At 66.6% G+C, this 94,206-nt stretch carries 91 protein-coding genes and 2 pseudogenes (1 of these 93 cut by a window edge); 22 read left to right on the forward strand and 71 right to left on the reverse strand.

Going from position 1 to position 94,206, the window contains the following annotated elements; all coding sequences use genetic code 11:
• On the reverse strand, positions 1-171 hold the beginning of the coding sequence (locus NU1_RS23195; protein ID WP_157552875.1) for a hypothetical protein. 180 nt of this gene lie to the left of the window's left edge; the window shows 171 of its 351 coding nt (coding positions 1-171); it begins with the start codon at positions 169-171; the stop codon falls past the left edge of the window.
• 69 nt (positions 172-240) lie between these two features.
• A pseudogene (locus NU1_RS44330) lies at positions 241-354 on the reverse strand (zinc-binding dehydrogenase); the annotation flags it as partial.
• A 130-nt stretch (positions 355-484) separates the two neighbouring features.
• Here NU1_RS44330 and NU1_RS23200 point away from each other — a divergent pair.
• Positions 485-676, forward strand: a complete 192-nt coding sequence (locus NU1_RS23200; protein ID WP_067524058.1) for a hypothetical protein — start codon at positions 485-487, stop codon at positions 674-676.
• Positions 677-821: 145 nt separating this feature from the next.
• Here the strand turns inward: NU1_RS23200 and NU1_RS23205 are convergent, their stop codons facing one another.
• The 15 genes from NU1_RS23205 to NU1_RS23275 form a co-directional block, all read right to left on the reverse strand.
• Entirely contained in the window at positions 822-1,388 is a 567-nt protein-coding gene (locus NU1_RS23205; RefSeq protein ID WP_245720261.1) for a hypothetical protein, read from the reverse strand.
• 18 nt (positions 1,389-1,406) lie between these two features.
• Entirely contained in the window at positions 1,407-2,375 is a 969-nt protein-coding gene (locus NU1_RS23210; RefSeq protein WP_067524059.1) for an MlaD family protein, read from the reverse strand.
• Entirely contained in the window at positions 2,372-3,454 is a 1,083-nt protein-coding gene (locus NU1_RS23215) for an MlaD family protein (protein WP_245720262.1), read from the reverse strand. Before NU1_RS23215 ends, NU1_RS23210 begins: the two co-directional genes overlap by 4 nt.
• Entirely contained in the window at positions 3,451-4,548 is a 1,098-nt protein-coding gene (locus NU1_RS23220) for an MlaD family protein (protein ID WP_245720263.1), read from the reverse strand. Before NU1_RS23220 ends, NU1_RS23215 begins: the two co-directional genes overlap by 4 nt.
• On the reverse strand, positions 4,548-5,576 hold the full coding sequence (locus tag NU1_RS23225) for an MlaD family protein (protein ID WP_067524064.1): 1,029 nt from the start codon (positions 5,574-5,576) through the stop codon (positions 4,548-4,550). Before NU1_RS23225 ends, NU1_RS23220 begins: the two co-directional genes overlap by 1 nt.
• On the reverse strand, positions 5,564-6,580 hold the full coding sequence (locus NU1_RS23230; protein ID WP_067524233.1) for an MlaD family protein: 1,017 nt from the start codon (positions 6,578-6,580) through the stop codon (positions 5,564-5,566). The genes NU1_RS23225 and NU1_RS23230 overlap by 13 nt, the downstream gene beginning before the upstream one ends.
• Positions 6,580-7,620, reverse strand: a complete 1,041-nt coding sequence (locus NU1_RS23235) for an MlaD family protein (RefSeq protein ID WP_245720264.1) — start codon at positions 7,618-7,620, stop codon at positions 6,580-6,582. Before NU1_RS23235 ends, NU1_RS23230 begins: the two co-directional genes overlap by 1 nt.
• A gap of 3 nt (positions 7,621-7,623) precedes the next feature.
• The gene (locus NU1_RS23240) at positions 7,624-8,484 is read right to left on the reverse strand and encodes an ABC transporter permease (protein ID WP_067524066.1); all 861 of its coding nucleotides are present in this window, start codon (positions 8,482-8,484) and stop codon (positions 7,624-7,626) included.
• The gene (locus NU1_RS23245) at positions 8,484-9,338 is read right to left on the reverse strand and encodes an MlaE family ABC transporter permease (protein ID WP_067524068.1); all 855 of its coding nucleotides are present in this window, start codon (positions 9,336-9,338) and stop codon (positions 8,484-8,486) included. The genes NU1_RS23240 and NU1_RS23245 overlap by 1 nt, the downstream gene beginning before the upstream one ends.
• Positions 9,339-9,497: 159 nt before the next feature.
• Complete coding sequence (locus tag NU1_RS23250) at positions 9,498-10,544, reverse strand: ferredoxin--NADP reductase (protein WP_067524070.1); 1,047 nt, start codon at positions 10,542-10,544, stop codon at positions 9,498-9,500.
• Complete coding sequence (locus NU1_RS23255) at positions 10,541-11,431, reverse strand: alpha/beta fold hydrolase (RefSeq protein WP_067524072.1); 891 nt, start codon at positions 11,429-11,431, stop codon at positions 10,541-10,543. The genes NU1_RS23250 and NU1_RS23255 overlap by 4 nt, the downstream gene beginning before the upstream one ends.
• Positions 11,428-12,372, reverse strand: a complete 945-nt coding sequence (locus NU1_RS23260) for an SDR family NAD(P)-dependent oxidoreductase (protein ID WP_067524073.1) — start codon at positions 12,370-12,372, stop codon at positions 11,428-11,430. Before NU1_RS23260 ends, NU1_RS23255 begins: the two co-directional genes overlap by 4 nt.
• Positions 12,369-13,946 carry a flavin-containing monooxygenase gene (locus NU1_RS23265; RefSeq protein WP_067524075.1) on the reverse strand — a complete coding sequence of 526 codons (1,578 nt, stop codon included), beginning with the start codon at positions 13,944-13,946 and terminating at the stop codon, positions 12,369-12,371. Before NU1_RS23265 ends, NU1_RS23260 begins: the two co-directional genes overlap by 4 nt.
• Positions 13,947-13,957: 11 nt before the next feature.
• Positions 13,958-14,815 carry a metal-dependent hydrolase gene (locus tag NU1_RS23270; protein ID WP_067524077.1) on the reverse strand — a complete coding sequence of 286 codons (858 nt, stop codon included), beginning with the start codon at positions 14,813-14,815 and terminating at the stop codon, positions 13,958-13,960.
• Positions 14,816-14,846: 31 nt separating this feature from the next.
• On the reverse strand, positions 14,847-15,713 hold the full coding sequence (locus tag NU1_RS23275) for a metal-dependent hydrolase (RefSeq protein ID WP_067524080.1): 867 nt from the start codon (positions 15,711-15,713) through the stop codon (positions 14,847-14,849).
• A 116-nt stretch (positions 15,714-15,829) separates the two neighbouring features.
• Between NU1_RS23275 and NU1_RS23280 the strand changes: the two genes are divergently transcribed.
• Both NU1_RS23280 and NU1_RS23285 read left to right on the forward strand, forming a co-directional pair.
• On the forward strand, positions 15,830-16,480 hold the full coding sequence (locus tag NU1_RS23280; RefSeq protein WP_067524082.1) for a TetR/AcrR family transcriptional regulator: 651 nt from the start codon (positions 15,830-15,832) through the stop codon (positions 16,478-16,480).
• A 41-nt stretch (positions 16,481-16,521) separates the two neighbouring features.
• Positions 16,522-17,862 (forward strand): ABC1 kinase family protein, encoded by a 1,341-nt coding sequence (locus tag NU1_RS23285; RefSeq protein ID WP_067524237.1) that lies wholly within the window; start codon positions 16,522-16,524, stop codon positions 17,860-17,862.
• A 217-nt stretch (positions 17,863-18,079) separates the two neighbouring features.
• Here NU1_RS23285 and NU1_RS23290 read toward each other — a convergent pair whose 3' ends face one another.
• From NU1_RS23290 to NU1_RS23355, 14 genes are all read right to left on the reverse strand, one after another.
• The gene (locus tag NU1_RS23290) at positions 18,080-18,874 is read right to left on the reverse strand and encodes an alpha/beta fold hydrolase (RefSeq protein WP_067524084.1); all 795 of its coding nucleotides are present in this window, start codon (positions 18,872-18,874) and stop codon (positions 18,080-18,082) included.
• Between the two features lie 257 nt (positions 18,875-19,131).
• On the reverse strand, positions 19,132-20,781 hold the full coding sequence (locus NU1_RS23295) for a flavin-containing monooxygenase (RefSeq protein ID WP_067524086.1): 1,650 nt from the start codon (positions 20,779-20,781) through the stop codon (positions 19,132-19,134).
• Positions 20,782-20,793: 12 nt separating this feature from the next.
• Positions 20,794-22,347: a flavin-containing monooxygenase gene (locus tag NU1_RS23300; RefSeq protein WP_067524239.1), complete on the reverse strand. Its 1,554-nt coding sequence runs from the start codon at positions 22,345-22,347 to the stop codon at positions 20,794-20,796.
• A gap of 14 nt (positions 22,348-22,361) precedes the next feature.
• Positions 22,362-23,948: a flavin-containing monooxygenase gene (locus tag NU1_RS23305; protein ID WP_067524088.1), complete on the reverse strand. Its 1,587-nt coding sequence runs from the start codon at positions 23,946-23,948 to the stop codon at positions 22,362-22,364.
• A 13-nt stretch (positions 23,949-23,961) separates the two neighbouring features.
• Positions 23,962-24,966: an alpha/beta hydrolase gene (locus NU1_RS23310; protein WP_067524090.1), complete on the reverse strand. Its 1,005-nt coding sequence runs from the start codon at positions 24,964-24,966 to the stop codon at positions 23,962-23,964.
• Positions 24,956-26,380 carry a D-arabinono-1,4-lactone oxidase gene (locus tag NU1_RS23315; RefSeq protein WP_067524092.1) on the reverse strand — a complete coding sequence of 475 codons (1,425 nt, stop codon included), beginning with the start codon at positions 26,378-26,380 and terminating at the stop codon, positions 24,956-24,958. Before NU1_RS23315 ends, NU1_RS23310 begins: the two co-directional genes overlap by 11 nt.
• A gap of 2 nt (positions 26,381-26,382) precedes the next feature.
• Positions 26,383-26,853 carry a lipocalin-like domain-containing protein gene (locus NU1_RS23320; RefSeq protein ID WP_067524093.1) on the reverse strand — a complete coding sequence of 157 codons (471 nt, stop codon included), beginning with the start codon at positions 26,851-26,853 and terminating at the stop codon, positions 26,383-26,385.
• A gap of 11 nt (positions 26,854-26,864) precedes the next feature.
• Complete coding sequence (locus NU1_RS23325; RefSeq protein WP_067524095.1) at positions 26,865-28,199, reverse strand: ABC1 kinase family protein; 1,335 nt, start codon at positions 28,197-28,199, stop codon at positions 26,865-26,867.
• Positions 28,200-28,203: 4 nt separating this feature from the next.
• Positions 28,204-28,593 (reverse strand): hypothetical protein, encoded by a 390-nt coding sequence (locus NU1_RS23330; protein WP_067524097.1) that lies wholly within the window; start codon positions 28,591-28,593, stop codon positions 28,204-28,206.
• A gap of 1 nt (position 28,594) precedes the next feature.
• Positions 28,595-29,995, reverse strand: coding sequence for an ABC1 kinase family protein (locus NU1_RS23335; protein ID WP_067524098.1), 1,401 nt, complete (start codon positions 29,993-29,995; stop codon positions 28,595-28,597).
• A gap of 27 nt (positions 29,996-30,022) precedes the next feature.
• Positions 30,023-31,048: an alpha/beta hydrolase gene (locus NU1_RS23340; RefSeq protein WP_084521734.1), complete on the reverse strand. Its 1,026-nt coding sequence runs from the start codon at positions 31,046-31,048 to the stop codon at positions 30,023-30,025.
• Between the two features lie 20 nt (positions 31,049-31,068).
• A complete protein-coding gene (locus NU1_RS23345; protein WP_067524100.1) occupies positions 31,069-31,308 on the reverse strand; it encodes a hypothetical protein in 240 nt (79 codons plus the stop codon).
• A gap of 36 nt (positions 31,309-31,344) precedes the next feature.
• Entirely contained in the window at positions 31,345-34,161 is a 2,817-nt protein-coding gene (locus NU1_RS23350) for an SDR family NAD(P)-dependent oxidoreductase (protein WP_067524101.1), read from the reverse strand.
• 18 nt (positions 34,162-34,179) lie between these two features.
• Positions 34,180-35,847: a flavin-containing monooxygenase gene (locus NU1_RS23355; RefSeq protein WP_067524103.1), complete on the reverse strand. Its 1,668-nt coding sequence runs from the start codon at positions 35,845-35,847 to the stop codon at positions 34,180-34,182.
• Positions 35,848-36,297: 450 nt separating this feature from the next.
• Between NU1_RS23355 and NU1_RS23360 the strand changes: the two genes are divergently transcribed.
• The 13 genes from NU1_RS23360 to NU1_RS23420 all read left to right on the forward strand — a co-directional run bounded on the left by NU1_RS23360 (position 36,298) and on the right by NU1_RS23420 (position 48,552).
• A complete protein-coding gene (locus NU1_RS23360) occupies positions 36,298-36,978 on the forward strand; it encodes a TetR/AcrR family transcriptional regulator (RefSeq protein WP_067524106.1) in 681 nt (226 codons plus the stop codon).
• A gap of 49 nt (positions 36,979-37,027) precedes the next feature.
• Positions 37,028-38,425 carry an ABC1 kinase family protein gene (locus NU1_RS23365; protein ID WP_067524108.1) on the forward strand — a complete coding sequence of 466 codons (1,398 nt, stop codon included), beginning with the start codon at positions 37,028-37,030 and terminating at the stop codon, positions 38,423-38,425.
• A gap of 437 nt (positions 38,426-38,862) precedes the next feature.
• Complete coding sequence (locus tag NU1_RS23370) at positions 38,863-39,597, forward strand: ABC transporter permease (RefSeq protein WP_084521745.1); 735 nt, start codon at positions 38,863-38,865, stop codon at positions 39,595-39,597.
• Positions 39,597-40,460, forward strand: coding sequence for an ABC transporter permease (locus tag NU1_RS23375; protein WP_067524112.1), 864 nt, complete (start codon positions 39,597-39,599; stop codon positions 40,458-40,460). Before NU1_RS23370 ends, NU1_RS23375 begins: the two co-directional genes overlap by 1 nt.
• A 5-nt stretch (positions 40,461-40,465) precedes the next feature.
• The gene (locus NU1_RS23380) at positions 40,466-41,506 is read left to right on the forward strand and encodes an MlaD family protein (protein ID WP_084521735.1); all 1,041 of its coding nucleotides are present in this window, start codon (positions 40,466-40,468) and stop codon (positions 41,504-41,506) included.
• The gene (locus NU1_RS23385; protein WP_067524114.1) at positions 41,503-42,525 is read left to right on the forward strand and encodes an MlaD family protein; all 1,023 of its coding nucleotides are present in this window, start codon (positions 41,503-41,505) and stop codon (positions 42,523-42,525) included. Before NU1_RS23380 ends, NU1_RS23385 begins: the two co-directional genes overlap by 4 nt.
• Complete coding sequence (locus tag NU1_RS23390) at positions 42,513-43,535, forward strand: MlaD family protein (protein ID WP_067524116.1); 1,023 nt, start codon at positions 42,513-42,515, stop codon at positions 43,533-43,535. Before NU1_RS23385 ends, NU1_RS23390 begins: the two co-directional genes overlap by 13 nt.
• Position 43,536: 1 nt before the next feature.
• Entirely contained in the window at positions 43,537-44,637 is a 1,101-nt protein-coding gene (locus tag NU1_RS23395) for an MlaD family protein (RefSeq protein ID WP_067524118.1), read from the forward strand.
• On the forward strand, positions 44,634-45,692 hold the full coding sequence (locus NU1_RS23400; protein ID WP_245720265.1) for an MlaD family protein: 1,059 nt from the start codon (positions 44,634-44,636) through the stop codon (positions 45,690-45,692). Before NU1_RS23395 ends, NU1_RS23400 begins: the two co-directional genes overlap by 4 nt.
• Positions 45,689-46,663, forward strand: a complete 975-nt coding sequence (locus NU1_RS23405) for an MlaD family protein (RefSeq protein ID WP_067524120.1) — start codon at positions 45,689-45,691, stop codon at positions 46,661-46,663. The genes NU1_RS23400 and NU1_RS23405 overlap by 4 nt, the downstream gene beginning before the upstream one ends.
• 30 nt (positions 46,664-46,693) lie before the next feature.
• Positions 46,694-47,311, forward strand: coding sequence for a hypothetical protein (locus NU1_RS23410; protein WP_212761798.1), 618 nt, complete (start codon positions 46,694-46,696; stop codon positions 47,309-47,311).
• 59 nt (positions 47,312-47,370) lie between these two features.
• A complete protein-coding gene (locus NU1_RS23415) occupies positions 47,371-47,583 on the forward strand; it encodes a hypothetical protein (protein ID WP_067524122.1) in 213 nt (70 codons plus the stop codon).
• Positions 47,584-47,589: 6 nt separating this feature from the next.
• Positions 47,590-48,552, forward strand: coding sequence for a hypothetical protein (locus NU1_RS23420; RefSeq protein ID WP_157552878.1), 963 nt, complete (start codon positions 47,590-47,592; stop codon positions 48,550-48,552).
• A gap of 504 nt (positions 48,553-49,056) precedes the next feature.
• On the opposite strand, the gene rlmN is transcribed toward NU1_RS23420, so the two are convergent.
• The gene (gene rlmN, locus NU1_RS23425; RefSeq protein WP_067524249.1) at positions 49,057-50,166 is read right to left on the reverse strand and encodes a dual-specificity RNA methyltransferase RlmN; all 1,110 of its coding nucleotides are present in this window, start codon (positions 50,164-50,166) and stop codon (positions 49,057-49,059) included.
• A 153-nt stretch (positions 50,167-50,319) separates the two neighbouring features.
• Between rlmN and NU1_RS23430 the strand changes: the two genes are divergently transcribed.
• A complete protein-coding gene (locus tag NU1_RS23430; protein WP_067524125.1) occupies positions 50,320-50,643 on the forward strand; it encodes a LapA family protein in 324 nt (107 codons plus the stop codon).
• Here the strand turns inward: NU1_RS23430 and NU1_RS23435 are convergent.
• From NU1_RS23435 to rpsB, 5 genes are all read right to left on the reverse strand, one after another.
• Positions 50,640-51,623: a phosphatidate cytidylyltransferase gene (locus NU1_RS23435; protein ID WP_067524251.1), complete on the reverse strand. Its 984-nt coding sequence runs from the start codon at positions 51,621-51,623 to the stop codon at positions 50,640-50,642. The genes NU1_RS23430 and NU1_RS23435 overlap by 4 nt on opposite strands.
• A 111-nt stretch (positions 51,624-51,734) precedes the next feature.
• Positions 51,735-52,292 (reverse strand): ribosome recycling factor, encoded by a 558-nt coding sequence (gene frr, locus NU1_RS23440; RefSeq protein WP_067524127.1) that lies wholly within the window; start codon positions 52,290-52,292, stop codon positions 51,735-51,737.
• Between the two features lie 53 nt (positions 52,293-52,345).
• On the reverse strand, positions 52,346-53,080 hold the full coding sequence (gene pyrH / locus NU1_RS23445; RefSeq protein ID WP_067524129.1) for a UMP kinase: 735 nt from the start codon (positions 53,078-53,080) through the stop codon (positions 52,346-52,348).
• A 315-nt stretch (positions 53,081-53,395) separates the two neighbouring features.
• Positions 53,396-54,220, reverse strand: coding sequence for a translation elongation factor Ts (gene tsf, locus NU1_RS23450; protein WP_067524131.1), 825 nt, complete (start codon positions 54,218-54,220; stop codon positions 53,396-53,398).
• A 105-nt stretch (positions 54,221-54,325) separates the two neighbouring features.
• On the reverse strand, positions 54,326-55,210 hold the full coding sequence (gene rpsB / locus NU1_RS23455) for a 30S ribosomal protein S2 (protein WP_067524133.1): 885 nt from the start codon (positions 55,208-55,210) through the stop codon (positions 54,326-54,328).
• Between the two features lie 344 nt (positions 55,211-55,554).
• On the opposite strand from rpsB, the pseudogene NU1_RS40605 reads away from it, so the two are divergent.
• Positions 55,555-56,004 (forward strand): annotated as a pseudogene (locus NU1_RS40605) (M23 family metallopeptidase); the annotation flags it as partial.
• A 91-nt stretch (positions 56,005-56,095) separates the two neighbouring features.
• On the opposite strand, the gene NU1_RS23460 reads toward NU1_RS40605, so the two are convergent.
• Positions 56,096-56,434 (reverse strand): DUF202 domain-containing protein, encoded by a 339-nt coding sequence (locus NU1_RS23460; protein WP_067524135.1) that lies wholly within the window; start codon positions 56,432-56,434, stop codon positions 56,096-56,098.
• Entirely contained in the window at positions 56,431-56,787 is a 357-nt protein-coding gene (locus tag NU1_RS23465; RefSeq protein ID WP_067524253.1) for a YidH family protein, read from the reverse strand. The genes NU1_RS23460 and NU1_RS23465 overlap by 4 nt, the downstream gene beginning before the upstream one ends.
• A 777-nt stretch (positions 56,788-57,564) precedes the next feature.
• Between NU1_RS23465 and NU1_RS23470 the strand changes: the two genes are divergently transcribed.
• Positions 57,565-58,086: a DUF1990 domain-containing protein gene (locus NU1_RS23470; RefSeq protein WP_067524255.1), complete on the forward strand. Its 522-nt coding sequence runs from the start codon at positions 57,565-57,567 to the stop codon at positions 58,084-58,086.
• Here NU1_RS23470 and NU1_RS23475 read toward each other — a convergent pair.
• The 26 genes from NU1_RS23475 to ftsY all read right to left on the reverse strand — a co-directional run bounded on the left by NU1_RS23475 (position 58,077) and on the right by ftsY (position 83,689).
• Entirely contained in the window at positions 58,077-58,385 is a 309-nt protein-coding gene (locus tag NU1_RS23475) for a nuclear transport factor 2 family protein (protein WP_067524137.1), read from the reverse strand. The two genes, NU1_RS23470 and NU1_RS23475, sit on opposite strands and share 10 nt — an antisense overlap.
• A 431-nt stretch (positions 58,386-58,816) precedes the next feature.
• Positions 58,817-59,191, reverse strand: a complete 375-nt coding sequence (locus NU1_RS23480; RefSeq protein WP_067524256.1) for a GatB/YqeY domain-containing protein — start codon at positions 59,189-59,191, stop codon at positions 58,817-58,819.
• Positions 59,192-59,268: 77 nt separating this feature from the next.
• The gene (locus NU1_RS23485; protein ID WP_245720266.1) at positions 59,269-60,039 is read right to left on the reverse strand and encodes a siderophore-interacting protein; all 771 of its coding nucleotides are present in this window, start codon (positions 60,037-60,039) and stop codon (positions 59,269-59,271) included.
• 268 nt (positions 60,040-60,307) lie between these two features.
• Positions 60,308-61,231, reverse strand: coding sequence for a tyrosine recombinase XerC (locus NU1_RS23490; protein ID WP_067524141.1), 924 nt, complete (start codon positions 61,229-61,231; stop codon positions 60,308-60,310).
• Positions 61,232-61,306: 75 nt separating this feature from the next.
• Positions 61,307-62,431 carry a DNA-processing protein DprA gene (dprA, locus tag NU1_RS23495; protein ID WP_067524259.1) on the reverse strand — a complete coding sequence of 375 codons (1,125 nt, stop codon included), beginning with the start codon at positions 62,429-62,431 and terminating at the stop codon, positions 61,307-61,309.
• Between the two features lie 350 nt (positions 62,432-62,781).
• Positions 62,782-64,290, reverse strand: a complete 1,509-nt coding sequence (locus NU1_RS23500) for a YifB family Mg chelatase-like AAA ATPase (protein WP_067524143.1) — start codon at positions 64,288-64,290, stop codon at positions 62,782-62,784.
• Position 64,291: 1 nt separating this feature from the next.
• Entirely contained in the window at positions 64,292-64,648 is a 357-nt protein-coding gene (locus NU1_RS23505) for a YraN family protein (RefSeq protein ID WP_067524145.1), read from the reverse strand.
• Between the two features lie 108 nt (positions 64,649-64,756).
• On the reverse strand, positions 64,757-65,062 hold the full coding sequence (locus NU1_RS23510; RefSeq protein ID WP_067514125.1) for a DUF2469 domain-containing protein: 306 nt from the start codon (positions 65,060-65,062) through the stop codon (positions 64,757-64,759).
• A 53-nt stretch (positions 65,063-65,115) separates the two neighbouring features.
• A complete protein-coding gene (locus NU1_RS23515; protein WP_281221264.1) occupies positions 65,116-65,859 on the reverse strand; it encodes a ribonuclease HII in 744 nt (247 codons plus the stop codon).
• Between the two features lie 36 nt (positions 65,860-65,895).
• On the reverse strand, positions 65,896-66,684 hold the full coding sequence (gene lepB, locus NU1_RS23520; protein ID WP_067524147.1) for a signal peptidase I: 789 nt from the start codon (positions 66,682-66,684) through the stop codon (positions 65,896-65,898).
• Positions 66,685-66,780: 96 nt separating this feature from the next.
• Positions 66,781-67,122, reverse strand: coding sequence for a 50S ribosomal protein L19 (rplS, locus tag NU1_RS23525; protein WP_067524150.1), 342 nt, complete (start codon positions 67,120-67,122; stop codon positions 66,781-66,783).
• 205 nt (positions 67,123-67,327) lie between these two features.
• Positions 67,328-68,197: a hypothetical protein gene (locus NU1_RS23530; RefSeq protein ID WP_067524153.1), complete on the reverse strand. Its 870-nt coding sequence runs from the start codon at positions 68,195-68,197 to the stop codon at positions 67,328-67,330.
• A gap of 211 nt (positions 68,198-68,408) precedes the next feature.
• Positions 68,409-70,853 carry a Tex family protein gene (locus NU1_RS23535; protein ID WP_084521737.1) on the reverse strand — a complete coding sequence of 815 codons (2,445 nt, stop codon included), beginning with the start codon at positions 70,851-70,853 and terminating at the stop codon, positions 68,409-68,411.
• Between the two features lie 105 nt (positions 70,854-70,958).
• Positions 70,959-71,282, reverse strand: coding sequence for a hypothetical protein (locus NU1_RS23540; RefSeq protein WP_157552881.1), 324 nt, complete (start codon positions 71,280-71,282; stop codon positions 70,959-70,961).
• Positions 71,283-71,427: 145 nt separating this feature from the next.
• Positions 71,428-71,760: a hypothetical protein gene (locus tag NU1_RS23545; protein WP_157552884.1), complete on the reverse strand. Its 333-nt coding sequence runs from the start codon at positions 71,758-71,760 to the stop codon at positions 71,428-71,430.
• Between the two features lie 99 nt (positions 71,761-71,859).
• Complete coding sequence (gene trmD, locus NU1_RS23550; protein ID WP_067524159.1) at positions 71,860-72,576, reverse strand: tRNA (guanosine(37)-N1)-methyltransferase TrmD; 717 nt, start codon at positions 72,574-72,576, stop codon at positions 71,860-71,862.
• 3 nt (positions 72,577-72,579) lie between these two features.
• Positions 72,580-73,119 carry a ribosome maturation factor RimM gene (gene rimM / locus NU1_RS23555; protein ID WP_067524161.1) on the reverse strand — a complete coding sequence of 180 codons (540 nt, stop codon included), beginning with the start codon at positions 73,117-73,119 and terminating at the stop codon, positions 72,580-72,582.
• Positions 73,119-73,361, reverse strand: coding sequence for an RNA-binding protein (locus tag NU1_RS23560; RefSeq protein WP_067524163.1), 243 nt, complete (start codon positions 73,359-73,361; stop codon positions 73,119-73,121). Before NU1_RS23560 ends, rimM begins: the two co-directional genes overlap by 1 nt.
• Before the next feature lie 2 nt (positions 73,362-73,363).
• Positions 73,364-73,813, reverse strand: a complete 450-nt coding sequence (gene rpsP / locus NU1_RS23565; RefSeq protein WP_067524265.1) for a 30S ribosomal protein S16 — start codon at positions 73,811-73,813, stop codon at positions 73,364-73,366.
• A 469-nt stretch (positions 73,814-74,282) separates the two neighbouring features.
• A complete protein-coding gene (locus NU1_RS23570; RefSeq protein ID WP_067524165.1) occupies positions 74,283-75,377 on the reverse strand; it encodes an amidohydrolase family protein in 1,095 nt (364 codons plus the stop codon).
• Between the two features lie 159 nt (positions 75,378-75,536).
• On the reverse strand, positions 75,537-77,108 hold the full coding sequence (ffh, locus tag NU1_RS23575; RefSeq protein WP_067524167.1) for a signal recognition particle protein: 1,572 nt from the start codon (positions 77,106-77,108) through the stop codon (positions 75,537-75,539).
• 67 nt (positions 77,109-77,175) lie between these two features.
• Positions 77,176-77,448 (reverse strand): hypothetical protein, encoded by a 273-nt coding sequence (locus NU1_RS23580; protein WP_245720267.1) that lies wholly within the window; start codon positions 77,446-77,448, stop codon positions 77,176-77,178.
• Positions 77,449-77,690: 242 nt separating this feature from the next.
• Entirely contained in the window at positions 77,691-80,129 is a 2,439-nt protein-coding gene (locus NU1_RS23585; protein WP_067524171.1) for a [protein-PII] uridylyltransferase, read from the reverse strand.
• A gap of 130 nt (positions 80,130-80,259) precedes the next feature.
• Positions 80,260-80,598 (reverse strand): P-II family nitrogen regulator, encoded by a 339-nt coding sequence (locus NU1_RS23590; RefSeq protein ID WP_067524173.1) that lies wholly within the window; start codon positions 80,596-80,598, stop codon positions 80,260-80,262.
• A 3-nt stretch (positions 80,599-80,601) separates the two neighbouring features.
• Positions 80,602-81,861, reverse strand: coding sequence for an ammonium transporter (locus tag NU1_RS23595; protein ID WP_170264278.1), 1,260 nt, complete (start codon positions 81,859-81,861; stop codon positions 80,602-80,604).
• 283 nt (positions 81,862-82,144) lie between these two features.
• The gene (ftsY, locus tag NU1_RS23600) at positions 82,145-83,689 is read right to left on the reverse strand and encodes a signal recognition particle-docking protein FtsY (protein WP_067524175.1); all 1,545 of its coding nucleotides are present in this window, start codon (positions 83,687-83,689) and stop codon (positions 82,145-82,147) included.
• Positions 83,690-83,960: 271 nt separating this feature from the next.
• On the opposite strand from ftsY, the gene NU1_RS23605 reads away from it, so the two are divergent.
• Positions 83,961-84,350, forward strand: coding sequence for a DUF2237 family protein (locus tag NU1_RS23605; RefSeq protein ID WP_067524177.1), 390 nt, complete (start codon positions 83,961-83,963; stop codon positions 84,348-84,350).
• Between the two features lie 224 nt (positions 84,351-84,574).
• Complete coding sequence (locus NU1_RS23610) at positions 84,575-85,063, forward strand: pyridoxamine 5'-phosphate oxidase family protein (RefSeq protein WP_067524269.1); 489 nt, start codon at positions 84,575-84,577, stop codon at positions 85,061-85,063.
• A 71-nt stretch (positions 85,064-85,134) separates the two neighbouring features.
• Here NU1_RS23610 and NU1_RS41705 read toward each other — a convergent pair whose 3' ends face one another.
• The 4 genes from NU1_RS41705 to NU1_RS23630 all read right to left on the reverse strand — a co-directional run bounded on the left by NU1_RS41705 (position 85,135) and on the right by NU1_RS23630 (position 88,914).
• The gene (locus NU1_RS41705; protein ID WP_067524179.1) at positions 85,135-85,542 is read right to left on the reverse strand and encodes a hypothetical protein; all 408 of its coding nucleotides are present in this window, start codon (positions 85,540-85,542) and stop codon (positions 85,135-85,137) included.
• Positions 85,543-85,662: 120 nt separating this feature from the next.
• Complete coding sequence (locus tag NU1_RS23620) at positions 85,663-87,036, reverse strand: hypothetical protein (RefSeq protein WP_067524181.1); 1,374 nt, start codon at positions 87,034-87,036, stop codon at positions 85,663-85,665.
• Positions 87,037-87,357: 321 nt separating this feature from the next.
• The gene (locus NU1_RS23625; protein ID WP_084521747.1) at positions 87,358-88,017 is read right to left on the reverse strand and encodes an HAD family acid phosphatase; all 660 of its coding nucleotides are present in this window, start codon (positions 88,015-88,017) and stop codon (positions 87,358-87,360) included.
• Positions 88,018-88,140: 123 nt separating this feature from the next.
• Entirely contained in the window at positions 88,141-88,914 is a 774-nt protein-coding gene (locus NU1_RS23630; protein WP_067524185.1) for a TetR/AcrR family transcriptional regulator, read from the reverse strand.
• A gap of 104 nt (positions 88,915-89,018) precedes the next feature.
• On the opposite strand from NU1_RS23630, the gene NU1_RS23635 reads away from it, so the two are divergent.
• Positions 89,019-89,912: an NmrA family NAD(P)-binding protein gene (locus NU1_RS23635; RefSeq protein ID WP_084521739.1), complete on the forward strand. Its 894-nt coding sequence runs from the start codon at positions 89,019-89,021 to the stop codon at positions 89,910-89,912.
• Here NU1_RS23635 and smc read toward each other — a convergent pair.
• A complete protein-coding gene (smc, locus tag NU1_RS23640; protein WP_067524187.1) occupies positions 89,905-93,513 on the reverse strand; it encodes a chromosome segregation protein SMC in 3,609 nt (1,202 codons plus the stop codon). The genes NU1_RS23635 and smc overlap by 8 nt on opposite strands.
• A 72-nt stretch (positions 93,514-93,585) precedes the next feature.
• Positions 93,586-93,975 carry a hypothetical protein gene (locus NU1_RS23645; RefSeq protein ID WP_157552887.1) on the reverse strand — a complete coding sequence of 130 codons (390 nt, stop codon included), beginning with the start codon at positions 93,973-93,975 and terminating at the stop codon, positions 93,586-93,588.
• Positions 93,976-94,206 lie beyond the last annotated feature (231 nt).

The raw sequence follows: 94,206 nt of genomic DNA on the forward strand, positions 1-94,206 counted from the left end.
AAGGTTGAGATCGTCCAGGCTGCTGATCGTCAGCTGCATCGGGGCGGTGGAGGAAATCAATACATGGCGACTGGCCACAGTACCGGTACTGCCGTCAGAGCAGGTGATCGTCAACTCGGCATCCTTACCGTTGCCCGCATAGACGATCTCGCGAACTGGCTTGTTGCTCAACGGAAGTGTTTCCCATGGGGCTTCCCTCATGGCGCACAATCATGGCAGGCCGCGCGGGATTCAGCGGCGTTATGGCGTGAGCACCAGCATTCCGCGGTGGGCTCGCGCCTCGATGCGGCGATGCGCCTCGGCGGCACGCTCTAGTGGCAGCGTCACGTCGACCAGCGGGACGAGTTGGCCGCTGGCCGCTAGTGCGGGGCTTGAACACCCCTACCTCGTCTTCGACAGGCCGTGTTCAGGGTCAACCGCCCGGCGGATCTTTTCTAGCTGGCAGTTGCCGCGGCCTGTCGTTGAGACCGTCGTAGAGCGCCCCGTGCTCACGGCGATACTCGGGGGCAGGGGCCAACTCCGGTATCGACCGCACCGCCCCCTGCGCGCACTGCACCGCGTCCATGTCCTCCGCAGCGCGGTACAGGATGGGCGGATCTGGTCGGCGCGTACGAGCGGGCTGGGCTTCCCCGAGGACACCGAACTCGCCGCAGCGACGGCCGCCGCGATCACCTAGCGCGATCAGCGTGCACTGAGCGGACTGGTTCAATTCTGGAGCCGGGATACTCCATGGGGGGGCTTGAACACGTCTTCGGCGCGTCGGCGGCCGTGCGTAACTCATTGGCTTACACACGGCAACGGCCTGCGATGGGCGTCGTTTCTTATTTCAGGGGCAGGGCGGCGGCGGTGCCGCCGACGTCGGTGATCTTCCAGTCCAGGTTCTTGTCGAGAGTGACGTTGTAGGTGACGGTGGTTTGGGCGCCGTCAGGAGTTTGGGCACTGCTGGAAGTGACGTTCACGAAGACGTCGACCTTGTAGATGCCGCCTTCCACGGTCGAGACTTTCGCCGCGATCGGCGTGGCGGTGGACATCCACTTCAGCGGCGTGAGGATCTGTTCCAGCTTCGGGGCGGTGGCGTCGAACTTGGCGGCCAACTGCGGTGTGGTTCCGGCCTTGAGCTTGCCCACCCAACCGGCGAGGTCGGTGGCGTTGATAGTGGCCGCTCCGATGGCGTAGTCGGTGGCGGCTTGTTCGGCGTGGCGGTTGTCCGCGGCGGCCGAGTCTCGTTCGGAGACTTGGCCTTTGGCCTGGATCAGCAGAACACCGACGACTGCCAGCGCGGTGATCAGGGCGGCGACAACGGCTCCGGTGACCATGGTGGACAGGCGCAGCGAAACGCTGCGCGGGGTGGCGAGCTCGGCGGGGGTGGGCTCGGATTCGGTTGTCATGGAAGCTCCTCGGTCGCGCTATTTAAGGTTGATTTGTAGTTGCAGTGCGCCGTCGGGGCTGGTGCCGCGCAGGGCTTGTTCGATGAGGGCGGACAGGTCTATCCCGGGCAGGGATCCGGCCGCGTTGTTCAGCAGCGGCTGCACGACGGGGAAGAGTTGTTGCAGGTCGGGGCCGATCTGGTCGATGTAGGTGGTGACCTCGCTGAGGAAGGGCAGCAGTCCGGTGCCGGTGGAGTACGCCTCGGGCACCGGGCGTGCGTTCAGCAGTCGTTCCAGCGAGTCGACGACCTCGCGGACCTTGACACCGAATTCTCCCCATTCGGGTCCTGCCGCAGCCATATTCGCTCCGGCACGTGCCACGTCGGGCCCGGGGACCTGGGCGTTGTCGAGTAGCGCCCGGATCTGTGGGGCCCGGCTGAGCAGGGTCGCGGCGAGCAGGTTGGAGGCACGGGCGAGTTCGGGAATCAGAGCGTCGGTGCCGGCGATGGCCTGGGAGAAGGTGGCAATGATCGAGCTGATGGCTTGCGGATCGAACTGTTCGAGCAGGGTGGTGATGGTGTGCGCCATATCGGGGATGGATACGGGCAGCCGTACCTGCTCGGCGCGCACCCTGGCCCCGTCGGTCAGATATGGCCCGCCGCCGGTGGTTCGCGGCCGGAATTCGATGTAGAGCTCGCCCAGCGCGGACAACTGTTCGAGGGTGATGACGCTGTCGGCGGGAATGCGGTAGCCGTCCTCGATACGGAAGTCCACGTCGACCCCGGCCGGGGTCGTGGTCACGGCGGTGACCTCGCCGACCTTGACGCCCGACAGCAGCACCGGTGAGCGCGGGACCAGGCTGACCGCGTCGGGCAGTTCCATGGTCGCGGTCGTGTAGTGCTCGGACCAGCGCACGCCCACGATGCCGAAAGTCAGATAGACGCTGCCGATGACGAAGACGACGGCGATCGAGCCGAGCGAAAGTAAGGAACCCAGGCGAGGTTTCATCGCACCATGCCGATCATCCGCAGGGTCGCCAGCATGCTGTTCACCTGGTCGTCGGAGGACACGGTGGTCGTGCCGTCGGCGTTCTCGATTCCGAGGCCGGTGACGTTGACCTTCGGGCCGCGCTCGAAGAACGGAATCACCTTGTCGTGAAACAGCGCGACCAGCCGATTGAGGTTCGACGGAGCATCCAGATTCAGCGGTCGGCCGTCCGCCAGCAGCATCGGCACGAAGGCTTTGGCAGCCGCGTCACCGCCCTTGACCAGGGGTGCGAGCCACTCCAGGGCGTGCGCGATACCGCCCAGTGCGCCGATCACGCCGACGACATTGATCAGCGACTGCGCGATACCGGTGATGGTGACCGCGCCCTCGGGGGTGAGCAGGACGTCGAGCGCCTGCCGATTGTCTTGCACCACAGCCGCATTGGTGGCGATCGCGTCCAGGAAGGCGTCGACCTCGTCGAGGTGCCGGGATACGTCGATCAAGTCGTCCTTGAGGGTCGCGGCGATCCGCCCGGTTTCGGCGGGGTCCTGCGGTAGCGCCGCATTGAGCTGATTCACGATGTCCTGTGCCGAATGCAGCGCCCCGCCGGAGACGAAGGTCGCCAGCCCGGCGATGACGTCTTCGATTTGCAGGGCCGGCGCGGTCTGCCGCACCGGGATGGTGTCGTCGGGGCGAAGATCCGGACCGGCATCCACGGCGGTGGTGTCGAGGGAGATGTAGATGTCGCCGAGCACGGTGGCCTGCCGCAATTGCGCCCGGGTGCCGGCGGGGAGCACCACCGCCCGTTGCACATCGATGTCGGCGACGGCGTATCCGGGCGTGCCGACGGTCGGGTCGGTCACCGTGATCCGGCGCAGTTGCCCCACGCGCGCCCCGTCGGCCATGACCTTCGCTCCGGACGGCAGGTTCAGCGCATTGCTGAATTGGATGTGCAGTGTGTAGGTGGGTCCGCTCACTCCCGCACCGGGCAGGGTCAGCCGGGCCGGATCCACGGTGCAGCCGCCCACCAGCAGCAGCGCGGTCAGGACCGCGGTCGGCACCGCGAAGGCACGTACTCGTCGTGTAGGAGGAGTTGTCAACGCGCACCTGCCATTCCGAGCACCAGCGGCACGAGGTCCACTGTCGTCAGCCCGTTCGCCGCGGTGCAGCGTCCGGGCATCGCGGCATTGATGGTGCCGCACACCAGGTCGGCGTCCGGCTGGTCGAGGGCGACCCGCGGCCCCGCGTAGGTCATGGCCAGGCGTCCGGTATCGGGGTCGGTGGTCGCACGGAATGCCGGGGTTACGGCGGGGATCATGTCGATGAGCTTTTGCAGGGTGCCGACATTGGCTCCGATCAGATGGAGCTTGGATACCGAGCTGTCGAGGATCTGCAGGATCGGGCCGCCGTATTCGGTGGTGATGTCGTTGAGCCAGGGCAGGATGGTGACGACGGAGTTCACGAACTCGATCACCATGTCCCACACTCCATTGACGAGCTGCAGGATCGGCGCGAATCCGTTCAGCATCTCCCGCAGATCGCCCCAGCCATTGGCGACACTGGCGGACAGTTCGGTCAGCCGGTCGATCAGCGACCCGATGTGCCCGATCGCGGCATCGGGTGCACGCAGGGCGCTCGCCAGCGCTGTGATGGTGTCGTTGAGTTTGGTTCCGGTCCCGGCGGTCGCTTGATCAAAGGCCGTCACCGCGCGCCGCACGCGGTCGCGTTGCGCCGGATCGTCGCCGCCTTGCAGTTGGTCGGCGATTTTCGACATGGCGTCGAGGGTTTGGGTGAGGCTCTTGGGTGTCATGGTCTTGGTGAGACACCGACGCGGATCCCAGTCCGCGCCGCCTGTGACGCCCAGCACCGCCAGTTTGCGGTCGGCGACGATGGTGGTGGCCAGGGTCGTCGCGGTCGCCTCGCCGCGCAGGGGATGTTCGGCGTCGACCTCGAATTCGACTCGGGCGCCGGTGCCTTCGGGTCGGACGGTGGTGACGGTGCCGACCTTGATGCCGCGCATGGTCACCTCGTTGCCGGTATAGAGGCCGATCGCGTCGGGCATCATCGCGCAGTAGCCGATCATCTTCTTGGTCGGATCGAGCAGGACGAAACCGGCGGCCGCAACGACGGCGGCGGCGAGTGCCGCGCCGAGGATCGAGATGAAGGCCCGCGAGGCGAGCAGGGTGCGCAGCATCAGCATCCCTTCCCGGGCACCGGGACGCATACTGCGGTCGCCGAAATTAGTTGTGTCGATTGGTCAATGGTGACGCCGCCCGAAGCGGTGGCCAGCTCCTGCAGTCTGGTGTTCAGTTGCCCGATGGTGTCGGCCACGCCGCCGAGCCGGTTCCCCAGTTGTTCCAACTGCGGCCAGGCCTCGATGAGTTTGTGCGCCAGCGGTTGCAGCCGGATGGTCCAGGCCGGTTCGATCGCGGCAATGCGGGACAGCAACTCCGAAACCACCTGTAGCACCGCGAGCACCTCGGCGCGCCGGTTGAGCACGACGGTCTCCATGAGGCCGATCTTGGACAGCATGGCGCCGATGACGTGGCGGGATTGCCCCAGCAGGGTCAGGTATTCGTCGGCGACGTCCAAAGCCCGGCTCACGTCGTTGTTCTGACGGTTCACCAGGTCGACGAAGGTCGCCATGGCGTCGGCCATATCGCGGATCGAGTCCGGGTTCTGTTCCAGCGCCGAGGTCAGCGCGGCCATATTGCGGCGCAGGGTGTCGCCGTCGATGGCCGCGAGCGGGCGTTCCGCGTCCTGCACGGCCTGGGCCAGGTTGTAGGGCAGCTTCACGTGGTCGGCGGGAATCGTCGTGCCGCCCAACGGATTGTCACCCGCGGGAACCAGCGAGACGTAGTGTCCGCCGACGGCGGTGAGCATCCTGATCTCGAGGGTGGACTGCGCGCCGATGAACACCTGCCGGTCGACGGTGAACGTCATGGTCACCGAATCCTCGTGCAGGGCAAGCGATCGCACCGTGCCGACCGCGATGCCCGCGATGCGGATCTCGTCACCGACCTGCGCCGAGGTCGCCTCGGTGAGCGCGGCGGTGTAGGTGGATTTGCCGATCGGCAGGAAGTAGATGATGGCGCTGGCGGCGATGAGCACCGCCGCCGCGACCATGCCGGCGATGCCCAGCCACAGCTGCCGTTTGCGGGCCGCCGCCTCGTGGCGGTCGGTGCCGAGTACGAAATCGATTGCCTGCCTCAGCCTTTGCATACCGCGATCCTCTGTCCTCGGATCAGTACGTCCACGACCGCCGGCACCTCTGCCCGGCCGCGTGAGCAGGTCAGGTCGACCCCGGTGTTCCCGGCGGGCATCAGCGCGATCAGTGATTGCAGCAGGCCCGGCAACCGGCTCAGCGTGTCGATGGCGGCATCGGGGTCCGGGAAGAGCCGTTGCAGATCGTTGTCCAGATCCGGGTTGGCGGGATAGGTGAAGCCCAGGGTGGCGAGCAGATTGTTGATCGGGGTGAAGATCGAGGGCGCGACGTCGACCATGTCCATCAGTCCGTCGAACTGTTTTTGCAGGTTGACGAACACATCGGAGATGCCCTGGATGAGGATGCCCGCCTCGGGTGAGGTGCCGCCGATCTGGTCGGCGATCTGCTTGAAATTGCGCAGCAGCACCGAGATCACGGCCTGCCGGTCGGTCGCGAATCCACTGAGCGTGCCGATCGCGTCGAGGGTCGCCCCGATGCGGGTGCCGTCGCCCTGCAAGACCGCCAGGGCATTGACCGCCAACTGGTTCACCGCCTCGGGCGAGAATTCCTTCAGCACCGGTTCCATCCCGTTGAAAAGACTGGTGATATCGAAGGAACCGGTGGTGTGGTCGAGGCCGACCGTGGCGCCGGCGGCGAGCCGTTCTCCCGGTGAATCCGGTTGCCGCACTTCGATATATCGCTGCCCTGCCAGGTTTTGGTAGCGAATGGACAAGATGCTGGACCGGTACACCGGACGATCACGATGCACCGTGAACCCGACGCGCGCCCGCTTACCGTCCAGCGCAATGGATTTCACCTTGCCGACGGCGACGCCGAACATGCGGACGTCGTCACCGGTCTTGAGTCCGCTGGAGTCGGCGAACAGTGCGGTGAAGGAATTGGTGTCCCCGGCGATCGGGCGCTGGATGGCTTGCACGATTCCGGCGGTCAGCAGCATCATGGCCGCCACGAACAGCGCGAATCGCCACGCCAGTCCGCGAGTTGTGGGTCGCCCCTTCATCATCGGCCTCCCGTCGGCAGCGGTCGCCCGCCCAGCAGCGGCACCGCCAGCCCCGGCACTCCACGCAGGGTGATGGCGAGGTTCAGCTCGGGGCCGGTAGGCGTGTCAGTGAAGGTCCGGTTCCAGCGATCGAGCAGCTCGGTCAGGTTGGTGGCGCTGCGCCCGGGAGCGGGCACCATCAGCGCCAACTGATTGAGCAGCGTGCCGAAGGTATCGGTGTAGCCGCTCAGATACTTCTGTGCCGTCCAGCCCAGATTTGCGACATACGGAAACAACTGGTCGGTGACCAGGCCGACCCCGACGTCGAAATGGGCTCGGTCCGTGCGTAATACGTCGATGCCGTAGACCTCGTAGATGAGCTTGATCGTCCCGTCCGAGAACTTTGCAACGCCGTCGAAGAAAGCGCCGTACTGCTCGATCAGGAACGACGATGGGAATCGCTGACTGTCCGCGACCGCGCGACTCACTGAAATCAATGCCTGGATGATCGGGGTGAACGCGGCCAGATCCGCTCCGGCCTTGGTGAGCAACTCGGTCAATCGCGGTGTGAGGATGTCGGTGGCGGTGGCCGACAGCCCGCGCAACAGATTGCCCATCGTGACGTCGGTGACCCGTCCGGTGGCCGTCAGGTCGACAATCGCGCTGTCGTGCAACAGATTTCCTCCGGAGCGCCGCTTCAACACGATCGAGCTGATCCCGAACAGGTTCGACGGCGCGTAGTCGATATCGAAACTATCGGTGAGCCCGTGCAGTTTCGACGGCCGCAAGGACAGCGTCACCAGTTGCTGCCCCCGCTGCGGGCTGTCGACGGAGGCGATGGTGCCCACCGTCACACCGGTGAGGCGGACCTCCGCACCGGGCACGACACCGTCGCCGATCCCACTGGTGCGCAATTGGATTCGCATTTCATCGGCGCCGCGCGTGCTCGCGCCCACGCGCCAGCCGACACCGATCACCACCGCGAGCACCAACGCGAGGACCCCGACAAGCCGCGCCGCGCGCAGGCTGGTGTTCGTTCCTGGAAGTCCGTATACAGGCATCCGCTACCCCGAGAACGTGATGGACGAGTTGATGCCCCACAGCAGGACGGTGAGCACCATGTCGAGGGTGATGATGGCGATGAAGCTGGCGCGTACCGCACGCCCTGAGGCGATACCCACGCCCTCCGGGCCGCCGGTGGCGAAAAACCCTTGGTAGCAATGGATCAGGATCACGGCGGCGCTGAAGACCGCCACCTTGATCACCGCGGCGAGCACGTCCCACCCGTTGATGAACTGATCGAAGTAGTGGTTGTAGACGCCCGTCGACTGACCGTGCAGCACCAGTACCACCGCCGAACAGGTCAGATAGCTCAGCAGCAAGGTGACCAGGAAGGTCGGCACCACCGTGATGGCCCCCGCGATGAGCCGCGTCGTCACCACGAACGGCATAGACTTGATACCCAGCGCCTCGATGGCGTCGATCTCCTCCGAAATCCGCATAGCGCCGATCTCCGCGGTCATCCGGCACCCGGCCTGCGCGGCGAACCCCACCGCCGCCGCGATCGGCGCGAGCTCGCGGGTATTGGCGAAGGCCGACACGATGCCGGTCAGCGGCCCGAGCCCCAGCAGATTCAGCGAGGCGAACGACTGGATGCCGACGCCCGCGCCCATGGCGATGCCCAGCACCACCAGTACCGGCACGGTGCCGCCGCCCACGATCACCGACCCGCGCCCCCAGGTCATATCGGTGATCATTTTCATGGTTTGCGGCCGATACCTGCGCAGCGTCAAGGGAATCGACGCGAACACCTGCCAGACGAAACTCAGCGCGAAACCAATCGAATCAACCGGCGCGAAGAGTCGGCCGCCGCGCACCGCCCGCGCGGCCCGGCCCAACCCCAGCGGGGTGTACGGCGCGGCCATCAGGCGATCCTGGTCGGCAGGAACATGGTCACCAATTGCGTGATGCCCACATTGACCACGGCGATGGCCAGAATCGACACCACCACAGCCGCATTCACCCCATCGGCCACGCCGCGAGGCCCGCCCTTGGCCTCCAGGCCGCGCTGGCAGGCGATGATCACCACCAGGAAACCGAACAGCATGGCCTTGGCCGCCGAGATCCACACATCGGTGAGTGTGGCGAAGGATCCGAACGAGGCCCAGTAGCTACCGGGCGTCACATTCTGAACACCCGTGGCGACCGCGTATCCGGCGAGCACACCGGCGAAGATGATCAACATATTCAGCAGCGGCGCGACCACCAGCATGGCCGCCATCCGAGGAATCACCAGGCGGTGCAGCGGACTGATGCCCATGGTGTCCAGGGCGTCGATCTCATCCCGGATACGCCGTGCCCCGAGGTCGGCGGCAATGGTGGCGGTGCCCGCACCGCCCAACAGCAATCCGGTGGCCATCGGCGCACCCTGCTGAATGACGCCCAGACCACCGGCCGCCCCCAGCAGCGAATCCGCGCCGACCTGATGGATCAGATTGCCCACCTGCACCGAGACGACGACACCGAACGGCACCGCCATCAGCACCGCCGGTATCGCTGTCACTGTCACCAAATACCAGCACTGATGCAGGGTTTCGCGCCACTGGAATCGACCCGCCACCAGATCGGAGACCGCCCCCACCACCGCCTCGATGGCCATCGCGACCACCCGCCCGAAGGTCCGCACGCTCGACAGCACCACGTCGGAGAAGTTCCGGCCGACGATTCGCGTCAATCGTTCGGGAGTGGTAACCACGGTCGGTGGTCCTGTTGATCTCATCGTTCCCCTAAAGCTGAGCACTTGCCCGATACAGCGATGACGCGAGTCACTCCCGCGGATCGTGCCGAGGACGGTGTGGCGCACCGTCCTCGGCGCCGCGAGGGTGATCAACTGGCGGTGCTGACATGAGTGGACTCACGCCGACCGCTGGAACAAGCGCTACTGGTCGAACGCGATGTGCAGTTGGTCGGACTCGGGCAGGGTCTGGCATGCGAGGGTGAGGCCCGCGGCGAGTTCGTCGTCGATGAGCGATTCGTTCATGAGCATTCGGGTCCGCCCGGATTTGACGCTGCATACGCAAGTGCCGCAGGCCGATTCCCGGCAGACGTACGGCGCGTCGATGCCGTGGTCGAGGAGCATGTCGAGGAGCTTGGTGTCGCGCGGCCAGTTCAGCATGTGTGTCTCGCCGTCGATCTCGACCCGCACGGTCGCGGTGTCCTTACCCGCCCCGGTGGGTGTGGGAGTCGCCGCGGGCGCGGTGTGCTCGAATGGGTTGTCGGTGAGTGAGCGGTACTGTTCGCGGTGGACTCGCTGTTCGGGTATCCCGAGTTGGCCGAGCGCCGCAAGCGTTACTGCGGTGAATCCGGTTGGGCCGCAGAGGAACACGTCGTGATCTCGATGATCACGCGCGAGTTCCACCAGCCCGGCCACAGTGGGCAGGCCGCGTTCGTTCTCCAGCCAGTGCCGGACCGTCAGCCGCTGCGGGAAGCGTTGCGTCAGCCGGTCGAATTCGTTGCCGAAGATGACCGCGTCGGCGTCGCGGTTGGCGTAGACCACGACAACATCGCCGGTGCCGGCGGCAAGCACCGACTTGGCGATCGACATGATCGGCGTGACGCCGCTGCCCGCCGCGAACAGCAGCAGGTCCTCGTCCAGGGACCGTGGTGTGAAGACACCGGCGGGTTCGAGCACGCCGATGAGGTCGCCGGATTCGAGGTTGTCGCAGATCCAGTTCGAGCCGTAACCGCCCGCTGTGCGTTTGACCGTGACCGCCAAGCGGTCCTCGCAGTGCGGGCTGCTCGACAGCGAGTAACAGCGGGCGACCGACCCGGTGCGGTCGCTGGGCACCCGCACCGTGAGGAACTGGCCGGGCTGGTAGCGGAAGCGGGGCGCGAGGTCCTCGGGGATGTCGAAGGATACCGTGACCGCGTCGCCGGTCTCGGCGACGACGTCGCGTACCTTCACCTCGTGAGCGCGTGGGGTCATCCGGCCAATCCGATTCGTCCGAGGGCTTTTTCGGTGAGAACGAGTAGTTCAGTGGCGACCTCGTCGCGGTGCTCGTAGGGCAGGTGGTGACCTGCCCGCGGAAACTCCTGCAGCCGGGCATGGGGTAGTCGCGCGGCGATGATGTGGCTGTGCGCGGCCGGTGTGATCGGGTCCCCGCCGCCAGCCATGATGACCACGTCGGTGTCGTCGAACACCGCGAGTGTGTCGTAGCGGTCGTGGCGCAAAATCGACGCGCCCATGTCGGCGACTGCGCGCAGGTGACTCTGCGCGGCCTGCCAGACCACGCGGTTCAGGTCGTGGCGGCGTGGACGGGGTCCGAACATGCCGAATCGGTTGAACTGGCGGGCCAAGAACAATGGCTTGCTCGGTAGCCGCAGGTGCGCGATCAGCGCGACTGCGAGGGCGGTGATCGGCGGGAACCGCAGCAGCCGCCGCCCCACTGCGGGCAGATCGCCCGCGCTGGTGGCGACGAACGCGACGCCGTGCACCCGGTCCCGAATCAACTCGGGGTGCCGTTCACCCAGTGCCATCAGTGTCATGCCGCCCATGGAGTGCCCGCCCAGCACCAGGGCCCCGGTCGGCACGAGCGTGTCGATCAACGCGTCGAGATCATCGGCTAGTAGCTCCAAGCTTGCCCGCATGCGCGCCGACTGCCCGTGGCCGCGGTGGTCGTAGGCGATCACCCGCAGCGTCGGATCGGCGATGACCAGACGTTCGGCAACGTCCTCCCAGGAACGGCGCGACAGGGACCAGCCGTGCGCGAGCACCACGGTCACCTCGGCGGTCGGCACACCCCACTCGGTGACATGCAGCCAACCGCCGGATTCTCGGGGAAATCGGTGCTCGCGGTGCTCGCCGGCGGTCACTTGCGGGCCTCCACCCGGGCGGGCTCGGTCTTCGACGTCGGCGCGGGCATGTCGGCACCGATCAGCTTCATCGCCCGTTCAGCGACCGACTCGAGCGCATCGACGGTGAAGTACCGGGCGATGTTGCGGTTGATGCCGGGGGCGACGCGCATCAGGAAGTACCCGAGCCACGCTTCGGCCCGGACCGGCACTACGGCGAGGTCGTAGCGCAGTGCCCTGGTCGCGGCGCGGGCGACGAGGTTCGGGCTCAGTGGCGAGAACGGGAGTTTCGCGGCCAGTTCCTGAATCCGGACACTCGCCTGCTTGCTTCGTTCGACCGTCGCGTCGTCGACACCGACCATCACTCCGTTGAGGCCGATGTTGGTGTTGATGACGCCGGGGCAGATCGCGCTGACGCCGATACCGTGCGGAGCGAACTCGAGTCGCAGGCATTCGCTGAGCATCTTCACTCCGGCCTTGGACACCGAATAGGCCGACATGACCGCCGTCGGGGTGAACGCGGCCGCCGAGGCGATGTTGATGATGTGCCCGCCCTGGCCCCGGTCGATCATCTGTTTGCCGACCACACGACAGCCGTGGATCACGCCCATCAGGTTGACGCCGAGCTGTCGGTCCCAGTCCTGCGGCGCCAGATCCACGAAGGCGCCACTGATGACCATGCCCGCGTTGTTGACCAGCACATCCGGCACGCCGTGGTCGGCGTGGACGTCGCGGGCGAAGGACTCCCACGCCTGCGGGTCCGTCACGTCGAGGCGGGCCGCGGTGGCCTTGTTGCCCTTGCCGCGGATCATCGCCACCGTGGCTTCGGCGGCGTTCAGGTCGATGTCGGAGACGACGACGTGCGCGCCCCTGTTCGCGAATCGGAGGGCGATGGCGCGGCCGATGCCGCTGCCCGCGCCGGTCACGACGACGAGTTTCGGGTGCAGTGTGTTGATTTTCACGCGGATTCCTTCACGGTGGGCACGGACGTTGCGGCGACGGGTGCCGTGGTCGTGTAGTTGTAGACTTCGAGGTTGAAATGGCGGTTGTGCCAGTACATTTCGCCGTGCGTGGTGGGCCGGAACGGCGAATCGCCGTGATTGTCGATGTAGTAGGTGTTCGAGCCGGCGCACACGTCGGTGAACAGGAAGTTCTTCTGTTGCCGCTTCAGGCATTTGGCGAAGTAGTCGTCGTGGGCCTGTTGGCTGATCTCGACGAGATCGGTCCCGCGTCGTTTGGCCTCGGCGAGGGTGCGGCTCAGGTGCGCGGTCACCGCCTCGATCATCCAGATGTAGGAGCCGAGCACGAACCCATACGGGCCGGTGATGGTGAAGACGTTCGGGAAGCCGGGCACCGAGACGCCCTGGTAGGACTGAAAGCGGTTGACATCCCAGAACGTGCGCAGGTCCAACCCGTCGCGGCCGCGAACCGGGAACGGCGGGGTCGCGCCCTTGTCCCACAGTTTGAACCCGGTCGCGCAGATGAGGACGTCGATCTCGTGTTCCACCCCGTCCACGGTGCGCACCCCGTTCTCGGTGACGCACTCGATCGAGTCGGTGACCAGACTGACATCGGCCCGGTTGAACATCTTGAGGTAGTCGTTCGACATCGACGGCCGTTTGCAACCGAGCCCATACTTCGGCATCAGTTTCTCCCGGAGCACCGGGTCGTCGACCTGCTTGCGCATCCACCGTCGCACCGGCATCTCCGCCAGCTGCCGCACCCCACTCATCAGCCACGACGGTCCAACAACCATGCCGCTCATGCTGATTTCGGTGGCGATGGTGCCGACCAGACGCAGTGCGGAGCGCAGCGGCTTGTTTTCCAGGATCCGGCGACCCAACCCGCTGACGGCGGCATCGGACTTGGGGAACACCCAGATCGGGGTCCGCTGGAACACGGTCAGATGCTCGGTTTCATCGACGATCGCGGGTGACAGCTGCAGCGACGTCGCGCCGGTGCCGATCACGGCCACTCGCTTACCCGCCAGTGCGACGTCGCCGTCCCACATCGCGGTGTGCATCAAGGTGCCCGCGAAGCTGTCGATACCCTCGATATCGGGCATCTTCGGCCGCTCCAGCCCACCGACCGCCAGCACCAGGTAGCGGCCGGTGATCACGGGTTCGCCGTCGATCGATACCCGCCACAAGCCGTTGCGCTCGTCGAATTCGACGCCCGTCACGGTCGTGTTCAGCCGCAGCCGCTCGCGCAGCCCGTACTTGTCGACCATGTCCTCGGCGTAGTCGCGTAATTCGGAGCCGGGGGCGTAGACCCGCGACCAGTCGCCGCGCTGCTCGTAGGAGAAGCTGTAGATGAACGACGGGATGTCCACCGCCACACCGGGATAGGTGTTGGCGTGCCAGGTGCCACCGACCCGGTCCCACTTGTCCAGGATCACGAAGTCGTGAATCCCCTGACGTTGCAACGCGATACCGGTGCCGATGCCGCCGAACCCGGCACCGACCACTACCACCTCGTGATCGGGGGTCGTGCGCTCGTCGCCGGCCCGGCGGGCGGTGTTGGTTTTGGTAGCCATGTCTGCTTCTCTCACTTCACCCGGTCGAGCAGTTCGCCCGAAGATCCGAACAACCGCTCATGCCACTGCGCCAGCAGGGCACTGGTGTCGACGTCGTCGGGATGGAAACCCTGCCGCATGTAGGCGCGCAGTTCCGCCGACAGGCCGCGAACGAACGGCCCGCGGAACACCTGGATCAGCTGACGGGCCACGGTGATCGGCCGCCACGCGGTCCGGTCGGACGCGATCGAGGCCAGCACCGCGATCGTCAGGAACGGCATGACGAAGTAGTACAAGAAGGCCATGGCCAGGATCCGGGTCCGCTCCGACCCGCCGGTCGCCCGGAAGACGTCGAAAGCCACCGACTTGTGTTCCAGCTCCTCGTAAACATGCCAATTGAGCATGTTCCACACCTCGGGGTCACCCGGAATAGCCTGGATCTCGGCACTGGACAGCACCCGTTGCGCCATGACCGCCGTGTAATGCTCGGCGGCCGCGGTCACCGCGAGATGCGCGTGCCGCGGGAGCAGATTCTCGGCGGCGATCCACGCCTTTTCGCGGCGGGATTTCGCCGGGAAATCCGCCACCCGAACGGACAGGTAACCCAGGTCGACGAGCTGCTTGTTCAACTCCCGATGTTGTTGCCCGTGCACGGCCTCCTGGCCGATGAACCCCGCGACGCGCTTCTTCAGCACCGGATCGGTGATCTCGTCCGCGAAGCGGCGCACCGACCGGATAAACGACTCCTCGCCCGGCGGGAAACCTGCCGAGAGGAACGCGATCAGGTGACTCAGGACGATGTCGCCCTGAATGAAGTGGCGGCGCACCGGTTCCGGGTCTCCGAAGCGGAAACGCATCCGCCGAACCTTCGGATAGGCATTGGTGGTCATGGTTTTCGTCCTGTCTGCGATGGGTGGTCGGTCACTTGAGGTGGTCGACCAGCACGCCGGTGTCGCCGAACAATTCGCGCTGCCACCGCTCGAGTAGGGCGGCGGTGTCGATGTGGTCGGGATGGAAACCGGGCTTCATGTACACGGCCAGATCCCGCAGCAATCCACGGAATATCGGCCCGCGCAACAGCTTGTACGCCTGTCGAGCGACCTTCGCCGGCTGTCGGCGCGCGACCGGATCATGCGCCAGCGAGGCGAGGACGACGACGACGGTCGCAGGCAACGTCAAGAGGTAGAGGGCGAGCATCACGCCGATCCGGGTGGACTCGGATCCGCCGACGGCGCGGAACACGTCGAACGCCACCGACTTGTGCTCCAACTCCTCCATCATGTGCCAGTTGAGCAGGTGCCAGATCTCGGGCTCGCCAGGGATCGACTGGATTTCCTCGCTGTCCAGCGCCCGCTCGGCAAGTACCGCCGTGTAGTGTTCGGCCGCCGCGGTCAACGCCAAGTGCCACATGTCCGGCAACCGCTGTTCGAGCCGGATCATCCGCTCGCGATGTTGCTCGGAATCCATCCATCCGACCGTCGGGTAGTCGAGTTCGACCAGCCGTTCGTTGAGTCGCCGATGTTCCTGGCCGTGCACCGCCTCTTGACCGATGAATGCGGCCACCCGCTTCTTCAGCACCGGATCGGTGATCTGGTCGGAGAACCGCCGGACCGAGCGGATGAACCCTTCCTCGCCGGCCGGGAACCCGGCGGAGAGCCCGGCGACGAAATGGCTGAACACCATGTCGCCCCGAATAAAGTGCTTGTCCGAGGACTCCGGCTCGTCGAAATGGAACCGGATCCGCCGAACCTTGGGATACGCCGCTACCGGCGTCTGCGAGGTGCTCATTTGAAAGCCTCCAACCGCTCTGTCTGAGACAACAACTCTGCGTTTAATTTACCGACCGACGCGTCGGTCGTCAATATCTGGCCCAGACAGTAACGGGAAACGGTTAGGATCAGGACGTGACCATCACCGGCAGTCGCAAGCGAGGCCGACCTGCAGACCCCGACCTGATTGCGCGCAGACGAGCGGCCCTCATCGACGCCGCGGCCGAGGTGTTCGCGGACGTCGGCTACACCAATGCGGCCGTCTCCACCATCGCCGATCGCGCCGGGCTGGGAAAGGGCACGTTCTACCAGTATTTCGACAGCAAGAAGGACGTGCTCGACGGTGTGATCGACCAAGTGGTCGACGATGTGACGGCGCTGATCCTGGCCGAGACCGGCGCACAGCGGGCAACCTCGCTCGACGACCTCGAAGGAGGATTGCGCACGGTCGCGAGCCGACTGTTCGAAATGACAGACGAGCGTCCGCAGGCCGTGCGGATGCTGCTGGAGGGGATACAGGACGAAGACATCAAGGAGCGACTGCTCGGACTGTCGGCCGCGCTCGAGGCGACCGTCGCCACACTGTTGCATCACAACGCCGACGCCGGCCTGGTTCGCGGCGACATCGACGCCGAATTCACCGCACACGTGATGGTCAGCATCGCGATCGGCGGAATGGTCCGCCTGCTGCGCGGCGACTTCGTCGACGCGGGTTCGAGGGCGGCGTATATCGACTCGTGTGCCGGCCTCGCCCGCTCCATGATGATGCCCGGCTCGACGCCGTGACCGACGACCGGATCGCGACGGGCAGAGTGGCCCGCGGCCGGATGCTCGGTCAAGCCGTGGCGGGCCAAGCCGTCCGGCTGGCAAGTGCACGTTTGACCATGGTCGGACGCTCCCAACAAGCCAGGGAACTACTCGCCGAGCGCGCCACGATGGACGCGGTGGAACATCTGGTTGCGGTGCTCGGCAGCATGAAGGGCGCCTCGATGAAAATCGGCCAGATCCTGTCGCTGGCCGATCTGGAACTGGTGTCGGAATCGCACCGCGAACGCATACGAGCAAAGCTCGCGACCCTGTGCGACCAAGCCCCGCGCGCGCCCTTCGCCACGATGCGCAAGGTCATCGAGGCCGACCTCGGGCCGATGGCCCGCATCTTCGCCGACTTCGACCCCGAACCGATCGCGGCGGCGTCGATCGGACAGGTCTATCGCGCCCAATTGCGCGACGGACGCCAGGTCGCGGTGAAGGTGCAGTACCCCGGAGTCGATTCGGCGGTGCGCGCGGACCTGAAGAACCTCGCCGCCTTCGCCCGCATGACGCGTGCGCTGAGCCCCGCGCTCACCACGGTGCCGCTGCTCGACGAGGTCCGGCTCGGCCTCGAAGGCGAACTCGACTACCTGGCCGAGGCCCACGCGCAGCACCACGTCGCGCGGACTTTTCGCGGTCACCCGTTCATTGCGGTGCCAGACAGCATCGTCGAATTGTCTACCGGCCGTGTCCTTTTGACCGAGCACTTCGAAGGCCAAGGGTTCGGGGGGATTCGCGCACAGTCCGACGCCGAGCGCGCCAGGATCGGCGAACTCGTCGTCCGGTTCTATCTCGGGTCCCTGTTCACCCACAACGAATTCTGCGGCGACCCGCACCCCGGCAACATGCTGCTCGGCAACGACGGCCGTCTGGCTTTCGTCGACTTCGGCCTCTTCCGGCGTATGGCACCCGCCGACGTCGACTTCGAACGCCGTGTCCTGTGCGCCGCTGCCGAAGGCCGAGCCGAAGACCTCTACAACATGCTCGCCCCGCACGGCGTCTTCGATCCCGACGCAGCAGTCACCCCCGCCGCGGCACTCGAATACATCACCGCCACCGCCGAATGGACCCTGGTCGACGCCGACATCACCATCACCCCCGAGCTGGCCACGGGCGCGTTCGCCGCAGCCATCGACCCCCGCCTGGCTCGACAACCAGGCACGTCACCGATGCGCCATCTGCCGACCGCGCATATCTTCTCCCGCCGAACCGATTTCATGGTTCTCGGCGTCCTCGGCCAACTGGAAGCGACCAACAACTGGCATCGCATCGCCAGGGAATGGCTCTACCACGAACCACCGACCACCGAAATCGGTCGACAGATCGACACGTGGCGGCGCGAGACGTCAATGCCCTAACCGGAAGGTTCGGTTAGGACTCGACTTTCGCCGCCACCGGCCTGCGCCCGAACACCTCGCCCCCAGCAGAAACCGAGAATCAACCGCTACCACCGGCCAGGCGAAAACCTCACCGCTACAAGCGAAGACGTGCTGCCGTAACGCGGCGGCAGCGCACGCGGTAACCACGGGGAGCGAGGTGGGCTTCAACTCGCCGGGCCGGCCCAATGGTGGGTGCTCAGGCCTTTTCGCTGAAGCATTCGAGCGCGAATCGGTCCATCTCGTCGACGACCCCCGCTTCGGGGGAGAACCAGTTCAGCCAGGACCGGGTCATCAGGAGCCGGCTGTTCGGGAGCGAGTCGGCGATCAGACGGGCGTCATGTCGTCCGTGCACCGGATCGATTTGCTGGGTGATGACCAGGACCGGAGTGGTCATGGTCGCACGCATCTCGGGCGTCGGGCCGGGCCGGCTGATGAAGAAGCCCTGATGCAACGCTGCCGTACGGCGCATATCCTGTTGTAGCGCCGTCACAACTAGGTTGCGAATGTGGCTGTCTCCCACCGGAAGTCGGCGGACGACGGCACCGAGCGCCTTCGCCAGCGGGCCGCTGAAGTTGGCGACCAGCCACATCCCCGTCCAATACGACCCGCCGGCCCACGCGGAGTATTCCATCCACGCCGCCTCGCAGTACACGCCGCTGATGCGGTCGGGTGCGATCATTGCGGCCTCGAGCGCGATGCCGCTCGAGTTCGTCTTGCCGCCGATGATCGCCGACTCGATTCCCAACTCATCCAGGACGGCGATCACCCGCCCGGCCATGTCCGGCGTGCGGTAGTGCTGATACCGAGGCTTCGCATCGTCGATTTCCGCGCCGAGCTGGTCGAGGCAGATGACGCGATGACCGCGAGCGGCCAGCTCTGCGGCGAGCGGGTGGTGAACCATCCGCGGCATGGCGCTGGGCGGCATCAGCACGATCACGCGGTCACCCGCGCCGAACTCGTCGTAGCCGAGCCGCAGCCCGCCGGCCGTCACAGACCTGTCGAATTTGGGCGTGGCGTCCGCACGAGACTCCACTGTCGCAGGGGTTTCCGACTGTGTCGACATAGCTGAATTCCTTTGCTGTTCAGGTGGTCAGAGGTATCGGTGAAAGGCGCGAGGGCCGTTGGAGACGTGATGGAAGAATCGGGTGTGCGATGCGGTGCGGGCATCGATCCGCTGCTCCGGGCGCCTCGAGGACCCGGACCACAATCCGGTCGCGAAATCCCCTGTGCGCCGGGTGGACCCGCGGATCATGACATCACCTCGACCACCTCGGCGTCGATGATGTCCGCGGCGATGACGCCCGGCTCGTCCGGCTCGGCCGGCGGCACGGGCTCGATCGAGCGGTAGCGGTAGTCGTCGTGCGGGGAGTAGCGCAGCTGCCGGTACTGGGTCACCGAGCTGGTCGGCCGGACCATGGCCGAACCGCCCTGGTAATCCACGTAATACGTGTTCGAACCGGTGCAGTAGCTGCCGGTGTGCAGGAAGGTCTTGGCCAGCAGTTCCCGGCAGTGGCGGCTGTAGCGTTCGGTGGGCTCCCAGCGCGGTTCGGTAGCCGTCGCGCCCCGCCGCTGTGTTTCCCGCATGACCCGCACGATGTGATACGCGGTCGCCTCGATCGAGGTGATGAACGAGCCGAGGATCAGGTTGTACGGTCCGGGCATCATGAACGCGTTCGGGAATCCCGGAATGGATACACCCTGATAGCTGTGGAACAGTTTCTCGTCCCACACCGCGCCCAGGTCCTGTTTGTCGCGTCCGATCACGGGGAACGGCGGTGTCCAGCCCTTCTCCAGTACCCGGAATCCGCTGGCGCAGATGATCACGTCGAATTCGTGCTCCACGCCGTCGGCGGTGGCGATGCCGTTCTCGGTGAAACGCTCGATGGACTCGGTCACCAGGGCCACGTCGGGACGTTTGAACGTCTGCAAGTACCGGTTCGACACCGAGGGCCGCTTGCAGCCCACGGTGTAGGAGGGCGTGAGCTTCTCGATGAGCTCCGGATCCTTCAGCACATGCTTGTAGTAAGCGCCCAGCACCACATTGCCGATGTTCACCGCCGGGCCGACATGCGCCGACAGCGGCAGGATCGCACCCTGGGCCGCTTGGATGACAGCCTGCCCGTACGCGCGCGCGGCCAGCCGGGGCAACTTCCGGTTCAGCGTGAACTGCATCCACTTGGGGATCTCGAAGTCCGGCTTGGGGGCCAGCCAGATCGGCGTGCGCTGGAAAACCGTGAGCTTCGAGGCGATCTCGGCGACCTCGGGGATGATCTGCAAGCCGGACGCGCCGGTGCCGATGATGCCGACCCGTTTACCGGTCAGATCGATGCGCGAATCCCAGCGCGAGCTGTGCACCTTCGCGCCCCGGAAATCCTCCAGACCGGGAATGTCGGGGAACTTCGGGACCTCGAGCCCGCCGACGCAGTTCACGGTGTAGCGGGCGGTGATCACCCGCGTGCCCACGCCGGCGGGTGCTCCGCTCGTGTCGGCGATGGTGATCCGCCACAGGTGGTTCGCTTCGTCCCACTCCATCGCCCGCACTTCGGTGCGGTAGGAGGTGCGGCGGTGCAGATCGTACTTGGTCATGAGATCGTCTGCGTACGAGGCGATTTCGGAGCCGGAGGGGAAGAATCGCGACCAGTTGCGGTGCTCGTAGGAGAAGCTGTAGAACAGCGACGGCACATCGACTGCCACACCGGGGTAGCGATTGACGTACCAGACGCCGCCGGGCTTGTCCCACTTCTCCAGGAAGTGGACGTCGGTGATCCCGGATTTGAGCAGCCGCATCGCGATGCCTATGCCGGACAGGCCCGCGCCGATGAGGACCACTTCATGGTCGGGTCGCTCGCGCCTGGTGTCGGTGCGGGCGGAGATGCCGTTGTTCAGCGTGGTCGTCATCGACCTGCTCCTCTACTTCGCGACCGCGAGCTCGTGCTCGCTGTCGATGCTGTCGGCGAACTTGGCCCGGGCCAGGCTGTACTGGTAGTTGTCCAGTGGGAAGAACCTGTTGTGCAGCCGCATCTCCAACCCGGTGGAGGGCCGGTAGGCGGCGCCGTCGCCCTGATAGTTGAGGTAGTAGGTGTTCGACCCGGCACACAGCGGACCGACGATCGGGGTTCGGCCGACCCGGCGCAGCATCTGCTTCCAATAGCGTTCGTGCGGTTCCTGTTTGATCTCCGCGCGGGTCGCACGGCGACGGCGGGCCTCGCAGATCACGCGCACCGCGTGTCTCCCGGTCGCCTCGATCAACACCAGATAGGAACCCGGCGAATACGCGTACGGCCCGATGACCATGAAGAAGTTCGGGAATCCGGGGACCGAGACGCCCTGGTACGCCTGGTAGCGGTTCTCGTCCCACCAGTTGTTCAGGTCGACGCCGCCCCGGCCCAGGGTCGGGAACGGCGGGGTCGCGCCCTTCTCCATCACCTTGAATCCGGTGGCGCAGATCAGGACGTCGATCGGATGCTCGGTCCCGTCCTGGGTGACGACCGCGTCGGGGGTGATCTTTTCGATCGGGTCGGTGATCAGATCGACGTGCGGCTGCTCGAAGGTCCGCAGGTAGGAATTGGAGATGGAGGGGCGCTTGCAGGCGAACAGGTAATCCGGGGTGAGCTTGTCGCGCAGGTCCTTGTCCTTGACCTGGGTGCGCATCCACAGTTTGATCGCCGTCTCCACGCCCCGCAGCGCCGGTATCGCCGCCGGGCCGGCGACGAGCGCGCCACCGATGCCGAGTTCGGTGCCGACCATGCCCACCGCCCGCAGCGGCCACCGGGTCAACGGGTTGCCCAGGACCGCCTTGGTGACGGGGCCGGTGTCCCAGTCCGGCTTGGGACCGACCCAGATCGGGGTGCGCTGAAACACCGTCAGGTGCGAAACCTGTTCGGCGATAGTGGGAATCACCTGCAGCGCGGTCGCGCCGGTGCCGATGACCGCCACCCGCTTGCCGGTCAGGTCGTAGTCGTGGTCCCAGCGGGAGGTGTGGATGACCTTGCCGCCGAAGGTGTCGATGCCCGCGATGTCGGGCAGGTTCGGCACCTCGAGCCCGCCGATGCCCCCGATGACGAATCGCGCGGTGTATTCGCCCTTATCGGTCTCGACGTGCCACAGGTCGGTCGCCTCGTCGAACCGCATCCGCTCGACCGCGGTCTCGAGCCGCAGTTTGGATCGCAGACCCTGCCGGGTGACGACCTCCTCGGCGTACTTCTGGATTTCGCCGCCCTCGGCGAACAGTCGCGACCAGGAACCCTTCTGCTGGTAGCTGAATTGGTAGATGAAGGAGGGGATGTCCACGGCCACACCGGGATAACGGTTGGCATTCCAGGTGCCGCCGACCTGGTGCCACTTGTCGAGGATCACGAAGTCCTCGATACCGGCCTTGCGCAGCTGTACACCGGCGTTGATGCCGCCGAAACCGGCGCCGATCACCAGCACTTCGTGGTGCGAAACGTCGTTGTTCACAGTCATTGTCCTGATCCTCATCACTGTCCGGCGTGGACGCGCGGCGCGCCGGTCGATCCGGTTCCGGTCGGCGTGCGGGACAGCTCGAGCCGCATGCGCAGCGATCGGCAGCGGTAGTCACGCAGCGGGTCGCGGCGGGTGCGCCGCTCCATCTCCCGCCAGCTGACCAGCCGACCGGCGGCGAACTGGCCGTGCGAATTGACGTAGTAGGAGTTGTTTCCCCGGTGTAGCTCGGTCATGTACCACTCCAGGGTCTTGCTGCGCTCGCGTGTGGTGGCGTGATATTCGCGATGCGCGGTCTCGTCGACCTCGAGGGCGGTGATGCCGCGCGCCTTGGCCGCCAGGACCACCTTCGCGATGCGCTCGCCGAGATACTCGGCCATGGTGTGCGGGGTGTGGTTCCACGAGTAGGGGCCAGCCAGCATCCACCGGTTGGGGACCTTCGGCACGGCCATGCTCTCGTAGGCCGCGACGCCGTTCTCGCGGAAGTCCGCGGCCATATCGAAGCCGTTGCGGCCGATGACCCAGCCGAGTTTGTAGAAGAGCGGATCGTGGAAGAACTTGTATCCCGTTGCTAACACCAGCATGTCGCATTCGTGCAGTACGCCGTCGGTGGTGCGGACGCCGTTCGCCTCGATGCGGTCGATCGAGGTGGTGACCAGTTGCACGTTGTCCTGGTTGAAAGTCGGCAGGTAGGTGTTCGACAGTGCGGGCCGCTTGGTGAAGAGCCCGTAGTCGGGCATCAGCGCCGTGCGAGTCTGCGGATCCTCGACGGTCTTGTTCAGCCGCCGCCGGTAGTAGGTCCGGGTGAGCGCGTCGAGCCCGATGGCGCCCGGTTTGGACCATGAGACCGGGGTGCGGCTACCCACGGCAATGATTCCGTCGAAGAGCCCCTTGGTCGCCGGGTACATCAACTTCGACACCGGCTTGGACGCCAGCACGGTGTTCAGCAATTTCGGGTTCTCGAAATCGGGCTTGTAGACGCAGAAGATCGGGGTGCGCTGGAAGACTTCGAGGTTGCCCGCGGTCTTGGCGACCTCCGGAATGATCTGCAGCGCACTGGCTCCGGTGCCGACCACGATCACCCGCTTGCCGGTCCAGTCATAGGAGTGATCCCAGCGCGCGGGTTGCTGAAGCTTGCCTGTGAAGTCGTCCACGCCCGGGATGGTGGGCAGGCTGGGGTCGGAGAACTGGCCGATGGCGGCGATGACGTAGCGGGCGGTGATCTCGCTACCGTCGGCGATGCTCAGCCGCCACAGGTGGTTGTCCTCGTCCCACGTCTGGCGGGTCACGTCGGTGTTGCACCGGAAGTGCGGGCCGAGGCCGTGATCGACGGCGACCTGATTGTGGTAGGCGTTGATCTCCGCGCCCTTGGGGAAGAAGCGGGACCAGTTCTTGTTGCGGTCGAAGAAGAACTCGTACCACGGGGTGGGGATGTCGCAGCCGATGCCCGGGTAGGTGTTGACGTTCCAGGTGCCGCCCGGCTTGTCGAAACGCTCGGCGATGATGAAGTCGTGCAGCCCATGCTTTTTCAGCATGATGCCCGCGGCCATGCCGACGCAGCCGGAACCGATGATGACGAATTCATGGTCAGGTTTGATGATCATCGTTGATCTCCTTCTAGGCCGAAGTCTGGTGAGCCCGGCCGGTGTCGGCCAGGGCGCTGTCGATGAATTCGCCGATGCGGGCCAGTGCGCTGCGGGCCTCGGGCAGCAGGTCGGCTACGGCTTGGAAGACGTGCACCTGGCCCTCCCAAACCTGCAGGGTGCACGGCACATTCGCGGCGCGGAGCCGGTCGGCCATGGCGTGCGCGTCGGCCAGCAGCACCTCGGCGGAGCTGGCTTGGATGAGCACCGGCGGATAGTCTTGCACCGGGACGGCCAAGGGGGCGCGGGCCACGTCGGCCGGATTGTTGTGCGCGATGATCGCACCGATCGCGGTCATGCCGGCGGCGGGGATGATCGCGTCCCGGCGGGTGTTGGGGTGCCCGGCGCGGACCTCGCCGTGCACGTCGACCTGCGGGGCCATCGCGAGGACGGCGGCGGGGCAGGGCAGGCCCTCGTCGAGCAGGGCGCGGACCGCGGCGAGGGCGAGCAGGCCGCCGCCGGAGTCGCCGGCCAGCACGATCCGATCGGGAGAATAGCCACGCGACAACAGGTTTCGGTAACCGTCGACCGCATCGGTGAGCGCATCAGACAGGGTGTGGCGTGGCGCCATCCGATAATCCACGTGCAGGGCATTGGCCCGGGCCGCGGCGGCTACGCGCCCGATCATCCGGCGATGGGTGCCGGGGCCGCAGAACATGAGGCCGCCGCCGTGGAAGTACAGCACTGCCCGCTCCGGTGCGTGCAAGGGTGGCTCGATCCACTCGCCGCGCACCGCGCCGACATGGACGGGTGTCACGCGGGTCCCGCGCGGCGGGCGCAGCACCGCGCCGGCCAGTCGGTCGGCGACCCGATTGACGGCCTGAATCGGCAAGCGCGCCATGACATCCGGGCCTGCGCGCAGCCCGAGCGCGGCCGCGACGTCGAGGGTGGGGCGCACCGTTGCCCGAGCCAGCCGTCGCACTGCGCGAGCCCGCAATGTGGGCCGATCGCCGTATTCGATGGTCAGGTCAGTGTCCATGGGAGAGTCCTTCGGCGGCGGTCTCGAGCTGGAAGACGCGCTCGAGCCAAGGGTTGGTGAACATGCCGGTGGGGTCCGAGGCGGCCCGGGTCCGCTCGAACAGCTCGAAATCGGGGTAGAGCGCGGCGATTTCGCCGCGAGTGAGTTCGAAGATCTTGCCCCAGTGCGGCCGAGCCAGTCCCTGGGCCGCGGATCGGATGACCGCGGCGGTGGTGGGGAAATAGGGCCGGTGGTCGAGTGCGTGGTGCTGCAGCAGGTCGATGGCCAGGTTAGCGCGACCCTGGTTGTTGCTCAGGGCGATATCGCCGTCGCTGCCGACGAACCGCAGTGACACCACGAAACCGGCCACGAACGCGGTAGGGGCGGGGCCGATGGTGCGGTGCACCGCCGCGACCGCGTCACGCCAATGCTCCAGCGGCACCGACCATTCCATTTCCACATGGCGCGGCGGCAGGTCCGCCAGGCTCAGGCAACGCCAGCTCCGGTCGATCGATCCCGCACCGAGGCGCCGGGTCCCCGCCGCCCGGCGCATCAGGTGCGGGATCGAGGTGTGCGGGCGGATCCCAGCGGCGGCGGAGAACAGGCCGTCGACCAGGTAGCGGTCCAGCACGGTGCCGCGCGCCCACCGTTGCAGCCGGTCGATGCCGTTCGGAGCCGGCGGTGGGTCGTCGACCGGGATGTCGGTGACGCATTCCACCCGGTCGGCGTAGGGGAAGTAGTAGAAGCGGGCATACGAGTGCGCGCGGGCGATCGTCTCGCCCTCGGTGCGGAATTCGTCCACGGTGAGCATGCGGGAGACCGGGCGGACGGTGAAGGCCCGCACCACCTCGAGCTCGGCTTCGAGAATGATCCCCAGCGCACCCAAACCCACTGCGGCGCAACGGAACAACTCGGCGTGCTCCGGGTCGTCGCGGCGCAGGGTGCGCACTTCACCGTCGGCGCGCAGCAATTTCAGCGACACCACCAGCGAACTGAGCGAGCCGACATGAATGCTGGCACCGTGGGTGCCGGTGCTGATCGCGCCCGCCACGGTCTGCTCCCGGATGGCTCCGACGGTGACCAGTGTCAGGCCGTGTTCGTCGAGTACGCGCAGCAGGGCGTCGAGGGTGATGCCTGCCTCCACGGTCACGGTGCCGACCGTGGCGGGCATCGGTCCCGTTGCGGCCGAGGGCTTTTCGAATTCCACGATCGCCACCACCCGGTGCAGCCGGTCGATCCGCACCACGGCCGCGTCCTCCCCCAGCGCGACAGCGGCCAGGTCACTGAAGCTGTGACCCGATCCGATCACTCGCAGCCGCCGATGGTCGCCCGAGCGCACCGCCGCGATCAGCTCGTCCTGGGTTCCGGGGCGCAGCACCGGGGTGCCCGGACGGGTGAGGGGTTGCCGCGGCCCCCAGTTGTGGATGGTGGCCATGACTACACCCGCGCCCAGTCCACGACGACGCGGCCGGTGGGGAATTCGGCGATCAGCCGCAGGCTCTTGTCGTCGATCTCGTACCCGCGCACGATGTCGGTCCCGTCCCAGTCCGGCAGACCGGCCAGCTCGGCATGGTGAATCACCGTGTCGCCCTGTACATCCCAGGTGCCCACGTAGGCGATCGTCTTGAGCGCCGAGATCGAGAGCCCCAGCAGTTTCGGCACCCGGGGCAGCACGAACAACGCGCGCGCCAGCCCGTCGCGAGCGGCGAACTGATCGGGCTCGGTACCGAGCAGGGCGCGGGAACGCGGCCCGAGCATGCAGTGCACGTGGCCGTCGGCGGTGTAGGTGAGGTATCCGATCGGATCGGAGCCCAGCGGTTCGGCGACGCCGCCGGAACGTTCCTGCCGCATCGACAACAACCGCCACGTACCGACGAACTCGGCCGGGCGATTCACCTTGTCGCTCATGGTCTTTCCTTTCACGCGTCCAGAGACGCGAAATTGCCGGGCACGGTGAATTCGGGCAGCCACTCCTGGAACAATCCGAGGAACGGCCCGTCGGCGTCGAGCTGCGCCAAAATGCCGATGACGCCCGCGAAAACCCGAATGAGCATGGCGTATTCGGGTTTGTCCGCCGGTGCGCTCACGGCCTGGGCATTGGTCAGCGACAGGTTCTCCGGAGCGAGTGCACGGGCGGTGTCGGCCTGGAGCATCTCGCGGGTGAAATGCACTCGGGGCCACTCGAAGCCGGCAACCATCGGGCCTATCCGCTCCCGGAACGGCCCGAGGTCGATGGCCGCCCCGGGCTGGATGAAGCGCTCCGCGCGCAGCACCTGCTCCAGGCCCTGGTAATCCTCGGCCAGCGCGCACGTGGCCATCCGGCCCACCGCGGGCGGTATGCCGTTCGGCAGTGCGATGCACGCACCGAAGTCGATGACACCCAGCGCGCCGTCCGGGCGCAGCTGGAAATTACCCGGATGCGGATCACTGTGCAGCAATCCCACCGTGGCCGGTGTGGACAGCGCGAACTCCGCCAACCGGATTCCGGCTCGGTCGCGCTGTTCCCGGGTGCCCTCGGCGATGATCCGCGAGAGCGGCACGCCGTCCATCCATTCGGTCACCAGCACCTTCGGCGCGCCCGCCAGAACCCTTGGCACATAGAACTTCTCGTCACCCGCCAGGGCCTTGGCGAACGTGCGCTGATAGGCGGCCTCGATGCGATAGTCGAGCTCGTCCTCGGTGCGCGCAAGGAATTCCCCGACCAGCTTCTTGATATTGGCGCCGGAGAACACGGTGGCGAAGGCTCCGGCGAACATCTCGAGCAGCCGCAGATCCGCCTTCAGCGCCTCCTCGGCCTCGGGGTACTGCACCTTGACGGCCACCTCGCGGCCGTCGTGCCACACCGCGCGATGCACCTGCCCGATACTGGCCGCGCCGACGGGACTGTCGTCGAAGTCGGCGAACCGCTTCCGCCAGCCGGTGCCCAGCTGCTTGTCGAGCATCGCGTGCATCTGCGCCGTGGGCATGGGCGGAGCCTCGGCCTGCAATTTGACCAGTGCCTCACGGAAGCGGTCACCGAATTTCGGCGGGATCGCCGCCTCGGCCACGCTCAGGGCCTGGCCGAGTTTCATCGCGCCGCCCTTGAGCTGACCGAGCACCTGGAAGACCTGTTCGGCGGCATGGTCCACCAGATCGTGCTCGCCCGCACCGGACGGTGGGCCGACGATGAGCTCCCGCCCGCGCTGCGCTGCCGCGGCGGCGGGAATGCTCATGACTTTGGCCGCGCGGCCTAAAGCCTTGCTGCGCAATCCCATAGGGTCATCCCCTCGGCTGCTCGGGTCGGGGACCGGCGGAGTCGGAGCGGGCGGTCTGTTCGACGATGGTCTCCAGCAGGTGCGGCACCTTGGCCAGCCCCTCGAGCTGATCGCCGACATTGACCAGGTTGTCCTCGAGGTCCTCGAGCCGCTGGGACACCGAGCGCATGCGCGCGTTCATCTGGCCCAGTTCGCCCGCGGTCGGCAGATTCAGCACCTTCATGACGGTCTCCTGCAGCTTCAGCAGGTTGTCGCGGGAGTCGCCGGCCTTGTGTACGGCCTCCTGTGCCAGCTCGGTCTGCAGGAATGCGGTGCTTACGTGGGTGGCCGCGTCGGCCACCAGCCGGATGGTCCGGCGGGTGCGCTCCAGTCGCTGGCGTTCTTCCTCGGTCATGTCAGCTCGCCAATTCGTTTGTCGTGACGCCGGTTTCGCCGGCCGCGATGCGGCCCAGCGCCGTGGCGGGGGGTTCACCGAAGAGCATTTCGCGGATCACCGAGTTCCAGTCGAGCGCGACGTTCATCTGCCCGACGGTCGCCACGACCATGCCGAGCATCCGGACCACCATGGCGGTATCGGCCGGAATGGATTGCTGCCGAGCCATACTGAAGAACGGGCCGCTCGGGGACAGGGTGTCGACCACGACCTGGCGGACCACCTCGGAGTTGAACAGCACCTCACCCGGCTCGGACAGCCACCAGAACAGCTGCTGCATGAACTCGTGCGTGGCCTTCGCGTCCATCGGCCCGTCCGCGGACGCCATCCCGCCCTGCACCATGGCCTGGTGCAGCGCCTCGGGGTCCTTTCCGACGATTCCCCGCAGCAGCGCCACCTGGTCCCGGTAGGAGTCCTTGGGCAGATGCCGGTACAGCCCGAAGTCCAGGAACACCACCTTGCCGTCCTCGCCGAGCAGGAAGTTGCCCGGATGCGGGTCGACCGAGAAGTGCCCGTGCGTGATCAGGTTGCCGATGTAGAAGCGGAAAAGGATCTCCCCGACGTGGGTGCGGGTCGCGTCGTCGGCGTGGCGCACCTCCTCGTAGCGGCGGGCCTTGATGAACTCGGTGACCAGCACCTGCGGTCCGCAGAACTCGGTGATCACATCGGGCACCCGGATGAACGGATGCTTGCGGTAGAGGCGGGCCACTTTGCGCTGGTTCTGCGCCTCGAGTGCGTAGTCGAGCTCATCCTCGACGCGTTCGCGGATCTGGCCCGCCAGGCTCTCGAGATCGGCGTTGGGCAACAGCACCCGGGCGGCCCGCAGTACCAGGGACAGGTTGTTCAGGTCGGCCCGGATGGCCTTGTCGATGCCCGGGTACTGCACCTTCACCGCGACCTCGCGGCCGTCCTTGAGGACCGCCCGGTACACCTGTCCGATGGAGGCGGCGGCGATCGGCTCGGTGTCGAATTCGGCGAAGATGGCCGAGATCCGCCCGCCGAGATTCTGCTCGATGACCCGTTTCATCTGATCGAACGACACCGTCGGCGCGGAATCGAGCAGTTTGTTGAGCGTCTTCTGCATCTCGTCACGGATGTTCTCGGGCCAGATGCCCATATCGATCGACGCCAATGTCTGACCGATCTTCATGGCCGCGCCGCGCATGCCCCCCAACGCTGTCACCAGCGCCTGCACGGCCTCGGCTTGCCGCTGATCGGCGATCGAGGCCTTCTTCTCCTCGCTGCGGCCAACCGAACGGACCTTGGTCCCGACATAGCGGGTGGTCTGGTCAGCGACGATCTTGCCGAGCATGGCGGTACGTTTTGTCCGCGAGGTGGTCATGTCGTTGTTGTTTGTGGCCATGGGAATTCCTTCGATGGGTAAGGGGGGTCAGTGTTGGGACGTGACCTGGTCGACGAACGCGGCGATGTCCGCGATCGCCTGCCGTGCCTCGGGGATCACGTCGGCGAACAGGTGCCAGACGTGTAACTGCCGGTCCCACACCTGCAGCCGGTACGGCACGCCCGCCTGCTCCAACCGGACCGCCATCTGCTCGCAGTCGGCGCGGAAGATCTCCGTGGAGCCCACCTGCATCAGCACCGGAGGGAAATCGGTCAGGTCACCGTCGACCGGGGACGGCGCGTTCACCAGTCCGCGTGCGCGCGCCACGTCCACCAGCGCGCTCAGCTGCGACGGGGTGAACGGGTCGCGCGCGGCGTTCGGGTGGGCGGCCTTGGTGGCGAAGTCGAAATCGAGCACCGGCGAGATCGCCACCACCCCGGCCGGATCCGGCAGTCCCGCGGCGCGCGCGCCCAGCACCGTCGCGAAGGCCAGGCCGGCACCGAACGAGTCGCCCGCGAGCACGATCCGGTTGGCAGGGGTGCCATGGTCGAGCAGCCAACGGTACGCGGACAGTGCGTCCTCCATGGCGTCGCTGACCGTGGCCTTGGGCGCCAGCCGGTACTCGAGGTTGAACACCGGGATGCCGTAGGCCGCCTTGGACAGCCGGCCGACCATGCGCCGCCAGCTATTGAGCCCGCCGGTCACGTCCGCGCCGCCGTGCATGTACATGATCACCTCGGGCCCGCGGTGCGGTCCCGGGCCCCGCACCCATTCGGCGCGCCAATGGTCGTGCCGTACCCGGCTCAACCGGGTGCCGCGCGGCGGACGCAACCAGAACAGCGCCTGATCCGCCTTGCGGGTCAAGGGGATTCCCAGTCCCTGCGGCAGTGCCCGCAGTGCCGGGGCGGCCACCGCGACGCCCGCCCGCAGCGCCGGGCGGACCATGCCGCGTGAGCCCGTGTGCGCGACGAGGGAGACCCGCGAAGGGCCCTGCGGCGGCTCGAGGGTGGTGTGATCGTCGACCGAGGTGGGTGGCGCGGAGTAGCCGGGGGTGCCGGACTGCCGGATTCGCATGACGGTGACCTCTCGAATGTTCAGACGTACCACTGCGCGTGGCGCAGCAGGACGTACGTGCGGCCCAGGGTGGAGGCCGGATTCAACCGGCCCAGAAAGAGATCCGCCACCTGTGTGGCCGAACCGTGCACCCGGGCCCGGGCACGCGCGATTTGCGGAATGGGCCGGGGGAAGCGCGTCTCCAGCCGGTTGTGCAGGCGCGCGATCGGGGCCGGCATGTCGGGGTAGCGCTCCGCGCTGAGGAGGGGTTCGCGGCTCATGGCAGTGGTCCTTTGGGGTGAGGTCGGTGTGGCGGGTTACGCGGGGCTGACGTCGGCATCGGAAGGCCGCGTATCCGGCAGTGCGGCAGTCGAATCGGCCACCGGGGCAGGCTCGGCCGCAGGAGCCTTCTTCGCCGCAGGAGCCTTCTTCGCCGCGGTGGCCTTCACCGCAGTGGCCTTCGCCGCGGTGGCCTTCTTCGGGGCCCGTGTCTTGGTCGCCGTGGCTCCGTTCGCCGGGCTCGCGTTCGCGTCGCCGGTCACGTCGGCCGGTGCGATCAGCTCGGGCAACTGCTTGCGGCGGAGCTTGCCGGCGGTGGTGCGCGGCAACGCGGCCACGAAGTGCACGTCGCGCGGGGTCTTGTAGTTGGCCAGCTGTGCCTTCACGAAGGCCTTGATCTCATCGGCAGTGGCCGTCTGGCCGTCCTTGAGCACGATGAACGCCGCCAGCCGCTGGCCGAAATCGTCGTCGGGCACGCCGATGGCGCCGGCGTCCGCCACCGCCGGATGGTCGAGAAGCGTGTCCTCGATCTCCTGCGGGAAGACGTTCTCACCGCCGGAGAGGATCATGTCGTCGGAACGTCCGTCGATGAAGAGTCGTCCCGCCGAATCGAAGTGGCCGAGGTCCCCGGTGTCCAGGTAACCGTCGATGAATTCCTTGTTATTGCCATCGGTGTAACCGTGGAAGGCGGCCGGACTCTTGATGGTGACGCGGCCGGGAACCCCGACCGGCACCTCGACCCCGACGTCGTCGTAGATGCGGACGCCGACCAGGCCCTGCGGGCCGTAACCGACCGTGCCCGGCGCCGCACGCAGGTCCGCGGGGGTGGCCAGGGTGCCTAGCCCGGACTCGGTCGAGGCGTACCCGTTGAACAGCACGTCGCCGAATTCGTCCATGAACGCCTCACCCAGCCAGCCGGGCAGCGGCGAGCCGCCGCAGGGGACCACCCGCAAGGTATCGGTGTTGTAGTCCTGGCGGACCTCCTCGGGCAGGTCCATGATCCGCTTGATCATTGACGGCACCACGGTGGCGATGGTGGCGCTGTGGCGCTCGATGTCCGCGAGCATCTGTTCGGCGCCGAACTTGCGGTGCAGGACGACCGGCGAGCCGGTCGCGAAACCGATCAGCGTGGAACCCAATCCGAATCCGTGGTGCAGCGGCGGGCCGACCACGATCGGCTCGCCGAGGCTCGGTACCGGATGGATACGGTCGAGTTCGGTGATAGCCAGCAGCATCCGGGGGTGCAGCGACTTCGCCATGGGGACAAGGTCTTTCATGCCCATCTGGCGCGGTGCCCCCTTGGGCACTCCGGTGGTGCCGCCGGTCATGATGACGATCGCGCTGCCGTAGGCCGGCGCGAGCACTCGCCGCCCGCCGCGGGAGATCAGTTGTTCCACATTGCCGTACCGTGCGGACGCCTCCGGCGAGCTGCCGTCGTCGCGGACGATGATGCGGGGTCCGGTGTAGCCGGAGTTCTCCAGCGACTGCTCGAATTGGGTGTCGTAGAACAGCACGTCGATGCGTTCCTGTTCGAGCACCGCGCCCAGCTGCGGACCGGAGAAGCCGTAGTTCAGGGGCACCAGGTCCGCCGACAGCCGCGCCGCCGCGAACAGCGCGAGCGGGAAGCCGCGATGGTTGGCGCACAGGATGCCGACCCGGCTGTGGCGTCCGACGATGTACTCGTCGCGCAGGGCGGAGGCCAATCGCTCTGTCCGCTGGTGCATTTCGCGGTAGGTGATGGTGCCGTCGTCGTCGATCACCGCGTCGCGGTCCGGGAATCGCGCCGCGGCGGTCGCCGCGAGCGTGGCCAGGCCGAAGCCATTCCGCAGGGCGGCCACGGCCTGTGGCAGCCGGGCGGGCGGTACCACGGCCAGCGGATTCATTCCCGCGACCGTTCCGATGCTGCCGAAGCACTTGTCCAGGAAGTGCCCGAAGTCCTCGGCACGCCGCATGACGGGGACCAGGTCGGTGGGCCGCGACTGGCGATTGGCGACCTTCACCGCGAGGGTCTTGGCGTATTCCATGGGGCGGCTGTTGTCCAGCAGGTATCCGACCGGTGCGGCGAGGCGTTCGGGCCAGGGCCGGATGTACATCGGCTTGTCCACGATGGCGCGGCAGACGGCGTTCGCGGCTTCCTCGGCGGTGTTGCCGAGCGGTTTGGCGTACTTGAAGTACCAGAACGGCCCGAGCATCGGCGTGTAGATCAACTGGAGGTAGACACCGGTGGAGGTGATGCCCTCGGCGCGCAGTTCCGCGCTCGCGCCGCGCATCCAGGAGTTGAACGCGGCCTTGCTGGAGGCATAGGCGGTCCAGCCCACGGGGGGTGCGTGCACACCGATGGTGACGATATTGACGATGTGCCCGCTGTGGGCCGCGCGCATGGAGGGAAGCAGGCTCATGATCAGCCGGATAGGTGCGAGATAGTTGACGTTGGCGGTCTTCTCGAAGTTGTCGAACCGGTCGACCGAGTCGGTGAGCCACCGACTGATCGACTTGCCCGCGTTGTTCACCAGCACGTCGACCCGGCCGTGCTCATCGAGCACCCGCTCGACCATGGCGGCCGTAGCCGGCATGTCGTTGAGGTCGGTCGGATACGGGTGGATCGAGCCATCGGCCCCGAGAGCGATTGCCTCCTCGCACAATTCGTCGAGCAGCGCAGCGCGGCGGGCCACCACGGCGACGGTCGCGCCGTTGCGGGCCAGCCGCAGCGCGGTCGCGCGGCCGGTGCCCGAGGACGCTCCGGTCACCAGGATCACCCGGCCCGCGACCGCGCGGCGCAGCCGCCGGTCACTGATGCCGTAACTGGACAGGCCGGTGGCGACCCGGAGGGGGCGGCCAACGTTCGGAACCTTCATCGGGAGTCTCCTGTGGTCTCAGGCGTTGGAAGCGACGGTGACCGGCGTGCGGTCGGTGTCAGCGGTGGGCTTGTCGCCGGTTTCGGCGCGAGTGGTCGCACCGGACGACGGCGCGGCGGCGGCCGGGCGCAGCACGTCGAAGCGGTAGTGCTCGAACGGGAAGCGGTGGCTGCCATGGCGGGCCTGGAAGAACCCGCTCGGGCGCACATAGGTGCTGTCGCCCTGAGAGTTGCGGTAGTAGGTCGGGACGTGCCCGTTGAGCTCGTTGAAGTACCAGCGAATCGCTTCGCTGCGCCGCAGGATCTTCGCGTGATAGGCGTCGTGCGCGTCCTGGCGCACCTCGGCGCGCGTCGCTCCGCGCCGACCGGCCTCACGGATGGCGCGCACCGCGTGGTGGCTGGTCATCTCGACGAAGGCGTGCCAGCCCGAGCCGGTCCAGGAGTACGGGCCCACCAGCGTCCACCGGTTGGGCAGCTTGGGCAGCGCGACCGCCTCGTAGGACTGCATGCCGTGCTCGCGGTAGAACTCGCCCAGGTCCATCCCGTCGCGGCCGACGACCATGCCCGTGCGATAGGTCTCCGGATCGGAGAACACCTCGTAACCGGTGGCGACCACGATCATGTCGAATTCGTGCTCTCCACCGTCGGCGGTGCGAATTCCCTTGGGCGTCATGGTCTCTATGCGCTCGGTGACCAGGGCGACGTTGTCGCGGTTGAACGCCTGCAGGTAGTCGCTGGAGAACGATGGCCGCTTCGCCAGCGGGCCGTGGGTCGGCGTCAGCGCGGCGGCGGTGGCGGGGTCGCGCACCGCTTGCCGGACCAGCTGCCGGTGGGCCGCGATCGTGGTCTTGTCGATCACGCGCATGGCCGCTTTGGTGAGGCTCGGCGGCGTGCCGGCGGCCGTGCGCAGCAGCGCGTCCATGCCGACCAGCGCCGCGCCGTGCAGGCCGGATTGCACGCCCGGCACACCCAGCAGCGCCTGCACCGGCTTGGACACCGCGGGATTCGGTTTGGGCAGGCACCACACCGGAGTGCGCTGAAAGACCGTGAGCGCGGCGACTTCCGGCGCGATCGACGGCGTGATCTGAATGGAACTGGGCCCGGTGCCGATGACGGCGACGCGCTTGCCCGTGTGGTCCCAGTCGTGATCCCAGCTCGACGGCCGCTGAATCTTGCCGCGGAACCGGTCCAGTCCCGGGATGCCACCGTCGGGCTTGGGGTTGACGAACGCGCCGACCGCGTTGATCACGAACCGTGCGGTGATCACCTCACCGCCCGCGGTGTGCAGCCGCCACAGGTGCGCGGCATCGTCCCACCGTTCGCTGACGACGTCGACGCCGAATCGGGCATGCCGGTGCAGGTCGAACCGGCGGGCGACGTTCGAGTGGTAGTCCCGCACCTCCGCGCCGGGAGCGAACACGCGGCTCCACTTGGCATTGCGGGCGAACGAGTACTGATAGGCCAGCGAGGGGATATCGACGCAGACGCCCGGATAGCGGTTCTCGTGCCAGCTGCCGCCGAAGCCGGTATCGCGGTCGAGGATGACGAAGTCGTCGATCCCCGCCTGCCGCAACTTCACGCCGGCCGCGATACCGCCCGGACCTGCGCCGATGATGGCGACATGGTGGTCGGGCGCAGCGCGGCCGGGGGCGGCCCCCGGCCGCGCTGCCGAGGAGTTGGCCATCATCCTTGATGCCTTCCGAAGGGGTTGAGGGAGCTCGCCGGATGTTTCGACGAAATAGTCGACGGGCATGTCATAAAATAGATCGTCCCAGACAATTGCGCAATACCTGCCTCGAAGGTCGCGAATGAGCAGTTGAACGGGCTCGATACAGACGACCTTGGGCGCCGTCAGCGCGTAGCTCGACGTGCACCTACCCCGAAATGGGAGCCCGGCGGCGATCCGGAGGGCTCTGTGCATGGCAATTTTCGACAATTTTGTCAGCTTTTGAGAGCGACTCAGCGATCATCCCGCCGCCCTGCTCGGTGTCCACCCTGCCGACTCGGCTCGATCCCGAATTGTCTTGCGCCGGTGCGGCAGTAGCCGTCGATAGGCCCGCAAGAAGCCCCCGTGCCCGAGCGCCGATCCCCCATTAACCCGGCGTCGCCGCCCGCATCGTCCGCATACGATGGTGCGATGACCGAACCAGCGAAGCGGGGCCGCGGTCCCGGCCGGCCGCGGGATGAACGCAACAGTGAGCGACGGCGCAACGAACTCGTCGCCGCCGCCTATCGGGTGTTCACCACGAAGGGATACGCGGCGGCCACTACAGCCGATATTGCTGCGGAGGTCGGCGCGGGTTACGGCACCTTCTATCGCTACTTCGACAGCAAGCGCGCGATTCTCGATGCCGTGTTCGACTACGGTATCGAGCTGCTGACGGTCCAGCTGGCCGGAGAGGTCTTCGACCCGGAGTTCGCGTTCGACGACGAGAACCTCACCTTCGAGTCGCTGGTGCGCGCCTGGACGAGTGCGGTCGACGGGTTGTGCGATCTCGCGGAGAACGACGAGCAACTGGTTCGGGTGTTGTTGTTCGAATTGACCGGCGTCGACGACGAACTCAACGCCCGTCTCTTGGGACTGCACGCTCTCTTGGCGGCAACCGTCGAGCGCTTTCTGGCTCGCTATGTGAAAGCCGGTGTGCTGCGCCGCGATCTGGATACCGTGAATGTCGGCTGGCTGCTGGTCACCGCGACGCTGCCGCCGATGCTGCGCACGATGCAGGGCGCGGACGAAGACGACCGGCGGCGCTATGTCGAGACCGTCGTCGCGACCCTCGGCCCGGGCATCCGCGCCGAATCCCCCGCCGCGAATTGATCGACACGGGCGTCTGCTAATCTCGCCCGATCAGACGAAGGACGGGTTCATGTCCGAACGAATTCCCACTTCCCGGGTGCGGCGCGGCGCCAAGCTGGGCAAACTGGCCGCGAATCAGGCCAAGCACAGTGCGGGCCTGAAACTCGCCGTCGTCGGCAAGTCGCCACAGCAGCGGGCGGCGCAGTCCGAACGCGCGATCCTCGCGGCCGCCGAGGACCTGGTGGCGGTGCTCGGCAGCATGAAGGGCCTGGCCATGAAGCTGGGCCAGATGTTGTCGATGATCGATCTGAACCTCATCCCCGCCGAGTACCAAGACCAGTTCCGGGACAAGCTCGCCGCCCTGTGCGATCAGGCCCCGAAGATGCCTTTCGCACGGATGCGCAAGGTCCTCGAAGGAGACCTCGAACGTCCACTCGGAAAGGTTTTCACCGAATTCGATGAGACGCCGATCGCCGCGGCCTCGATCGGCCAGGTGTATCGGGCCCGGTTGCTCGACGGGCGTGTGGTGGCGGTCAAGATCCAATACCCGGGGGTCGACCTGGCCGTGCGGGCGGATCTGAAGAACTTCTCGCTGGTCATGCGCCTGGCCCGGGCGGTCGCGCCCGGGTTGGCCGACAGCGCCGTGGCGCAGGAGTTCGTCACGCATCTCGCGGATGAGGTGGACTACCGCATCGAAGCCGAGAACCAGCAGGCCGTCGCCGCCCTGTATCAGGACCATCCCTTCATCCGCATCCCCGGCTGCGTTCAGGAGCTGTGCACCGCTCACGTGCTGGTAACCGAAATGGTCGAGGGGATCGGATTCGACGGCATCAAGGCGCTGCCACAGACCGAGCGCGATCTGATCGGCGAGATCGTGTTCCGCTTCTACCTGGGATCGATAGCGCGGTTCGGCCAATTCGCCGGGGATCCACATCCGGGCAATGTGCTGCTCGCGCCGGATGGGACGGTGGTCTTCCTGGACTTCGGCCTGTTCAAGCACATGACCGCCGAAGCGGTGGGCTTCGAGCTGGCGTGCATGCGGGCCGCGGGCGAGTACCGGGGGGCCGACCTGCGTGAGCTACTCGTGGAATACGGTGTGCTGGAACCGGATTCCCCCGTGACTGCCGACGAGTGCCTGCGCTTCTTTCGGGAGAACTCCGGATGGTTCCTGACCGACGCCGAAATCCGCGTCACCGGCGACACCGCGGCCAACGCGGTGTTGGCCGCATTCGACCCCACCCGTGGTTTCTTCCAGCTCTGGCGCGACCAGCGCCTGCCCGCCGAGCACGCGCTCGCACGCCGGGTCGAGTACATGACCGTGGGGCTCCTCGGCAAGCTCGGAGCCAGTGCGAACTGGCACCGCATCGCCCGAGAATGGATGTACGACACGCCACCGCGCACGCCGCTCGGCGCGCAAGAAGAGTCGTGGCTGGCGAATCGCCGCGACACCGCAGCACACTCCCACTGAGCCAATTCATCGACTGCCGTACGCAGATCCCGGTCCGACACCGGCAATCACGGAGCGAGGTCGGCTGCGCTTACCCTTGACCCTGAATAACCCCTGTTCGCAGCGGTTTTCATCGACCCCATTGCGCAATTGTCTGGGACGCACTACTTTGTTGATCAGTACGTCAGCTAATCATGTCACGCGGTCGCCATCACCGATACGAAACTCACCACCGCGCAGAAGCTCCAAGGGGAAACATCGATGATCCAAGCCGGGTGTGAGGTCCGATTCGCCGGGGCGTCGCCGCGACGGAATCGCGTTGCAGGAGAACGCACGTGAAGGAGTCCAAGTCTCCGACTCCGCGGCCCGGCGGAACCGCCACGGCGGTACACATCGTGCGGAGCAATATCGCGGACACGACACGGTCGAGCCTGCGGACCTTCGGACGAGTCGTCGATATGGCTCTGGCATCGGCCCGGGGTGCGGTCTCCGATATCGCCGCGGGCCGGTTCCAATGGCGGGAGATGCTGCATCAGGCGTGGTATCTGCTGACGGTGACCTCGATTCCGGCGGTGCTCATGGCAGTGCCGTTCGGGGTGGTGGTGTCGGTCCAGGTCGGCAATCTCATCCATCAACTGGGCGCGGACTCGCTCATCGGCGCGGCGAGCGGGCTCGGGGTCATCCAACAGGGTGCTCCGATCGCGACCGGGCTGCTACTGGGTGGAGCGGGTGCGTCGGCGATCGCCGCGGACCTGGGGGCGCGCACCATTCGCGACGAGATCGCCGCGCTGGAGGTGATGGGTATCAATCCGGTGCAGCGGCTGGTGATTCCACGAGTGGCGGCCATGATGCTGATCGCGCCGCTGCTCAATATCCTGATCATCTTCGTCGGTGTGGTCTCCGGATACGCGGTCGCCATCGGCGCGCAGAATGTGACGCCCGGCAGCTACTGGGCCACCTTCGGGTCCTTCGCGGTGCTGACCGATGTGTGGATTTCGCTGGCCAAAGCGCTGCTGTTCGGGTTCCTCGTGGTGATCGTGGCCTGCCAGCGCGGGCTGGAGGCGGGCGGTGGACCGCGCGGCGTGGCCGACGCGGTGAACGCCGCCGTGGTGCTGTCGGTGGCCTCGATCATCGTGGTCAATCTCGTTATCACGCAGGTGGTCTCCATGTTCCTGCCGATTCGGGTGGCATGATGGCCGCCGCACCGTATCGCCCCAAGGGCACTCGCTGGGCGTATCACGCCATCGAGCACGCCCATCCGTTAGCGCCGTTCGAGAACGCCGGGTTCATGCTCGGCTTCGTGTGGCTGGCGCTGTCGTCTATTCCGTTGACGCTGCGGCGGTATCGCGCCGAAACCTTGCGTGCCATCACCGATATGACTTGGGGCCGTGGCTCTTTGATCGTCGGCGGCGGCACGGTGCCGATGCTGATCGTGCTCGGCATCGCCATGGGCGCGGGCACCGGCATTCAAGCCTTCGCGGCGCTGGACCTGATCGGGCTGGGTTCGCTCACCGGCGTGGTCTCGGCGTTCGCCAATACCCGCGAACTCGCCCCCATCGCCGCGGCCGTCGGCTTCGCGGCCCAGGCGGGCTGCCGAATGACCGCCGAGATCGGGTCCATGCGCATCTCCGAAGAAATAGATGCGATCGAATCACTCGGGCTGCGCTCGATTCCGTTCGTGGTCACCACGCGGGTCATCGCCGGGGCGGTCGCCATCGTGCCAACCTTCCTGATCGCACTGATCCTGTCGTATCTGGCCTGCGACACCGTGGTGGTGCTGCTACACGGGCAGGCCGGTGGCGTCTACGACCACTACTTCTTCCAATTCACCAGTGGCTACGACATCTTCGCGGCCGTAGTGAAGATCCTCGTCTTCGGTGTGGCGGTGATCCTGATCCATTGCTACTACGGTTTCTTCGCTACCGGGGGCCCGGAGGGCGTCGGCATCGCGTCGGGCCGGGCCGTCCGCGCGAGTTTCGTCGCGATCATCGGGCTGGACATGGTGCTGACCCTGGCGCTGTGGGGCGTCAACTCCGCTATCGAATTCCCGGGGTGACGCGGATGCCGAACTATACGATTCCCGGAGTCGCCATCACCAAGTACCGGGCCCGCCTCGCCGGACTCGTCGCCGCGGTGCTCGCGGTGCTCCTCGTCGTGGCCTGGACGCAGTACACGAACGCCGATCATGGGGATCGGCTGCGTATTCAGTTGCGCACCGACCAGGTTGGTGCGGGCATTGTGCCCGGCACCAATGTGCGGGTGGAGGGTGTGGCCGTCGGCACGGTGGCGGAGGTGATCAGCGTCGGGGACGGTCGCCAACTGCTCACCCTGGATCTCGAAAAGTCCCAGATCGCCGGTCTCACCGAGACTTTCACCGTCGACTACGCGCCCGAGAATCTGTTCGGGATCAGCGCGGTGACGCTGCGGCCCGGCAGTGGCGGCACGCCGCTGCACGCGGAGGCGGTGATCGATATGGTGGGCCGGGTTGCCGACGTGACCATGGGCGCGCTGCTGCGCGAGCTCACCCGAACCTCCACCGACGTGCTCACACCGAAGCTGGCCGAACTGCTGCGGCAGTTCAGCGGCGATCTGAAGGCGTTCACTCCGATCCTGCAGGCGGTGGTGACGCTCAGCCGTGCCGTCGCCGACACCCAGCAATACCCGTCGTCCTATCTGCTCGACCAGTACGCCTCCTTCTTCCAGGGGTTGGGCGTCTTCAGCTCGTCGACCCTGAAACTGCTGAAATCGTTGCTCGATATCGAGGTCTTCCAACACGACCGCGCCCGCTACGACGTCTCCATCGGCATGGTGGTGGATCAGGCCTTCCCTGCCATCGCCGGCCTCCTCAACACCGCGCAGGTCCACTTCAACGGCTACACCGACATGTTCACGCCATTGCTGGGAGCCGTGGCCGCCACCGTGCCGACCCCGGACACATCCCGTGCGGACCTGACCGAGCTCATCGCCCGGCTCGACCGGATCTTCGCCGACACCCCGAACGGACCGGTAGTCAATCTCGGTGTCACATTGCGCGGCGTTCCCGGCGTCGCGGTGCCGCTACTCGGTCAGCAGGCACTCGAAGCACTGGGAGGGGCGCGATGAAGCAGAAGACAACATTCGGGGTCAGTTGGCGGCTTGCCCTGTTCGCCGCGGCGATGGTGGGTTTGCTCATTGTGATCGCCACCGCCATCACCCGTCCCATCGGCGGCGAAACCTCCGGCTACCACGCGATATTCACTGATGTCAGCGGTTTGAAGACCGGTGACGACGTGCGAATGTACGGGGTGGCGGTCGGCAAGGTCACCGAGATTCGCCCCGACGGCACGCGCGCCGAGGTCGGCTTCACCGTGCGGTCCGAACGGACCGTATACACCAGCAGCTCATTGGCGATCCGCTATCAATCACTGACCGGGCAGCGCTATATCGATCTGCGCCAACCGGATTCAGCGGGCGAGGAGCTGACGCCCGGCGCCACCATCGAAACGGATAAGACCATCCCGTCCTTCGACATCACCACGCTGTTCAACGGACTGCAACCGGCGCTGGCCGAATTCTCTCCCGGCGCGATGAATCAGTTCACCGAGAATGTGCTGGCGGTCATCCAGGGTGACGGCAACGGCATCGGGCCCGCGCTCGAATCGCTCGGCACGCTCAGCCGCTACGCCACGGACCGGCAGCACGTGATCTCGGCGATCGTGTCGAATCTGCAGGCCATTTCCGGCCAGATCGGCGGAAAATCGCCGTACCTGATCACACTGCTGCGCGGCCTGGCGGACGTCTTCACCTCGTTCGTCGCACAGATCGACGGACTCATCGACTTCGCGATGGTCGCCCCGTCCGCGCTGGGACCGCTTAACAGCCTCATGACCACGCTCGGGTTCACCGAGAACGCCAACCCGGACCTGATCAATGATCTGCGGCTCGCGTTCCCGAACCCCGCCGACGCCATGGAGGTGCTGGGCAAGCTCCCGGGGCTCATCCAATCCCTGGCCAATCTGCTCCCGCCGGCCGGAGTGACCGCATCTCCTGTCGACCGCACCTGCTCCAAAGGTTTCGCCGAGGTGCCCGCACCGCTGTCGGTGCTCATCGCGGGTCAAGGGGTTTCGATATGCAAGGGCTGAAACAGCTGCGCCCGCACGGACATCCGGACCGGCATGAAGGGGCCAAGCAGCGCCGCGAGCTCCGGCTCGGCATGATCGGCGCGGCGGCGCTGGCCATGCTGCTGGTGGCTGCCGGCGTGATCTATGTGCTGCCGATCGGCAAGCACAGCTACACCGCGGACCTGTCCGATGCCCAGTCGGTGAAGGTCGGTGATCAGGTCCGGATGGCCGGCATTCCGGTCGGTTCGGTGAAATCGCTGGAACTGCAACACAAGAAGGTCCGCATGACCTTCACCGTCCGCGACGAGGTGCGCCTCGGCGATCAATCCACCCTGGAGGTCCGCATGCTCACCGCGGTCGGCGGACATTACGTGGCGGTCCTGCCCGCAGGAGATAAACCCTTGGGCAGCAAGACCATTCCGGCCGATCGGGTCCGGTTGCCCTACAGCCTGGTCCGCACCCTGCAGGATGCCGCCGCGCCGGTCGCCCAAGTCGACGGTGAGACGCTGCGCAAGAACTTCGCCGCCCTGCAGAATTCGCTCGACACCAGCCCGGACGCACTGCGGCAGATGACCACCGCCGTGGCGAGCTTCGTCGGCATCCTCAACAACCAGAACAGCGAGATCTCCCGCGCGCTGAACGTGATGGACGAGTATCTGAGCACCCTCAATGACAACAAGGCACTGCTGGGCACCTTCGTCCGGCAGATCGGGATGCTCGAAACCATGGCCTTGAACAAGAAGGCCGAGATCTCCGAGGCGCTGCGGGTCGGGGCCGGACTGCTGTCCCGCATCGCCGCCGTGGAACCGGCCTGGCGCGAACAACTACAGCCCATCGTGGACAAATTGCTCGAAGCGCTGCCGCAACTGAAAGATCTCGGCGCGCGGGTCGACGAGGCCGGCACCTCGATCGGGGATCTGCGGCAGCGGTTGCAGGCCGCGATGACACCGGAAGGACCGGCCATCGACCAGTCCGCCATCACGATCGCCGCACCGAGCTTGTGCGTTCCCGTTCCCGGACGGGGGTGCTGAGGTGAAACGCTTTCTGGGCTCACAGGGTTTCGTGACCCTCGCCGGCGTCACGCTGGTGGCCGTGCTCGCGATCGTCGGCTACCTGTTCGCCTTCGATCCGATGCGCAAGACCCTCGCCTATTGCGCGATCATGCCCGACGGCGTCGGCCTGTACGCGGGCAACCACGTCACCACCCTCGGCATCCCGGTCGGCACGATCACCAGCGTGCGTCCCGAAAAGGACTCCGTGCGAGTGACATTCACCGTCGACGCCGACCATCCCCTGCGCGGCGACGTCATCGCCACCACGGTGTCGGACACCCTGGTCGCCGACCGCACCCTGTCGGTGCTCGGCGACGACGACTCCCCCGCCCGCTGGAATCAGGACACCTGCCTCACCAAAACGTTCACGCCCAAGAGCATCACCGAGACCCTGGAAGCGTTCTCCGGTCTCGCCGATCAGCTCACCGACCACGGCGATCCCGCCGAGCGGCAGCGTATCCGCGACAGCCTGCGCACCTTCCGGGACGCCACCACCGGCGAGGGCGGGCAGATGAATCGGCTCGTCCTCGATCTCGGTACCGCGCTGCGGCAACCCGACGCCGCCATCGGGCATATCGGGGGGCTGGTGGACTCGTTCGCCGCGCTCGTCGGCAGTATCTCGGCCAATTGGGGGGACATCAAAACCGCACTGGTGCAAGCCGCTCCGGGCATCGCGTTCATCAACGATATCTGGCAGCGGGTGGTGCAGCTCGTGGACTCGCTGCTGGTGATCCTGCCCTGGTTCAACGACATCGCCCGCCGATACGGCCGCCCCATTCTGGAGGGCATCGACGAGCTGACCCCGAGCCTGCGCATGCTCTCGGCCAATGTCGGCACCTTGCAGCAGATCATCGATATGGTCCCGTCACTGGTGACTGCCTTCGGGCAGTCGATCGACCCGCAGACCGGGCACGCCCGCCTGACCTACACGCCGCCGACCGTGGCGCTGCCGCAGGACACCGCCGACCAGGTGTGCGCGGCCGTCAACGCGACAATGCCCGGGCGCTGCCGCACCGCCGCGAACGGGATGGCCGACGTCGACCTGGCTCCTCTCGTTCTGGGATTGGCAGGTGCACGATGAGCAATTGGCGTCGCACGCTTTCCGCCACGGCCCTCGCCATGGCCGTACTCCTGCCCGCCGGGTGTGGATTCAACCCGGCCGCGATTCCGGTTCCCGGCGCATCGGTATCCGGCCCCACCTACGAGATCAGGATCGAATTCACCAACGCATTGAACCTGCCCGCGCAGGCCAAGGTCGTGGCCAATGGCGCGAAGATCGGCAGTCTGCGCTCGGTGACCGTGGTCGACCCCGGCCCGAACACCCCGGGCCGCATCGACGCGGTCGTGGAGATCTCGGCCGCGGTACGGCTGCCGACCACCACCACCGCGCAATTGCGGCAGTCCACCATCCTTGGCGACATCTACATCGGGCTCACCACGCCTGCAACGGATTTCGACAAGACCATCCCGCCCGGCGGTGTCATCCCGCTCGCCCGGACCGAACCACCGCTGCAAGTGGAGGATCTGCTGGCGGGAATGTCCACCTTCGTCGGCGGCGGTGCGCTGCACCAGTTCCAGGAGATCGTCAACCAAACCAATGCGGTCCTGCCACAGCGAGTGCAGGAGACGCGGCGGATATTCGACACCATCGGCCGCGACGTGCAGGACCTCGCGGGCAATCAGGGTTCGGTCGACGCCTTCCTCACCGCCATCGAGGCGGATCTGGCCGCGGTGAGCGACAACCAGCCCGAACTCGACGCACTGCTCAGCGAACGTGGCGCGGTGGACATTCCGGCCGATGCCCAGTCGTTGGTATTGACGCTGGGCATCGTGGGCGCGCTCGGCAGCATCGGCCACGCCGTCGAATGGCTCGGACCGCTGCTGCGGTCCGGCGACGCGACCGCGAAAGCCTTGGTGCCGTTGCTGTTCGCCAACCAGCCCTTGGACCTGAGCGCCCCCTCGAACCTCAATCGTCTTACCGCACTATTGCGCGACAAGATCATTCCGTTCGTCGAGCGCGGACCGAAGGTGAACATCACCGGCGTGAGGATCGAGGGCGGCGCGTCCTCGGTGGCCAAGGAAGACCAGGTGGACGCCATGGTGCGCGCCCTGCGGATGATCGGAATGGTGCGATGAAACCGAGTTCGATTGTCTCCCTTGCCAGTATCGTCGCGATCCTGATCGCTGGAACCAGCTACCTGGCCTTCGGCGTGGTACGCGTGCATCCCTTCCGCGACACCATCACCGCCACCTTGACCGTCCCTGACTCCGGTGGCCTCATCCCACGATCCAAGGTGCTGCTGACCGGTGTCGAGGTCGGTGAGGTCACCGAGGTGAACCGCACGGTCGCCGGAATCAAGGTGGTGTTCCGCGCCGACGCCGAATACCCCATCCCCACATCCAGTTCGGTGCGCATTCGCGGACTATCCGGTCTCGGTGAGCCCTACCTGGAGTTCCGGCCCAGCAAAGGCGGCGACGGACCCTACCTGCAAGACGGCCAGACGGTCCAGACCGGCACGATCACCCGGCCGATGTCGATTCCCGACGTCGCGCGCAACGCGACACAGCTGCTCGAACAACTGGAACCCGAGGTCCTCACCGACATCGTCGACACCTTCAGCACGGCGCTGTCCGGAACCGAGACCGTGATCCCGCAACTGTCACACTCCACCGAACTGCTCGCCGCCACCCTGCTCAGCCGCACCGACGTCATCCGGCAGCTCTTGATCGCCATGCAGGCCAATGCGGGCGATATGGCCTGGTCCGGGCCCGCGCTCACCGACGCCGCCGGTCCCTGGGCCGACTTCGGTCCGCGCATCGCCGACGTCGCTGCCGCCATCGCCCGTGTCATCCGCTCGGGTGACGTGCCCGCCGAATACCTCACCGACACGCCGGACACGGTCGGCCTGCTGCCGTTCTTGCACGAACTGACCACCAAAATCGGCACCATCGGACCCGAACTGGCTCCACTTATCCCCGTGCTCCAACCGGTCGTCGCCTCGGCCACCGGCACGCTGCACAACGTCGATATCAGCAGCCTGATCAGCCAGGCACTCGCCACCACCAGCGCCGACGGCACTCTGCAACTGCAGCTCACCGTCAAATAGACCACGACCGAATATCCCTGGGAGACAACGATGTCCGATACCTCCACCGTCGACGAGCCCACACTCGACAAGGCCGCGCCCGGCAAATCCACGCCGGGCACACCAAAGCCTGGCACGCGACCCTCAGCTCGCGCGGTGTCGATCTCGCTGTCCACGATCATCTGGACCGCCGCCACCGCGGCCCTGGCGATCATCGCGATCGTGCTGGCCGGATTCCTGATCTCCGCCCGCGGCGACATCTCCCACCGCGACACCGTCGCCGCCGACGACGCCCACGCCCAACAGGTCGCGACCGACTACGCAGTCGGCGCGTCGACAGTGAACTTCGCCGACTTCAACGCCTGGGTCGGCCGTCTCAAGGCCAACACCACACCGGCGCTGTCCAACAAGTTCGACGCCACCGCGCCGAAGCTCCAAGAGGTCCTCACCCCACTCAAGTGGACCTCCAGCGCCCAGCCCGTCGCCGCCAAGGTGATGAGCGAATCGGGCGGCGTCTACAAGGTGAACGTCTTCGTCAACGTCTCCTCCACGAACGCGCAGAACCCCGAAGGCGCGCAGACGACCGTCACCTACAACGTCACCGTCGACCGCTCCGACTGGAAGGTCAGCGACGTCGGCGGTATGGACGGGGCACTGCCCATCAAATAACCGGTTCTGCCCGATGCGAATCCTGTTCGGGCGGAATGGAAGTAAGGAATACAACACCGATGTCAAAGGAAAACCCGCTGCTCGCCGAGCTCGAGGAACCCAGGGAGATCCTCGAGCTACTCACCCCCGAAGAGTCCGCTCAGCTGCTGATGCTGGTGCGGCAGGCGAAACAGAACCAGCAACGCAACCTGGATCTCGCCATCGACAAGAGCCTGGAAGTGCTGCCGCGCCTGCTCCGCATCCCCGCCCGCAAGATCCTCTTCGGAAAGTGAAAAACCATGGCAGACATGCTGACCCGCGCCAAGATCGCAATCCTGGCCCAGACGCTCGGTACCGAACCCACGGCGCTGGCCGGTCTGGAGCGACTCGGCGCGCACAATCTCGAGGCGCTGCTCGAGCGCATCTCCAATGAGTTGTTCGACTCTCTCGCACCGACTTTCGCGCGCGTCAGCAAGCTCGCCCCGCTCGTGCCCAATGCGCTGGTGATCATCGTCGCACAGAAGGCCATCCCCGCAGAGGTCGGCGGCCGCGCCGGAGGCTCCGTCGGCATGGACCACCCCGACCGCGCCAGCGGCATCATCGCCGGACTCACCCCGGCCTACATGGCCGACGCCGCACCGTTCATCGACCCGCGAGTGATTCCGGTCTTCGCGCCACGGATACCAGCCGAACTGCTCATACCCACGGCCGTCGAACTACTGCGCCGCCGCGACTATCTGACCGCCTCCCGCTTCGTCGAGCACGCCACCGAACAACTGGTACGCGAATTCGAACGTGGCATCGACGACGACGAAGGGCTCATCCGCACCGCGGCACTGGTGTCCTCCACCGACCGGCTCAACGACATCGTGGGTGTGCTGCCCGTCGAGCGGCGCACCCGCATCATCACCACCGCGGCCTCCGCCGAACCCGAGACCGTACTGGCCGCACTGTCGGCGCTGGCCCGTCTCGACACCGAACTCGCCGCCCCGCTCAGCAACACGCTGTTCGACGGCCTGGACACCGACGGCATCGCACGCATCCTGGCCATCGCCACCGACGCGAGCGCACTGCCCGAACTCCTGGACATCACCGACCAACTGACCGAGCGCACGCTCACTCGCCTCGCGCAGTCCCCCTACTTCGCCGACGACTCGGCGCTGCGCACCATGGAGCAGGCCGCCACGACCGACCGGCACCGTCGCGCCTGGCAGCGAATCGCGCATACCGCCTCCGACCCGGCCAACCCTGCCACCGCCTGAACGAGATATACAGTCGTGCCACAACTTTAACCGTCGCCCTCGGCGCTCACGGCCGCGTGGATTCACCCCTGCGTTGTCGTGTGCCAGCGGGCGCTTTGTATAGCGTGCCTCGCGCATCCGCCGAGCGCCCGTGGAGACGTTATCCAGCGGAGGCCGCAGATCAAGTCGGTAGACATTCCTCGGATCCACCGGTTCGACGAACCTCGATCGCGGTTTGTTCAGCTGCAGGAACTGTTCAGCGACGATTTGTGGAGCATGGTGACAAAGTCCCTGATGGCGCACAAAAATAGCCCATGACCAAGCATTACGGTCAGGGTCCACATTCGTTCCACCCGTCAAAACGTGTGATTTCCAAAAAAACACCGGCGATGGTCTCTCGCACCAAGAATCGGTAGAAGGTAGTCCGCAAGGTTATCGACCTGGACCGACGTCAACCGTCGGTCGATTTCGAAGGGTGACACCCAGTCCTCGGCGGATCCGAATCGTTCGGGTCCGAGTTGGTACCTACCCTTCCGCTGCCAACTGTCCACAGGCAGCTGCGATTTCTTGGCCGCGGGTGTCGCGGACGGTGCAAGGGACGCCCGCTTCGTTGACGCGGCGAACGAATTCGCGCTCAACGGGTTTGGGGGCGGCGTCCCATTTGCTGCCCGGGGTGGGGTTCAAAGGAATCACGTTGACGTGGACGCGGGAGCCGAGGGTCTTGTGGAGCTTCTTGCCGAGCATGTCCGCGCGCCAGGGCTGGTCGTTGATGTCACGGATCAAGGCGTATTCGATGGAGACGCGGCGGCCGGACTTATCCGCGTAATACCTTGCGGCGTCGAGGACTTCGGCGACCGGCCAGCGGTTGTTGACCGGGACCAAGGTGTCGCGGAGTTCGTCGTCGGGGGTGTGCAGGGAAACCGCGAGGGTGACCGAGAGGTCTTCGTCGGCGAGTTTGCGGATGGCCGGTGCCAGGCCGACGGTCGAGACGACGACGTTGCGCTGGGAGATTCCGAAACCGTCCGGTGAAGGTGACGTAATGCGCCGGACAGCTGACACTACTCGACGATAGTTAGCTAGTGGCTCGCCCATACCCATGAAAACGATATTCGACAGGCGGCCGGGGCCGCCGGCCACTTCACCGTCGCGCAGCGCGGCGGCCGCGGAACGGACCTGGTCGACGATCTCGGCGGTGGAGAGGTTGCGGGTCAGACCCGCCTGGCCGGTCGCGCAGAACGGGCAGGCCATACCGCAGCCGGCCTGGCTGGAGATACACAGCGTGGCCCGGTCCGGGTAGCGCATGAGCACCGACTCGAGCAGGGTGCCGTCATTGGCCTTCCACAATGTCTTGCGGGTGCTGCCGTCATCGCAGGCGATATGGCGCACGGCGGTGAGCAACGGCGGGAACAGGGCCTCGGCCACCTTGGCGCGCATGGCTTCGGGCAGATCGGTCATCTGCTCCGGATCGGCCTGCAAACGGCCGTAGTACTGGCGCGCGATCTGGTCGGCCCGGAACTTCGGTAGCCCCAGCGCCTCCATCGCGGCACGGCGCCCGTCGGCGTCGAGGTCGGCGAGATGCCGCGGGGGCATTCCGCGGCGGGGAGCGTCGAATACGAGCGGCAACGGGGCAGTCATAACCTCTCCAGTGTCCCATCCGAGTCCACCATCGCCGGTGTCGGGGCGGGCGGCGCTGGTCACACCGGACCGGAACGACCGAGGCAACCCGACATACGGCAGACAACGGGCAATATCCCCGCAACGGTCATAGCGATCAGCAATGATCGAGCTATGACAGCCGATGCCGTGAACCCCGGGTCCGACTCGACCCCGGAAAGGAATATCGATCACAAGGCCGACCCCGCGTTGAAGACTCGGACCGGTTACACCTGGCTCGGGCTCATCACCGCGGCGCTGCTCGGCATCCTGGTACTCGTCTTCATTCTGCAGAACCTGGAGGCGGCCCACGTCGAGTTCTTCGCCTGGCGGTTCCAGATGCCGATCGGCGTGCTGGTGCTGCTGTCGGTCATTATCGGCGCACTGGTGATGACACTGGTCGGCGGCTGGCGCATCTTCCAGCTACGTCGCGCGGTGAAGAAGGCGACGACCTACTAGAGCAGGGCGGTCAGTACCAGCCACGAGACGAAGGCCGACGGCAGCATCGAGTCCAGCCGGTCCATGATGCCGCCGTGGCCGGGCAGCAGGGTGCCCATATCCTTGATGCCCAGTTCGCGCTTGATCTGCGATTCGATGAGGTCGCCGGTCGTGGCCACCAGCACCAGACCCACGCCGAGCAGGACGCCGATCATCGAATTCGCCTGCAGCAGCAGGGTCACCGTGAGCAGACCACCGATGACGGAGAAGACCAGGGAGCCACCGAACCCCTCCCAGGACTTCTTCGGGCTGATGGCCGGAACCATGGGGTGGCGACCGAAGAGGACGCCCGCCACATAGCCGCCGACATCCGAGCAGACCACCAGGATCATGAAGGTCAGGACGCGGAGATTGCCGTTGTCGGCGAGCAGCATGAGGATCGCGAAGGCGGCCAGCAGGGGCACCCAGGCCAGTACGAAAATGCTGATCGCGGTGTCGCGCAGATAGTTTCGGGGCGTGGCGCGCAGGCCGTGGTCGAACAGTCGCCACACCATGAGGGTCAGCGCGGTGCCCGCGAACGCACCCGCCACACCTTCCGCTCCCCACGGCCAGGCCAGCCAGATAATGGCCTGACCGCCGACCAGTAGTGGGATGCGCGGCACCAGGACATCGGCCTCGCGCAGACGCTTGGCGACCTCCCAGGTGGCCACCGCCATGGCCACCGCGATCACACCGATCAGAATCTTGGGGACGAACAGCAGGATGGCGATGAGCGACAGGCCCAGACCCAGACCGACCGCCAGGGCCGCGGGCAGGTTGCGTCCGGCCTTGGATTTACCGCCGCTCGCTGCGGCGGGAGCGGTCGGCGTCGTCGCGACGGGACCGGGGGTCCGGTCGTCCGGCGACCCCGCCGCAGCACCTTCAGCCTTCGATACCGCACCGCCGGGCGGCTCCGACGCGGAGCGACCGGTCGTCGCCGATGCATCGCCATCGGGGGTCACCTCGCCCGGCGGCGTCGCATTATCTGCGGCGGCAGTATCTTCGGCCACGATTGTCCTGTCGCTCACTTGTCGTCCGTTCGTCCCTACCCCCGGCCGGCGCCGCCGACCGTCTCAGACCTCGAGCAGTTCGGCTTCCTTGTGCTTGACCAGGTCGTCGATGCTGGCGACATACCTGTGGGTGGTCTTGTCGAGTTCCTTCTCGGCGCGACCGACCTCGTCCTCACCGGCCTCGCCGTCCTTCTGGATGCGGCCCAGCTCATCCATGGCCTTGCGGCGCACATTGCGGACCGCGACCTTGGCGTCCTCACCCTTGGACTTGGCCTGCTTGACCATCTCGCGACGCCGCTCCTCGGTGAGCTGCGGAACGGAGATCCGGATGATGGTGCCGTCATTGCTCGGGTTCACACCCAGATCCGAATTGCGGATCGCGGTCTCGATGGCGCCCAGCATATTGGCCTCGTAGGGCTTGATCACCACCATGCGCGGTTCGGGCACATTGATGCTCGACACCTGGGTGATCGGCGTAGGCGCACCGTAGTAATCGATGACGATCCGGGTGAACATGCCCGGGTTCGCGCGACCGGTCCGGATGCCAGCCAGGTCGTCCTTCGCCACCGCGACGGCCTTCTCCATCTTTTCCTCGGCGTCGAAGAGCGCTTCTTCAATCACGGCGTTTCCTCCACAGCGTCATCGTTCATTTCGGTCGGCGTGGCCACGGGAGCTCACGAACGAACCAGCGTGCCGATTTTCTCACCGGCGACCGCACGGGCGATATTGCCCTTTGTCAACAGATTGAACACCAGCATGGGCATCTGGTTGTCCATACAGAGGCTGAAGGCGGTGGCGTCCGCGACCTTCAGGCCGCGTTCCAGCACCTCTTTGTGGCTGATCTGGGTGAACATGGTGGCGGAGGCATCCTCGCGGGGGTCCGCGGTGAAGACACCGTCGACGGCCTTGGCCATCAGCACGACTTCGGCACCGATCTCCAGGGCGCGCTGCGCCGCGGTGGTATCGGTGGAGAAGTACGGCATACCCATACCCGCACCGAAGATGACCACGCGGCCCTTCTCCAAATGCCGCTTGGCGCGCAGCGGCAGGTACGGTTCGGCGACCTGCCCCATGGTTATCGCGGTCTGCACGCGGGTATCGATCCCCTGCTTCTGCAGGAAATCCTGCAGCGCAAGGGAATTCATCACCGTGCCGAGCATGCCCATGTAATCGGAGCGGGCGCGTTCCATACCGCGCTCCTCGAGTTCGGCCCCACGGAAGAAGTTCCCGCCGCCGATCACCACCGCGACCTGCGCGCCGGTGGAAACCACCTCGGCAATCTGCTCGGCGACCGCCTGTACGACGTCCGGGTCGAGTCCTACCCGACCACCGCCGAACATCTCGCCGCCCAGCTTGAGGAGCACTCGGCGATAGCCCTTGCGGTCGGGGGCCGTATCCGGGTCCGTCATCGGTCTCCTTCTCCCTCGGCAGTCAACCTGCGCACGCACATGAAAAGACCATCCCGGCACAACGGATTACACGGGACGGCGACGAGCTTTATCTATCCTGCCTCACGCACCGCCACGAAGGTGACCCGACCCTCGTACATCGTGAGATTTTCGGGGCAGCTTATCCGTTTTCGGCGCCCACCGATAGCGCGGCGAGACGGGCGGTCGCGGTCGCGATGGCCGCGACCCGCTCAACGACGGGTCGTCCGCACGGCAGACGGCCCCTCGGGCAACGAATACCGTTGCCAGAGGGGCCGTCTCGCTGATGTCAGGCGATTACGCCTGGCCGACCTCGAAGCGGGCGAAGCGGGTGATGGTGACACCGGCCTCGTCCAGGAGCTGCTTCACGGTCTTCTTGCTGTCGGTGACCGACGACTGCTCCAAGAGGACGACGTCCTTGTAGAAGCCGTTGACGCGGCCCTCGGTGATCTTCGGGAGGGCGGCCTCGGGCTTGCCCTCTTCGCGAGCGGTCGCCTCGGCGATCGAGCGCTCCTTCTCGACAACGTCGGCCGGAACCTCATCGCGAGTGACGTACTTGGCCTTGAGCGCGGCGACCTGCATGGCGGCGGCACGCGCGACCTCGGCCGCGGCGTCACCCTCGCCCTGGTACTCGACCAGCACGCCGACGGCGGGCGGCAGGTCGGTGGCACGCTTGTGCAGGTAGGTGGCGACGGGGCCCTCGAAGGCCACGACGCGACGCAGTTCGAGCTTCTCGCCGATCTTGGCGGCCAGCTCCTGCACGGCCTGATCGGCGGTCTTGCCGCCCAGGTCGACAGCCTTGAGCGCGTCCAGGTCGGCCGGGCGGGCCTTGACGGCACCCGCGACGACCGCGTTGGCCAGCTCCTGGAACTCCGCGTTCTTGGCGACGAAGTCGGTCTCGGAGTTGATCTCGATCATGACGCCGTCGGACGCGGCGACGAGACCTTCGGCGGTGGCGCGCTCGGCGCGCTTGCCGACATCCTTGGCACCCTTGATGCGCAGGATCTCGACGGCCTTGTCGAAGTCGCCGTCGGTCTCCTCGAGCGCCTTCTTGCAGTCCATCATGCCGGAGCCGGTGAGGTCCCGGAGCCGCTTCACATCGGCGGCAGTGTAGTTCGCCATCTGGGGCGAGCCTCCTGTGGTGAGTGGTCGGTGGTGGTCAATACCATGCCGACCGCTACCGAACGGTAGCGGTCGGCAAGGTGAACTAACGCCGTGGAGCGGCTATCAGAAGTCGGCCGGGGTCTTGGTGGCCGGATCTTCCTTCAGCTCGGCTTCGGCAGCGGTCTCGACCGCAGGGGCAGCGTCGGCAGCCGGAGCGGCCTCGGCGGCCGGGGTGGCCGAAGACAGCAGTTCCTGCTCCCACTCCGCGAGCGGCTCGCCGGCAGCGCCGGCTTCCGGCTTCGAATCGCCGGAGGCGCGCGAGGCACGGGCCTGCACACCCTCAGCAACAGCGGAGGCGACAACCTTGGTCAGCAGCGCGGCCGAACGGATCGCGTCGTCGTTACCCGGGATCGGGTAGTCGACCAGGTCGGGATCGCAGTTGGTGTCCAGGATCGCGATGACCGGGATGTTCAGCTTGCGAGCCTCACCGACGGCGATGTGCTCCTTGTTGGTGTCGACGATCCACACGGCCGAGGGAACCTTGGCCATATCGCGGATACCACCGAGGGTGCGCTCGAGCTTGTTCTTCTCACGCGTCAGCATGAGGATTTCCTTCTTGGTGCGACCTTCGAAGCCACCGGTCTGCTCCATGGCCTCCAGCTCCTTCATCCGCTGAAGGCGCTTGTGCACGGTGCCGAAGTTGGTGAGCATGCCGCCCAGCCAGCGCTGGTTCACGTAGGGCATGCCGACGCGGGTGGCCTCGGAAGCGATCGACTCCTGGGCCTGCTTCTTGGTTCCGACGAAGAGAACGGTGCCACCGTGGGCGACGGTCTCCTTGACGAACTCGTAGGCCTTGTCGATGTAGGTCAGCGTCTGCTGCAAATCGATGATGTAGATGCCGTTGCGATCGGTGAAGATGAATCGCTTCATCTTCGGGTTCCAACGACGGGTCTGGTGTCCGAAGTGCGCGCCGCTGTCGAGCAGCTGCCTCATTGTTACGACAGGCATGGCCCCGTAACCCTTTCATTGCTGGTTGTCGCAGGAATCGGCGATCCCTGCCCTGGCGCCCGAAGCCGCTGGAACCCACGCTGCGTCTGCCGAACAATCGATGTTCAGCGGAACGCGTTGGGACCAGCCAGCGACCCTTGATTCGGGCGCGCGAAGTCGATTCGCTCTACGCAAACCGCTAGATCAGTCTACGGGGCTGGCGGGTCAGACCGAAATCGCCCCTAAATGGAGAAGCGGAGGCTATTCACATTGGCGCGGGTCATCCACACTCGCCGACGCGGGGATTCCCATGTCGACCTGGCGATACCAGGCTGGATGGCGTGCGGTGGATTACGGCGATCGTGATGGGATGGTTACTGCTGGCGACTGCCCGCGGAGTGGCCGAACCCGCCATTGTTTACGGTTGGCCGCTGCTGCCGCGGCCAACCGTGGTGCGGGTCTTCGACAAGCCGGAGCACAACTGGCTACCCGGACATCGCGGGGTGGACCTCGCGGGTGCTGCGGGGCAGACAGTGCTGGCCGCCGGGGCCGGGGTCGTGGTGTTCGCGGGTGTGGTGGCCGGCAAACCGGTGGTGTCGGTGGATCATCCGGGCGGGTTGCGAACCACCTATGAGCCGGTGCGGGCGACGGTGGCCGTGGGGCGGCGGGTCGGGCGCGCGAGTGCGATCGGGACGTTGGAGAGCGGGCATGCGGGGTGCCCGGTCGCGGCCTGTCTGCACTGGGGGCTGCGGCGCGGGGCCGACTACCTCGATCCGCTGGGACTCGTTCATCGCACGCCGTTGCGGCTGAAGCCGTCGGCTCGGCGACAGCACAGGGTTGCCCGACAGCCCGGGATTCGGCGGCGAGCGGTGGTTCGACGACGGCGAGCGAGAACCCGCATCCCGCTCACGGTTCGACAAACGAATAGGCGAGCTCGAATCCCGCTGCGACGCAGGCGGCTCCGACCACCGATACCGCCACGATCGCCACGGCGGATCGACCGCCGCCCCATTCGTGGCGAGGCGCGGTGTGCAGCACCCGGCCGCGCCGCACACTGGTCACCACGACGGCGGCCAGCGCGACGGCTACCGCCAGTGGCGCCACGGCCGCGGGCCGCCATTCGGTATTGGCGGCAGCGTGCAGGAACAGCGCCACATTCGCCATGGCCGCCACCGCGGTCCGCCGCCACGACAGCGCGGTCCGCTCCGCCGCCAACCCGGTATCGGATATCGGCGCATCGGTCACGACAGCAGCACTCCGATACCGGCCAGCACCGAGATCAGGGCAATACCGGCGGCCAGGATGGGCACCAGCACGGTGTCCGGCAATGGATCTCCACGCCGCATGGCCGCCGCCACATGCCGCCACCGCCCGTACGCGCCGACCGCGACAATCGTGGCGAGCACAATGCAGCTCATCCCGACGGCGGTCCGCACCCCGTGATGCCGAAACGGCCGAACCAGTTCGTGCACGGCCACGCCGGCGGCCAACAGCCCCAACGCGGTCCGTGTCCACGCCAGGAAGGTGCGCTCATTGGCGAGAGTGAATCGATAGTCCACCTCCATCTCGTCCGGTTCCGCAGGCGTGGGTCGGGTCATGGACACCAGTGTTCCCGGCATACCAGCACTCGCGGCGTTGTCCGGGCCGGCGAGTTCCCGCCCACCACCGGACTGCACGGCCACGCGAGCGGCCCGCGCCACCGACGGCACCCCGCAGATCGAGGCGATCCACTCCCCCGCGACCGACTAGGCACGCTGAAGCGACCGGGGCCGTCAGCGCGGCGGACCACGATCGCCTCGCGGGTGTCTGCGGCTGCCCCTGTGGCCCTGTCGCCGGTCCTCAGTGCCTGCCGATCGACACGATCCACTCCCCGCGATCGACTAGGCACCTAAAGCGGCCGGAATCGGTGCGGCGGACCACGATCCCCACCGCCTCACGGGTGATCACGACCGACGCTTCGCGGCTGCCTGCCTTTCTCGGCAGCCCCGTCGATCGGGGCGAACCGCTCCCGCGATCGACTTGGCATGCTGATGCGGCCGGAGTTGCCGGTGTGGCGGACCGTGCGATCGCCAGTCCCTCACGGGTCGCCGCGACCGACGCATCGGCCAGGCCGCCGGTCCTAGGCGCCCCTGCCGATTGATACGAGCCACTCCCCTGCGAGCGATCGAGGCACGCTGAAGCGGCCCGGGTCATCGATGCGGGCGGACCACGATCGCCGCACGGTTGGCCGCGACTGGCTCATCGGGCCTGCCGCGCTTATCCGGCCGGCCCCGCTGGCCCGGTTTCTCACAGCGAGAGTGGTCTTCGTGCTTTGCGAGAGCTTTCACAGCCCGCGCTGCTGGTCCCGAGGCGCTGGGCGGATGAGGATGGGGGGTATGCCGAGTAAGCCTGTTGCCGACCCGTTCAATTACGCCGAGGTCGGGGCGACCAGTGGTGAATTTCCTTCCGGCTATCACCATTTCCGGTTACGTCGCCGGATCGGGGCGGGGCGGGCACTGTTCGAGGAGGCGGGGGGCGCGATTCTCGGGTATCGCATGCAGCGGGGTACCGGGATTTTTCGGGAGGCGAGCACGCCGGTCGCCGAGGCGGGCACCCGGCTGACGGTTCGGTTGGGGGTGGGGCCGTTCGGGATTACCGCGCCGTGTCAGGTGGTGTACGTGCTGGATGAACCGAATCGACGCGGGTTCGCCTATGGCACGCTGCCCGGGCATCCGGAGCGTGGTGAGGAGTTGTTCGCCGTCGAATTCGACCCCGCCGATGAGTCGGTGTACGGCGTAGTGGCCGCGTTCTCCCGGCCGGGGACCTGGTACACGCGGCTGGGCGGGCCGGTGGTGCGGCTGATCCAGCACTACATCGCGGGTAAGTACATCGACGCCATCCGACCCGCTCAGGCCTGACCGGTCTCGAATCGGCTGATCTTTTCGCCCTCGACGGTGAAGCGCCAGGCGGTGCGCATGGAGCCCCAACGGGTGTTGGTGTAGTCGGCGACGACAGCGCGGCCACCGTCGGAGATCGACTGGATATCCATGCGCCCCTCGGTATCGAAGATCTCGCTCGCGGCCCACTTCCGCAGGTCCAGGTCGTTGCCGTCGTCGGACATGGTCGCGTCGGCGGTGAGCACGGCCTCGAAGGCCTCGCGGTCACCGGCATTGACGGCGTTGACGAACTGCGCAACCACGGGATCGAGCTCGGTCATCGGAAGCCCCTTCGGATCGGTGTGCCGTACTCCGGGCAGGTTCGTATGCGTGACGCTCCGCTTGCTCACCGCCAACGTACCGCAGCGGGTAGCGCGTCAGCCGCATACGAGCCGACGCGCCCGCAGATGGCAGGCGTCAACCACAGCTCCCGGCAATCATGACCGCGACGTCCGCCGACGGTGACTCGCTCCCAGCGGCCGAGCCCTTTTCGTATCCGTGGAACCAAGCTGCCGCAGCCAGTGACTCCGCCGGGGTTGTCGAGAACCCTTCAAGTCCTCGGCACCAAACCGCCGCCGACGATGGCTCCCCGGGTTGCCGAGACTCCCTCAGACCCTCGGACCCGAGCGGCCGCCAACGGCGCCTCGCCCCAGGTGACCCACGCCCCTTCACATCCGAGCAGCCGCGTCGAGATCCCTGGGCCGATCAGGGATCAGTGTGCCGACAGGTGCGGGAGCAGGGCGTCGGCTTCGGCACGCAGGTCGGCGGCACGGTCGGGATATCCCGCACGCTCGTAGTCGGTTGCCGCCGAATGTCTTTCGTCGATCTCGGCGCGCACGATGCGTTCGATATCGGTTTCGGTCAAGTCGCGTCGGGTCACTTCGGCCGCACCCGGACCGACCGCGCTCGCCTCGATCGCCCCGGCCCGTGTATCGGTGACGTCGACGGACTCGGCATTGTCGATGGCGGCGAGGGCGGAGCGCAGCGCCGAGGCGGCGCGGCGATCGCGGGCCTTTATGGCGGCCGATAGCGCCGTGCGCATGCGGTCGCGCAACGGCACTGCCCCACCGGCTGATTCGGTCGACATGATCACGACCGTATGCCTCGTGCCGAGCTAAGCGCGAGGATTCGACTCGAGGTGTCGCGGCCTCGAGGTATCGCGGCCTACCGGTTTGTCGCGGCGGAGACGGCCTGCTCGCGGTCGGCCAGCTCCGATTTCCACTGCCGGAAGCCCTCTTCGGTCCGGCCGCGCCGCCAGTAGCCGGAGATGGAGGACGCCCATTCGGCGGTCACACCGCGTTCCTTGCGAATGTAGGGCCGCAGCTGGTGCATGACGGCCTGTGCCTCACCGTGGATGAAGACCTGGACCTGTCCGTCGCGCCAGGGCTCGGCCAGGACGGCCGCCGCCAGCCGCTCCCCGGGGGCGGTTTCGCCGCGATGCACCCAGGTGAGCTCCATCGCGTCCGGGCGTTCGAAGTCGAGTTCATCGGCGGGTCCGTCGATTTCGATGAACACCCGCCCCACCGCGTCGGCGGGCAGGGCAGCGCACGCGGCCGCGATGGCGGGCAGGGCGGATTCGTCGCCGGCGAACAGATGCCAATCCGCATCCGGCCGAGGCGCGTACGCACCGCCGGGACCGAAGAGGTCGATCGAATCGCCGGGCTGCGCGGTGGCGGCCCAGGGGCCCGCTACACCCTCCTCGCCGTGGTAGACGAAGTCGATGGCGATCTGCTTCGCCTCCGGGTCCACCGCGCGCACGGTGTAGGTCCGGGTGACCTCACCGCCCGGTCCCGGGAACAGCAGTTTGACGTAGGCGTCGGTGAACGCGTTGGGCTGGAAGGTCTCGAAGCCCGGACCGCCGAGGTGCACGCGAATCAGGTGTTCGGTGAGCCGGGTGGTGCCCTGAACTACCAGGGTCGTACGTGGACGAGCCAAGTGAATCACCTCCATATTAGGATTACCTAACTCAGCCTACGTGGATGGCCGATAGTTCGCCGATACAAGTTCGATACAACGGTGAGGCATCAATCACATACTTCCGTCGCCGGAACTCGCACAGCCCACCTCATAGCGAACCGCCCGAACGGTCTGGCAATTCCGGGCCGTGTCCGCTGTACCGCAACGCATCAACGTCCGAACCGAAGTCGCTCACGCACCTCCCACCAAAGCACTTCGAGCGCGATCAGCCCGGCGGGGCGGGCATTCACGCGCGCGGGTGGGCCTGGTCGTGCACCTTCTTGAGGCGCTCGATGGAGACATGGGTGTAGAGCTGGGTGGTGGCCATACTGGCGTGCCCGAGGAGTTCTTGGACTACACGCAGGTCCGCGCCGCCCTCGAGGAGATGGGTGGCGGCCGTGTGACGGAGCCCGTGCGGGCCCATATCGGGTGCGCCGGGAATGGCGGAGACCACCTCGTGGACAACGGATCTGGCTTGCCGGGGATCGAGGCGGCGGCCGCGGCGGCCGAGCAGCAGGGCGCGGCCGGAATCCGGGGTGGCGAGAGCGGGGCGGCCGCGGCGGAGCCAGAGTTCGAGGGCGGTGTCGGCGGGTGCGCCGAACGGCACCGCCCGCTCCCTGTTGCCCTTGCCCAGGACCCGCACCAGGTGGCGTTCGCGGTCCACATCGTCGATATCGAGCCCGCACAGTTCGCCAACGCGAATACCGGTGGCGTACAGCAGCTCCACGATCAGGCGGTCCCGCAGGGCGAGTGGATCCTCCTGCGCGGCACCCGATTCCGCCGCATCCATGGCCGCCCGCGCCTGCTCCTTCCCCAGCACCGCGGGCAGTACCCGATGCGCCCGCGCCGACCCCAGCCGCGGCCCGGGATCGACCGCCAACCGCCCCGTACGCGTCAACCATTCGGTGAATGTCCGCGCCGAGGATGCCCGTCGCGCCATGGTCGTTCGCGCCGCCCCGCTCGCGGCCTGCGCACTCAACCACGACCGCAGCAGAGCCAAATCCAGTTCCCCCACACCGGAATCCGCCGATCGCATCACCAAATGCTCCAGCAGCGACCGCGCATCTCCCACATAGGCCCGAGCCGTATGCGCCGACCGGTTCTTCCCGAGCCGCAAATGCCGCCCGAATTCGACCAGCAGCGCCTCCAAATCCTCGGGCAGTTCACTCATCCCCCCAGGTTCACCGCCGCCCCGCCCGATGGCAAGCCCCCGCGCCGCTCGAGGCCGTCGTGCAACCGGTGACGTTCATGCCCGTCGTGCGGCCTGTGGCACTGTTCGATACCAGCCGTTTTCGTCACATGCGACCAGACCGCCGAGCTCGAGTGCGCACAGGGCGGCTCGCACCGCGGGGATGGTCAGACCGGATTGCTCTGCGAGCAAGCGCGGTAGACGTGAACCGGTCTGTGGGAGAGCCGCATAGGCCAGCGCTTCGTCGCCGGACATATCGTCCTCCGGGTTGGGCGGGACGGTGCCGGGGAGTGACAGCCGCAACGGTCCGGCCTCGTCGATGACCTCTTCGGCGCTGGTGGTCAGGAAGGCCTCGCCCTCGCGGATCATGCGGTGGCAGCCGACCGAGGCGGCCGATGTCACCGGCCCGGGAACCGCCAAGGCCGGACGACCCAGGCGGCGCGCCCATTTCACGGTATTGCGGGCACCGCTGCGCATTCCGGCCTCGACGACCACAACCCCGTCGGCCAGAGCCGCGATCAACCGATTGCGGGCCAGGAAATAGTGCTTCCGAGCGGTGCAACCGGGCGGGTACTCAGTGACGACCACTCCGGTATCGGCGATCTCCGCGAGCAACCGATCGTGCTGGACCGGGTACGGCCGATCGGGACCACAGGCCAGTACCGCGACCGTCACTCCCCCCACCGCCAGCGCCGCCCGATGGGCCATCCCATCGATCCCGAACGCCGCCCCGGACACAATCGTCCACCCACGCGCGGCCAACTCCCCCGCGATCTCCCCCGTTACCTGATTCCCGTACCCGGTACTGCACCGCGCCCCCACCACCGCCACGGCCCGCTCGGTGCATTCCACCAACGACCGCGGCCCGCGCACCCACAACACCAACGGCATCGCCGCCCCCGCATCCTGCTCCGGATCCAACTGCCCCAACCCCAATAGCCGCCAAGCGGGCCACTCCGCATCATCGGGCGTCACCACCCGCCCCCCGATCCGCTCCATCACCGCCAAATCCCGCTCAGCCCTGTCAATCCCCCGCCGCAACTCGGTAGCCCCGCGCAAAACATCCGGCAACGCGCACTCCCGCACCGCCCGCGCCGCCTCCACCACCCCCACCGAATCGATCAACGCCGACAACGCCGCACACGGCCCCTCCACCACCCGCGACAAATACACCCACGCCAACCGCCGCGCGTCCCAATCCCCCTCGCGGCCAGGAACCTCGGTGTCCGGTCCTCCGCCGTGGCGGCCAAGATCCCCGGCACCCCGTCCTCCGGCGTCGTCACTGAGCAGTCCACCGCCGTCGGTGGCGGTCGCCGCCCGCCCCTCGCCCTCACGTACACACGGTCGACCGAGAGGCACATCGACCACAGCACCGCCCTCGTCATGGTCCACCGCGCGGGCGTTCTGCCTGCCGAGGCACGCTGCAGTATCCAATTCGGCGAGCGATTCCCGCTGCGCTGGAGAGGATTCGACAACGCACTCCTCAGAATCGACTCGGCACCCCTCCTCACGATGGTCGGGCAGCATTTCGCTCATGACCCACCTCGCTGCCGAAAGTTCAATGCCTGCAACACATCCTGCGCAGTCGGAACATCGCCACCACGCAAGTCGCAGACCGTCCAGGCCACTCGGATTGCCCGGTCCGCGCCGCGAGCGGACATTCGGCCATGCTTGAGCGCGTTCTCGACCGGTGCGAGCGCCTCCCGGGGTAACCGGAAGCGTTGCCGCAGCACATGTCCCGGCACCTCGGAATTGAGGGTCCACCCCGACTCCTTCCAGCGCCGTACCGCGGCTTCCCGCGCAGCGGCGACTCGAGCCCGCACCGTCTCGCTGCTCTCGACCTCTTCACCGCTGAACGACCCCGCTGCCTGAGCATGCATCTGAACCCACAGGTCGATGCGATCCATGAGGGGGCCGGACAGCTTGCCCAGATAGCGACGGCGGGCCAGGGGCGCACAGATGCAGTCGATGTCGCGTGCTGGTGCACACGGGCATGGATTGGCGGCGAGAATCAATTGAAAGCGGGCGGGGTATCGCGCGATGCCATCTCGCCGCGCGATGCGAACTTCGCCTTCCTCCAAGGGAGTTCGGAGCGCTTCCAACACAGCTTTGGAGACCTCGGCACACTCGTCCAAGAGCAGCACGCCACGATGCGCCCGACTCACCGCTCCCGGCCGGGCAGACCCGGACCCGCCCCCGACCATCGCACTCACCGAGGACGAGTGGTGTGGTGCGACGAATGGCGGGATGGTGATCAACGGGTAATTGTCGGACAGGGTGCCGGCGACCGAGTGTATCGCCGTGACTTCCAACGATTCTCGTTCGCTCAGCGGTGGCAACAGTCCCGGAAGGCGTTGCGCCAGCATTGTTTTACCAATACCAGGCGGACCCGTGAGCAGCAGGTGATGACCGCCCGCCGCGGCGACCTCCAGCGCCCAGCGCGCCTCGTCCTGACCGACGACCTCGCTCAGGTCTCCACCAACCCATGTCGGTGCGGGTTGCACGCGGTCCGGAACGAAAAGCTCGCCGTCTCCCCGCAGCCAGTCCAGCAGAGCTCGTAGGCTCGGTGCACCCAGCACTTCGATGCCATCGACCAGTCCGGCTTCGGGAAGCGCCGCCTTCGGGACCACGACGGTGGAGCGGCAGGCGGTGCGGGCTGCCAGCACGGCGGGCAGTATGCCCCGCACGCGGCGTATCCGCCCGTCCAGCGCCAACTCCCCGAGCAGCACTGTCTTCGCGAGGCGATCAGCAGGTACGGCACCGGCCGCATCCAGCACGGCGGTAGCCAATGCCAGGTCATACACACTCCCGACCTTCGGCAGCGTAGCCGGTGACAACGCCAGCACCACCCGACCATCCGGCCACCGTTCCCCCGAGTTCGTCACCGCGGCCCGCACCCGGTCCCGCGACTCCTGCAATGTGGTGTCCGGCCGCCCGACCAGGTGCAGCGATGGCAGCCCCTGGCCGATATCGGCCTCGATCTCGACCATCTGCCCGTCCACCCCGGCGACAGCCACCGAGTACGCCCGTCCCAGCGGCATATCAGAACACCCCCGGCAGATGTTTGATCTCCGGGTCGCGGCCGGGCGGTATCAGCACCGACACCACATCGAAGCGGATGCGTTGCCATGGGCAGTCCTGCTCGGCGAGCCACAGGAGGGCGAGGCGGCGGATGCGCTGTTGTTTGTGGAAGGTGACCGCTTCAGCGGGGAGACCGAATCCGACTCCGGATCGGGTCTTCACCTCGACGAAGGCGGTAACCCCCGGGGCGCGGGCAATCAGGTCCAGCTCGCCGTATCTACAGCGCCAATTGCGGTCGACGATCTCCATACCGGTCGAGCGCAGGTGTTCGGCCGCCAGATCCTCGCCCCGAGCGCCCAGTGCCAGATTGTGTCCCATGGATACCAGCGTGGACGGGCCCGTAGTCGGACCCGTCCACGCTGAACTGGGAAAACAAGAAGTCTGGGGATAACGCCCGGGTTGGGGACAACTCGGGTACCCGACCGGCTACTCGGGGAGTCGCAGGTCGGGTTTCTCCAGCTCTTCGATATTCACGTCCTTGAACGTGATGACTCGAACGTGCTTCACGAAGCGGGCCGGCCGGTACATGTCCCACACCCACGCATCGGACATCCGCACCTCGAAATACACTTCGCCGTCCGCGTTCTGCGGTCGCAATTCGACGGTATTGGCGAGGTAGAAGCGGCGTTCGGTCTCCACCACGTACGAGAACTGACCGACGATGTCCTTGTACTCGCGGTACAGGGAAAGTTCCATCTCGGTTTCGTACTTCTCGAGATCCTCGGCGCTCATCGGGTGGAAAATCCTCCTTCTCGCCACACTGGCCACACTGGGGTGTCAGAACATCATCCCGCATACGCGGCGTCGGTAGCCACTCGGCCGGTCTCCCGTACGTTTCGCCACGATCGACGGTGCTCGGCGGTGGGTCCCAGCCGGTTCAGCGCCTCGGTGTGTTCGACCGTGTTATAGCCCTTGTGAGCGGCGAAACCGTAGCCGGGGTACTGCTGATCCAATTCGACCATCATGCGATCGCGCGTCACCTTGGCGAGCACGCTGGCGGCGGCGATACAGGCCGCGGTGGCGTCCCCGCCGATCACCGGCAGCGACGGCACCGGCAAACCGGGCACCCGGAAACCATCGCTGAGTACATAGCCGGGCACCGGATCGAGTCCGGCCACCGCCCGCCGCATACCCTCGATATTGGCCACGTGAATGCCGATGGCGTCGATCTCCCACGAGGGGACGACGACCACCCGCCAGGCCAGCGCCACCCGCTGGATGACCGGGAACAACTCCTCGCGCACCGCTTCGCTGAGTCGCTTGGAATCGTCGATTCCGGCCAGCGCGGTTAGGGGTTTGGGCGGCAGCAGGCAGGCCGCGATCACCAGCGGTCCGGCGGACGGCCCGCGTCCGGCTTCGTCCACGCCGGCGACCGGGCCGAGTCCACTGCGAATCAGGGCCGATTCGAGGGTGCGTAGACCGCCGGCGCGGCGCATGACCACGCGCGGCGGCCATTCACCGCTCTCCCAGACGACCTTCTTGCCACTCGACGGCTGAGTCTTCTTGCCGCCCTTGCCTGTAGTCCCCACCGCTCGATTATCTCCCCGCGCTCAGTCGGTCCGCGCTCAATTGGACTGGGGGTCCTCGGATCGGATGGGCCCCATCCGATTCGGGGGCCAGATCTTGAAGACCGCCTTACCGCGCACATCGTCCACCGGAACGGTGCCCTGCAGCTCATCGCGCATGTGATAGCGGGAGTCGGCGGATTCGGCGCGATTATCGCCCATCACCCACAGGTTGCCGTCCGGCACCTGTACCGGTCCGAACGCGCGGCCACCGGCATTGAACGGAATATCGGGGCGAGCCGGATCGAACGGATTGTTGAACTGCACATACGGTTCCTCGATCGGTTTACCGTCCACCAGAATCCGGCCCTGCTCATCGCAGCACTGCACGGTCTGCCCGCCGGTGGCGATGACCCGCTTGACCAGGTCGTTCTCATCGGGAGGCACGAGTCCGAAGATGGAGAGGAAGTTCTGCACCCCGCGCACTGCGGTGTTCTCCGAGCGAATCGAGCGGTAGGCCCGGTTCCAGTCGTCGGTAGGCCCGACGAACACCACCACATCGCCCGGCTTCGGATCGCCGAAGTAGTAAGTCAGCTTCTGCACATAGATACGGTCACCGGTGCCGTTGAGGCCGTGCAGCGTCGGTTCCATGGACTGCGAGGGAATCACGTAGGGGCGGCCGATGAAGGTCACCACCAGGGCGGCGATCACCGCCGCGATACCGATGAGCAGCGGCAGCTCCTGCCAGAACGGCCGCTGCTTCTTCTCTTTCCTACCGTTCTCGGACGACGGCCCCTCCGACCGATCGTCGTCCTTCGAAAGGTTCACCGACTCGTTCTCGTCTGCCACGCCGAACAGACTAGCCCGGCACCGCGACGAATCATGCGGTGCCGGGCTAGTCGGCGTTCAAACCTGAACTGGCTCAGCAGTTCGGGAAAAGCTGGATCAGCGCTTTTCCTTGATCTTGGCGGCCTTGCCGCGCAGATCGCGCAGGTAGTACAGCTTGGCGCGACGCACGTCACCGCGGGTCACGACCTCGATCTTGTCGAGGTTGGGGCTGTGCACCGGGAAGGTGCGCTCCACACCGACACCGAACGACACCTTGCGCACGGTGAAGGTTTCGCGGATGCCGCCACCCTGACGTCGAATGACGACGCCCTTGAAGACCTGGATGCGCTCCTTGTTACCTTCGATGACCTTCACGTGCACATTCACGGTGTCACCCGGTCGGAACGCGGGGATATCGCTGCGCAGCGACTTTTCATCGACGAAGTCGAGGGTGTTCATGGTCCGTCCTTTGGAAGTTCGCGCGAACAGAGGAACCTGGCGGCGCTGATGCACTCGACCGGTTCATGCTCCGGATATTGGGCGGTGCGCTGGGCTCTGCGTCAGATCAACTGAACGCGCCCAAGGCAACCTGAGTATTGTGCCAGACCGGGCGAGAACGCTGGTAATCGGGTTGCGTGCGCCACCGCCCGACGGACGCGGCCCGTTAATCGGAGAACTTTCGACCGACAATACGGTGCGTCGAAATGGGCGCGGACGGGGCCGGGACCACGGTGCGGGCCAACTCCTCCTCGGTCGCCTGCCGCACATGGACGACATCGGGCTTCCCTGCAATGAGGTCCTGGACGAAGATCTTCGCCTGGATCACCGGACGCCGATAGCGGCGCTCCCGGATAACGGCACGGCGCATGGTTTTCACCCGCGACCCGTACCGCCAGCGGGCCCACGGCGAACCGGGGCGGGCCAGCCGCAGCGCACCGACGACCAGGAGCGGCGGAAAGAACATGCCGAACAATCCGGTCCAAATCTTGCCCTTGGCGATGACAATGGCCGCCAGCATGAGATTGGCCACCGAGAACAGGCTGATGAGGACACGCGCTGAGATATCGGGTTGGTGGCGCACATCATTGAGGTCGAGCAGCCACAGCGGATGGAAGCCGAGCAGTAGCAATCCGGTCACCGCGACGGCCACGAAGACGGCGTCGACCGAGGTACGGCCCTGTTCCTCCCAGTACACGTCGCGCAGGTAGTAGATGAGCGCGAATTCGTCGAGGACCAGTGCCGCGCCGACACCGAAGACCGCCGCCAGCCAACTGGTGGTGGCGACACCGTTGTCGTACAGGGTGACCAGTCCGGCACCGGAGGCCAGCACCATGATGACGCCGAACACCATGTGGTGAATGTGGGTGTCCCCGGCCCGCACATTGCCGGGCCACCAGCGCACCTTGGCGCGAATCAGCCGCACGCTGATGCGAATCAGGACGAACCCGAGAATGAATCCGAACAGCAGGCACAGCAGCGGCAATCGCCCACTCGGAATCACGACATCGTCGAGCCACCGCTGTAGACCTGCCATCAGCTGCTGATTTCTCCGATCGATCCGCACCGTGCGCTCAGCGCGCGATGGCGTGCGCTACCGCGATCGGTCCGGCCGTCGAGCACCGAACCGCCCTGCCCATTGTGCAGCGACAGCGAGTGACCGGCCAGCAACGAGGCACGTGACCAGGTAGACAGCGATAGCGCGCGGTGCCGGAGTGGGTGCCCCGGCACAGCGCGAATCACCGCCGCTACTTACCGAATCCGGCGCGGCGCAGGGCGTCGGCCATGGCACCGCTCGCGGCGGGCTGATTGCGGCGGTCCTGGCCGCGACCGCCCTGACCACCCGCATTGCCCTGACCACCCTTGCCCTGGCCGCCCTTGCCCTGACCACCCGGAGCGCCACCACTGCGCTGCTGTGGGCGACCACCACCGCCGGGACCACGCTGCCCCTGCCCCTGGCCGCGCGGGCGTCCGCCATCGGCCTGCTTGGCCGCACCCGGCTCGTCATCGAGGCGAAGCGACAGGCCGATGCGCTGACGCGGAATATCGACCTCCATCACCTTCACCTTCACCACGTCACCGGATTTCACGACCTCGCGCGGATCCTTGACGAAGTTGTGCGACATGGCCGAGACGTGCACCAGACCGTCCTGGTGTACGCCGACGTCGACGAAGGCACCGAAGGCGGCCACATTGGTGACCACGCCTTCGAGGACCATGCCGGGCAACAGATCGGCGACCTTCTCGATCCCCGCGGCGAATTCGGCGGTCTTGAATTCCGGACGCGGGTCGAGGCCGGGCTTCTCGAGTTCGGCGATGATATCGCTGACCGTCGGGACACCGAACTTCTCATCGGTGAAGTCGACCGGTCGCAGCGCACGCAGCACCGCGGTATTGCCGATGACCTCCGACATACCGCGGCCGGTGGTGTCGAGAATGCGCCGCACCACCGGGTATGCCTCCGGGTGCACCGCGGAGGTGTCCAGGGGATCGTCGCCGCCGCGGATACGCAGGAAGCCCGCGCACTGCTCGAATGCCTTGGGTCCCAGGCGCGGCACATTCTTGAGCGCGGAGCGGCTGCGGAACGGACCGTTCTGATCGCGGTGCGCCACAATGCTTTCCGCCAGCGTGGCGGCGATACCGGAGACGCGGGAGAGCAGCGGCACCGACGCGGTGTTCACATCCACGCCGACCGCGTTCACCGCATCCTCGACGACCGCGCCCAGCGAACGGGCGAGCAGGGTTTCGGAGATGTCGTGCTGGTACTGGCCGACGCCGATGGATTTCGGTTCGATCTTCACCAGTTCGGCCAGGGGGTCCTGGAGACGACGGGCGATGGAGACGGCGCCGCGCAACGAGACATCCATATCGGGCAGTTCGGCGGAGGCGTAGGCCGAGGCCGAGTACACCGACGCGCCCGCCTCCGACACCACGATCTTGGTGGGTTTGTTCTCCGGAATGCGCGAAATCAGTTCGGTGGCAAGCGCATCGGTTTCGCGGGAGGCGGTGCCATTGCCGATGGCAATGAGTTCGACATTGAAGCGCGCGACCAGTGCGCCCAGCACGGCCAGTGACTTCTCGGTCTGTCCCTGCGGCTTGTGCGGGTAGATGACCTCGGTGGCGACCGCCTTACCGGTGGCGTCGACCACGGCGACCTTCACACCGGTGCGGAAGCCCGGGTCCAGACCCATGGTGGTGCGGGTGCCGGCCGGAGCGGCGAGGAGCAGATCGCGCAGGTTGGCGGCGAAGACATCGACGGCGTCGCGTTCGGCCGACTGCCGCAACCGCATGCGGGTATCGATACCCAGGCTCACCTGGAGTTTGGTGCGCCACGCCCACCGCACGGTGTCGAGCAGCCAGATATCGGCGGCGCGACCCTGATCGGCGATACCGAACCTGTAGGCGATGCGGCCCTCGTAGATGGTGCGCTCGCCGGGCTCCGGCTCTTCGGCATCGGCCGCCAAGTTCAGGGTGAGTACGTCTTCCTTCTCACCGCGCAGCAGCGCCAGAATGCGGTGCGACGGCAGCTTTTCGAAGGGTTCGCTGAATTCGAAGTAGTCGGAGAACTTGGCCCCCGCCTCCTCCTTGCCCGGCCGCACGGTGGAGGTGATCTTGCCGCGGCTCCACATGAGCTCACGCAGTTCACCGACGAGGTCGGCGTCTTCGGCGAAGCGTTCCACCAGGATGGCGCGCGCGCCGTCGAGCTGTTCGGCGTTGTACTGGGCGGGATCGGTGGTGGGGTCGCTGATCAGCGCATCGGCCACGGGTTCGTGTCCAGCTTCGCGAGCGATCTGTGCCTTGGTGCGCCGCTTCGGCTTGTACGGCAGGTAGATGTCTTCCAGGCGCGCCTTGGTCTCGGCGAGCATGATCTGCGAATGCAGTGCGGCATCCAATTTGCCCTGACCACTGATGGATTCGATGATCGAATTCCGCCGGTCGTCGAGTTCGCGCAGGTAGTGCAGCCGCTCCTCCAGCTGCCGTAGCTGTGCATCGTCCAGTCCGCCGGTGACCTCCTTGCGGTAGCGGGCGATGAACGGCACGGTCGATCCGGCGTCGAGTAGCTCGACGGCGGACCGCACCTGTTCATCCCGCACCGCTAGCTCATCGGCGATCCGGCGGCTCACGCTCGCCAGCCGAACTGTGCTGGTGGTTCCGGCGCTGTCTGCGTTGACGGTTTCGGAGGCTGTCGTCACGCCCGCAGACACTACCGTCGTCGGCTGACAGCCGGTTACAGTGCCGCACCGAAACGTTGCGGCGGCACGCGATTCATACACCGCGCGCCGCCGCGAACGGGCTGCCTACGAAGCCAGGAGGTGCTGCGGGCAGTAGACGAGAGTGTCGATTTCGGTCTCGGTGAGCCCGAGAATCCCCATCGAGATATCCGGGTTCTCACGATCCCAGGCCATCAGTTCAGCCTTGGCACCGGGAATGCCGTAATCAAGATACTGGCAGGTGGAGTGCCCGATCTCGACGTCGAGCATCTTGTACTCCGGCGACATCTGCTGATCACCCATCAGGAAGAACTTGGCCTCGTCCTGCAGTGTGAACGCATTGGCCACCGCACCCCCGAAACCCATGATGGCCACGCTCGCGGCAACAACGACAACAGACTTACGGAGCACTTGCGCCCCCGCCTTTCTTTCATGCGGAATCGAATGCCGAGTTCGTTGCGATGCAAGGAAACTGCCCTCCCCCCGAGAGGGCGCGAACACGGCGAAGTGATTCTTCAGTGAAAGCGGAACCACGGCAAATCGAGACGAATGCCCGTCAGGTGAGCATGTACTGCGGGCAGTAGGCGAGAATGTCAATTTCGGTGGCGGTCATGCCATTGACACCCATATTGGTGTGCGGGTTGCGCCGGTCCCAGGCGATCAGGGCGGCCTTGCGGGATGGACCGTGGCGGCCGACCTCGGTGCAGGTCTTATGGCCGAGGGAGACCGAGACCTGCTTGTAGAAGTCGGATTGCCGCTGCTGGTCCATGAGCACGAAGCGCAGTTCGTCCTGCACTGTGAAGGCCTGTGCCGCAGCCTGACCGAAACCGGCGATAGCGACACTCGCGGCGAAAACGACAACTGCTTTGCGAAGATTTGTCCGAAGCACTTCCACGCCTGCCTTTCGTCGTCCGAATCGAAGTCGAGCAGTCCGCGGCACGCGGCGGAAATTCCGACCGGCGAGTGCGGGTGTGCGAAAACGATAGCGTCAGTCGGGCGGAAGCAGGTCCGGACGCCGCGCCCGGGTGCGTCGCAGGGATTGTTCGCGACGCCAGGCTTCGATTTTGGCGTGATTGCCCGACAGCAGGATTTCCGGGACCTCGAGGTCGCGCCAGGACACCGGGCGGGTGTAGCTGGGGCCTTCGAGGAGTCCGTCGGAGAACGAATCCTGTTCATGGGATTGCTGATTGCCCAGCACGCCGGGAATGAGGCGTACGACCGCTTCGGTCATGACCAGGACGGCGGCCTCACCGCCGATCAGGACGTAGTCGCCAATGCTGACCTCTTCGACGCGGACGCGGCGGGCGGCATCATCGAAGACGCGTTGGTCGATCCCCTCGTAACGACCGCAGGCGAAGACGAGATGCTTTTCCGCAGACCATCTTTCGGCGGTTCGCTGGGTGAACGGCACGCCTGCGGGGGTGGGTACGACCAGGAGCGCGTCGTCCGGGCACACCTCGTCCAGGGCGGGACCCCACACGGTCGGTTTCATGACCATGCCGGGGCCGCCACCGTAGGGGGAATCGTCGACCGCCTTGTGCACATCGTGCGTCCAGCGACGCAGGTCGTGGACGTCGACTTCCAGAATGCCCTTATCGATGGCCTTGCCCAGCAAGGCCGTTCGCATCGGCTCCAGGTATTCCGGGAATATGGTGACGACGTCGATTCGGAGCGCAGCGGAGGATCCCTCGGTGCGTGTGCGCATTCCTTACTCCGGATCCAGCAGTCCCTCAGGGGGATCGATGACGATCAAGCCTTCAGCAATGGAGACCGTCGGCACCATGGCATTGACGAAGGGCACCAAGATCTCTCGGCCGACGGGCGGGAATCCCTCGGAGGCTTCCACCGAAAGCAGTTCTCCCGCAGCGGAATGAAGAACCTCCTTGACGGTACCGACCACGGTGCCGTCACCGAGTTTCACGGTGAGGCCCTCGAGTTCGTGGTCGTAGTACTCATCGGAATCATCCTCCGAGGGTGGCAGATCTGCGGTATCCACCACGAATAGCATGCCGCGCAACGCGTCCGCGACCGTGCGGTCGTCTACGCCCTCGACACGCAGCAGAAGTCGGCCCGAGTGCTCCCGGGCCGACTCCACCACGTATGTCTGCGTCGTCTTCGCGCGCGGCAGCCGACCCGTGAGGGTGTTACCGGGCGCGAACCGCAGTTCCGGTTCGTCGGTGCGGACTTCTACGACGAGTTCGCCGCGCACTCCGTGCGACTTGGCGACCCGCCCGACGACCAGTTCCACTACTGATCCGTGTCGACCACGTCGACGCGGATGCCCTTACCGCCGATTCCGGCGACCAGGGTGCGCAGCGCGGTCGCGGTGCGACCACCTCGTCCGATCACCTTGCCCAGATCGTCCGGATGCACATGCACCTCGACGGTGCGGCCACGACGGCTGGTGATCAGCTCGACCTGGACGTCGTCGGGATTGGCGACGATGCCGCGAACGAGGTGTTCGACGGCGTCGGCAACAACGGCGCTCATACTTATTCGGCGGCTTCGGTGGCGGCCTCGGCGGGCGCGGCCTCGGCAGCGGCCTCGTCCTTCTTGGCGGCCTTCTTCTTCGGGGTGGTGGCCTCGGCGCGCGGCTCGCTGTCGGCGGCGGCCAGCGCGGCGTTGAAGAGGTCCAGCTTGGACACCTTCGGCGCCTTCACCTTGAGGGTGCCCTCGGCGCCCGGCAGGCCCTTGAACTTCTGCCAGTCACCGGTGATCTCCAGCAGACGCTGAACGGGCTCGGTCGGCTGCGCGCCGACACCCAGCCAGTACTGCACGCGCTCGGAATCGATCTCGATGAGCGAGGGCTCTTCCTTCGGCTGGTAGATGCCGATGGACTCGATGGCGCGGCCATCACGACGGGTGCGCGCGTCGGCGACGACGACGCGGTACTGCGGGTTGCGGATCTTGCCCATACGGGTCAGCTTGATCTTGACAGCCATGAGTAGCTGATGCCTTTCACATGCGGCCACCACCGGGGCGGCCTGGTTGGTCACGGTCGCAATTCAGCAGCCCGCGCAGGGCGCGGACCCGGTTTTGCGTTGAGTGTGTGACCGCCGCGCGGTACGTAACCGGAGACGGGCTGCACTGTCCTGAATGCGGACGATCGATCATTCTGCCAGACGGGTCCCGGGCGGCAGAAATCGCCCTCGCCCGAGGAGAACGCCGAGCGCAGCCCATCGAATCTCATGACGCGATGGGCCGGCTTACCAGGCTCGTCAGTGGCCGGAACTGCCGTGTCCGGAGCTACCGGAGCTCAGGAACTTCACGATCAGTCCGGCGAGTACGGCCGTGAGCAGGCTCTCTACAGATCCCAAGGTCAACACCTCATCAGGTTGGGCTACACAAACATGTGAAGCATGACCCATTCACTTCCTTCGCGCGGGTGGAATGGTCACACTCGGCCGCCAATCAGCGGTGACCGGTGACCGGGTCGCGGCGGTCGTAGACGCGGCCACGCAGGACCACCCAGGCGGGTGCCGCGAGAACGTCCGGCCCCAGGCGTGGATCTTGCTGGTAGACAACGAAATCCGCCGGTGCCCCGGCTTCGATACCGGGCCGCCCGAGCCAGGCGCGGGCATCCCAGGAGGAAGCACCCAGGGCGTCGTGGCGGGACATGCCCGCGCCCGCGAGAGCGGCGATCTCATCGGCGATGCGGCCGTGCCGAATGGACCCGCCCGCGTCGGTGCCGGTGTAAATCGGGATTCCGGCCTCGTGGGCCTTGGCGACCGTCTCACGGGAGCGGCGGTGCAGATCGCGCATGTGGGCGGCGTAGATCGGGAACTTGCCCGCGCCGTCGGCGATTCCGGGAAAGGTGTCGATATTGATCAAGGTCGGCACCAGCGCGGTGCCCTGCGCGGCCATCATCGCGATGGTGTCGTCGGTGAGGCCGGTGCCGTGTTCGATGCAGTCGATCCCGGCGTCGAGCAGCCCGAAGAGGGCATCCTCGCCGAAGACATGCGCGGTGACGCGGGCGCCTTCACGGTGCGCGGCGTCGACGGCCTCCTTCAGGATGGCATCGCTCCACAGCGGACTCAGGTCGCCGACCGACCGGTCGATCCAGTCACCGACGATCTTCACCCAGCCATCGCCGCGCCGCGCCTGCTCGGCGATGATCTCGGGCAGATCGCGCTCATCGTCGAGTTCTATGCCGAGTTCGCGGATATAGCGCTTGGGCCGGGCGATATGCCGCCCCGCTCGAATGATCTTCGGCAGATCCGCGCGGTCATCGATGAAGTGAGTGTCGATAGGCGATCCGGCATCGCGCAACAGCAGCGCCCCCGCATCGCGTTCGACCTCGGCCTGCTCGACCGCACCGTCGTGATCCTCGTGCCCGCCGCCGTAGCGAATGCCCACATGGCAGTGGGCATCCACCAGGCCGGGCACGATCCACCCTGTGTCGCACAGTGTTTCGGCCTCCGGCACCGGTTCGAACGAGATCGACCCATCCCGCACCCACAGGTCACGCACGTCATCGTCCGGCAGTACCACGCCCCGCAGATGCATACCGGCCTCCTGATCTTGTTCGGCGGACGTCCTATCGCAGTATGACTGGAGTGGATGGTCGCCGCACCGCTGTCCAGACGGCACACGGGCCGTGATCAGCGGTGGGATATGACTCGGCCCCCGACGCCGTACGCGCCGGGGGCCGTGTCCGCTGTCGCCCTAGTTCTTCGGGAACTTCAGCTTCGACAGATCGAAACCTTCGAGCCCCGGCGGCAATTCGTTGAGTCCCTCCGGCAGCTTCGAGATATCCGGCATTCCGGCGGGCATACCGCCGGGCAGGCCGGGCATACCCGGGAAGCCGCCACGGATCTTCGGCTGGGTCGGCCCGCGACCGCCCTTCTTGCCCTTCTTCCCCTTCTTGCCCTTACCGCCGCCGCCACGCGCGCCCGGCATGCCGAACTGGCGGCTCATCGCGCCCATCATCTTCTTGGCCTCGAAGAACCGGTCGACGAGCTGATTGACCTCGGAGACGCTGACGCCGGAACCATTGGCGATGCGTAGGCGGCGCGAAGCGTTGATGATCTTCGGGTTGTCGCGCTCGGTGGGCGTCATACCGCGAATAATGGCCTGTACCCGGTCGAGCTGCTTGTCGTCGACCTGGGCGAGGACATCCTTCATCTGGCCCGCGCCGGGCAGCATGCCGAGCAGGTTGCCGATGGGACCCATTTTGCGAATGGCGAGCATCTGGTCGAGGAAGTCCTCGAGGGTGAGCTCACCGGAGCCGATCTTGCGGGCGGCCTCCTCGGCCTGGGTGGCGTCGTAGACCTGTTCGGCCTGCTCGATCAGGGTGAGCAGATCACCCATGCCGAGAATGCGGCTGGCCATGCGGTCCGGGTGGAAGACGTCGAAGTCCTCGAGCTTCTCACCGGTGGACGCGAACATAATGGGCTGGCCGGTGATCTCACGCACCGACAGCGCCGCACCACCGCGGGCGTCACCGTCGAGCTTGGTGAGCACCACACCGGTGAAGCCGACACCGTCGCGGAAGGCCTCGGCGGTCGAGACCGCGTCCTGACCGATCATGGCGTCGAGGACGAACAGGATCTCGTCCGGCTGCACGGCATCGCGAATACCGGCGGCCTGCGACATCAGTTCGGCGTCGATACCGAGGCGACCCGCGGTATCGACGATGACAATGTCGTATTGCTTCTGCCTGGCCTCTTCGATACCGGCGCGGGCCACCTCGACCGGATCGGCCGCGGAGACACCGAGGGCGTTCTCGCCACCGCCGATGGAGGTACCCGGGTGCGGCGCGAAGGTCGGCACCCCGGCACGCTCACCGACCACCTGCAGCTGGGTTACGGCACCCGGGCGCTGCAGGTCGCAGGCGACGAGCAGCGGCTGATGCCCCTGCCCCTTCAGCCATTTCGCGAGCTTGCCCGCGAGGGTGGTCTTACCGGCACCCTGCAGACCGGCCAGCATGATGACCGTCGGCGCGGTCTTGGCGAACTGCAGCCGCCGGGTCTCGCCGCCGAGGATATTGACGAGTTCCTCGTTGACGATCTTGACGACCTGCTGCGCGGGGTTCAGCGCCGCGGAGACCTCAGCGCCCTTGGCGCGCTCCTTGATCCGCGCTATGAAGCCGCGCACCACGGGCAGCGCGACGTCCGCTTCGAGCAGGGCGAGCCGGATTTCTCGGGCGGTCGCGTCGATATCGGCCGGTGACAGGCGCCCTTTCCCACGAAGGTCCTTGAGGGCACCGGCCAACCGGTCGGACAGGGATTCGAACACCGATCGCGCTCCTGATCTCGAGGGACGTCACTCTCGGTACCAGGGTAGTGGGATCGGGCGCCAGACGTTATTCCAGGTCGCGCCGCGTGGTCGCGGCAGGGCGACGCAGGTCGTGGTTTTCGGTGACCACCATGCCCACGGCTTCGCGCGCGGTGAGGCCGAGTCCGAGGGCGAGACCGTCCAGCATCGCCCATTCGGAGTCGGTGGGCGGTTGCCCCGTGGCGACGGCGGAGGCGATGGTCATGGCGGTCACCGCCTGCTGACCGGAGAGGGTGCGGCCGGGCAACCAGGACACCACCCAGCGATCACCGCCGACACAGCGCGCGATGTGCGAGGTCATGTCCGACGTCATCATTGACGCGGATACCACTTCAATTGCCACCGACCTGCTCCCCTCATGCTCGCGATAGCTTTCTTTGAGGGGATATTAGGGGCCCGAACGGGACGCACATAGGTATTCCAGCAAATTGCACGCAACGATCCGATTAACTGGCAAACGCGGGGTTTGCCAGTTAATGCCGCATCCTAGCGATCGGTCAGAAAACTCTACTGGATTCTGTTTTTGTGTCCGATTCGAGCGCTTTATTCGGTTGTTTCGACCCTCGGTTGCTGCGGGGGTACCACCGAAAGCACGGCCGCCGCAATCTCCGCACGTCGCTGCGGCGTATCGCCGTCACCGAGATCCAGGCAGAAAGCATCCACCACGGCCGCGCCCATGGTGACCACTTTCGCCCAACTCACATTCGTACCGACCGCGGCGAGCGCGCCCGCCAAACGGCTGAGTAATCCGATTCGGTCCTCGGCGCGCAATTCCAACAGCACCCGTCCCGGTTCACCGGTTTCCGACCAGATCACGCGCGGCTGCGCCTGTGCGTACGGGCTGAGTTGGGTACCGCCCGCATCGCGTTCCTTGCGCGCCAACACTTCCGCGAGGTTCAAATCGCCATTGATTGCCCGGATCAATTCCTGGCGCAACAGGCCCGGATCCGGCGGATCACCGAAGCGCGGTACCACCACAAAGGTGTCGATCGCCGAATTGCCGACACTGCCGAGCGAGGCCGACAGCACCCGCAGCGAGTGCACCGCCAGCACTCCGGCCGCATCCGACAGCAGACCGGGTGTGTCGGGAGCGACGACGGTGACGAGGTGGGTATAGCGGCCCTCCCCCGGGCGCAGGTCGACATGGACGCCGCCGCCCTCGGCCTTGGCGATCAGCTCCGCGGGGATCGGATCCGGTTCGGGCAGTTCCTCACCCGCCATGGCGAGCCTGCAGCGGCGCACCAGTTCCGCGATGAGCGAGGCCTTCCAATCGCTCCATACACCGGGCCCGGTGGCCAGGGAATCCGCTTCCGCCAGGGCGTGCAGCGAATCGAGCAATTGCGCGTCACCGTCGAGGGCCTTCACCACCCGCTGCACCGTATCCGGGTCCTCGAGATCACGGCGGGTGGCGGTATCGGGCAGCAGCAGGTGGTGGCGCACGATCGCCGACAGCGTCCGCACATCCGAGGGCCACAGCCCGAGCCGGCGCCCGATCTGGGTGGCGAGTTCGGCGCCGACCACACTGTGGTCCTCGGGACGGCCCTTGCCGAGATCGTGCAGCAGTGCGCCCAACAGCAGCAGATCCGGACGGGCCACCCGGGTGGACAGGGCACTGGCCTGCGCGACCGCCTCCACCAGATGCCGATCCACCGTCCAGGTGTGGATGGCATCGCGCGGCGGGAGGTCGCGCACCACACCCCATTCCGGAAAGAGCCTGCCCCACAGACCCGTTCGATCCAATGCCTCGACGGCGTCGATCGCATTGCGACCCGAACCCAGCAGCACCAGCAGGTCATTGAGCGCTTCCCTGGGCCACGGCTGGCGCAGCTCCGGCGCATCCTCCGACAACCGGTTCAAGGTGGTGGCCGACATGGGCAGTCCGGTCTGCGCCGAGGCCGCGGCGACCCGCAGGATCAGCCCGGGATCGCGCTGCGGCCGCGCATCCCGCGCCAGCACCACCTCACCGGCGTGCTCGACCACCCCCTCATCGAGTGGTCGACGCACCGGCATCCGGCGCAGTCGGGCAAGTCCCCTGCGGGGCAACGCGTTCGCGGCCGTCCGCAGACCGACATCCACGGAATAGCTGACCGTGCGCGCCGCATCCGACAGCGTGCGGGCGAGATCGAAGCGGTCGCCGATGCGCAGGGCCGCGCCGATTTCGTCGGCGTCCTGGGCGCGCAATTGGTCGCGGGCGCGGCCGGCGACCCGGTGCAGCTCGGTGCGAACATCGAGCAGTCGCCGGTGCGCCTGGGTGAGCCCGCCGCCGGGCACATCCGGACCGAGACCCGGCATGGCATCGGTCAATTGGGCAATGGCAAGGGCATCGAGCAGTTGGATATCGCGCAGTCCGCCGCGCCCGTTCTTGAGATCGGGTTCGGCGCGGTGCGCGATCTCACCGCTTCTGCGCCAGCGGGTTTCGGCCTGTTCGATGAGACCGTCGAAGCGGGAACGGATTCCGGCACGCCAGTCGCGGCGCACCCCGCTGATGAGCACATTGCTCAGGCCCTCGTCACCGACGATATGGCGCGCCTCCAGCATGCCGAGGGCGGCGGTCAGGTCGTCGGAGGCGACCCGCAGCGCCTGCGGCACGGTGCGCACGCTGTGGTCGAGTTTGATGTGGGCGTCCCACAGCGGATACCAGAGTTGGTCGGCGACCTCGGCAACCCGTTTCGGATCGACATCGTCGTAGAGCAACACCAGATCCAGATCCGAGTACGGCAGCATTTCGCGGCGGCCCAGGCCACCGACCGCGACCACGGCCAGTCCGCTGTCGGGGGTGATACCGACCTCGGAACCCTTGCTGGTCAGCCATAATTCGAAGAGATCCACCAGCGCCTGACGCAGCGATTCGGAGTCGAGGCGGGGTATGCGCGAGTTGCCGCCGGACCCTTTCCCGGCCTCGCTCAGCAGTTGGTCTCGGGCCCGGACCAGATCCGACGCCCCATTCGCAACGTGCTCGTTCCGCGCTTGCTGGAAACCCACAACCCACCACCCATCTCAGTTGTCGCTGCCTACGGCAACCCCACACACGGTGGCGGCCCCGCACCCGCCGGTTCAGCCCGACGAGCGCGGGGCCGCGCCCGATCTATTCCGTGCCCGAGAGCCCTACCTCTCAGAGCGCGTCGGTGCCACGCTCGCCGGTCCGAACCCGGATAACACCCTCGACCGGGGTCACCCACACCTTGCCGTCACCGATCTTGCCGGTGCGCGCGGCCTCGACGATGACCTCGACAACCTTCTCCACAGAAGCGTCGTCCACGACCACCTCGACCCGGACCTTCGGGACGAAATCGACCGAGTACTCGGCGCCGCGGTAGACCTCGGTGTGGCCCTTCTGGCGTCCGTAGCCCTGTACCTCGCTGACGGTCATGCCGAGCACGCCCGCCTGCTCGAGGCCGGACTTCACGTCCTCGAGGGTGAACGGTTTGACGATTGCGGTGATCAGTTTCATGCGTCATGCCTCCTTGACGGCGGTGGTACGTGCCGTGCCACCCACAGCAGCCAAATCGTATGCCGTTTCCGCGTGCTCCGACTCGTCCAATCCGGTGGCTTCCGCTTCCGCATCGGCGCGAATACCGATGGTCTTCTTGATGACCAGGGCAATCACCGCCGCGACAATGAACGAGTACGCCAGGACCGCGACCGCGCCGACGGTCTGACGCCACAGCAGATCGATGCCGCCGCCGTAGAACAGACCCTGCACGCCCTCGGGGGCTTCCACCGTGGCGAAGATACCGATCAGCACGGTGCCGATAACACCACCGACGAGGTGGATGCCGACGACATCGAGGGAGTCGTCGTAGCCGAACTTGTACTTCAGGCTGACCGCCACCGCGCACACCGCACCGGCGATTGCGCCGATGGCCAGCGCGCCGAGGATGTTCACCGAGGAGCAGGCAGGGGTGATGGCGACCAGACCGGCGACGATACCCGAGGCCCCGCCCAGCGACGTGGGCTTGCCGTCGCGGATCTTCTCCACCAGCAACCAGGCCAGCATGGCCGCGGCGGTGGCGACGACCGTGGTGATGAAGGTGGCAGCGGCGACACCGTCGGCGGCACCGGCCGAACCAGCGTTGAAGCCGAACCAGCCGAACCACAGCAGAGCGGCGCCGAGCATGACGAAGGGCAGGTTGTGCGGACGGAACGGGGTCGTCGGCCAGCCCTTGCGCTTGCCGATGATCAGGGCCAGGGCCAGGGCCGCCGCACCGGAGTTGATGTGTACCGCGGTGCCGCCGGCGAAGTCGATGGCGCCGAGCTTCTCACCGATCCAGCCGCCGCCCCAGACCCAGTGCGCGACCGGGAAGTACACGACGGTCACCCAGATCGCGGCGAACAGCAGCCACGCGCTGAACTTCATACGGTCGGCCACCGCACCGGAGATCAGGGCGACGGTGATGATGGCGAACATCAGCTGGAATGCCACGAATGCGGTCGCCGGAATGGTATCGACCAGCGGGACGCCCGGGGAGTCGTCGCCGAAGCCCGATATCAGCGTGCGTAGCCCGAAGTATTCGCCCGGGTCACCGATCAAGCTGCCCTTATCGGTGCCGAAGGCCATCGAGTAGCCGTACAGCACCCAGAGCACAGTGACAACGCCCATGGCGCTGACACTCATCATGATCATATTGAGCACGTTCTTACTGCGGACCATACCGCCGTAGAAGAACGCGAGCCCAGGGGTCATCAACAGCACCAACGCCGCGCTTGTCAGCATCCATGCCGTATCACCTGAATCGGGCGTACCGATTTCGGCGCCCGCCAGGATAACGGTATCCAACACCTTGTCCTCCTCATCTCGAGCCCCGCAGCCGATCACGGCGAACGAGCCTGCAATGAAGGTTCCTCATTCGGTGTTTCATCCGTGCCGCTGTGACGTTTCGCCTAGGTGAACGGATGAGATTGCACTGTTGCCAGCATGTTTCGCAGTACGCACCCGTGTTACGGGCACATTGTGAGGATGATGTTGTTTCCAGATATTACGCCAGCTCGGCGGGGGTTTATCCGAGTAGTGCGTCGACAAATGCTCCCGGCTCGAATGGAGCGAGATCATCGGCCCCTTCACCCAAACCAACCAGTTTCACCGGTACACCCAATTCATGCTGCACCTGGAACACGATTCCGCCCTTGGCGGTGCCGTCCAGCTTGGTCAAAACCACGCCGGTGATATTCACGACCTCGGCGAACACTCGGGCCTGGGTGAGACCGTTCTGACCGACGGTGGCGTCCAGGACCAGCAGCACCTCGTCGACCGGAGCCTTCTTCTCGACGACGCGCTTGACCTTGCCCAATTCGTCCATGAGACCGGTCTTGGTGTGCAACCGACCCGCGGTGTCGATCAACACCGCGTCGACGCCATTGGCGATACCGGAGCTCACCGCGTCGAAGGCCACCGCGGCCGGATCGGCGGCCTCCTTGCCGCGCACGGTCTCCGCGCCGACGCGCTCACCCCAGGTCTGCAACTGGTCGGCGGCGGCGGCGCGGAAGGTGTCGGCCGCGCCGAGCATGACGCGGCGGCCGTCGGCCACCAGGACGCGGGCGAGTTTGCCGGTGGTGGTGGTCTTTCCGGTGCCGTTCACGCCGACCACCAGCAGTACCGCCGGGCGGTCGCCGTGCGGGAGGGCATGGATGGAACGGTCCAGTTCCGGACGCAGGGCCTCGATGAGCACATCGCGCAGCACGGCCCGGACGTCGTCGGCATCGCGTACGGTGCGCACGGCCATCTCCTCGCGCAGCCGCTCGACCACGGCGGCGGTGCTGGCGGTGCCGAGGTCGGCCATGACGAGGGTGTCCTCGATCTCCTCCCAGGAGTCCTCGTCGAGATCGCCGCCACCCAGCAGGCCGAGCAGGGACTTGCCCACGGCGTTCTGCGAGCGGGAGAGGCGACCGCGCAGGCGGATGAGGCGACCCGCGGTGGGGTCGATGCCGGATAGATCGGGGGCGACGACGGCCGCCTCGACCGGCGGCACGGGGACGGCGGGCGCGACGGTATCGGTCGACGCGGGGGTATCGACGACCGCGGTGTCGGTCGCCTCATCGACGACGACCGGGGCCACGAACTCGGCGGGCGGTACGGCGGTATCGGTCGGCGCGGCCGTGTCCGTCGTTTCAGCCGTGTCCTCGACGACCACCGGGGCCACGAACTCGCCGGGCGGAGCCGCCGGTCCCTGCTCCGGGTCGGGCAGTCGCACATCGGTGATGCCGCGCTTACCCGAATCGCGCGGTACGGCCGCGTCGTCGCCGACGTGCGGCTGGCCCTCGTCATCGGTGCGCTCGACCGGCGGCACGGGTGGCACCGGCGGTTTCACGGGTTCGCGGTGGACCGGTTCCGGTGTCGGTTTCGGCAGGGTCGCGGTCCCGCCCTGGCTGAAGCTGATTCCCCCCGATGCCGCGTATCCGCCCGACCGGTCCGTCACTTCCTTCGGTTCGGCCGCGCCCGGGGTCAGCGAGATTCGGCGGCGCCTGTACAGCACGAACCCGGCGACGAAGGCCACCAGCAGCACCGCGGCGATTGCGGCAATCAGAATCCAAGTCTGTGCGGTCACGCCCCCATCCTTTCAGAGACCCTGGTCTGACTGTTTTGCCTACCTACCCACGAGTTCGGCCCGTTCGCCACCGCCGCGCGCTCGCTGTCGGTCCGTGGATCGGCGAGTCGAACCCGCGAGTGTGGCCAATAGCACATTCGCATCCGACAGGCCCTCGAACACGCGGAAGTGCACTCGCGAGAATCTGCCACCTACCAACCGGTCCGAACTACTACGTGCCAGGGTGCCGAAGCAGCGGCGAATCCGACACCAAGACAATAGGATCGGCCACGTGACCGATCGAAATGTGCTTGGGGGACCGCTTGAGGAGTGTGGCACCGATCCCCTCACCGGCTTCTATCGGGACGGCTGCTGTAGCACCGGACCCGAGGATCTCGGCAGCCACACGGTGTGCACGGTGGCGACTGCGGAGTTCCTGGAACACCAGAAGTCGATCGGCAACGACCTCATCACCCCGCGGCCCGAGAACAACTTCGCCGGACTGCAACCCGGGGACCGCTGGTGTGTGGTCGCGGTGCGCTGGCTACACGCCCACGAGGACGGCGTCGCCGCCCCGGTGGTGCTGGCGGCCACTCATGAGAACGCACTGGAAGTGATCCCCATGGATACGCTGCGCAAGTACGCGGTGGATGTGCCCGATGACGTCAGCGACCTGCTCTGAGCCCGCCTCTCGAAATTCGCTGCGGCCCTGACCGCGAAGCAACCGATCGACTCACCGCCGCCTGATTGGCGCTCTTGCGCCGTCTGCGCGAATCCGCCGAAATACGACTCGGCACACGGGTATCCGCGATTGACCCGGCCATGCGGGTGTCGATTTGTCGCGTTTGCGTCGGCGGCTCGTGCGACGATGCGCGAGCACGAGTCTGCACTCACGGGGAGTTCTCTATGGCGACATTCGACACCATCCAGGCTGATTTCTTCCGGATGACCCACGAGATCATCTGGTGCACAGTCACCACCGTCGATACCGACGGGCGGCCTCGCTCCCGCATTCTGCATCCGCTCTGGGAGCTGGAGGGCGACCGTCCGGTCGGTTGGATCTTCACCAGTCCAACGCCGATCAAAGCCCGGCATCTGAGCGCCAATCCGATTCTCGCGTTCTCCTATTGGGCCCCCAGCCACAATGTGGTGCAGGGGGAGGCGACGGCCACCTGGGTGGAGGATCCGGCCGTGAAGAAGCACGTGTGGGATCTGTTCGCGACCACGCCACCGCCCCTGGGTTATGACCTGACCGCGTTCGGCATCTCCGGGCCCGACCACCCGGGCTTCACCGCGCTCCGCCTCGATCCCGACCGGATTCAGATCCTGGACGGAGCGAAAGTGGCGGCGGGCGATTTCAAGCCCACCGTCGCCACCCTGGGCCAGGCTTCCTGATTCGGTCACGACGAAAATGGCGATACCGCCCGGGTTTCCGGGCGGCATCGCCGATATGGTCGCCGCCGTTGTCAGCGGTCGGCGCGCAGTGTGTAGGTCTGGACCGCGGACACGACGGCGGTGAAGGCGGCGATCGCCAGGATGGCCGCGGTGCCGAGGGCCGTGGGGTCGAGCCAGCCGGCGGCCAGCACCACCAGGCTGTCGACCGTCCACAGGGCATTCACGCCGATAATGACGGCGGCGGGGCGGCGCGGAATCTCGCGGCGGGTGGCGACAATGAGGACGCCGACCGCGTAGACGATGAAGAAGGCGCCGACGCCGAGCAGCAGCGGGGTGGAAAGGCCCAGGGCCGAATCGATTACGCCGGAGAGGGCGGCGAGCAGGACACCCGAGGCGAGGGTGGCGATACCGTCGAATTCGTAGGCGAGGCGCAGCGGGGACATTCCGGCGATGCGGCGGGTGCTGGTGGTGGCAGTCATGGGAATCGTTTCCTTCGGTTCGGCTGCTGCGGGTTTCGGTGACCACCAAACAGTCGCCCGGAGTCCACTGCCGAACCCACCACATCAGCTGCCGAATACTGCCAACCGCATGTCAGAGCCCTATTTCGACATGCTGCCGAACCCCGATCGCAGTTGTGCGGCAATCATTCGGGCTGCCGAGTTCTGCCAGTTGTGCAGTGTGCGTTCGGGTACCTGGTCCACGAACCACGACAGCGCCTTGCGCGATACCGGATCCAGGTCGGTGCGTTTGGTGCGCACGCTGTAGGGCCGGATGCCGACGACATAGTAGAAGTACACGGCGTTGTAGTGCCGCCACTCCTCGCTGGTGCCGAACTCCGCTCCGGTGCGTGGTTTCAGCGCCGCGATGCTCTCGGTGAGCAGGGTTTTGAGTTCGGCGGCGCGATCGAGGGGGCCGATGGTCTCGCGGTCGGCGAGGCGGGCGTCGATGGCGGGGAGGTCGATGAGCGGACTCGATACCAGTTTGCCGAGATCGGCGTAGTGGCTCAGCGCGCGGCGGGTCAGTCGCGCGAATTCGGCTTCGTCGAGCGCGGCCAAGCCGGTGGCGGCCTCCGGACCGGTGAGTCCATCGGCACCGCGCTTGCGTGGCAAGGCTTCCGCCGCGGTGCGCAACTCGTCGCGGGCCTCGCGCAATCGCGGTGCGGACGCGAAGGCGATCCGGTCTATCGCCCCTTGCAGCGGCACGTACAGCACCTGCAGCGCGATGGCGGCGGCAGTGGTGCCGAACAGCAACGCCTGCAGGGCGGTCCGCTCCCCCACCAAGACAATGGCCACGCCCGCCTGCCCGCCGAATACGACGGCGGTCCCGGCCGACACCAGCAGTGACCGCACCATATCGGCGCGCAGCGCCTCACCCTCCTCGAAGGCGTCCAGGACCGCGATTCCCAGGCCCAGGAACACCAGGTCGATGGCCACGGCCGAGAGCAACAGGTTGGCGGGCAGCACATCCAGCCCGATCAGGATCAGGGTGGCGCTCAAGCCGAACATCAACGCGCCCACGGTGAACAGGCCCGCCACCGTCCCGCCTCGGCTGCCCGCGAGCAACACCGACCGATGCCGGATCATCGCGAGCAGGGAACCGAACAGGGCGAGCACCGCGAGCGCGCAGAGCGCGTAAGCGGCCGCGTCGATCCCCACCACCGCCGGAACGGCGACGACCGCGCACGCCGGCAGCAGCCCGAAGCGCCACCATCGATCGGCTCGGTCCGCCAGTTCCTCGGGCAGCAGCCGGACGAATACCCCACTCCATACGATCGCGGGTACGCAGACCAGCACCGCTCGCAGCCCGTCGAATCGGTCGTCGCCGCCGAGTAGTTGGCCGCCGAGCACCGCCGCCGCGTAGGCGAGCAGTCCGGCTCCGGCCCTGCGCAGCACTGGCTTTCCCGCATCACGCGCCACCAGGTACAACCCGAGCCACCACGCGACCCCGAACGAGACCGCAGACACCCACAACACGATGCGAGCCTACTTCTCCGCCGCGGATTGTTACCTAGGTTGACGGCGCGGTGTCGGCACGGCGCCCTCATCCGGCACGCCCACCCGTCATCCCGGCATGCTTGGCCGGAATCCACGACTGCGGGGGTGTGGATTCCGGCCAAAAGCGCGCCGGAATGACGAACGCGGCCCCGGCGCTATCACGGGCCGCCATCCCGGCGCGCGGCGCTGGGGGGCGTAACCATCGGGCGGCGAAACGGATCGCCGCACCCTTCTCGGTTGCGGCGATCCGCTGCGATTGCCTTGCGGCTCAGCCGATTGCGCGGCAGTTCAGGCCGTGACTCAGGAGAGCGCGCCGTCGTAGTCGGGCAGCTTGAAGGTCTTCTCCGCATGCCCGCCCGCGAGATCGGAGGCGCTATTGCCGATATTCGCGACGATGGTGTAGCCGTCGCCCTCGATATCGATGCGGGCGTTGGTCTTGTATTCCTGGAGGCCGGACGAACCCGCGGACAGGGTGGTCAGCGCGCTGCCGTAGAGACCGTCGACCGAGTAGCCGACCGCAGAGAGGTTGATCTGGGTGTAGATATTCATGAGGGCGGGGCGGCCGGTGACGAAAATGGTGGCCGCGCCCTGGCTTTTGGCCCATTTGGCCAGCGCCAGCATCGGTGCCATGGCGGGGGTGATCGGGCCGGGGTTGTACTGCGTTTCCAGGACCGTGTTGTCGATATCGAAGACGATGGCGGGGCGGGTCGCGCCGGGCAGTCGTCCAGCCAGGTAGTCCTGCGCCTGCGCGGCGACGGTCTGCACCTCGCTGATCCACTGCGAGTACGGGGGCAGGTCGCCGCCGCCGGAGAGCGAGGAGGAGCCGCCGCCACCGGACAGTGACGACGAACCGGAGCCGCCGGACAGTGAGGAGGAACCGGTGTCGGCGAAGGCGGTGGCCATGGGGGCGGCAAGGACAAGTGATATTCCGAGAGCAATACCTGCAATAGAGCGCTTCATGATCACGGGACGTTAACGGCCCAATAGTTAGATGCGCAGGCGTTTCACATTGTCTCGCCGCAGGATTCCCGCTCAGTGGGATCGCGACGTCATCATGCCGACGAACGGGCCGGGCAGCGGGTATCAGCTCGCGGCGCGGGCCCGCTGCCGGTGCGCCTTCTGTCGACAGGCGGGAGAGCAGTAGCGGGCCGGGCGCCCGGTGGCCGAATGGCGTACCGGGGCGGCGCATACCGGGCAGTGCGCATCGGCCGTTGCGTTACGCGAACCCTTTTCGTTACGGCGATCCGCGCCCGACAGTTTCGTTACGCGGGCCCCGTGATCGCGCGCCCGCATGGCCTCCAACAACATGACCACCGGACGTGTCGGCCCCCGCCGCGCCCCCGAACTCCGCTGCATCGCAGCACATCCGGTGAAGATCTCCAGGACATCCGAGAGCGTGAGATCCGACCGCACCGCCTCTTGCCGCTGCGCGGCGAGCAGGAGGTCGGCCACCGCGTGCTGAAAGCGGGTACCGGCGTCCACCAGCGCGGTGCTGGGCCAGCCGTCATCGGTTTCGAAGACATCGCACATACCTTTGTTGCCGGGTGTGGTCGTCACCACCTCGATACAGAAGTCGAAGAAGGCCGCACCCACATCGGCGGCACCCCGACTCCGCGTCGCCAATTCGGCGAGCCGCTCGACGCGTTGGCGCAGCACGGCGGCGATCAGGTCGTTCTTACTGGGGAAATGCCGGTGCACCGTGCCCGCGCCGACACCGGCCCGCTTGGCGATCTCCACCAGCGATACCGACATGCCCTGTTCGGCGAACGCCCGCTGTGCCGCCGCCAGTACCAGCGCCCGATTGCGCCGGGCGTCGACGCGCCCAGCGGGGTCGGTGGGGAGCGCGAGAGCACTCATTTCGTTACGCATCCCTTCGCGGCTCTGGCAGACCGGACTTCGCCGCCCGTACCGTCCAAATACGGGTTGTCCGACCCGGATACTATCGAACAGACAGGGTGAACATGTCCACTGGGACCGAACTCATTCTCATAACCGGCGCTACCGGCAAGCAGGGTGGCGCTACGGCTCGGCGACTGCTGGCGGCGGGGACGCCGGTACGCGCGCTGGTACGCGATCCCGAAGCTCCCGCCGCGCTCGAATTGGCCGCGGCCGGAGCCGAACTCGCGGTCGGCGATTTCGACTCCCCCGACACCATCGACGCGGCGGTCGCGGGGGTCCGGGCGGTCATGGGTGTACCTCCGGCCAGCTACGGGCCAGAGGGCTGGGATAGCGACCTCGAGGCGCGGCGCGGCGAGTACCTGGTGGAGGCGGCGCGGCGGGCCGGTATCGAGCAATTCGTGTTCACCGGCATCGCCTCCTTCGCGCAGGAGGGCCGCTGGGGTGCGGAGGGTAAGCGGCGGATCGAGGATGCCGTGACCGCGAGCGGTATGCGGTGGACGGTGCTGCGCCCTGTGCGGTTCATGGAGAACTACCTCCTGCGGGGCCTCGCGGTGGACGGCATCCGCGACGGCGTCCACCGCCACCTGTTCCCAGCCGACCGGCCGATCCAGGTCATCGCGGTGGACGATGTCGCGGCCTTCGCCCAGCTGGCATTCGCCGATCCGGACCGATTCCACGGCCGCACACTGGAATTGGCCGGTGACGCGCGAACCATGCCCGATGCCGCACGGGCAATCAGTCAGGCCACCGGGATCGAGGTGCGCTTCGAGGAGTTCACCGAGGGCGAGGCCGCGGCTATGGGTCCGGAGGTCGTGGCGGTCTGGCGGCAGTCCCGCGCGGGTGCGGGCTGGCGCGCCGATATCCCCGCCCTGCGCGAAATACATCCCGCCCTACGGACTTTCGACACCTGGCTGGCCGAAACCGGTGCGGCGCAGTTGAAAGCATTGCTCACTTAGCCGCGCCGACCAGGTTCTCGCCGCGCATGCGCTGCGAAATCACCTGGGTAATGCCATCTCCGCGCATACTCACGCCGTAGAGCGCGTCGGCGATCTCCATGGTCGGCTTCTGGTGGGTGATGACGATCAGCTGGCTCTTCTCCCGCAGCTGCTCGAACAGGCCGATGAGGCGACGCAGGTTGGTGTCGTCCAGGGCCGCCTCGACCTCGTCCATCACATAGAACGGGGAGGGGCGGGCGCGGAAGATGGCCACCAGCAAAGCCACTGCGGTGAGGGACTTTTCGCCACCGGAAAGCAGCGACAGACGCTTGACCTTCTTGCCCGGCGGGCGGGCCTCGACCTCGACGCCGGTGGCGAGCATGTCGCTCGGATCGGTAAGCAGTAGCCGTCCTTCGCCACCGGGGAAGAGCTTGCCGAATACGCCGACGAATTCGCGGGATACGTCCTCGTAGGCCTCGGTGAAGACCTGGAGAATGCGGGCATCCACCTCCGAGACCACGTCCAGGAGGTCCTGCCGGGCCTTCTTGACATCCTCGAGCTGGGTGGCGAGGAAGTTGTAGCGCTCCTCGAGCGCCGCGAACTCTTCCAGGGCAAGGGGATTCACCTTACCGAGGGTGGTGAGGTCCTTCTCCGCGCGTTTGGCGCGGCGCTCCTGGGTGGCGCGGTCGTAGGGCATGGGCTGCGGCGGGGTGACATCCTCGCCGCGCTCCTTGGCCTGCTCGTACTCCATCAGCTCCAGCGCGGACGGCGGCATGGGCACATCCGGACCGTATTCGGTGATGAGATCGTCGAGGGAGATGCCGAACTGCTCGGAAATGGTCGTCTCGAGCTGTTCGATACGCAACGCCGACTGGGCGCGTGCGACCTCGTCGCGGTGCACAGCATCGGTGAGCTGGGCAAGCTGGGTATTGAGAGCGCGGGCGCGCTCCTTGATCTGCTCCACCTGGGCGGCACATTCGGTGCGGCGGCGCACCAGATCGTCCCGGCGGGCGGCGGCCTGGGCGACCACCTGTTCGAGGTCGGCGGCAATACGTTCACCGGATTCAGCGACCACGGCGGCCACGGCGGCGGCCTGGCGGCGGGCGGCGTGGGCGCGTTCGGCGCGGGCTCGGTTCTCACGTTCGGCGCGCGCGGTACGGCGCAGCGAATCGGCTTTGCCCCGTACGGATTCGGCGCGTTCCTCGGCGGTGCGGACCGCGAGGCGGGCCTCCACCTCCATGGAGCGGGCTTCGGCGAGCGCACCGGCGGCTTCCTCGCGCAGGTGTCCGGCGGCCTCGGTGCCCTCGGATTCCTGCCCCATATCGGACTGCTCGGATTCGGCGTTGCGCAGCCGCTCCTCGAGTTCGGCCAGCTTCTGCAGGGTTTCCTCACGACCGGCTTCGGCGTCGGCGCGCTGAGTCAGCAGTTTTTCGCAATCGATCTGCGCGGCGCGGGCGGTGTGCCCGAGGCGGCCGAGCCGGTCGTAGATGGCGACCAGGGCCTGATCGGATTCGTGCAGGGCGAGTAGCGCGTGGTCGACGGCGTCCTTGCGGTCGGCCTGTTCGGCGAGCGCGCCGGCGAGCGCGGCCTCGAGTTCCTCGGCCTGTCGCTGCCAGGAGGTCAATTCCTCCTTGGCGGAGTCGATTTCGGCCTGTACTTCCAGCTGGCTGGGGGCACGGTCGGAACCGCCGAGCATCCAGCCGGTACCGGTGAGGTCTCCGTCGCGGGTGACGACACGCAGTTCGGGGCGGGCGGCGACGACCGTGGCTGCCTCGGACAATCCGTCGACGACGGCGATACCCGCGGTCAGGGCCGCGATCGCGCCACGCATATTCTCGGGGCAGTCCACGATATCGACCAGCCAGCGCGCGCCACCGGGCAGTTCGCCACCGGGAAGCGAATTTGTTTGGGCGGCACCGCCGTACACAATGGCTACCCGGCCGCCGTCGGCCTCCTTGAGCGCCCGGACGGCGGAGTGCGCCGAGGTGCCGGTGTCGGCGGTGACGGCGTCGGCGAGCGGTCCGAGCGCGGCGGCGACCGCGGCTTCGAATCCGCCCTGCACACGGATCAATCCGGACAGCGGACCGAGCAGCCCCTCGGTGCGGTGCTCCAGCAGCCAGGCCGCGCCGTCGCGGCGCGCCAGGCCCATGGTGAGCGCCTCGATACGCGCGCCGAGCGAGGCGACCCGCTTTCCGGCCTCACGGTCGCGGTCACGCAGTTCGGTGACGCGCTGATCGGCCAGCTCGAGGGCCTGGGCGGCATGTTCATACTGGTGGTCGAGGCCTTCCTCGCCCGCGTCGAGTTCACTCAATTCGGCTTGGACGGCCTCGAATTCGGCGTCGGCGGCCTCACCGCGATGCCGGGCCTCGGCAATACCGGCGGACATGCGCGCGATCTCGCCGTCGACCGATTGCGCGCGGATACGCAGCGAATCCACCTGTCCGGAGAGCCGGACGAAACCCTCGCGGCGGTCGGCGATGGCGCGCACGGCGGCCAGGTGCGCCTGTTCGGCGGCCTTGGCGGCCTGCTCGCGTTCATAGAGCGCGTCGCGAGCGGATTCGAGCATGCCCGTGGCCATCTCGACGGCCTCGAGCAGTTCGGCTTCCTCGGCCTCCACGCGATCGGCTTCGCGTTCGAGCTGTTCGGGATCGCGGCCCGCGCCGGTGGGCTGTTCAATGGTGAGGTTGCGGGCGCGATCGCGGGAAATGCGAATGGTGGCATTGACCCGCTCGGTCAGCGCGGAGAGCTGGAACCAGGTCTGCGCGGCCGCTTCCGCGCCGGGAGTAAGCTTGGACAGCTCGAATTCCTGCTGCGCGAGCGCGGCATTGGCGGCGTCCATTTCGGCATGGACTTTGATCTGCTGTTCGCGAGCGAAGGCTTCCTTGCTCTGCTGGCTCTCCAGATCCGTGCGCCGCGACACCAGATCGTCGGCGGCCAGCCGCAGCTTGGAATCCCGCAATTCCGATTGCACGGTTGCGGCGCGTCGCGCCACCTCCGCCTGGCGGCCGAGCGGTTTGAGCTGGCGGCGCAGTTCGGTGGTGAGGTCGGTGAGCCGGGCCAGATTGGCCTGCATGGCATCGAGTTTACGAACGGCCTTCTCTTTACGACGGCGGTGCTTGAGCACGCCCGCGGCCTCTTCGATGAACGCGCGCCGATCCTCCGGCCGCGATTCCAGAATCGCCGAGAGTTGCCCCTGACCGACGATAACGTGCATTTCGCGGCCGATACCGGAGTCGCTGAGCAGTTCCTGCACATCCATCAGGCGGCAGGTGTTCCCATTGATCTCGTATTCGCCCGCGCCGTCGCGGAACATGCGCCGGGTGATGGACACCTCGGAGTAGTCGATGGGCAGCGCACCGTCGGAGTTGTCGATGGTGAGCGTCACCTCGGCACGACCGAGCGCGGCGCGTCCCGTGGTTCCGGCGAAGATGACGTCCTGCATCTTCCCGCCGCGCAGCGCTTTCGCCCCCTGCTCACCCATGACCCAGGTGAGCGCGTCGACGACATTCGACTTCCCCGATCCGTTCGGTCCCACCACGCAGGTGATACCCGGTTCGAACCGGAGCGTCGTCGCGGACGCGAAGGACTTGAACCCCTTCAGCGTCAGACTCTTCAGGTGCACAGTCGGCCAGGTTACCCGTAGTCGCTGGGTTGCCATGCGTATGCCGGTGAACGAGTCCGGTTGGCGGGCGGCTCAGCGGATGGTGACCGTCAAGGTGTAGGTCACGTCTTGGGTCTGCGAACCGACCTGGATTTCCCAGACACCCGGCTTGACCGTGGTGGTGAAGGGCGACGGCACATACCGCGCCCAGAGCTTGCCGTCCGGATCGAACACGGTGAAGCTCGCGGCGCCGTCGACCTCGACGGTCATGGACCGCGGGTTGGCCACCTCGACCCGATAGGCGATCTCGTTACCGCGCGCAACGGTGTCCCGCACACTCGCACTATTGCTGCCGGGCGCGAACTGAAGGGTCTTCCTGGCGATGACATCACCGGAGGCGATGGCGGGTGCCGCGAGGGTGAGAACTCCGGTGAGGGTGGCCAGGACGAGGGCGAGGCGGTGCGCATATAGAGGAGCGGGCATGCCCGCCACCTTTACCGGCGAAGCTATCGATTGCCTGCGCGGGGGATTGCGGTTCGGCCTCAACTGATGACGGCGGGGTATCGGGGCAGGACGGCCGGGTCTGTGTTGAGCAGATCGTGCGGTCCGGCTTCGTCTTTCGGGGTGAGGTCGATGGGGGTGTCGGGCAATTGGTTACTGCATTTGGGGTGTTGTTGGTGAGGTGATGGTGGTGCGAATTTGCATGCTGGTTTC

The sequence above is a fragment of the Nocardia uniformis NBRC 13702 genome (assembly GCF_001613345.1).
GTDB lineage: Bacteria > Actinomycetota > Actinomycetes > Mycobacteriales > Mycobacteriaceae > Nocardia > Nocardia uniformis.

Excerpts from the sequence above, each read along its gene's own strand:
- NU1_RS23205 (WP_245720261.1), bottom strand. The coding sequence starts at position 1,388 with ATGACAACCGAATCCGAGCCCACCCCCGCCGAGCTCGCCACCCCGCGC.
- NU1_RS23210 (WP_067524059.1), bottom strand. The coding sequence starts at position 2,375 with ATGAAACCTCGCCTGGGTTCCTTACTTTCGCTCGGCTCGATCGCCGTC.
- NU1_RS23220 (WP_245720263.1), bottom strand. The coding sequence starts at position 4,548 with ATGCTGCGCACCCTGCTCGCCTCGCGGGCCTTCATCTCGATCCTCGGC.
- NU1_RS23225 (WP_067524064.1), bottom strand. The coding sequence starts at position 5,576 with ATGCAAAGGCTGAGGCAGGCAATCGATTTCGTACTCGGCACCGACCGC.
- NU1_RS23230 (WP_067524233.1), bottom strand. The coding sequence starts at position 6,580 with ATGAAGGGGCGACCCACAACTCGCGGACTGGCGTGGCGATTCGCGCTG.
- NU1_RS23235 (WP_245720264.1), bottom strand. The coding sequence starts at position 7,620 with ATGCCTGTATACGGACTTCCAGGAACGAACACCAGCCTGCGCGCGGCG.
- NU1_RS23240 (WP_067524066.1), bottom strand. The coding sequence starts at position 8,484 with ATGGCCGCGCCGTACACCCCGCTGGGGTTGGGCCGGGCCGCGCGGGCG.
- NU1_RS23245 (WP_067524068.1), bottom strand. The coding sequence starts at position 9,338 with ATGAGATCAACAGGACCACCGACCGTGGTTACCACTCCCGAACGATTG.
- NU1_RS23250 (WP_067524070.1), bottom strand. The coding sequence starts at position 10,544 with ATGACCCCACGCGCTCACGAGGTGAAGGTACGCGACGTCGTCGCCGAG.
- NU1_RS23265 (WP_067524075.1), bottom strand. The coding sequence starts at position 13,946 with ATGGCTACCAAAACCAACACCGCCCGCCGGGCCGGCGACGAGCGCACG.
- NU1_RS23270 (WP_067524077.1), bottom strand. The coding sequence starts at position 14,815 with ATGACCACCAATGCCTATCCGAAGGTTCGGCGGATGCGTTTCCGCTTC.
- NU1_RS23275 (WP_067524080.1), bottom strand. The coding sequence starts at position 15,713 with ATGAGCACCTCGCAGACGCCGGTAGCGGCGTATCCCAAGGTTCGGCGG.
- NU1_RS23285 (WP_067524237.1), top strand. The coding sequence starts at position 16,522 with ATGCTCGGTCAAGCCGTGGCGGGCCAAGCCGTCCGGCTGGCAAGTGCA.
- NU1_RS23295 (WP_067524086.1), bottom strand. The coding sequence starts at position 20,781 with ATGACGACCACGCTGAACAACGGCATCTCCGCCCGCACCGACACCAGG.
- NU1_RS23300 (WP_067524239.1), bottom strand. The coding sequence starts at position 22,347 with ATGACTGTGAACAACGACGTTTCGCACCACGAAGTGCTGGTGATCGGC.
- NU1_RS23305 (WP_067524088.1), bottom strand. The coding sequence starts at position 23,948 with ATGATCATCAAACCTGACCATGAATTCGTCATCATCGGTTCCGGCTGC.
- NU1_RS23310 (WP_067524090.1), bottom strand. The coding sequence starts at position 24,966 with ATGGACACTGACCTGACCATCGAATACGGCGATCGGCCCACATTGCGG.
- NU1_RS23315 (WP_067524092.1), bottom strand. The coding sequence starts at position 26,380 with ATGGCCACCATCCACAACTGGGGGCCGCGGCAACCCCTCACCCGTCCG.
- NU1_RS23320 (WP_067524093.1), bottom strand. The coding sequence starts at position 26,853 with ATGAGCGACAAGGTGAATCGCCCGGCCGAGTTCGTCGGTACGTGGCGG.
- NU1_RS23325 (WP_067524095.1), bottom strand. The coding sequence starts at position 28,199 with ATGGGATTGCGCAGCAAGGCTTTAGGCCGCGCGGCCAAAGTCATGAGC.
- NU1_RS23330 (WP_067524097.1), bottom strand. The coding sequence starts at position 28,593 with ATGACCGAGGAAGAACGCCAGCGACTGGAGCGCACCCGCCGGACCATC.
- NU1_RS23335 (WP_067524098.1), bottom strand. The coding sequence starts at position 29,995 with ATGGCCACAAACAACAACGACATGACCACCTCGCGGACAAAACGTACC.
- NU1_RS23340 (WP_084521734.1), bottom strand. The coding sequence starts at position 31,048 with ATGCGAATCCGGCAGTCCGGCACCCCCGGCTACTCCGCGCCACCCACC.
- NU1_RS23345 (WP_067524100.1), bottom strand. The coding sequence starts at position 31,308 with ATGAGCCGCGAACCCCTCCTCAGCGCGGAGCGCTACCCCGACATGCCG.
- NU1_RS23350 (WP_067524101.1), bottom strand. The coding sequence starts at position 34,161 with ATGAAGGTTCCGAACGTTGGCCGCCCCCTCCGGGTCGCCACCGGCCTG.
- NU1_RS23355 (WP_067524103.1), bottom strand. The coding sequence starts at position 35,847 with ATGATGGCCAACTCCTCGGCAGCGCGGCCGGGGGCCGCCCCCGGCCGC.
- NU1_RS23360 (WP_067524106.1), top strand. The coding sequence starts at position 36,298 with ATGACCGAACCAGCGAAGCGGGGCCGCGGTCCCGGCCGGCCGCGGGAT.
- NU1_RS23365 (WP_067524108.1), top strand. The coding sequence starts at position 37,028 with ATGTCCGAACGAATTCCCACTTCCCGGGTGCGGCGCGGCGCCAAGCTG.
- NU1_RS23370 (WP_084521745.1), top strand. The coding sequence starts at position 38,863 with ATGGCTCTGGCATCGGCCCGGGGTGCGGTCTCCGATATCGCCGCGGGC.
- NU1_RS23375 (WP_067524112.1), top strand. The coding sequence starts at position 39,597 with ATGGCCGCCGCACCGTATCGCCCCAAGGGCACTCGCTGGGCGTATCAC.
- NU1_RS23380 (WP_084521735.1), top strand. The coding sequence starts at position 40,466 with ATGCCGAACTATACGATTCCCGGAGTCGCCATCACCAAGTACCGGGCC.
- NU1_RS23385 (WP_067524114.1), top strand. The coding sequence starts at position 41,503 with ATGAAGCAGAAGACAACATTCGGGGTCAGTTGGCGGCTTGCCCTGTTC.
- NU1_RS23390 (WP_067524116.1), top strand. The coding sequence starts at position 42,513 with ATGCAAGGGCTGAAACAGCTGCGCCCGCACGGACATCCGGACCGGCAT.
- NU1_RS23400 (WP_245720265.1), top strand. The coding sequence starts at position 44,634 with ATGAGCAATTGGCGTCGCACGCTTTCCGCCACGGCCCTCGCCATGGCC.
- NU1_RS23405 (WP_067524120.1), top strand. The coding sequence starts at position 45,689 with ATGAAACCGAGTTCGATTGTCTCCCTTGCCAGTATCGTCGCGATCCTG.
- NU1_RS23410 (WP_212761798.1), top strand. The coding sequence starts at position 46,694 with ATGTCCGATACCTCCACCGTCGACGAGCCCACACTCGACAAGGCCGCG.
- NU1_RS23415 (WP_067524122.1), top strand. The coding sequence starts at position 47,371 with ATGTCAAAGGAAAACCCGCTGCTCGCCGAGCTCGAGGAACCCAGGGAG.
- NU1_RS23420 (WP_157552878.1), top strand. The coding sequence starts at position 47,590 with ATGGCAGACATGCTGACCCGCGCCAAGATCGCAATCCTGGCCCAGACG.
- rlmN (WP_067524249.1), bottom strand. The coding sequence starts at position 50,166 with ATGACTGCCCCGTTGCCGCTCGTATTCGACGCTCCCCGCCGCGGAATG.
- NU1_RS23430 (WP_067524125.1), top strand. The coding sequence starts at position 50,320 with ATGACAGCCGATGCCGTGAACCCCGGGTCCGACTCGACCCCGGAAAGG.
- pyrH (WP_067524129.1), bottom strand. The coding sequence starts at position 53,080 with ATGACGGACCCGGATACGGCCCCCGACCGCAAGGGCTATCGCCGAGTG.
- tsf (WP_067524131.1), bottom strand. The coding sequence starts at position 54,220 with ATGGCGAACTACACTGCCGCCGATGTGAAGCGGCTCCGGGACCTCACC.
- rpsB (WP_067524133.1), bottom strand. The coding sequence starts at position 55,210 with ATGCCTGTCGTAACAATGAGGCAGCTGCTCGACAGCGGCGCGCACTTC.
- NU1_RS23465 (WP_067524253.1), bottom strand. The coding sequence starts at position 56,787 with ATGACCCGACCCACGCCTGCGGAACCGGACGAGATGGAGGTGGACTAT.
- NU1_RS23470 (WP_067524255.1), top strand. The coding sequence starts at position 57,565 with ATGCCGAGTAAGCCTGTTGCCGACCCGTTCAATTACGCCGAGGTCGGG.
- NU1_RS23475 (WP_067524137.1), bottom strand. The coding sequence starts at position 58,385 with ATGACCGAGCTCGATCCCGTGGTTGCGCAGTTCGTCAACGCCGTCAAT.
- NU1_RS23480 (WP_067524256.1), bottom strand. The coding sequence starts at position 59,191 with ATGTCGACCGAATCAGCCGGTGGGGCAGTGCCGTTGCGCGACCGCATG.
- NU1_RS23490 (WP_067524141.1), bottom strand. The coding sequence starts at position 61,231 with ATGAGTGAACTGCCCGAGGATTTGGAGGCGCTGCTGGTCGAATTCGGG.
- NU1_RS23500 (WP_067524143.1), bottom strand. The coding sequence starts at position 64,290 with ATGCCGCTGGGACGGGCGTACTCGGTGGCTGTCGCCGGGGTGGACGGG.
- NU1_RS23505 (WP_067524145.1), bottom strand. The coding sequence starts at position 64,648 with ATGGGACACAATCTGGCACTGGGCGCTCGGGGCGAGGATCTGGCGGCC.
- NU1_RS23510 (WP_067514125.1), bottom strand. The coding sequence starts at position 65,062 with ATGAGCGCCGAGGATCTCGAGAAGTACGAAACCGAGATGGAACTTTCC.
- rplS (WP_067524150.1), bottom strand. The coding sequence starts at position 67,122 with ATGAACACCCTCGACTTCGTCGATGAAAAGTCGCTGCGCAGCGATATC.
- NU1_RS23530 (WP_067524153.1), bottom strand. The coding sequence starts at position 68,197 with ATGGCAGGTCTACAGCGGTGGCTCGACGATGTCGTGATTCCGAGTGGG.
- trmD (WP_067524159.1), bottom strand. The coding sequence starts at position 72,576 with ATGCGCACACGCACCGAGGGATCCTCCGCTGCGCTCCGAATCGACGTC.
- NU1_RS23560 (WP_067524163.1), bottom strand. The coding sequence starts at position 73,361 with ATGAGCGCCGTTGTTGCCGACGCCGTCGAACACCTCGTTCGCGGCATC.
- rpsP (WP_067524265.1), bottom strand. The coding sequence starts at position 73,813 with ATGGCTGTCAAGATCAAGCTGACCCGTATGGGCAAGATCCGCAACCCG.
- NU1_RS23570 (WP_067524165.1), bottom strand. The coding sequence starts at position 75,377 with ATGCATCTGCGGGGCGTGGTACTGCCGGACGATGACGTGCGTGACCTG.
- NU1_RS23580 (WP_245720267.1), bottom strand. The coding sequence starts at position 77,448 with ATGACCTCGCACATCGCGCGCTGTGTCGGCGGTGATCGCTGGGTGGTG.
- NU1_RS23590 (WP_067524173.1), bottom strand. The coding sequence starts at position 80,598 with ATGAAACTGATCACCGCAATCGTCAAACCGTTCACCCTCGAGGACGTG.
- NU1_RS23595 (WP_170264278.1), bottom strand. The coding sequence starts at position 81,861 with ATGCTGACAAGCGCGGCGTTGGTGCTGTTGATGACCCCTGGGCTCGCG.
- NU1_RS23610 (WP_067524269.1), top strand. The coding sequence starts at position 84,575 with ATGGCGACATTCGACACCATCCAGGCTGATTTCTTCCGGATGACCCAC.
- NU1_RS41705 (WP_067524179.1), bottom strand. The coding sequence starts at position 85,542 with ATGACTGCCACCACCAGCACCCGCCGCATCGCCGGAATGTCCCCGCTG.
- NU1_RS23625 (WP_084521747.1), bottom strand. The coding sequence starts at position 88,017 with ATGAAGCGCTCTATTGCAGGTATTGCTCTCGGAATATCACTTGTCCTT.
- NU1_RS23630 (WP_067524185.1), bottom strand. The coding sequence starts at position 88,914 with ATGAGTGCTCTCGCGCTCCCCACCGACCCCGCTGGGCGCGTCGACGCC.
- NU1_RS23635 (WP_084521739.1), top strand. The coding sequence starts at position 89,019 with ATGTCCACTGGGACCGAACTCATTCTCATAACCGGCGCTACCGGCAAG.
- NU1_RS23645 (WP_157552887.1), bottom strand. The coding sequence starts at position 93,975 with ATGCCCGCTCCTCTATATGCGCACCGCCTCGCCCTCGTCCTGGCCACC.